At 72.1% G+C, this 115,343-nt stretch carries 94 protein-coding genes, 1 pseudogene and 1 riboswitch (2 of these 96 only partly in view); of the genes and pseudogenes, 29 read left to right on the plus strand and 66 right to left on the minus strand.

Annotated elements, in window-relative coordinates; translation table 11 throughout:
* The 7 genes from D1369_RS15455 to D1369_RS15485 all read right to left on the minus strand — a co-directional run.
* Positions 1-518, minus strand: partial view of an ABC transporter permease subunit gene (locus tag D1369_RS15455; protein WP_007384203.1) — the beginning only. It extends 1,420 nt beyond the left edge of the window; 518 of the gene's 1,938 nt are visible here — the first part of the coding sequence; the start codon lies at positions 516-518; its stop codon lies beyond the left edge, outside the window.
* Positions 518-1,624, minus strand: a complete 1,107-nt coding sequence (locus D1369_RS15460; RefSeq protein ID WP_037901208.1) for a glycine betaine/L-proline ABC transporter ATP-binding protein — start codon at positions 1,622-1,624, stop codon at positions 518-520. Before D1369_RS15460 ends, D1369_RS15455 begins: the two co-directional genes overlap by 1 nt.
* Positions 1,624-3,153, minus strand: a complete 1,530-nt coding sequence (locus D1369_RS15465) for a GMC oxidoreductase (RefSeq protein ID WP_007384201.1) — start codon at positions 3,151-3,153, stop codon at positions 1,624-1,626. Before D1369_RS15465 ends, D1369_RS15460 begins: the two co-directional genes overlap by 1 nt.
* Before the next feature lie 49 nt (positions 3,154-3,202).
* Entirely contained in the window at positions 3,203-4,729 is a 1,527-nt protein-coding gene (locus D1369_RS15470) for an aldehyde dehydrogenase family protein (protein WP_007384200.1), read from the minus strand.
* A gap of 185 nt (positions 4,730-4,914) precedes the next feature.
* Positions 4,915-6,126: a hypothetical protein gene (locus tag D1369_RS15475; RefSeq protein ID WP_237557662.1), complete on the minus strand. Its 1,212-nt coding sequence runs from the start codon at positions 6,124-6,126 to the stop codon at positions 4,915-4,917.
* Between the two features lie 92 nt (positions 6,127-6,218).
* On the minus strand, positions 6,219-6,575 hold the full coding sequence (locus tag D1369_RS15480) for a hypothetical protein (RefSeq protein ID WP_037901205.1): 357 nt from the start codon (positions 6,573-6,575) through the stop codon (positions 6,219-6,221).
* The gene (locus D1369_RS15485) at positions 6,562-8,343 is read right to left on the minus strand and encodes a hypothetical protein (protein WP_007384197.1); all 1,782 of its coding nucleotides are present in this window, start codon (positions 8,341-8,343) and stop codon (positions 6,562-6,564) included. The genes D1369_RS15480 and D1369_RS15485 overlap by 14 nt, the downstream gene beginning before the upstream one ends.
* A 140-nt stretch (positions 8,344-8,483) precedes the next feature.
* On the opposite strand from D1369_RS15485, the gene D1369_RS15490 reads away from it, so the two are divergent.
* Positions 8,484-9,380: a bifunctional helix-turn-helix transcriptional regulator/GNAT family N-acetyltransferase gene (locus tag D1369_RS15490; RefSeq protein WP_037901203.1), complete on the plus strand. Its 897-nt coding sequence runs from the start codon at positions 8,484-8,486 to the stop codon at positions 9,378-9,380.
* Here D1369_RS15490 and D1369_RS15495 read toward each other — a convergent pair.
* Positions 9,332-10,288 carry a LysR family transcriptional regulator gene (locus D1369_RS15495; protein WP_007384195.1) on the minus strand — a complete coding sequence of 319 codons (957 nt, stop codon included), beginning with the start codon at positions 10,286-10,288 and terminating at the stop codon, positions 9,332-9,334. The two genes, D1369_RS15490 and D1369_RS15495, sit on opposite strands and share 49 nt — an antisense overlap.
* A 92-nt stretch (positions 10,289-10,380) precedes the next feature.
* Between D1369_RS15495 and D1369_RS15500 the strand changes: the two genes are divergently transcribed.
* Entirely contained in the window at positions 10,381-11,787 is a 1,407-nt protein-coding gene (locus tag D1369_RS15500; RefSeq protein WP_118082488.1) for an MFS transporter, read from the plus strand.
* A 366-nt stretch (positions 11,788-12,153) separates the two neighbouring features.
* On the opposite strand, the gene D1369_RS15505 is transcribed toward D1369_RS15500, so the two are convergent.
* The 6 genes and pseudogenes from D1369_RS15505 to D1369_RS15530 form a co-directional block, all read right to left on the minus strand.
* On the minus strand, positions 12,154-13,017 hold the full coding sequence (locus tag D1369_RS15505) for a hypothetical protein (RefSeq protein WP_118082489.1): 864 nt from the start codon (positions 13,015-13,017) through the stop codon (positions 12,154-12,156).
* 127 nt (positions 13,018-13,144) lie between these two features.
* Positions 13,145-14,134, minus strand: a complete 990-nt coding sequence (locus tag D1369_RS15510; RefSeq protein ID WP_007384191.1) for a malate dehydrogenase — start codon at positions 14,132-14,134, stop codon at positions 13,145-13,147.
* Between the two features lie 320 nt (positions 14,135-14,454).
* Entirely contained in the window at positions 14,455-15,654 is a 1,200-nt protein-coding gene (locus tag D1369_RS15515) for an XRE family transcriptional regulator (RefSeq protein ID WP_118082490.1), read from the minus strand.
* Between the two features lie 235 nt (positions 15,655-15,889).
* Positions 15,890-16,287, minus strand: a pseudogene (locus D1369_RS15520) (helix-turn-helix transcriptional regulator).
* A gap of 239 nt (positions 16,288-16,526) precedes the next feature.
* Complete coding sequence (locus tag D1369_RS15525; RefSeq protein WP_007384189.1) at positions 16,527-17,096, minus strand: DUF3017 domain-containing protein; 570 nt, start codon at positions 17,094-17,096, stop codon at positions 16,527-16,529.
* Between the two features lie 241 nt (positions 17,097-17,337).
* Positions 17,338-18,192, minus strand: a complete 855-nt coding sequence (locus D1369_RS15530; protein WP_007384188.1) for a bifunctional methylenetetrahydrofolate dehydrogenase/methenyltetrahydrofolate cyclohydrolase — start codon at positions 18,190-18,192, stop codon at positions 17,338-17,340.
* Positions 18,193-18,432: 240 nt separating this feature from the next.
* Here D1369_RS15530 and D1369_RS15535 point away from each other — a divergent pair, with 240 nt between their 5' ends.
* Together D1369_RS15535 and D1369_RS15540 are read left to right on the plus strand one after the other, a co-directional pair.
* On the plus strand, positions 18,433-19,107 hold the full coding sequence (locus D1369_RS15535; protein ID WP_007384187.1) for an RDD family protein: 675 nt from the start codon (positions 18,433-18,435) through the stop codon (positions 19,105-19,107).
* 346 nt (positions 19,108-19,453) lie between these two features.
* The gene (locus D1369_RS15540; RefSeq protein WP_007384186.1) at positions 19,454-21,133 is read left to right on the plus strand and encodes a serine/threonine-protein kinase; all 1,680 of its coding nucleotides are present in this window, start codon (positions 19,454-19,456) and stop codon (positions 21,131-21,133) included.
* A gap of 28 nt (positions 21,134-21,161) precedes the next feature.
* Here the strand turns inward: D1369_RS15540 and purH are convergent, their stop codons facing one another.
* Together purH and purN are read right to left on the minus strand one after the other, a co-directional pair.
* The gene (purH, locus tag D1369_RS15545) at positions 21,162-22,736 is read right to left on the minus strand and encodes a bifunctional phosphoribosylaminoimidazolecarboxamide formyltransferase/IMP cyclohydrolase (protein ID WP_007384185.1); all 1,575 of its coding nucleotides are present in this window, start codon (positions 22,734-22,736) and stop codon (positions 21,162-21,164) included.
* Entirely contained in the window at positions 22,733-23,380 is a 648-nt protein-coding gene (gene purN, locus D1369_RS15550) for a phosphoribosylglycinamide formyltransferase (protein ID WP_007384184.1), read from the minus strand. Before purN ends, purH begins: the two co-directional genes overlap by 4 nt.
* Before the next feature lie 289 nt (positions 23,381-23,669).
* Here purN and D1369_RS15555 point away from each other — a divergent pair, with 289 nt between their 5' ends.
* On the plus strand, positions 23,670-24,500 hold the full coding sequence (locus D1369_RS15555) for a hypothetical protein (protein ID WP_007384183.1): 831 nt from the start codon (positions 23,670-23,672) through the stop codon (positions 24,498-24,500).
* A 21-nt stretch (positions 24,501-24,521) separates the two neighbouring features.
* Here the strand turns inward: D1369_RS15555 and D1369_RS15560 are convergent, their stop codons facing one another.
* Complete coding sequence (locus D1369_RS15560; protein WP_037901197.1) at positions 24,522-26,165, minus strand: DUF6350 family protein; 1,644 nt, start codon at positions 26,163-26,165, stop codon at positions 24,522-24,524.
* A 96-nt stretch (positions 26,166-26,261) separates the two neighbouring features.
* On the opposite strand from D1369_RS15560, the gene D1369_RS15565 reads away from it, so the two are divergent.
* Entirely contained in the window at positions 26,262-27,146 is an 885-nt protein-coding gene (locus D1369_RS15565; protein ID WP_037901195.1) for a sigma factor-like helix-turn-helix DNA-binding protein, read from the plus strand.
* 196 nt (positions 27,147-27,342) lie between these two features.
* On the opposite strand, the gene sucD is transcribed toward D1369_RS15565, so the two are convergent.
* From sucD to D1369_RS15600, 7 genes are all read right to left on the minus strand, one after another.
* Complete coding sequence (gene sucD / locus D1369_RS15570; RefSeq protein WP_007384180.1) at positions 27,343-28,227, minus strand: succinate--CoA ligase subunit alpha; 885 nt, start codon at positions 28,225-28,227, stop codon at positions 27,343-27,345.
* Between the two features lie 21 nt (positions 28,228-28,248).
* Positions 28,249-29,427, minus strand: coding sequence for an ADP-forming succinate--CoA ligase subunit beta (gene sucC / locus D1369_RS15575; RefSeq protein ID WP_007384179.1), 1,179 nt, complete (start codon positions 29,425-29,427; stop codon positions 28,249-28,251).
* Between the two features lie 467 nt (positions 29,428-29,894).
* Positions 29,895-31,673, minus strand: a complete 1,779-nt coding sequence (locus tag D1369_RS15580; protein WP_118082491.1) for a hypothetical protein — start codon at positions 31,671-31,673, stop codon at positions 29,895-29,897.
* A 176-nt stretch (positions 31,674-31,849) separates the two neighbouring features.
* Positions 31,850-32,878 carry a hypothetical protein gene (locus D1369_RS43845; RefSeq protein ID WP_007384177.1) on the minus strand — a complete coding sequence of 343 codons (1,029 nt, stop codon included), beginning with the start codon at positions 32,876-32,878 and terminating at the stop codon, positions 31,850-31,852.
* 279 nt (positions 32,879-33,157) lie between these two features.
* Positions 33,158-34,549: a VWA domain-containing protein gene (locus D1369_RS15590; RefSeq protein WP_240436075.1), complete on the minus strand. Its 1,392-nt coding sequence runs from the start codon at positions 34,547-34,549 to the stop codon at positions 33,158-33,160.
* Positions 34,550-34,721: 172 nt separating this feature from the next.
* Positions 34,722-37,325, minus strand: a complete 2,604-nt coding sequence (locus D1369_RS15595; RefSeq protein WP_050789906.1) for a DUF5682 family protein — start codon at positions 37,323-37,325, stop codon at positions 34,722-34,724.
* Positions 37,326-37,637: 312 nt separating this feature from the next.
* Positions 37,638-38,768: an AAA family ATPase gene (locus tag D1369_RS15600; protein ID WP_007384174.1), complete on the minus strand. Its 1,131-nt coding sequence runs from the start codon at positions 38,766-38,768 to the stop codon at positions 37,638-37,640.
* Between the two features lie 156 nt (positions 38,769-38,924).
* Between D1369_RS15600 and D1369_RS15605 the strand changes: the two genes are divergently transcribed.
* Both D1369_RS15605 and D1369_RS15610 read left to right on the plus strand, forming a co-directional pair.
* Positions 38,925-40,280, plus strand: coding sequence for an SWIM zinc finger family protein (locus D1369_RS15605; RefSeq protein ID WP_118082492.1), 1,356 nt, complete (start codon positions 38,925-38,927; stop codon positions 40,278-40,280).
* A gap of 41 nt (positions 40,281-40,321) precedes the next feature.
* A complete protein-coding gene (locus D1369_RS15610; protein ID WP_118082493.1) occupies positions 40,322-41,962 on the plus strand; it encodes a DUF5691 domain-containing protein in 1,641 nt (546 codons plus the stop codon).
* 169 nt (positions 41,963-42,131) lie between these two features.
* Here the strand turns inward: D1369_RS15610 and D1369_RS15615 are convergent, their stop codons facing one another.
* Positions 42,132-42,548 carry a cobalamin B12-binding domain-containing protein gene (locus tag D1369_RS15615; RefSeq protein ID WP_007384170.1) on the minus strand — a complete coding sequence of 139 codons (417 nt, stop codon included), beginning with the start codon at positions 42,546-42,548 and terminating at the stop codon, positions 42,132-42,134.
* A 562-nt stretch (positions 42,549-43,110) separates the two neighbouring features.
* On the opposite strand from D1369_RS15615, the gene D1369_RS15620 reads away from it, so the two are divergent.
* Complete coding sequence (locus D1369_RS15620) at positions 43,111-43,980, plus strand: alpha/beta fold hydrolase (protein WP_007384169.1); 870 nt, start codon at positions 43,111-43,113, stop codon at positions 43,978-43,980.
* 276 nt (positions 43,981-44,256) lie between these two features.
* Complete coding sequence (locus tag D1369_RS15625) at positions 44,257-45,813, plus strand: M23 family metallopeptidase (RefSeq protein WP_037901189.1); 1,557 nt, start codon at positions 44,257-44,259, stop codon at positions 45,811-45,813.
* Positions 45,814-45,847: 34 nt separating this feature from the next.
* On the opposite strand, the gene pcrA is transcribed toward D1369_RS15625, so the two are convergent.
* Positions 45,848-48,328: a DNA helicase PcrA gene (gene pcrA, locus D1369_RS15630; RefSeq protein ID WP_007384167.1), complete on the minus strand. Its 2,481-nt coding sequence runs from the start codon at positions 48,326-48,328 to the stop codon at positions 45,848-45,850.
* A gap of 540 nt (positions 48,329-48,868) precedes the next feature.
* A riboswitch (cyclic di-AMP (ydaO/yuaA leader) is annotated at positions 48,869-49,038 on the plus strand.
* An 8-nt stretch (positions 49,039-49,046) separates the two neighbouring features.
* On the opposite strand from pcrA, the gene D1369_RS15635 reads away from it, so the two are divergent.
* Together D1369_RS15635 and D1369_RS15640 are read left to right on the plus strand one after the other, a co-directional pair.
* Positions 49,047-50,192: a C40 family peptidase gene (locus D1369_RS15635; RefSeq protein ID WP_007384166.1), complete on the plus strand. Its 1,146-nt coding sequence runs from the start codon at positions 49,047-49,049 to the stop codon at positions 50,190-50,192.
* 95 nt (positions 50,193-50,287) lie between these two features.
* Positions 50,288-51,271: a tellurite resistance/C4-dicarboxylate transporter family protein gene (locus tag D1369_RS15640; protein ID WP_007384165.1), complete on the plus strand. Its 984-nt coding sequence runs from the start codon at positions 50,288-50,290 to the stop codon at positions 51,269-51,271.
* On the opposite strand, the gene D1369_RS15645 is transcribed toward D1369_RS15640, so the two are convergent.
* Positions 51,249-51,602, minus strand: a complete 354-nt coding sequence (locus tag D1369_RS15645; RefSeq protein ID WP_007384164.1) for a hypothetical protein — start codon at positions 51,600-51,602, stop codon at positions 51,249-51,251. The two genes, D1369_RS15640 and D1369_RS15645, sit on opposite strands and share 23 nt — an antisense overlap.
* A 455-nt stretch (positions 51,603-52,057) precedes the next feature.
* On the opposite strand from D1369_RS15645, the gene D1369_RS15650 reads away from it, so the two are divergent.
* Positions 52,058-53,119 (plus strand): C40 family peptidase, encoded by a 1,062-nt coding sequence (locus tag D1369_RS15650; RefSeq protein WP_007384163.1) that lies wholly within the window; start codon positions 52,058-52,060, stop codon positions 53,117-53,119.
* 18 nt (positions 53,120-53,137) lie between these two features.
* Here D1369_RS15650 and D1369_RS15655 read toward each other — a convergent pair whose 3' ends face one another.
* Together D1369_RS15655 and D1369_RS15660 are read right to left on the minus strand one after the other, a co-directional pair.
* Complete coding sequence (locus tag D1369_RS15655) at positions 53,138-53,863, minus strand: response regulator transcription factor (RefSeq protein ID WP_007384162.1); 726 nt, start codon at positions 53,861-53,863, stop codon at positions 53,138-53,140.
* Entirely contained in the window at positions 53,860-55,152 is a 1,293-nt protein-coding gene (locus tag D1369_RS15660) for an ATP-binding protein (protein WP_118083137.1), read from the minus strand. Before D1369_RS15660 ends, D1369_RS15655 begins: the two co-directional genes overlap by 4 nt.
* A 178-nt stretch (positions 55,153-55,330) precedes the next feature.
* Here D1369_RS15660 and D1369_RS15665 point away from each other — a divergent pair, with 178 nt between their 5' ends.
* Together D1369_RS15665 and D1369_RS15670 are read left to right on the plus strand one after the other, a co-directional pair.
* Positions 55,331-56,854: a PspC domain-containing protein gene (locus D1369_RS15665; RefSeq protein ID WP_118082494.1), complete on the plus strand. Its 1,524-nt coding sequence runs from the start codon at positions 55,331-55,333 to the stop codon at positions 56,852-56,854.
* Positions 56,841-57,098 (plus strand): hypothetical protein, encoded by a 258-nt coding sequence (locus tag D1369_RS15670; RefSeq protein WP_118082495.1) that lies wholly within the window; start codon positions 56,841-56,843, stop codon positions 57,096-57,098. The genes D1369_RS15665 and D1369_RS15670 overlap by 14 nt, the downstream gene beginning before the upstream one ends.
* 75 nt (positions 57,099-57,173) lie before the next feature.
* Here D1369_RS15670 and D1369_RS15675 read toward each other — a convergent pair whose 3' ends face one another.
* The gene (locus D1369_RS15675) at positions 57,174-57,704 is read right to left on the minus strand and encodes a DoxX family protein (RefSeq protein WP_007384160.1); all 531 of its coding nucleotides are present in this window, start codon (positions 57,702-57,704) and stop codon (positions 57,174-57,176) included.
* Between the two features lie 118 nt (positions 57,705-57,822).
* Positions 57,823-59,112, minus strand: a complete 1,290-nt coding sequence (locus D1369_RS15680; RefSeq protein ID WP_007384159.1) for a hypothetical protein — start codon at positions 59,110-59,112, stop codon at positions 57,823-57,825.
* 233 nt (positions 59,113-59,345) lie between these two features.
* On the opposite strand from D1369_RS15680, the gene D1369_RS15685 reads away from it, so the two are divergent.
* Entirely contained in the window at positions 59,346-60,245 is a 900-nt protein-coding gene (locus D1369_RS15685; RefSeq protein ID WP_118082496.1) for a DUF4429 domain-containing protein, read from the plus strand.
* An 18-nt stretch (positions 60,246-60,263) separates the two neighbouring features.
* Here D1369_RS15685 and D1369_RS15690 read toward each other — a convergent pair whose 3' ends face one another.
* Positions 60,264-61,037 carry a class II aldolase/adducin family protein gene (locus D1369_RS15690; protein ID WP_037901188.1) on the minus strand — a complete coding sequence of 258 codons (774 nt, stop codon included), beginning with the start codon at positions 61,035-61,037 and terminating at the stop codon, positions 60,264-60,266.
* 151 nt (positions 61,038-61,188) lie between these two features.
* Here D1369_RS15690 and D1369_RS15695 point away from each other — a divergent pair, with 151 nt between their 5' ends.
* On the plus strand, positions 61,189-61,656 hold the full coding sequence (locus tag D1369_RS15695) for a pyridoxamine 5'-phosphate oxidase family protein (RefSeq protein ID WP_007384157.1): 468 nt from the start codon (positions 61,189-61,191) through the stop codon (positions 61,654-61,656).
* A gap of 14 nt (positions 61,657-61,670) precedes the next feature.
* Here D1369_RS15695 and guaA read toward each other — a convergent pair whose 3' ends face one another.
* The gene (gene guaA, locus D1369_RS15700) at positions 61,671-63,248 is read right to left on the minus strand and encodes a glutamine-hydrolyzing GMP synthase (protein WP_007384156.1); all 1,578 of its coding nucleotides are present in this window, start codon (positions 63,246-63,248) and stop codon (positions 61,671-61,673) included.
* A 314-nt stretch (positions 63,249-63,562) separates the two neighbouring features.
* Between guaA and D1369_RS15705 the strand changes: the two genes are divergently transcribed.
* Positions 63,563-63,817 carry a chorismate mutase gene (locus tag D1369_RS15705; RefSeq protein ID WP_037901186.1) on the plus strand — a complete coding sequence of 85 codons (255 nt, stop codon included), beginning with the start codon at positions 63,563-63,565 and terminating at the stop codon, positions 63,815-63,817.
* A gap of 538 nt (positions 63,818-64,355) precedes the next feature.
* On the opposite strand, the gene D1369_RS15710 is transcribed toward D1369_RS15705, so the two are convergent.
* Positions 64,356-65,462, minus strand: coding sequence for a hypothetical protein (locus D1369_RS15710; protein WP_240436076.1), 1,107 nt, complete (start codon positions 65,460-65,462; stop codon positions 64,356-64,358).
* Positions 65,463-65,676: 214 nt separating this feature from the next.
* On the opposite strand from D1369_RS15710, the gene D1369_RS15715 reads away from it, so the two are divergent.
* Entirely contained in the window at positions 65,677-66,702 is a 1,026-nt protein-coding gene (locus tag D1369_RS15715; protein ID WP_118082497.1) for an LPXTG cell wall anchor domain-containing protein, read from the plus strand.
* 103 nt (positions 66,703-66,805) lie between these two features.
* Here D1369_RS15715 and D1369_RS15720 read toward each other — a convergent pair whose 3' ends face one another.
* From D1369_RS15720 to D1369_RS15760, 9 genes are all read right to left on the minus strand, one after another.
* Entirely contained in the window at positions 66,806-68,584 is a 1,779-nt protein-coding gene (locus D1369_RS15720; protein ID WP_007384152.1) for a GMC family oxidoreductase, read from the minus strand.
* Positions 68,585-68,627: 43 nt separating this feature from the next.
* Positions 68,628-70,241 (minus strand): succinic semialdehyde dehydrogenase, encoded by a 1,614-nt coding sequence (locus D1369_RS15725; protein ID WP_118082498.1) that lies wholly within the window; start codon positions 70,239-70,241, stop codon positions 68,628-68,630.
* A 137-nt stretch (positions 70,242-70,378) separates the two neighbouring features.
* Complete coding sequence (locus tag D1369_RS15730) at positions 70,379-71,344, minus strand: serine/threonine-protein kinase (protein ID WP_118082499.1); 966 nt, start codon at positions 71,342-71,344, stop codon at positions 70,379-70,381.
* Between the two features lie 46 nt (positions 71,345-71,390).
* Positions 71,391-72,320 (minus strand): DUF3710 domain-containing protein, encoded by a 930-nt coding sequence (locus D1369_RS15735; protein WP_050789742.1) that lies wholly within the window; start codon positions 72,318-72,320, stop codon positions 71,391-71,393.
* A gap of 177 nt (positions 72,321-72,497) precedes the next feature.
* Positions 72,498-74,069 (minus strand): serine/threonine-protein kinase, encoded by a 1,572-nt coding sequence (locus tag D1369_RS15740; RefSeq protein ID WP_007384148.1) that lies wholly within the window; start codon positions 74,067-74,069, stop codon positions 72,498-72,500.
* A gap of 75 nt (positions 74,070-74,144) precedes the next feature.
* Positions 74,145-75,776: a serine/threonine-protein kinase gene (locus tag D1369_RS15745; RefSeq protein ID WP_037901185.1), complete on the minus strand. Its 1,632-nt coding sequence runs from the start codon at positions 75,774-75,776 to the stop codon at positions 74,145-74,147.
* Positions 75,777-75,834: 58 nt separating this feature from the next.
* Positions 75,835-77,586: a protein kinase gene (locus D1369_RS15750; protein WP_037901183.1), complete on the minus strand. Its 1,752-nt coding sequence runs from the start codon at positions 77,584-77,586 to the stop codon at positions 75,835-75,837.
* 152 nt (positions 77,587-77,738) lie between these two features.
* Positions 77,739-80,420 carry a protein kinase gene (locus tag D1369_RS15755; RefSeq protein WP_240436077.1) on the minus strand — a complete coding sequence of 894 codons (2,682 nt, stop codon included), beginning with the start codon at positions 80,418-80,420 and terminating at the stop codon, positions 77,739-77,741.
* 174 nt (positions 80,421-80,594) lie between these two features.
* Complete coding sequence (locus D1369_RS15760) at positions 80,595-82,781, minus strand: serine/threonine-protein kinase (protein WP_037901177.1); 2,187 nt, start codon at positions 82,779-82,781, stop codon at positions 80,595-80,597.
* A gap of 351 nt (positions 82,782-83,132) precedes the next feature.
* On the opposite strand from D1369_RS15760, the gene D1369_RS15765 reads away from it, so the two are divergent.
* The gene (locus D1369_RS15765; RefSeq protein ID WP_118083138.1) at positions 83,133-84,176 is read left to right on the plus strand and encodes a serine hydrolase domain-containing protein; all 1,044 of its coding nucleotides are present in this window, start codon (positions 83,133-83,135) and stop codon (positions 84,174-84,176) included.
* A 104-nt stretch (positions 84,177-84,280) separates the two neighbouring features.
* Here the strand turns inward: D1369_RS15765 and D1369_RS15770 are convergent, their stop codons facing one another.
* Positions 84,281-85,987 carry a glycerol-3-phosphate dehydrogenase/oxidase gene (locus D1369_RS15770; RefSeq protein ID WP_007384142.1) on the minus strand — a complete coding sequence of 569 codons (1,707 nt, stop codon included), beginning with the start codon at positions 85,985-85,987 and terminating at the stop codon, positions 84,281-84,283.
* Between the two features lie 311 nt (positions 85,988-86,298).
* Here D1369_RS15770 and D1369_RS15775 point away from each other — a divergent pair, with 311 nt between their 5' ends.
* Both D1369_RS15775 and D1369_RS15780 read left to right on the plus strand, forming a co-directional pair.
* Positions 86,299-87,504 (plus strand): nucleotide sugar dehydrogenase, encoded by a 1,206-nt coding sequence (locus D1369_RS15775; protein ID WP_037901174.1) that lies wholly within the window; start codon positions 86,299-86,301, stop codon positions 87,502-87,504.
* 123 nt (positions 87,505-87,627) lie between these two features.
* Positions 87,628-88,227 (plus strand): hypothetical protein, encoded by a 600-nt coding sequence (locus D1369_RS15780; protein WP_037901172.1) that lies wholly within the window; start codon positions 87,628-87,630, stop codon positions 88,225-88,227.
* A gap of 591 nt (positions 88,228-88,818) precedes the next feature.
* Here D1369_RS15780 and D1369_RS15785 read toward each other — a convergent pair.
* From D1369_RS15785 to D1369_RS15800, 4 genes are all read right to left on the minus strand, one after another.
* A complete protein-coding gene (locus D1369_RS15785) occupies positions 88,819-89,943 on the minus strand; it encodes a GuaB3 family IMP dehydrogenase-related protein (RefSeq protein WP_007384139.1) in 1,125 nt (374 codons plus the stop codon).
* A 118-nt stretch (positions 89,944-90,061) separates the two neighbouring features.
* Positions 90,062-91,564: an IMP dehydrogenase gene (gene guaB, locus D1369_RS15790; protein WP_007384138.1), complete on the minus strand. Its 1,503-nt coding sequence runs from the start codon at positions 91,562-91,564 to the stop codon at positions 90,062-90,064.
* 177 nt (positions 91,565-91,741) lie between these two features.
* Positions 91,742-92,329: a sigma-70 family RNA polymerase sigma factor gene (locus D1369_RS15795; RefSeq protein WP_007384137.1), complete on the minus strand. Its 588-nt coding sequence runs from the start codon at positions 92,327-92,329 to the stop codon at positions 91,742-91,744.
* A 286-nt stretch (positions 92,330-92,615) separates the two neighbouring features.
* Positions 92,616-93,227 (minus strand): response regulator transcription factor, encoded by a 612-nt coding sequence (locus D1369_RS15800; protein ID WP_003948568.1) that lies wholly within the window; start codon positions 93,225-93,227, stop codon positions 92,616-92,618.
* Between the two features lie 381 nt (positions 93,228-93,608).
* Here D1369_RS15800 and D1369_RS15805 point away from each other — a divergent pair, with 381 nt between their 5' ends.
* Positions 93,609-93,935, plus strand: a complete 327-nt coding sequence (locus tag D1369_RS15805; RefSeq protein WP_007384136.1) for a WhiB family transcriptional regulator — start codon at positions 93,609-93,611, stop codon at positions 93,933-93,935.
* 55 nt (positions 93,936-93,990) lie between these two features.
* Here the strand turns inward: D1369_RS15805 and D1369_RS15810 are convergent, their stop codons facing one another.
* Positions 93,991-94,887, minus strand: a complete 897-nt coding sequence (locus tag D1369_RS15810; protein ID WP_007384135.1) for a LysR family transcriptional regulator — start codon at positions 94,885-94,887, stop codon at positions 93,991-93,993.
* Positions 94,888-94,967: 80 nt separating this feature from the next.
* On the opposite strand from D1369_RS15810, the gene D1369_RS15815 reads away from it, so the two are divergent.
* The 3 genes from D1369_RS15815 to D1369_RS15825 all read left to right on the plus strand — a co-directional run bounded on the left by D1369_RS15815 (position 94,968) and on the right by D1369_RS15825 (position 97,214).
* A complete protein-coding gene (locus D1369_RS15815) occupies positions 94,968-95,636 on the plus strand; it encodes an MOSC domain-containing protein (RefSeq protein ID WP_007384134.1) in 669 nt (222 codons plus the stop codon).
* Positions 95,637-95,686: 50 nt separating this feature from the next.
* Positions 95,687-96,460 carry an SDR family oxidoreductase gene (locus D1369_RS15820; RefSeq protein WP_007384133.1) on the plus strand — a complete coding sequence of 258 codons (774 nt, stop codon included), beginning with the start codon at positions 95,687-95,689 and terminating at the stop codon, positions 96,458-96,460.
* 64 nt (positions 96,461-96,524) lie between these two features.
* Positions 96,525-97,214 carry an ester cyclase gene (locus D1369_RS15825; protein WP_007384132.1) on the plus strand — a complete coding sequence of 230 codons (690 nt, stop codon included), beginning with the start codon at positions 96,525-96,527 and terminating at the stop codon, positions 97,212-97,214.
* 81 nt (positions 97,215-97,295) lie between these two features.
* On the opposite strand, the gene groL is transcribed toward D1369_RS15825, so the two are convergent.
* From groL to D1369_RS15845, 4 genes are all read right to left on the minus strand, one after another.
* Positions 97,296-98,921 carry a chaperonin GroEL gene (gene groL / locus D1369_RS15830; protein WP_007384131.1) on the minus strand — a complete coding sequence of 542 codons (1,626 nt, stop codon included), beginning with the start codon at positions 98,919-98,921 and terminating at the stop codon, positions 97,296-97,298.
* Between the two features lie 111 nt (positions 98,922-99,032).
* On the minus strand, positions 99,033-99,341 hold the full coding sequence (groES, locus tag D1369_RS15835; RefSeq protein WP_007384130.1) for a co-chaperone GroES: 309 nt from the start codon (positions 99,339-99,341) through the stop codon (positions 99,033-99,035).
* Positions 99,342-99,599: 258 nt separating this feature from the next.
* Entirely contained in the window at positions 99,600-100,385 is a 786-nt protein-coding gene (locus D1369_RS15840; RefSeq protein ID WP_007384129.1) for a polysaccharide deacetylase family protein, read from the minus strand.
* Positions 100,382-101,317: a polysaccharide deacetylase family protein gene (locus D1369_RS15845; protein ID WP_202477067.1), complete on the minus strand. Its 936-nt coding sequence runs from the start codon at positions 101,315-101,317 to the stop codon at positions 100,382-100,384. The genes D1369_RS15840 and D1369_RS15845 overlap by 4 nt, the downstream gene beginning before the upstream one ends.
* A 91-nt stretch (positions 101,318-101,408) precedes the next feature.
* Between D1369_RS15845 and D1369_RS15850 the strand changes: the two genes are divergently transcribed.
* Positions 101,409-102,605, plus strand: a complete 1,197-nt coding sequence (locus tag D1369_RS15850; RefSeq protein ID WP_118082501.1) for a methyltransferase domain-containing protein — start codon at positions 101,409-101,411, stop codon at positions 102,603-102,605.
* Here the strand turns inward: D1369_RS15850 and D1369_RS15855 are convergent.
* The 6 genes from D1369_RS15855 to D1369_RS15880 all read right to left on the minus strand — a co-directional run bounded on the left by D1369_RS15855 (position 102,583) and on the right by D1369_RS15880 (position 108,360).
* Positions 102,583-102,774, minus strand: coding sequence for a hypothetical protein (locus D1369_RS15855; RefSeq protein WP_037901164.1), 192 nt, complete (start codon positions 102,772-102,774; stop codon positions 102,583-102,585). The two genes, D1369_RS15850 and D1369_RS15855, sit on opposite strands and share 23 nt — an antisense overlap.
* Positions 102,771-104,039, minus strand: coding sequence for a sigma-70 family RNA polymerase sigma factor (locus tag D1369_RS15860; protein WP_007384125.1), 1,269 nt, complete (start codon positions 104,037-104,039; stop codon positions 102,771-102,773). Before D1369_RS15860 ends, D1369_RS15855 begins: the two co-directional genes overlap by 4 nt.
* Positions 104,040-104,086: 47 nt before the next feature.
* Positions 104,087-104,443, minus strand: coding sequence for a YciI family protein (locus tag D1369_RS15865; protein WP_007384124.1), 357 nt, complete (start codon positions 104,441-104,443; stop codon positions 104,087-104,089).
* A gap of 139 nt (positions 104,444-104,582) precedes the next feature.
* Entirely contained in the window at positions 104,583-105,998 is a 1,416-nt protein-coding gene (locus D1369_RS15870) for an FG-GAP-like repeat-containing protein (RefSeq protein WP_007384123.1), read from the minus strand.
* Between the two features lie 106 nt (positions 105,999-106,104).
* The gene (locus tag D1369_RS15875) at positions 106,105-107,139 is read right to left on the minus strand and encodes an LCP family protein (RefSeq protein WP_007384122.1); all 1,035 of its coding nucleotides are present in this window, start codon (positions 107,137-107,139) and stop codon (positions 106,105-106,107) included.
* A gap of 144 nt (positions 107,140-107,283) precedes the next feature.
* Positions 107,284-108,360, minus strand: coding sequence for a LacI family DNA-binding transcriptional regulator (locus D1369_RS15880; protein ID WP_007384121.1), 1,077 nt, complete (start codon positions 108,358-108,360; stop codon positions 107,284-107,286).
* 131 nt (positions 108,361-108,491) lie between these two features.
* Here D1369_RS15880 and D1369_RS15885 point away from each other — a divergent pair, with 131 nt between their 5' ends.
* Positions 108,492-110,792, plus strand: coding sequence for a glycoside hydrolase family 3 N-terminal domain-containing protein (locus D1369_RS15885; RefSeq protein ID WP_118082502.1), 2,301 nt, complete (start codon positions 108,492-108,494; stop codon positions 110,790-110,792).
* Between the two features lie 11 nt (positions 110,793-110,803).
* On the opposite strand, the gene D1369_RS15890 is transcribed toward D1369_RS15885, so the two are convergent.
* Genes D1369_RS15890 through tsaB form a run of 4 tightly spaced genes read right to left on the minus strand, consistent with a single transcriptional unit; the run spans position 110,804 to position 113,289 of the window.
* On the minus strand, positions 110,804-111,055 hold the full coding sequence (locus D1369_RS15890; protein ID WP_118082503.1) for a hypothetical protein: 252 nt from the start codon (positions 111,053-111,055) through the stop codon (positions 110,804-110,806).
* Positions 111,052-112,137 (minus strand): tRNA (adenosine(37)-N6)-threonylcarbamoyltransferase complex transferase subunit TsaD, encoded by a 1,086-nt coding sequence (gene tsaD / locus D1369_RS15895; protein ID WP_007384119.1) that lies wholly within the window; start codon positions 112,135-112,137, stop codon positions 111,052-111,054. The genes D1369_RS15890 and tsaD overlap by 4 nt, the downstream gene beginning before the upstream one ends.
* Complete coding sequence (gene rimI / locus D1369_RS15900) at positions 112,130-112,636, minus strand: ribosomal protein S18-alanine N-acetyltransferase (protein ID WP_007384118.1); 507 nt, start codon at positions 112,634-112,636, stop codon at positions 112,130-112,132. Before rimI ends, tsaD begins: the two co-directional genes overlap by 8 nt.
* Complete coding sequence (gene tsaB, locus D1369_RS15905; protein ID WP_007384117.1) at positions 112,633-113,289, minus strand: tRNA (adenosine(37)-N6)-threonylcarbamoyltransferase complex dimerization subunit type 1 TsaB; 657 nt, start codon at positions 113,287-113,289, stop codon at positions 112,633-112,635. The genes rimI and tsaB overlap by 4 nt, the downstream gene beginning before the upstream one ends.
* A 110-nt stretch (positions 113,290-113,399) precedes the next feature.
* Here tsaB and D1369_RS15910 point away from each other — a divergent pair, with 110 nt between their 5' ends.
* Positions 113,400-113,945 (plus strand): hypothetical protein, encoded by a 546-nt coding sequence (locus tag D1369_RS15910; RefSeq protein ID WP_007384116.1) that lies wholly within the window; start codon positions 113,400-113,402, stop codon positions 113,943-113,945.
* Between the two features lie 273 nt (positions 113,946-114,218).
* Here the strand turns inward: D1369_RS15910 and D1369_RS42955 are convergent, their stop codons facing one another.
* The 3 genes from D1369_RS42955 to D1369_RS15920 all read right to left on the minus strand — a co-directional run.
* Positions 114,219-114,392 carry a hypothetical protein gene (locus D1369_RS42955; protein ID WP_007384115.1) on the minus strand — a complete coding sequence of 58 codons (174 nt, stop codon included), beginning with the start codon at positions 114,390-114,392 and terminating at the stop codon, positions 114,219-114,221.
* Between the two features lie 137 nt (positions 114,393-114,529).
* A complete protein-coding gene (gene tsaE, locus D1369_RS15915; RefSeq protein ID WP_007384114.1) occupies positions 114,530-115,036 on the minus strand; it encodes a tRNA (adenosine(37)-N6)-threonylcarbamoyltransferase complex ATPase subunit type 1 TsaE in 507 nt (168 codons plus the stop codon).
* A protein-coding gene (locus tag D1369_RS15920; RefSeq protein ID WP_037901161.1) for an alpha/beta hydrolase crosses the window boundary here: on the minus strand, positions 115,008-115,343 show its final stretch. The gene runs 918 nt beyond the window's last position; 336 of the gene's 1,254 nt are visible here — the last part of the coding sequence; the start codon falls outside the window, past its right edge — the gene reads right to left on this strand; it ends in the stop codon at positions 115,008-115,010. The genes tsaE and D1369_RS15920 overlap by 29 nt, the downstream gene beginning before the upstream one ends.

The following is a 115,343-nucleotide window of genomic DNA, read 5'->3' on the forward strand; positions in this document are numbered from 1 at the left end:
CGGCGGGACAGTCCGGCGGCGAGGCCCAGCAGGACGCCGACGACGACCGAGGCGAGGACCGCGACGACCATCAGGGCGAGGGTCTGCATGGTGGGGACCCACATGCCGAGCACACCGCAGGCGAGGAAGGCCACCGCCGTGCCCAGGGCCAGCCTGACGCCGGCGACCCGCCAGGCCACGAGGGCGCCGAAGACGGTGACACCGGCCCAGCCGGCGCCGAGCAGGACGACGTACACGGCGTGTACGGAGATCACGACCGCGTTGCTGACGTAGCCGAAGAAGTAGAGGAACAGCGGGTGGCTGTCACGGTTGTCGATGATCCAGTCGCTCGCGCTGGAGAGCGGCTTGGTCAGGTCGACGGTGAGGGCGGCCGGCCAACTGCCGCTGGCCCACTGGGCGTTGGCGAGGGGGACGAGGACGGCTGCGGCGAGGGCGATGAGCAGGAGCTTGTGGACCGCCCGGTGCTTGAGCAGACCGGTGGGCAGGGCGCGGGGCGTGGACGCGGTGACGGTAGCCATCAGACCGCCTCCTTGCGGGGCTCCGTTCCGGCCGCCCCTCCGCGGAGTTCCGTTCCGGCGACGACGCCGAGCAGGCGCTCGTGGTCGACGACGCCGAGGCACCGTCCGTTCTCCACCACGCAGGCCGGCCTGCCACTGCCGGCGACAACCTTGATCGCGTCGGCGACCACGGCGTTCGGGGCCAGCGCGCCCGGGTGGGTCGGGCCCGCGCAGTCGCCCGGCTTCATGGCCCGGCGGACCGTCATGACGTGTTCGCGCGGTACGTCCCGGACGAACTCGCGGACATAGCCGTCGGCCGGGGAGCCGACGATCTCCTCGGGCGTGCCGAGCTGGACGACCTTGCCGTCGCGCATCAGGGCGATGCGGTCGCCGAGCTTCAGCGCCTCGCTCAGGTCGTGCGTGATGAAGACCATCGTGCGGCCCTCCTCGCGGTGCAGGCGGACGACCTCCTCCTGCATGTCCCGCCGGATCAGCGGGTCGAGGGCGCTGAACGGCTCGTCGAAGAGGAGGACCTGCGGGTCCACCGCGAGCGCCCGCGCGAGGCCGACACGCTGCTGCTGACCGCCGGAGAGCTGGGAGGGCTTGCGGTGCTCCATGCCCTCCAGGCCGACCTTGCCGACGACCTCGGCGGCCCGCGCCCGGCGCTCCGCCTTGCCGACGCCCTGGATCTCCAGTCCGTAGGCCACGTTGTCGAGGACCGTGCGGTGCGGGAGGAGGCCGAAGTGCTGGAAGACCATCGCGGCCCGGTGGCGGCGCAGTTCACGCAGCCGGGACTTGTCCATCGCGCGGACGTCCTCGCCGTCGATGCAGATCGTGCCCGCCGTCGGCTCGATGAGCCGGGTCAGACAGCGCACCAGCGTGGACTTGCCGGAGCCGGACAGGCCCATCACGACGAAGACCTCGCCCTTGCGGACGTCGAAGCTCACGTCCCGGACGGCCGCCGTACAGCCCGTCCTCGCACGCAGGTCGGCGGGGTCGAGGGCGGACAGCTCGGCGTCCTCGGGGACGCGCTCCGCCTTGGGGCCGAACACCTTCCACAGTCCGTCGACGGAGAACACGGCCTGGTCCGTCGTCGGCGGCCTCTCCACGGTCGCGGTCGTACTCATCACGCACCACCTCCCAGCAGGTCCACGGCTTTCTCACCGACCATGAGCACCCCGATCATGGGATTCACGGCGGTCATGGTCGGAAACACGGACGCGTCCGCGATACGGATGCCGTCCAGGCCGCGGATCCTCAACTCGGGGTCCACCACGGCCAGTTCGTCGTCGGCGGCACCCATACGACAGGTGCCCGCCGGGTGGTACACGGTGTGCGCGACCTTGCGGGCGTACTCGCTCAGCTCCTCGTCACCGGTGACGTCGGGGCCGGGGCACACCTCCCGCTTCAGCCAGTCGGCCAGCGGTTCGGTCGCCGCGATCTCCCGGGCGATCCTGATCCCGTCGACGAGGGTGCGGCCGTCGTAGTCGTCCTCGTCGGTGAAGTACCGGAAGTCGAGGGCGGGCTTCACCTCCGGGTCCGCGCTCGTGAGGTAGAGGCGGCCGCGGCTCTTGGGCTTGGGGATGTTCGGGGTCATCGAGACGCCGTACGCCGGGCGTTCGTAGCCGAGACGTTCGGGGTTGTCGGTGAAGGGGACCTGGTAGAAGTGGAACATCAGGTCCGGGCCCGCGTGCTCGGGGTCGCGGCGCACGAACAGGCCCGCGTCGGAGTCCATCGCGGAGTTCTCGGGGATCGGGCCGTTCGTCTCCCAGACGATGACCGACTCGGGGTGGTCGAGGAGGTTCTCGCCGACGCCGGGCAGGTCGTGGACGACCGGGATGCCGAGGGCTTCGAGGTCCTTGCGGGGGCCGATGCCGGAGTGGAGCAGCAGACGGGGCGAGTCGACGGCGCCCGCGCACAGGAGGACTTCACGGCGGGCCCTGATCAGGGTCTCCTGGCCGTCCTTCGCCCGCACGTGCACGCCTTCCGCCCGCGTGCCGTCCAGCTCCAGCTTGTACGCCCAGGTCTCCAGCAGGATCGTGAGGTTGGGCCGCTCGTCCATCACCGGGTGCAGATACGCCACCGACGCCGAGGAGCGCTTGTTGTTCTCCGGGTGGTAGGCCAGGTCGAAGAAGCCGACGCCGTCGTCGAACGGCTTCTTGTTGAATCCCTCGACCCGGGGGACGTCGAGGGCCTTCTGGGCCGCGTCGACGAAGTCGCGGGCGATGGCGTTCCGGTCCTTCTCGTCGACCGGGACGATGTTGTTCTTCAGCCGGGCGTAGTACGCCTCCATCGGGACCGCCCCCCAGCCCTTGGCGCCGGCCTCCTCCCACTCGTCCCAGTCGGACGGCAGCGGCTTGAAGGCGATCAGGGTGTTGTGGGAGGAGCAGCCGCCGAGGACCCGGGCGCGGCTGTGCCGGATGTGGGAGTTGCCGCGCGGCTGCTCGGTGGTCGGGTAGTCGTAGTCGAGTTCGCCGCCGAGCAGGCCCATCCAGCGGCGCAGAGTGAGGACGTCGTCTCTGCCGACGTCGCTGGGGCCGCCCTCGATGACGGCGACGGTGACGTCGGGGTTCTCGGTGAGGCGGGAGGCTATGACGGAGCCTGCTGTTCCACCTCCGATGACGACGTAGTCGTACTCCTGTTTGGACTCGGACATGGGGGTACTCCAGGGAAGTCTTGAGGCGAGGAGAGGGGGGCGAGTGGGCTCAGCCCGCGAACCAGCGGACCGGCTTCGGCGCGAGGTTCTGGTAGACGTGCTTGCTCTCGCGGTACTCGGCGAGGCCGGCGGGGCCGAGCTCGCGGCCCACTCCGCTCTTGCCGAAGCCGCCCCACTCCGCCTGCGGGAGGTAGGGGTGGAAGTCGTTGATCCAGACGGTGCCGTGGCGCAGCCGGCCGGCGACCCGGCGGGCACGGCCGGCATCGGCGGTCCAGACGGCGCCTGCGAGGCCGTACTCGGTGTCGTTGGCGAGGGCGATCGCCTCGGCCTCGGTGCGGAAGGTCTCGACGGTGAGGACCGGTCCGAAGACCTCCTCCCGCACGACCCGCATCTCGCGGTTGCAGCGGTCGAGGACGGTGGGCTCGTAGAAGTAGCCGTCGGCGGGACGCTCGGGCGACGGCTCGGGGCGCTGTCCGCCGGAGCGCAGCACCGCGCCCTCGGCGAGCGCGGAGGCGACGTAGGACTCGACCTTGGCGCGCTGCTGCTCGGAGACCAGCGGCCCGCACTCGACACCGTCCTCGGTGCCGCGGCCGAGGCGGATCTTCGAGGCCCGGCGGGCGAGTTCGGCGACGAAGCGGTCCCGGACGGACTCCTCGACGATGAGGCGGCCGCCCGCGGAACAGACCTGGCCGCTGTGGATGAAGGCGGCGTTGAGGGCCTGGTCGACGGCGGTGTCGAAGCCCTCGGTGGTGGCGCAGGCGTCGGCGAAGACCACGTTGGGGTTCTTGCCGCCGAGTTCGAGAGCGACCTTCTTCACCGAGACGGCGGCCGCCTGCGCGACCTTGGTGCCGCTGACCAGGCCGCCGGTGAAGGAGACCAGGTCGACGTCGGGGTGCTCGGCGAGCCGGGCGCCGACGGTGTGGCCGGGTCCGGTCACGATGTTGGCCACGCCTTCCGGCAGGCCGGCCTCGACGAGCAGTTCGATGAGCGCGATGGTCGTCATCGGGGTGATCTCGCTCGGCTTGACCACGAAGGTGTTGCCGGCCGCGAGCGCCGGGGCGATCTTCCAACTGGCCTGGAGGAGCGGGTAGTTCCAGGGGGTGATCAGCGCGCACACGCCGACGGGTTCGTGGACGACGACGCTGTGGATGTCGGTCGAGCCGGCGTCGACGACCCGGCCGGGGGCCTCACCGGCGACCAGGTCGGCGAAGTAGCGGAAGGCGTCGGCGACACAGTCGATGTCGACCCGGCCCTCCTCCACCGTCTTGCCCGCGTCCCGGCTCTCCAGGAGGCCGAGTTCTTCGCGGTCGCGTACGAGAAGATCGGCGACGCGGCGCAGCAGTGCGGCGCGTTCGGCGACGGGAGTGAGCGGCCAGGGGCCCTGTCCTGAGTCGAACGCCCGGCGGGCGGCGTCGACCGCCAGGTCGGTGTCCTTCTCGTCTCCCTCGGCGACCACGGCGAACGGCCGTGCGTCGGCGGGGTCGAGGATTTCGCGGGTGGCTCCGGAGACGGCTGCGCGCCACTCGCCGCCCGCGTGGATGGTGTGCGGCTCCTGCCGCGCGTGCTGTCCGGCCATGATCGGTGTTGCCTTCCGTTCCTGTTCGGTTCCCCTGTGTCACATGGGTGTCACTCACGGGGACCGTCGTCGCATGCCCCCGCGACGCAATTGCATGCGCAATCGGTGGCCGAAAGTGTGCTGGCTCACTTAAAATGCGGGCAGAACAGGATGAAAGGGACGGAGATGCGCGGCCTGGCGTCGGTTCAGTCGATCGACGCCGCGTCGCAGGCGTAGGGCGCACAGAAACCGGAGAGAGCGGTGGTCAGGAGTTCCAGTTCGTCCTGGCCGCCGTCGCTGTCCGGGCCGTATGCGGCAATTGCGTAGATTTGGCCGTCCTGAGCGACGAACCGCTCGTCGTAGACGTGCCAGGGGCCGATGTCCGGTTCACCGCCGAGGGAGTCGGCCCGGTACTCCAGCCGTTCGCCGGTGAACCCGTCCGCCTCGACGGGCCGGAGGTCCAGCTTCTCGAAGCCGTCCGGCTTGCGGGTGTCGGCGGAGAGGTACAGCGCGAAGGATGCCTCCGGGGACTCCTCCGCGACCTGGTACACCTGCAGCCGGCGTTCGCCGTCCGGGCTGCGGTAGTTGACCACGTCGATGCCGTACTGGGACGCCACGGTGGTGCGTGCCCAGCCCGTGGGCCGGGCGATACGGAAGTGCTCCTCGTCCTCGTACAGCTCGTATCCGTCGGGGAGTTGGGGCGTCGAGGCGAGCGGGGACGCCGTGTCCTCGGTCGGCGAGGGGGTCGAGGGAGGCGGTGACCCGTCGGGGCCGCTCTGCTGCGAGACGGCTCCCGTGGGCGTCGGGCTCGCGCCGCCGGCCTTGTCGTCCTCGTCCCCGCCGCCGACGACCAGCGTCAGCACCAGGGTCACGGTGACACCGACGGCGGCAATTCCGGCGAGCGCGGACCACAGGAGCCGGCGGTCTCTCCCGGCGGGAGGCTCGGTGACGGCCGGCTGACCGGCGGTCGACCAGGCGGCCCCCGACCACTCGGCCGACGGGGCGGATCCGCCGCCGAGCTGCTCGACGGAGGACCAGCCGCCACCGGGGGCACCGGGATCGCCGGGCCCGTGCCAGGTGCTGCCGCCTCCGGCACCCGGCCAGCCGGCGGAAGGGGCGGGCGGGGGCGGCGAGGCGGGCGCGGAAGGCGCCTGCGGTTCCGCGGAGCCGGACGCCGGCGGTTCCGCGGAGCCGGACCCCGCGGAACCGCCGGCGTCAGGAACCGTCTCCGTCCCGGCCGCCGGCGGCCACACGGGCGCGGCGGACCCCGCGGAGGAAGCGGCGGTCCCGTCGGCGGACGGCATCGCGTCCGGCCGGGACGGTGGCGGCGGAGTGAGGGGGCCGGTCACCGTCCGGGTCCCGTCCCCGTCCTCCCACCGCTGCGTCTCCTCGTTCCAGTACCGCACTCCCCCGCTCATGGCGTCCCCTTCCCACTCACCGCGACCCCCGTTCGCCCCCGTGCCGGGCGGGACGGCTCACCGCGTCCTTCGCAGACCGGCACCGTACGCCCTCACAACCCCAGCAGTCCGGCCACCGCCCCCGCCGACGCGACCAGGCCGACCAGCGCCTGCGAGTCGTCCAGCAGGGCCCGCAGGCGCTCCCGGCGGGTCGGCCCCGCCTGCCCCGTGGTGACGATCTCCTCCTCCGTCTCGGCCAGCGCGGTGTCCAGCGCGGCCGTCTCGTCGGTGGCGCGCAGCCGCGTGAGGTCCTCGCGGAGTTCCCGTACGGCGGTCAGGAGCGCCTCGGCGGTCTCGTCCCGCCGGGGCGCCGTACCGTGGTGACTCTCGGCGTGCGCGTGGCTGCCGATCGCGAAGGTGCTGCCGTGGACACCGCCGCTGATGCTGACGCCTGGTTCATCCGTTGCCATGGGCGCTGGTTCCCTTCTGTGACGTGGTCCCCGCGCCACCGGTGGCGGAGAACGCGGAGGCGTGCGCGCCGGCCGCGAACGTGCTGCCGTGGACACCGCCCTCGACATGCACGCCGTTGTTGATGTTGACGATCTTCTGGACGAACTCGCCGGTCTGGTAGCCGGATTCGGCAAGCGCCGTCAGCACGCCCTGCGCGACCCGGTCCTGCACGCTCCTGAGATAGCGGTAGGCGTCCATGTCCTGGAAGAGGGACCCCTCGTCCGCCGAACCGAGCTCCCGCACCGACAGCGCCGGACCGTCGGGCAGCGCGCCCGCGTAGCCGCCGGTCAGCAGCTTCCACGCGTAGGCCACGCCCCTGCCGAGGGTGACGAGGGAGCGGGCCGCGGAGCCGGGCACCCGGGCCACCGCCCAGGCCGCCTTGCCGAGCGCGTTGTTGTGCCGGTAGGTGTGGGCCGTGCGGTCGGCGTCCTTGAAGTCCTCGCGCACCGGCAGCAGCACATGCGGGGCGATCTCCAGCATGAGCATCCGGCCCTGGGTGTGGACGCGCACGAAGACCGTGACGACCAGCTCCTCCTCCCAGCCGCCGACCCGGATCCGCAGGAAGTGCCGCCGCTTCTCGGCGCCCTCCTCGACCGCGCGCGCCCGGTGGTCCTCGAAGGCCTGCGGGTGGTACGGCGCCTCTTCACGCCGGCGCAGCCCCTCGGCGGGCAGGAACACGCACTCGTCGATCTCCATCCAGCGCAGCCGGTCGCGGACCGTGTGCCCGGCGAACTCGGAGGGCAGCCGCAGCTGTTCGAGCAGCGGGCGGATCTTCTCCAGGATCGCGCGGTTGTTCAGCGGCAGCTGTTCCTTCTTCGTCTCGTCGGGCCGCAGCTCGACGGCGAGCACCCAGGTCTCGTAGGCGAGTCCGGCGCCGCAGAAGGGGCGCTTCTCGTGGTACATGACCAGCGGGGCGTGCTGCTCGATCCGGATGCGCTGCTTCAGCCGCTGGAACCGCTGGCCCTCGGCGCGCTCGGCGGGGTCGCCGGCCGCGTCCGGGAAGCGCTGCGGGGAAAGTTCGGCGCCGACCGCCCGGGCGAACTGGCCGCGCTGCGCGGCCACGCACACCGCGATCAACGCGAAGATGACGATCACCAGCCAGGCCTGGAGCGGCCCGATCAGCCCGCTGACCCCGTCGAAGTCGGGGAACAGCAGATCGGACGGGCTGGACGAGTCGCCGTAGGAGCCGTACGAATCGCCGTAGCCGTACGAGTCGCCGAAGGACCCCGAGCCGCCGTAGGACGACGAGTCGTCGTCGCCTCCGCCGAACGCGACGACGAGGGCCAGGACGAGGAACGTCCCGAAGATCAGACGTCCCCACCAGCGCATGACGAAGGCCGGCAGCCGCCGGTACAGCGGCGGGTTCGCGCCCTTGCCCCGGACCCAGGAGGCGGCCGCGAGCAGCAGGCTGGGGCCGAGGAACGCGAACAGCAGTCCGCCGGTCAGGGGCAGCCCGATCACCCACAGGCCCAGGATCAGCCCGGCCCACAGCAGCTCCTGGCGCCGGGCCCGCAACGCGTGCGCGAGCACCCGGGCCGCGTCGAGGCCGAGCGAGGGCGCCACGATCCGCTGTTCGTTCAGGTGGAGCTGCTCGATGACCCGGTCCCGGTAACCGGAATCCAGATAGGTGCCCGCGCAGAGCAGCCGGGTGGCCTCACTGGCGTGCGGCGGCGTGGCCGGGCCCGGTGGTGCGGACTGCGGCTGCCGAGGCACAGATGTAGTAGTCACACGACTCCCCCGATGCGTGCAAAGGCCTTGCTCACGTCACTTGTTGACAAACCATCAGCATAGAGGTGCGGGTGGGGACAGGAAACCGGAATGCCCGATGTATGGACGCCGGCGCGATCCTTTGACTAAAGTCAAAGATTATGGATCCGGTGTCGGCACAGCACGTGGCGGAGTTCCGCCGCTTCAACCGCTACTTCACCCGCCGTATCGGGGCCCTGGACGACCACTACCTCGGCCAGGACCGCCCGCTCGGCGAGGCGCGGCTGCTGTTCGAGATCGGCGAGGGGGTCTCGCTGCGCGAGCTCAGGACCCGGCTCGGACTGGACGCCGGATATCTGAGCAGGATGGCGAAGACCCTCCAGGCCCAGGGCCTGGTCCGGATCAGCGTCCACCCGGACGACAGCCGGCTGCGCATGGTCGAGCTGACCCGCGCCGGACGGACCGAGCTCAAGGAGCAGAACCGCCGCGCCGACGCCCTCGCCGCCGGACTGCTCGACGGACTCACCACGGCCCAGCGCGACCGGCTCACCGAGGCGATGAGCACCGCCCAGCGCCTGCTGCGCCTGGCCGCCATCACCGTGGCCCCGGTCGACGGCGCCGCCCCCGACGCCCGCGCCTGCCTCGACGCCTACGCCGCCGACATCGACGCCCGCTTCCCGGAGGGCTTCGACAGGTCCGACCTGGTGCGCCCCGAGGAGGTCTCCGGGGAGGCGGGCGCGTTTTTCGTGGCGTACGAGGAGGGCCGTCCCGTGGGCTGCGGCGCGCTGCGCCGGCTGGAGCCGCGGGTCGGCGAGCTCCGCCATGTGTGGGTGCACCCGGACGCCCGCCGCCTGGGCCTGGCTCGACGTCTCCTCACCGCCCTGGAGCGGGAGGCCGCCGCCCGCGGCTTCACGGTCCTGCGGCTCGACACCCACGCGTCCCTCACCGAGGCGCAGGCGATGTACCGGTCGGGCGGTTACACGGAGATCCCGCCCTACGCCGATCACGTCTACGGCGACCACTGGTTCGAGAAGCGGCTGTCCGGCCCGGCGAGCTGACCGCCCGACCACTGGGTGAGCAGTTCCCGCACCGTCCGCCGCAGCCACGCGTGCGCCGGGTCGGCGTCGTGCCGCGGATGCCAGGCCAGCCCCAGCCGCAGCGGCGGCAGTCGCAGCGGCACGTCGAAGGTGACCAGATCCAGCGCGGCGGCCAGCGGCAGCGCCCAGGAACTGATCAGACCGACCAGGTCGGTGTCCCGGATCACGAACAGGGAGGAGGGGAAGGTCCCGACCGCCCCCACCACTTGGCGCTCCAGGCCCAGTTCGGCGAGCGCCTCGTCAACCGGCCCGCGCAGCCTGCCCCGCCGGGACACGCTCAGGTGACCGGCCGCCGTCGCGAACCGCTCGGCCGTCAACTCGCCTTCCAGCAAGGGGTGCCCGGCCCGTACGACCCCCACCATGCGGTCCTCTAGGAGGGTCTCCACGTGCACCTCGGGGGCCGCGACGCCGACGGCGCCGATCTCCAGGTCGGCGGTGCCCTCGCGCAGGAACGGGGCGTCCACATGACTCTCGGCCAGGAACCGCAGGCGCACCCCCGGCGCCTCCGCGGCGGTCCGCACGAAGAGCGCCGCACCGCAGGCCGCCGCGATGGTGTCGGACCCGAGGACCGTGAACGTGCGCTCCACCGTGCGCAGATCGACGTCCCGCCCCTGGGTGAACAGCGCCCGCGCCCGCTCCACCACCGCGCTCACCTCGGCCCGTACGGCCAGCGCGTGCGGGGTCGGCACCATCTGCCGCCCGGCGCGCACCAGCACGGGATCACCGAGCGCCTTGCGGATCCGGCCCAGGGTGCGGGACATCGCGGGCTCGGAGAGATGGAGCCGCCGGGCCGCGCCGCCCACGCTCTGCTCCTCGAGCAGCACGTCCAGGGCGACCAGCAGATTCAGATCCAGTTGCGTCACACGCATCGACCCCTTGCATAACTTGCACTGGAGTGCAGGACCCCCCGAGCCTACGGTGACAGGGCATCCACACCGACGCCCCGCTCCCCGGAGGAGCCATGCCCCCGCACGCCCTGAAACGCTCCACCCTCCTCGCCCTGTGCGCCTGCGTCCTCGTCGCCCAGAGCATGGTCGCCGCCATCAACCTGCTGATCCCGCAGCTGAGTTCGTCCTCGCTGCACCCCTCGTCCACCGAGATCCTGTGGACCGTCGACACGTACGTCATCGTCTTCGCCTCCCTCCTCGTCCCGGCCGGCGCCCTCGGCGACCGCCACGGCCAGAAGGGCGCCCTGCTCGCGGGCCTCGGCCTCTTCGCCGCGGGTGCCGCCACCAGCGCCCTCGCGCAGGGCCCGGCGCTTCTGATCGCGGGCCGGGGCGTCTCCGGGGCCGGGGCCGCGCTGATCACCCCGGCCACCATGTCGATTCTGCTGCGCCTCGCGGGTCCCGGGGGACGGGCCCGGGCGATGGCCTCCTGGACCCTGGCGATCGGTCTCGGCGGCATGCTGGGCAACCTGGGCGGCGGCCTCGTGGGCCAGTTCCTCACCTGGCGGGCCCTGTTCGCGCTCATGGTCCCGCTCGCCGCGCTCCTCGCCGTCACCGTCGCCCTCACCACCCCGCGCACGGAACGCGCCCCGCAGCACCGCCTCGACCCGCTCGGCACCCTGCTGCTCACGGCGGGCCTGGTGGCCGTCCTCTTCGGCATCATCGAGGGCCCGGTGCACGGCTGGACCTCACCGCGCATCCTGACCGCCTTCGCGGCCGGCGCGGCCCTCGTGACCGCCTTCACCGCCCACTCCCTGCGCTCCCGCACCCCGCTGTTCGACCCGCGCGTCTTCGCCTCGCCCCGGCTGCGCTCGACCACTCTCGGCCTGGCGACCGGCTTCTTCGGCCTGTTCTCCCTCTTCTATGTCAACTCCCAGTACCTGCAAGGCGTGAAGGGCTACGGCCCCGCCGTCACCGGGATGGCGATCCTGCCGCTCATCGTGGGCATGGCGGCACTGCCGAGGCTGGCCGCACGCTGGGCCGGGCGCCCCCTGCCCGTCATCGCGACCGGTCTCGCCCTCATCGGCCTCGGCCTGCTGGGCGTGTCCACCGTGGACGCCGGGACGCCCTACCCGCTGTACGCCTGCTGGCTGCTGGTCGTCTCGGCCGGTACCGGACTGTCCATGCCCGCGCTCACTCTGGGTGTCGCCACCGCGCTCCCGCCGCACCGGGCGGGCCTCGCCTCGGGTCTCGGCACCTCGGCCCGCGAAATCGGAGCGGCCCTCGGGGTCGCCGTCACCGGCACGGTGCTGGCCTCCCACCCCGACCTCTCGCACGGCATGGGCCCGGCGCTGCGCACGGTTGCCGTGCTGGTGCTGGTGTGCACGGCGGTCGTGGTCCTCGGGCACCGCGACCGATCCGGAAAATCGCGTACTATCGCGTTCAATCGGGAACGAGTACTATCGCGTTCGGCCCGTCACTGAAGGGGCGGTCCAACCACCCCAGTCTGCTTCCCAGTTGACCCGAGGAGCCGCCGTGCCCTCTTTTCTGAACCCGGTCTTCGGCCTGCTGATGCTCCGCGCGGGCGTCGAGGGCGACACCGCCACCGGTCCCGAGGTCCGACGACCCGGGGAGCAGAGCGCCGCCCCTCGGCCGTACGTGCGCAGGCGGGCCAGGAGGCACCCGGTGCGGTCGGGCTGTGTCTCCTGGGCGACGCGGGACCGGGATCGGGAGCGGCGTCGGCGCGCGGCGTCGCGGTGGGTCGGCAGGTGCGGGTCGGCGGACCCGAGGGGGCGTTCACGCGCTGCCCGGCACCGCCCGCCGTGCCCTCTCCGGTGAAGGCCACCGGCTCAGCGGCACTCCGTGTCCGCCGGACAGAAGGAGGCCAGCGCCCTGGTGAGCGGCTCGCGCACCAGGGCGGGTGTGAGGGAGGCGGGTCCGGTCGCGCGGATCGCGTAGAGCGTGCCGTCGGCGGCCTGGAAGCGGTGGTCGACGACCTGGCGGGCGCCGAGGCCCGAGTCGTCGTAGCGGTAGGCGAGTTCGGCCCAGGTGGTGCCCATGGCGCGGTCGAGGACCTGGTAACCGGGCTGGCGGGCGAAGCCGTAGCCGGGGTCCTTCTCGGCCAGGTCGAGGGACTGGGCCGGGGTGTCCTCCGCGATCCGGAAGACCTGGAGCCGGCGGCCGTCGGCGGGAGCGTCGTAGACGACGACAGGAGCGAACCGGCCCTGCTTCTCGGTGCGGGTCCAGCCCCGGGGGACGTCGACGGAGTAGCCGACGGGGTCCTGGACCCTGCGGTATCGCGAGGCGGGGGAAGCGGAGGGCGACGGGGACGAGGGCGCCGTGACGCCCGGCACCGGACCGGCGCCCGTGCGGGTACCGGATCCGAGGGAGGTGTCCCGGAGCAGCCACCAGACACCGACGCCGACCGAGACCCCGACCAGGACGGCCACCGCGAGGGCGGCCAGCACCCGCAGGACCCGATGGGGCGCGTGCGCGGGACCCGGGGCAGCCGGCGTCACCGGGGTCCAGGGCGGGACGGGCGAAGCCTGAGTGCGGGCCGTCGCCCAGGGCGGCGCGAACGAGGTCTGCGTCTCCGCGGCGGCCCAGGGCGGAGCGGCCCCGGTCTCCCCCGAGCTCCAGGCCGACCGGCCGCTCTCCTCGCTCGGCCCGTGTCCCGCTCCGGAACCGGAGCTGTGGCCGTTCCAGCCGTTCATCGCGAACCCCCCGAATCACCCCACCGGGCAAGGCTTCGACCGTAGGGCGAAAAACGGCCACGGGCCCCGTTCCGGAGGGAACCGGAACAGGGCCCGTGCAGGCTCGTGACAGAGCTGTGGAGAAAACTCAGATGAGGCCGAGCGCGCGGACCGCCTCGCGCTCCTCCTCCAGCTCCTTCACGGAGGCGTCGATACGGGCGCGGGAGAACTCGTTGATCTCCAGGCCCTGGACGATCTCGTACACGCCGTCCTTGGTGGTGACGGGGAAGGAGGAGATCAGGCCCTCCGGGACGCCGTAGGAGCCGTCCGACGGGATGCCCATGGAGGCCCAGTCACCGTCCGCGGTGCCGTTGACCCACGTGTACACGTGGTCGATGGCGGCGTTGGCGGCCGAGGCGGCGGAGGACGCGCCACGGGCCTCGATGATCGCGGCGCCGCGCTTGGCGACGGTCGGGATGAAGTCCTCGGCCAGCCACTTCTCGTCGTTCACGGTCTCGGCGGCGTTCTTGCCGGCGACCGTGGCGTGGAAGATGTCCGGGTACTGGGTGGCGGAGTGGTTGCCCCAGATGGTCAGCCGCTTGATGTCGGCGACCGAGGTGCCCGTCTTCTTCGCCAGCTGGGTCAGCGCGCGGTTGTGGTCGAGGCGGGTCATCGCGGTGAAGCGCTCGGCCGGTACGTCCGGGGCGGCGGCCTGGGCGATCAGCGCGTTGGTGTTCGCCGGGTTGCCGACGACCAGGATCTTGACGTCGTCCGCGGCGTGGTCGTTGATGGCCTTGCCCTGCGGCTTGAAGATGCCGCCGTTGGCCTCCAGGAGGTCACCGCGCTCCATGCCCTTGGTGCGGGGACGGGCGCCGACGAGCAGACCGACGTTGGTGCCGTCGAAGGCGACGTTCGGGTCGTCGGTGATGTCGATGCCCTGGAGCAGCGGGAAGGCGCAGTCGTCGAGCTCCATGGCGGTGCCCTCGGCGGCCTTGAGCGCCGGGGTGATCTCCAGGAGGCGAAGCTTGACCGGCACGTCCGCGCCGAGCAGCTGGCCGGAGGCGATGCGGAAGAGCAGGGCGTAACCGATCTGGCCGGCCGCGCCGGTGACGGTGACGTTCACGGGAGTGCGGGTCATGGCGTTCTCCGTATGACAGCTGGCGGTGGGGCGTCCCTGCCCCGGACGTTTGATCGATCTCTCGGCATCAAGAGATCTCCAGCGGTCAGGCTATCGCGCATCCGGGATCCCGGACGTCCGGCCCCGTGTGGCCCAGCCCACACACCGCTGACCCGACAGAAAAGGCGGCCGCCCGTCCGGGAGAGGGGGGACGGTGGCGGCCGCCGTATGGGGGTACCGTTTCCGGACTCCCGTGGGGGTACGGGTTCGCGTGCCCCGGTTTCACGGGCTCATGCACATCCCGCGGGGATTCACCCTCCCGGGGCGCGGGCGGCCCTCGTTCAGCCCGTGCACCCCCGCTGCCCGGAAGCCAGCGTCACGCACGCCTTCGCCTCGCCCGCGTCCTTCACGGCGACCATCGGCGTGTAGGCGATCGTGTCCCCGGCCTCCGTGATGCTCCCGCTCCGCTCGACCGCCTTGCCGGCGCTCACCTCGACCTTGTCCCCCTGCCCCGCCTGGGTGACCCGCCCCCAGGCCGCCCCGCAGGTCTCGCTGTAGCGCACCTCCACCACGGTCGCCCCCACCGTCGCGGTCCTGGCGGTCGTCACCAGGTTCCCGCTGCACCCCATGGCCTCGGCGTCCTTCCCGGTGCACCCCTGGCCGCTGCACTTCACCCCGGCGGGCAGCGAGACGGTCGTACTCGCGGACGGCGACGGCGACTTCTCGGCCTGGTTCTTCTTGTCCCCGCCCGGGTCGGTCAGGAAGAACACGGCGGCGACCACGACCAGCACCCCGACGACTCCCGCGAGGAACATCGTCAGCCGCCGCTTCCCCGTGCCGGAACCGCCGGAACCGCCGGAACCGCCGGAGCTGCCGGGGCCTCCGGAGCCGCCGGAGGCCCCGTCCCCGGGACGGGCGTCCTGCGGCTCGTCGTACGGCCCGGGCGCCCCCGGTGTCCATCCCGGACCGCCGGTGGAGACGGGCGCCGCCGCGGCCGTACGTCCCGCGGCGGGCTGCGCCGGCCCCTGGTAGCCGGCCACACCCCAGGAGTTCCCGCCCGAGGAGCCTCCGCGCGCCTCCAGGCTGTCGGCTTCCGGAGCAGTCGGCTGGGGCGGCACCGTAGGTGCGACTCCGGCCGGTCCCGCCACACCCGGCGTCGCCGTCGCGCTGCCGCCCCTGCGGGCCGCCTTGCCGCCCTTCGCCTTCGCGGGCGGGGCGCCGAACTCGCCGAGCGCGGCTCGCGCCTGGGAGATCCGGATGGCCTCCATGGTCATGTCGTGGCGCATCTCCGAACGGCTCCAGGCGCGTTCGGCGAGCTCCCACATCGTGGTCAGGTGGACGGGATTGGTGCCGGTGACCTCGGCCAGGGCGACGATCGCACCCTTCGGCGCGAGCAGCCGGCCGTTGAGATAACGGTCCCAGGACGTCTTGCTGTAACCCGTGCGGTCGGCGACGGCCGCGATACTCAGGCCGCTGCGGTCCACGAGCCGCCGCAGCTGGCTCGCGAACTCCCTGACCTGCGGATCCAGTTCATCCGGCAAGGCCCTCCAACGAGGCATTGCTCCCCCTCTTTCCCCCCGGTCGGTGCTGGCTGTTCCCCGCTCTTCCCCGCGCCCCAAGGATCTCAGCTCCCCGGGCGGGGGCGCACGGGAGCATCCGCAAGTTCGACACGTTAGCCGTGCGGTCGAACAGCTCCATATCAAATACGCAAACTTGTCGATACATCGTCACAGGTGGAACACACCGGAAATAACGGCCGCCACGGAAGTCACCGGATCACCCAGAGGCCACGGCACCGGCCAACCCGAGCAGCAGGACGAGGACGAGCAGCAGCGCGGCGGCCAGCAGGAGCCGGTTCATGCCGCTCGCGCGCTCCTTGGCAGGCTCGTCCCACCACGGCAGCGTCGGATCGTCCTCGTACCGTTCGCTCTCCTCGCCCTTCTCGCCCTCGGCGGCTCGTGCGGATTCCGCCGCCGGCCGGGGCCAGGCCTCGACCGCCAGTTCCGGGGCTGGGTGGCGTTGAGATAGCGGTGCCAGGAGGACTTGCTGTACGCGGTGCGGGCGCCGAGCGCGACGAGGCTGAGCCCCGTACGGTCCTTGAGCTGCCGTAGCTGCTCCACGAAGTGCCGCACCTCCGGCGGCAGATCGTCGGGCAGCGCCTGCCAGCCACTCATCGTCCACCTCCGCGGCGTCCTACCTGCTTCCCGGCAATTGACGACGTCACAGGCCTGATCGGTTCCTGGTCCGGGGCCGGCTGTGGCAGGTCGGGCACACCGTGCCGGAACCGTCACCGCTGTGCCACAGCGAACGGACAGCGGTTGAACAGGCGGTTCGCAGCGCGGGAGGCTGGAGCGTGACGACGGCCCGTCCCTCATCGGGGGTGGGGGCGGACCGCCGTCCGTGCCACATCGGGTCAGCTGCTGCTGACCGTGAAGTGCAGGGTGTCCTTGAGGAAGGGGATCTCCAGCCACGGGTGCGGCTGCACCATCATCGCCAGCAGGACGATCGCGGTGCCGAGCACGCCGTAGGTGGCGATGTCGGTGAAACGGGAGCGGACGGCGAGCATGCCGACGCCTGGCAGCAGCCAGCGCAGCACCGCACCGGCGAGCAGGGCGATACCGATGAGCAGGGTGCCGTAGCGGAACTGGTCGAGGGCGGTCAGCAGCAGGCCGAGTCCCACCACGGCCAGCACGGTGAGCACCGGCCACTGCCGGGCGGGCGCCGGAGCGTCCCGCGGCGCGGCGCGGCCACCGCCCTCGGGCCGCGCGGTGTCCCTGGTGAACAGCGGAAACCGCCGTGTCGCCCGCCGCGGCCGCCCGTCGATGTCGGGCGCACTGATCGGATCCCGCACGACGAGCTCGTCCTGCGCGCTGGCGTCCGGCGCGACGTCGACCCCACCAGCCTCGCCCGAGGAAGCGCGCGCCCTACGGGACTCACCCGACGCAGCCGACCCCACACCCACCTCCTGAGAACCCCGCGCCACAGCCGCCGGCCCCTGGGACCCGGCGTCCTCCGCACCGAGCTTCCGATGCCCGCGCGCCTCAGCCGACTCATCAGCCGGCTTCCGCGCCCCGGCCGACTCCGTAGAACCCTGCGCCTCTGCCGGCTCCGCATCCGGCTTCCGTGCCCCCGCCGACGAGGTGTCCGCCTCCTGGGAGTCCCGCCCGGCGGGGGCCCCCGCGGTGGCCCCCGTCGTCGCTCCCCGCTTCTCGGGGCCCCGTGCCTCAGCCGACACTGCGCTCCGCCGCCTCGACCACGTTGACGAGCAGCTGGGCGCGGGTCATCGGGCCGACGCCGCCCGGGTTCGGGGAGATGAAGCCGGCGACCTCGGCGACGCCGGGGTGGACGTCGCCGACGATCCGGCCCTCGGCGTTGCGGGAGACGCCGACGTCGAGGACGGCGGCGCCCGGCTTCACGTCCTCGGGGCGGATCAGGTGGGCCGAACCGGCGGCGGCGACGATGATGTCTGCGCGCTTGAGGTGCGAGGACAGGTCACGGGTGCCGGTGTGGCACTGGGTCACCGTCGCGTTCTCACTGCGCCGGGTGAGCAGCAGCGGCATGGGGCGCCCGATCGTCACGCCACGGCCGACGACCACCACCTCGGCGCCCTTGATCTCGACGCCGTAGCGACGGAGCAGGGTCAGGACGCCGTTGGGGGTGCAGGGCAGCGGCGCCGGCTCGTTGAGGACGAGGCGGCCGAGGTTCATCGGGTGCAGCCCGTCCGCGTCCTTGTCCGGGTCCATGAGCTCCAGGATGCGGTTCTCGTCGATGCCCTTCGGCAGCGGCAGCTGGACGATGTAACCGGTGCACGCCGGGTCGTCGTTCAGTTCGCGGACGACCGCCTCGATCTCCTCCTGGGTGGCCGTCTCGGGCAGTTCACGCTGGATGGAGGCGATGCCGACCTCCGCGCAGTCCCGGTGCTTGCCGGCGACGTACTTCTGGCTGCCGGGGTCGCTCCCGACGAGGATCGTGCCGAGGCCGGGCGTGACGCCCTTCTCCTTCAGCGCCGCCACGCGGGCGGTCAGATCGGACTTGATCGCGGCTGCGGTGGCCTTGCCATCGAGAATCTGGGCGGTCATGACCCCATCCTCCCGGATGACCCGGCCCCGGTTCCAATCCGGGTTCCACCAGGGCCCCGTCCAAGATCGGCGAGGTTGCACTTGCACAACACCTACCGAATGGGTCTGGACAACAACACACCTGCCTAGAACGATGTCTGGCGCAGTATCGCGGTTGATGTTCGGGGGGCAGACCGCTCATACCATGACGTTCCTCCGCGCAGTCCGCATTGTCCCCAGCTCGGCCGACGGAGGATCGCCATGAGTTTCGGCTCGCCCAACAACCCTTACGAAAAGCCGCAGAACCCGCAGAACCCCCAGCAGCCGCCGCAGCAGCCCGGCTACGGCTATCCCCAGCAGCCTCCGCAGTCGCAGCAGCCCGGTTACGGCTACCCGCAGCAGGCCCCGCCTGGTGTGCCGCCGCAGCAGGGCTACCCCCAGCAGCAGGGATACCCGCAGCAGCCCGGCTACGGCTACCCGCAGGCCCCGCAGGTCCCGGCCTCCGCCTACGGCTACCCGCAGCAGCCGGGCTACGGCGCCCAGCCGCCGTACGCGAACTGGGGCCAGCGCTTCCTGGGCACCCTGGTCGACATGCTCGTGTTCGCGGTTCCGTACATCCTGGTCATCGTCGGCGCCAACGCCAAGACGGCGATCCTGTCGGTGATCGGCGGCCTCGCGCTCCTCGGTCTCGCGATCTACCAGCTGATCATCGAGGGCAAGAACGGCCAGACGCTCGGCAAGAAGGCGCTCGGCATCCGTCTGGTGCGGGAGAGCGACGGGCAGCCCCTCGGTGTCGGCATGGCCTTCGTGCGCCGTCTCGCGCACTTCCTGGACAGCCTCGCGTGCTACCTCGGCTGGCTGTGGCCGGCCTGGGACGCCAAGCGCCAGACGTTCGCCGACAAGGTCTGCTCGTCCATCGTCATCCGTACGAACTGAGCACCGCTTCACCTCGGTCGGGGGCGGATCCTCACGTCTCCTTCTCGCCTACATTCCCCGGGGCCGTGTCACGGCGTGACACGGCCCCTTGTTTCGCGGTCCCGGCCGCCCTGTACGAGCCCCGGCCGCACGGATCGCGCCCCGCCTGGACACGGGCCTGCCGGGCGACCGCCTGGCGCTGATCGCCGCCGCCTCGGGGCCGCCCCAGGCACCCGGGTGGCCGTGCGCGCCCGCCCACGATCCCCCGTATCCCGGCACTCCCCGGCAGCGGGGCGCTAGCCTCTCCTCAGTCAACTGGTGTGACGCCAGTGCATGTTGAGGAACGAAAAGGCAGGTCGGGGGGACCGTGACAGACATACCGGCGGCCGGTGACACCGCGCTGCGGCAGGCGGGCGCCGTCCCGCTGCTGCCCGCCGACCCCACACGCATCGGGCCCTACGTCCCGCTCGGGCTGCTCGGCAGCGGCGGCATGGGCCGGGTCTATCTGGCCCGGCGCGCCGACGACGCTCCCGGGCTCGCCGCCGTGAAGGTGATCCGGCCCGAGTACGCCGAAGGCCCCGACTTCCGGCGGCGGTTCGAGCGGGAGGCCGCCGTGCACGGGCGGGTCCGCACCCCGCGGGCGCCGCATCTCCTCGGCACCGGGTTCGACGACGCGCTGCTGTGGATGGCCACCGAGTACCTGCCCGGCCTCAGCCTCGCCGAGGCGGTCCGCGAGTGCGGGCTGCTCGAGCCGGCCGGGGTGTGGCGGCTGGTGGCGGAACTCGGGGAGGCCCTGTCGGCGCTCGCCGCCGCCGGGGTCGTGCACCGGGATCTCAAGCCGTCCAACGTGATCCTGTCCCCTCGCGGCACGCACGTCATCGACTTCGGCATCTCCCGCGCGGCCGACAGCAGCGCGATCACCACGACCGGCAACCGGGTCGGCACGGCCGCGTACATGGCGCCCGAGTATCTGCGCGAGGGCCGCTGCGACGCCGCCTCCGACGTGTTCTCCCTCGGCTGCACCATCGTCTACGCCGCCACGGGCCACGCCCCCTTCGGCGACGGGACCGGCGTGGACGTGATGCACCGGGTCGCCTTCGAGGCGCCCGACGCCGAGGTCATGGCCGACATCGCGGCGTCGGACCCGGCGCTGGCCGCGCTGCTGTCCGCCTGCCTGGCCAAGGACCCCGCCGGGCGCCCCGGCCCGCGGCAGCTGATCGACGCGGCCACGGCCGCCGGGCACGGCCGGGCGTCCGACTGGCACGAACCGCTGGCCGTCCGGCTCCGTGACCGGCAGCGGGGGTGCGCGGCGCTGGAGGGCGTGCCCGTCCGGCAGTCCGCCCACTTCCGCACCCCTGTGGAGCCGGTGCTCGCGCCGGTCACCGGACCGGCCACCGGGACCGGCGGACGGCGAAGGCCCCTGCTGGCCGCCGTCGCGGGGATCGCCGTCGGGGCCGTGGCTGTCGGTGCGTTTCTGCTCACCCGTCCGGGCCTCGACTCCCCCGCTGCCGCCGCCCCGACGAGCGCCGGCAGCGTCACCGCCGCCACACCGACCTCTTCGGGGCCCAGCGCCTCCGCCTCGGCCTCCGGCAAGGACGACGGCGAGAAGGAGAAGGGGAAGGAGAAAAAGAAGGAGAAGAAGGACACGAGCGAGGTGCAGACGGCTGCCCCCGAGGAGAGCAACAGCACCCCGTCCGCGGCGGCCGCTCACGGCGGCGGCAGCGCGGGCGGTGGCAGCAGCACCACCCCCACTCCCACCGCCACCGTCACGAAGACGGCCGCGCCCCCGGCCACCCCGTCCTGGATCTCCGGCTGCACCTACTACTCGGGCACCGAACTCACCGACTACGGCGACAAGGGCCAGCGGGTCGTCCAGGTGCAGTGCATGCTCACCAAGCGCGGCTACAGCGTGGGCGGTTCGGGCGTGGACGGCGAGTTCGGCAGGGACACCCAGTCGGCGGTCAAGCAGTTCCAGAGCGCCAAGGGGCTGGAGGTGGACGGCCAGGTGGGGCCCAACACGTGGGCGGCGCTGCGCAGTTCCACGTAACGCCGCCCAGGTCGGTGTTCCGGTTCCGTCAGTGGAAGAAGTGCCGCGTCCCCGTGAAGTACATCGTGACACCGGCCTTCTTGGCGGCCTCGACGACGAGTTCGTCACGGACCGAGCCGCCCGGCTGGACGACCGCCTTCACACCGGCGTCCAGGAGGACCTCCAGTCCGTCCGGGAACGGGAAGAAGGCGTCCGAGGCGGCGTACGAGCCCTGCGCGCGCTCGGCACCGGCCCGCTCGACGGCGAGCTTCGCGGAGTCGACGCGGTTGACCTGTCCCATGCCGACGCCGACCGAGGCGCCGCCCTTGGCGAGGAGGATGGCGTTGGACTTGACGGCCCGGCAGGCCCGCCAGGCGAAGGCCAGCTCGGCGAGTTCGTCGGCGCCGAGTGCCTCGCCGGTCGCCAGGGTCCAGTTCGCCGGGTCGTCGCCCTCGGCCTGGAGGCGGTCGGTGACCTGGAGGAGCGCGCCGCCGTCGATGGGCTTGACCTCGGCGGGGTGCGCGGGCGCGGCCGGGGCCTTGAGGACCCGGATGTTCTTCTTCTTGGCGAGGGCTTCGAGGGCGCCGTCCTCGTAGTCGGGCGCGACGATGACCTCGGTGAAGATCTCGGCGACCTGCTCGGCCATCTCCTTGGAGACCGGGCGGTTCACCGCGATCACACCGCCGAACGCCGACAGCGGGTCACACGCGTGTGCCTTGCGGTGCGCCTCGGCCACGTCCGCGCCGACCGCGATGCCGCAGGGGTTGGCGTGCTTGATGATCGCGACGGCCGGCTCGACGTGGTCGTACGCGGCACGGCGGGCGGCGTCCGTGTCCGTGTAGTTGTTGTACGACATCTCCTTGCCGTGCAGCTGCTCGGCCTCGGCGAGGCCGACGCCCGTGCCGTCGACGTAGAGCGCGGCGGGCTGGTGCGGGTTCTCGCCGTAGCGCAGGGTGCTCTTGCGCTCCAGGGCCGCGGCGATGAACTCGGGGAACGGGGAGTCGTCCGCGGGGGCGTAGGCGTTCGCGAACCAGCTCGACACCGCGATGTCGTACTCGGCGGTGTGCCGGAAGGCCTCGGCGGCGAGCCGCTTGCGGGAGGTGAGGTCGAACCCGCCGTCCTTCACCGCGGTCAGGACGTCGGCGTACCGCTCGGGGCTGGTGACGACGGCGACCGAGGGGTGGTTCTTGGCGGCCGCGCGCACCATGGACGGCCCGCCGATGTCGATCTGCTCGACGCACTCGTCGGGAGTGGCACCGGAGGCGACCGTCTCGCGGAACGGGTAGAGGTTGACGACGACGAGGTCGAAAGGCTCGACACCGAGCTCCGCGAGCTGCTCGCGGTGGCTGTCCAGGCGCAGGTCGGCGAGGATGCCGGCGTGCACGCGCGGGTGCAGGGTCTTGACGCGGCCGTCCAGGCACTCGGGGAAGCCGGTGAGCTCCTCGACCTTGGTGACGGGGACGCCGGCGGCGGCGATACGGCCCGCGGTGGACCCGGTGGAGACGAGTTCGACGCCGGCCTCGTGCAGCCCGCGGGCAAGCTCCTCGAGCCCGGTCTTGTCGTAGACGCTGACGAGCGCGCGACGGATGGCCCGCTTGCCGCTCTCGATGCTCTCGGCGGTCACTGGATAACTACCTTTCGTCCCTCAATGCGATAGCCGTTGCGGGCGAGCCGCCCCACGACCTCGACGAGCAGCCTTCGCTCGACTTCCTTGATGCGCTCGTGCAGAGCGCTCTCGTCGTCCTCGTCCCGGATCTCCACCACGCCCTGGGCGATGATCGGTCCGGTGTCGACGCCGTCGTCGACGAAGTGGACGGTGCAGCCGGTGACCCTGGCTCCGTACGCGAGCGCGTCGCGCACTCCGTGGGCCCCCGGAAAACTGGGCAGCAGCGCGGGGTGGGTGTTCACGAACCGCCCGCCGAAGCGCGCGAGGAACTCCTTGCCCACGATCTTCATGAACCCGGCGGACACCACGAGGTCGGGTTCGTGTGCGGCGACGGCCTCGGCGAGGGCGGCGTCCCACTCCTCGCGGGTGTCGAAGTCCTTGACCTTGCGGACGAAGGTCGGCAGCCCGGCCCGCTCGGCCCGCGCGAGCCCCTCGATGTTCTCCCGGTCGGCTCCGACGGCCACGATCTCGGCGCCGTAGGCCTCGGTGCCGGTCGCCGCGATGGCGTCCAGCAGCGCTTGGAGGTTCGTACCGGATCCGGAGACCAGCACGACCAGGCGCTTGACCTGCCTGGCCTGCTCGGCCACGGGCTTGGCGGCCACGGCGGGGGCCCTTTCTCGGGGGAGCGTTTGTACGGTCGTACGAATGCTTCGAGCCCCGGGATACGGGGAAGTCTACGAAGCGGCCGAACGTCAGCAACGATACCGGCACACCGGGAGGCCCCCACGGGACGGGGGCGTGGCCGGAAGGTAGCGTCTGCGAGGACCGGTCCGGGAACGCGGGTGGTGCGTGGTGCGTTCACGGGATGAGGCTCGCGCCGAGGGCCCACCGAACCGTTCGCTCCACGTAAGCCATGGCAAGCCACATCCTCAAGGGGAAGACGCTCACTTGATGTCGGACCGCAGCCTGCGACTCCTCCCGCTCCCCCAGCAGTCGGTGCAGGAAGGGGAGCACAGCGGCATGCTGCTGCGGGAACAGCCCGCCTCGCCGCCGGACGCCCCTTCCTCCGAGAAGAAGTCCGGTGAGAAGAAGTCCGGCCGGCGGAGCGACCAGGGGCAGGGCGGTACGGCCGAGGACGACAACCCCTTCGCACCGCCGCCGGAGGGCACTCCGGACCGCCCGTGGCAGCCGCGCCGCCCAGAGGGCTCGGACGGCGATCAGGGCGAGGGCTCGGACCGGGGCGAGGGCGGTGGCCTGACCCCGTGGGGCAGCCAGTGGAGCGACCGCCAGCCGGGCCGCTCCGACGGCCGCTTCGGCGAGCGCCCGGGCGCGGCACCCGGTGGCGGGCCGGAGGGGCAGGGCAGCGCGGGACCGGGTCAGCGCTGGGATCCGACGGACCCCTCCCAGCGCCGCGCGCGCTACGCCCTGCTGTGCGGCATGTGGGCCTTCTTCTTCGTCCTGTTCGGCTGGCCGTACGTGAGCCTGCTGCTGGGCGCACTGGCCCTGTACTGGGGCATCAGCGCTCTGCGCGCCAAGCCCCGCACCGCGGACCCCGACACCCCCGCCCCGCCCCAGTCGGGCCGCCCCCAGTCCACCGCGGCCATCAGCGGCCTGGTCACGGCGTCCCTGGCCATCCTCCTGGTCGCCGCGAGCTTCACCGCGAGGCTCGTCTACAGCGACTACTACACCTGCACCAACGACGCCCTCACCAACGCGGCCGAGAAGTCCTGCACCGATCTCCTCCCGAAGGAGCTCCGGAGCTTTCTGAGCACGAACGGCTGACGCCGGGGCGCTGACGGGGGGTCAGTCGGTGGCCGGGGGTTGCTCGGCGGGCTCCTCCGGCGGCGTGGACGCCTCCTGCAGTGCCGCCCAGCGGGTCTCGCGGAGTGCGTCCTCGTACCAGGGCGTCGACGAGGGCACCGGCTCTGCCGAGGGCGCGGGGGGCAGGCAGCCGTACGGCTCGAAGGCGTCGTCCCGGTCGAAGGCGTCGTCCCGGTCGTAGGCGTCGGCCTGGTCGTAGGCGGCGACGTGCTGCCGGGCGGGCGTTTCGGCGATGTGCCGCGGGGCGGGCGTTTCCACCGGTCCGGCCACGGGCTTCTCCGTCCGCTCCGCCTTCTTCGGCCGGTGGAACAAGGCCCCCGCCGAGGACAGCCGCACCCGCAGCCCGCCCCTGGTCCGGCCCCGCCAAGCCCGTACCGCCAGCGCCACGGGCACACCCACCGCCGTGATCCACCCGACCACCGCCGCGCCGACCTGCCACCACACCGGCCCGAACCGGGCCAGCACCCCCACCCCGAGCGGTCCGCCGGCCAGCGCCGCCAGCGCGGCGACCGCGCCCGCGCACAGCACCGCCGCCCGCACCACCGCGCCCGCCGTCCGCCCCCGCGACCATCCCGCGTCCGCGGCCCGCCCCACGAACCAGCCCACCGCCACCCCGGCCACCACCGGCACCGCCCCCGCCGCCCAGTGCGCCGGCCCGCCGGTCCCGGCCTCGGGTACCGCCGCCAGCAGCGGAAACGGCGGCAGCAGCGGCGCAGGATTTGACGACACCGGCCCCACGACATGGCCCGCGCCCAGGACGAACCCGGGTCCGGCGGCGTACCCCGCCGCCCACACCGCCGCGTTCGGCACCAGCGTCAGACACAGCAGCAGGACGGCGAACCGTCCCGACCATCCCTCCGTCAGCTGGAAGAACGACCCCCGCATCGCACCGCCGTGCGCCACCAGCGACACCGCGAGCAGCACCGCCCCGCCCCCGAGGAGCACGCAGACCCCGGCCCCCGCGGCTCGTGCCGCCGCGGACAGCCGGGCCCGTGCCTCCGCCCCGAGGACGAGGCGCCGCACTCCGGCGGGCAGCAGCACCAGCACGTCGTCCAGGGCCCCGGCGGGACGGCCGTACGCCGTCCACACCCCCGCGCCGGCCGCGCCCATGACGACGACCGGCAGGCCCGCACAGGTCCATGTCCACGAGGGCCGCAGCGCCCCGCCGGACGCGTACAGGGCGACGACGGCGCCGACGGCGAGGTACCCGAGCACGACCCCTGACCACGCCGTCCGTCCGGACGCCTGCGGCGGCTCCTCGTCGCCGGAGGCCACGTCCCGCGCCGCCCGGTGCACCAGCCACAACGGCAGCGCGAGCAGCAGCAGCGGGGTGACGCCGACGGGGGCCGGAACACCGGAGAGCGTGTCCGTCCGGACCAGTTCGGCCCCGTGCGCGAGCAGCCACAGCGCCGCGGCCACGTGCAGCGCGCCGCCCGGACCGTTGTCGGGGTACGGCGAACTGATCCACAGCACGATCACGAGCACGGCGAACGAACCGAGCCCCAGCCCGGCGGCCACCGCACCGCCCAGCAGGCTGGCGGCGAGGCCGGGCGTCCGGTCGCGCAACCGGGTGAGCAGGGGCGACAACGAGCGGCGGCGAGCGGTCATCTGGATCACGACCGCCATGCTCCCAACGACACGCGCTTTCTCGTCGTAACAGGCGAACCCCCGATGTGTCGCTCAATATACGACTATGTACTTTTTCGCACGAAGGGGCGCCCTGTGACGCGGGATCAGGTCGCCCAAGGGGCCGGCGCAACCGGCGAGCTGACGGCCGCTCAGCAGGAGCACGAGGAGCTCCCGGCCACCCCCCTGACACCGGCTCAGGCCTTCGACGCGCTGTACACGTTCTGCGCGCCCGCCCTCGTCCGGCAGACCTACCTGCTCACCGGCCGCCGCGAACTCGCCCGCGAGTCGGTCGAACGGGCCTTTCAACTCGCCTGGCAGCGCTGGCCCGAGGTGGCCGTGGACCGGGATCCTGCGAGCTGGGTCCGGATCATGGCGTACGAGTACGCCCTGTCTCCCTGGCACCGCCTGCGCCCCCGCCACCGCAACCCCGACCCACCCGTCGCCGACCCGCCCGACCGCGCGCTGATGGCCGTACTCCTGAAACTCCCGCCACCACAGCGGCGCACCCTCCTGCTGTACGACGGTGTGGGGCTCGACCTTCCGGAGACTGCGGCGGAGACGGAGGCGAGCACCCCGGCGACGGCGTACCGGTTGATGAACGCGCGCGCGGCGATCACGGCTCGGCTGCCCGACCTGGCCGACCCGTCCGAGCTGCACGAGCGCCTGGCCCTGCTGGCCTCCACGCAGCGGTTGCGGGCCGCGCAGCCGCCCGCGGTGCGCACCGGGAGCGAGCGCCGGGCACGCTTTTGGACCCGGGCGGCGATCGCGTTCACGGTGGCGCTGATCGGCACGACGGCGCTGACGCTGCGGACGGCTCCGACGCACTACGAGCCACCGGTGCCTCCGGGGGCGGAGGTTCAGGGGGTGCCGCCGCGGGTAGGACAGGGGCCCTTGTCGGAGGCGGAGGAGTCGCTTCGCGACAAGCTGCGGGAGTCCATGCTGAGCGGTCCGGAGAGGCTGGCACCGGTCGGTCGTTGAGCGCAGGCCGACCGGAGCTCTTTCAGGGGCGCGGGGCTGTGTCCATGTGCGGCCCCGTCGCGTGGGCGCGACCAGCCACGACGCACCCGCAGCCGCAGCCGCAGCCGCCGGACGACCCTCCCCGGCACCCCGTAACGCGCCGACGGGCCCGCCCCGAGTGACGGAGCGAGCCCACAGACGTTCAGCTGGGTACCGTTCAGCCGGCGAGGATCTCCCGCGCCAGCTTCGCCGTCTCGGTCGGCGTCTTGCCGACCTTGACGCCGGCGGCCTCGAGGGCCTCCTTCTTCGCGGCGGCCGTGCCGGAGGAGCCGGAGACGATGGCGCCGGCGTGGCCCATGGTCTTGCCCTCGGGCGCGGTGAAGCCCGCGACGTAGCCGACGACCGGCTTGGTCACGTTCTCCTTGATGAAGGCCGCGGCCCGCTCCTCGGCGTCGCCACCGATCTCACCGATCATCACGATCAGGTCGGTGTCGGGGTCGGCCTCGAACGCGGCGAGCGCGTCGATGTGCGTCGTACCGATGACCGGGTCGCCACCGATGCCGACGGCGGAGGAGAAGCCGATGTCACGCAGCTCGTACATCATCTGGTACGTCAGCGTGCCGGACTTCGAGACCAGGCCGATGCGGCCCGGCTTGGTGATGTCGCCCGGGATGATGCCGGCGTTCGACTGGCCCGGGGTGATGAGACCGGGGCAGTTCGGGCCGATGATCCGGGTCTTGTTGCCCTGGGACACGGCGTACGCGTAGAACGCGGCCGAGTCGTGGACCGCGATGCCCTCGGTGATGACGACCGCGAGCGGGATCTCGGCGTCGATGGCCTCGACCACGGCCGCCTTGGCGAAGGCCGGCGGTACGAAGAGGACGGACACGTTCGCGCCCGTCTTCTCGATCGCCTCGGCGACGGTGCCGAAGACCGGGATCTCGGTGCCGTCGATGTCGACGGAGGTGCCCGCCTTGCGGGGGTTCACGCCACCGACGATGTTGGTGCCGTCCGCCAGCATGAGCTTGGTGTGCTTCATGCCCGTGGCACCGGTCATGCCCTGGACGATGACCTTGGAGTCCTTGTCGAGGAAGATAGCCATGGCTTGTCTGTCCCTCTTCCCTTACTTCGCAGCCGCGAGCTCGGCGGCCTTGTCGGCCGCGCCGTCCATGGTGTCCACGCGCTGCACCAGCGGGTGGTTGGCGTCGGAGAGGATCTTGCGACCCAGCTCGGCGTTGTTGCCGTCGAGACGGACGACGAGGGGCTTGGTGACGTCCTCGCCCTTGTCCGCGAGCAGCTGCAGCGCCTGGACGATGCCGTTGGCGACCTCGTCGCACGCGGTGATGCCGCCGAAGACGTTGACGAAGACCGACTTGACGTCCGGGTCGCCCAGGATGATCTCCAGGCCGTTCGCCATCACGGCCGCGGACGCGCCGCCGCCGATGTCGAGGAAGTTGGCGGGCTTGACGCCACCGTGCGCCTCACCGGCGTACGCGACGACGTCCAGGGTGCTCATGACGAGACCCGCGCCGTTGCCGATGATGCCGACCTCGCCGTCAAGCTTGACGTAGTTGAGGTTCTTCTCCTTGGCGGCGGCCTCGAGCGGGTTGGCCGCGTCCTTGTCCTGGAGGGCCTCGTGTCCCGGCTGACGGAACTCGGCGTTCTCGTCGAGGGAGACCTTGCCGTCCAGGGCGATGACGTCACCGGAGGCGACCTTGGCCAGCGGGTTGACCTCGACGAGGAGGGCGTCCTCCTCGATGAAGGTCTTCCACAGGGTGACCAGGACGTTCTCGACCTTGTCGGCGACCTCGGCCGGGAAGTTCGCGGCCTCGACGATCTGGCGGGCGACCTCGGGGGTCACACCGACGTTGGCGTCGATCGGCGTCTTGGCGACGGCCTCGGGGCGGGTCTCCGCCACCTCCTCGATCTCCATGCCGCCCTCGACGGACGCGATGGAGAGGAAGGTGCGGTTGGCACGGTCCAGGAGGAAGGAGACGTAGTACTCCTCCACGATCTCCGGGGCCGTCTCGGCGATCATCACCTTGTGGACCGTGTGGCCCTTGATGTCCATGCCGAGGATGTTGGTCGCGTGCTCGACCGCCTCGTCGGCGGTCGCGGCCAGCTTCACGCCGCCGGCCTTGCCGCGGCCGCCGACCTTCACCTGGGCCTTGACGACGGACTTGCCACCGAGGCGCTCGGTGGCTGCGCGGGCCGCCTCAGGCGTGTCGATGACTTCACCGGCCAGCACCGGTACATCGTGCTTGGCGAAGAGGTCCCTCGCCTGGTACTCGAACAGGTCCACGCGCTTCCGTCCCTATCAGTGATCTCGCGGTTCGTTGTCTGCGTGGGCGTGCCGCGAGGGCAACGTGACGTCCGACCGCTGTCTGTCACAAGGGAGGCGCACACGGTGTCCGAGCGCGCGGCATGTCCGTCTCGCAGGTTATCGCTGCTTGCCGGGGGCCCCTAAATCGAGGGTCACACCTGAGCGGTGATACCTGTCACATGATGCCTCGCTCACTGGCACGGCGTGCCGTGTGTGAGGTCGCGGGGAGGCTTCCACGGGGGCATGGGGAGGGCCTCACCAGGATGGGGTTGTCCCGGTGAGGCCCTTGTACAGCCCCTCTTCCACGTTCCTCAAGGGGCCTGGGCGGTAGATCCCCACCCCAATGGGGACCTCTTCGCCCTGTCCGTGAGGTTCCGGCAGGACAGACCGACGGCTTTCGGCCGTCCGGGGCCCGTCACCTCACGAAGTCGATGGGTGGGAGGTGGTCAGACGCCGTACGGGAGCTCCTGCGCGTAGCCGGGCGTGACGGACTCCGCCACGCCCAGGGCACCGGTGACGGCGTGCCCGGCGAGCGGTCCCGCGGTGTCCTGGACGGTCCCGGTCAGGCCGCCGGCGAAGGGGCCGACCTGACCCGCGACCGGGGCGGCCTCGCCGGCGACGCCGTACGCGAAGGGCGTGACGTCGCCCGCCACGCCGTACGCGAGCGTCGTGGCGCTGCCGGCGACCGGCTCGACCGTCCGGGTGACGGTGTCCACGACGGGCCGGACGGCCCCGGTGACACCGTCCGCGAAGGCCGGGACCTCGCCCGTGACGCCGTACGCCAGCTGGGTCGTGCGGCCCGCCACGCCGTACGCGAGCGGCGGGACGTCCCCGACGACTCCGGCCGCGAAGGGCCGGACGTCCCGCGTGACGCCGTACGCCAGCGTGCTCGCGTCCGCGACGGCCTGCCCGGCCACCGGCACCACGCCGTGCACGGCGGTGTTCACGACGGGGGGCAGCACGGCGTCGGTGGTGTCCTGGGCGACCTGTCCGACCAGGCCGGTGGCGTAGGGCGGTACGTCGGCGACGACACCGTCGGCGACCGGGAGCACACCGGCGACCGTGCCGGTGGCGTACGCGGCCACGCCGTGCTGGATCGCCCCGACTCCGGCGACCGCTCCGCCGACCACGGGTTGCACGCCCTGGACGGCGCCGCCCGCGAGCGGGGACACGTCTTCAACGAGGCCGTACGCCAGCGCGGTCGCCGCACTCACGGCGTGCCCGGCGGTCTGCGCGACCGCACTCACGGTGCCGTCGGCGACCGGGAGCACACCGGCCACCGCGCCGGTGGCGACCGGGGTCACCCCGCCGACGGTCCGCCCGACGGCGGGCGCGACCCCTTCGGCGACCGGCACGACCCCGTCCACCGCCTGCGCGGCGACCGGCACCACGCCGTCCACGGTCGCCGTCACGACGGGCGGCACGACGGCGGCCACGGTCTCGTCCACGACGGGCGTCACGGCGCCGGGGACGTCGGCGATCCGGCCCTGCGTCGCGGTGAGCGTGGCCCGCGCCGCGTCGGCCGCGCCCGTCGTGATTCGGCCCGCGCCCGCGAGGGTGTGCTGCTTCTTCGTCCGTACGACGCCGTCGACGCCCTGCGCCTGGGCACGCGCCGCCGTCTGGACGCCCTGGAGCTTCGTCTGGGCGCCGGCCAGGGCCTGCTCCACCTCGGGGGCGAAGGCGGAGAGGGGGCCGAAGAGGTAGTCGACGCCGTGCTGGGGGGCGGGGGCGGTGGGTGTGCCGGGCGTGGTGGGTACGGCGACCTCGGATGCCTTGGCGGCGGCTGCCTGAGCGGCGTTGGCCTTCGCCTCGGCCTGCGCGGCCCGGGCCGCCCTCGCGCCCTGGATGGCCGCGGCGCCCTTCACCTTGGACACCTGCGAGGTGACGGTGGTCCTGGCGTCCGCGTGACGGTGGGGCGTGGGATCGGTGGTGTCGGCTGCCGCGTTCGTCGCGGTGTCGGTGGTGTGGGTGACGGTGGTGGTGACGCCGGAGGCGACGCCGTCGAGGTTCCTCGCGGTGTCGGTGGTGTCGGTGACGGTGGTGGTGACGCCGGAGACGACGCCGTCGAGGGTGTCGGTGACCGTGGCGGTCGTGTCGGACGCCGTGTCCGTCGCGGCGAGGGAGACGGCCGGGAGCTCGTCCGCGCTGGCGGCGGCGGAGCCGAGCGCCCACGCACCGGTGACACCGGCGGCTATGACGAGGGAACGGCGGATGTTCTTGTTCATGAGTGCGTCAGATCCCTGGATCTTTGGGGGAGCCTGGAGAGGCATGGGGACATCCGGAGCCACAGGGCTCCAGGGGGATCCGTCCGGAGATCAGAGAAGTTCTGGGGGTGTCCGAACGGCCGGGACAGACCTGTTCCGCCCCCGCGCGGCAAGTCGGCGGGGAGGGGAGGTCTGCCCTAGCCGGGGAAGACGGGGATGTCCCGGTGCCTGTCCCGGGTCCCGGCCGCGTCGACGCTCGCGGCGGCACCGGGCACGAGCCGCAGCGGCGCCCGGTGGTGGGGGGTGACGGCATGCGCGTCGCCGTGTCGCGACGAGCCGTTGTCCACTGCCGACTTGCCGCTCAGGGCTCCGCCCGGGCTGTCGGAGGGCGCCTGGTGCGCGGGCATGTGGGCGGTGGAGGTGGCGCGGTGGGCGGGGTGATGCGTGACGAGCTCGGTCACGGTGCCGTGGCCGGCGAACCGCGGCCCGAACCCGACAGCGCCGCCTGCGGAGCCCTCGTCACCGGCCGGCTTCCGCGCCGCCTGATCACCCGGCTGGGGCTGTGGTGCCGAGGTGACCGGCGCGGGCGCGGGCAAGGTCTGACCCGGGGTGCCGGGCAGGCCCGGCACCGTGGGCACACCCGGCACCGTCGGCAGGGTCGGCCACGACGGGACCTCCGGGAACGAAGGCAACGTCGGCCAGTCCGGTTGCGTGGGCTGCGCCGGTATCCCGACCGTCTCGGTCAACCCCGTGGTCACCGTCTCGACCAGATCTCCGACGGGCTGCACGACACCGGTGACCACGGCCCCGACGACGCCCTCGGTCACCGGTCGGAGCACCTTGTCGCCGACCGGGTGGGTGAGAGTGTCAGTGCCGGGCTCGGAGGCGGTCGACTCGGGGACAACCGGCCGGGGAGCGCTGCCCTTTGCCGCGTCCGTGCCTGTGTCCGCGTCCGTGTCCCGGGCCCTGTCCGCCCCCGTGGCTGCGGCTGTGGCTGTGGCTGCGCCCGTGGGGGTTGCCGTCGGCTCGGCCGGGGGGTTCACCGGCTGAGCGACCGTGCTGCCCGGCAACGCCCCGATGCCGTCCGCCGCGTGCGCCTGCTCCCCGCAGAGGAAGCCGAGCACGAACAACCCGCCCACCAGCAGCCCCACTTGCAGCGCTCGCCGCCCGACCACCGCGCGCAGCACGCGCACAGTGGCACCGGGAAAGGCTGCTGACCAGGTCAAGAGGGGGCGGGTCCTTCCGTGCGACGGAACGAAGCGAAACGGAACCGACGTGAATCCGAATGCGGGTGAAAACGAACGGAGTTGAGACGGAACAGGGGTGAAACGGAACAGAAGCGAAAGGGAAACGGAGGGGAAGGGTGAAGACTATGGAGAAGCCGATCCTTGCACGGGGTGCCCGAGGTCGCGCAAGTCCCCTGTTACCGATGCGTAGGCATGTCCGTTTTGCTGGGCGGAGCCGCAGGTCACCGGGTCGACAAATCTCCAGGGGGTGGCTCGGGTTCACACCGGGTCCGGTATCGGAAGCGGACGCTTCTCGATGGCCGCCGCCATCACCTCGGGGAACAGGTCGGGAGTGCAGGCGAAGGCCGGTGCGCCCAGCGCGGCGAGCGCGGCCGCGTGCTCCCGGTCGTAGGCGGGCGCACCCTCGTCCGACAGCGCGAGCAACGTCACGAACTGCACCCCGGACGCCTTCATCGCCGCGACCCGCTTGAGCATCTCGTGGCGTATGCCGCCCTCGTAGAGGTCGCTGATCAGCACCATCACCGTCTCCGCCGGCCGGGTGATCTGCGACTGGCAGTACGCCAGCGCCCGGTTGATGTCCGTGCCACCGCCGAGCTGCGTGCCGAAGAGCACGTCCACCGGATCGTCGAGCTGGTCGGTGAGGTCGACGACCGCCGTGTCGAAGACGACGAGCCGTGTGTCGATCGACCGCATGGACGCCAGCACCGCCCCGAACACGGACGCGTAGACGACGGACGCCGCCATCGACCCCGACTGGTCGATGCAGAGGACGACCTCCTTCTTCACCGACCGGGAGGCCCGGCCGTAGCCGACGAGCCGCTCCGGCACGATCGTGCGGTACTCCGGCAGATAGTGCTTGAGGTTGGCCGAGATCGTGCGGTTCCAGTCGATGTCGTGGTGGCGCGGCCTGTTGATCCGGGCACTGCGGTCGAGGGCACCGGTGAGCGTGGCACGGGTGCGGGTGGCGAGCCGCTTCTCCAGGTCCTCGACGACCTTGCGCACGACGGCACGTGCCGTCTCCTTCGTCGTCTCCGGCATCGCCTTGTTGAGAGAGAGCAGCGTGCCGACCAGGTGTACGTCGGCCTCGACCGCCTCCAGCATCTCCGGTTCGAGCAGCAGGGCGGACAGCCCGAGCCGGTCGATGGCGTCCCGCTGCATGACCTGGACGACGGAGGAGGGGAAGTACGTCCGGATGTCCCCCAGCCACCGCGCCACGGACGGCGCCGAGGCCCCGAGCCCCGCCGAACGCTCCTTCCCCGCCTGCCCCTTCCCGTCTCCCCTCCCGTACAGCGCGGTCAACGCCCCGTCCATCGCGGCATCCCGGCCACTGAGCGCGCACCCGGTGCCGTCGGCCGCCTCCCCGCCCAGCACCAGACGCCACCGCCGCAGCCGCTCGTCGGCGGGGGAGACCGGAGTGGTCGAAGTTCCGGCCTGGCCCGGTGTCGTGGCCGCTTCTGCCGCAGCGTCAGCCGACTGCCCTTCGGCCGGGACGGCACCGGAGGCGACCGCCTGGACCCGCACCGGGAGCGGAGCCGGGGCCTGCCTCAAGACCTGCGCGGGGATCTTGGCCGCCTCACCCCCGGTGTCCGACCCCTGCCCGTCGGTCCTCGGCGCCCCCGGTGCCGTCACGTCGTTCGACTCGGTCGTCATGCCCCTACCCCCGTCCGGAACCGGTCCCAGAGCGGGACCACGGCCACGCTCGTCACCGAGCGGCGCTTCGTCCGGGACCCGGTCCTCGTCCCGGGTGCGCCTCCGCGCCCGTCCCGGACAGCGGCGGCTGTCCCGTCGGCCCCGCCCCTCGGTGTCCGCGATACCTCGGTCGTCATCCCGCCACCCCCGCAAGGTCGTTGTCGTCGGCGTGCGCCCGGTCGTCGTCGTGGTCGTCGTCCAGACCGAGCAGCAACCGCACCACCGGCAGCACCGCGTCGGCCCGGTCACTGTCGAGGCCGGCCCCGAAGCCCGGTATCCCGGAACCAGCTCCCGCCCCGCTTCCCCGCTGTCCCGGACCCCGCCGGACCAGTTCACCCAGGGTCCGGCGCACTCCCGGCTCGTACGCGGAGAACGTGCGCCGCAGCAGCGGCAGCACATCGGTGAACGCCTCCGCCGACACCCCAGTCAGCCAGACATCGACCAGCCCGAGCAGCCGCTCGTCGTGCACGAAGAGCATCCCGCCGCCGGATCCGCCCCCTACGAAACCCTCGATCCACGCGGCCGCGTCCCCCGGCTCCGTCCCCGGCGACAGGACGAGCCCCATGAGCCGTGCCGCCTCGTCCTGCGCCAACTCCCCGTCATCCAGCAGCAGTCGCACAGCCCGCCCCCGAATGACACCGGGCACGCTGTCCCGCAGGGACAACACCTTGAGCACGGCCTGCCAACGGCCACGAAGGCCACGGTGAGCCGGAGCAGGCGCATCACCCTCGCGGCCCTGCCCCGAGCCAGAGCCAGAGCCCGAGCCCGAGCCCGAGCCCGAGGAAGCGTCCCCCGGCGCCGCCACCTCGACCAGCAGCCCCACCGCCCCGTGCACCGCGTCCACATGGCGCCGCATCTCCTCCGCCGCCTCCGCGTCGAGCGCGGCGCAGGCCGGAGGCAGGCCGACGAAGACCCGCTCGGCGAGGCCCGCGGCGACCTCCGTCAGGGCGCCGGTGTCGGTGCCGCGCACATCGCCGTAGCGCAGGGACCGGACGAGGGCCGGCAGGGCCTGGGCGAGATGGCCGACGTCCGCGTCCAGCGCGGCGCGGTCGGCGAGGATCTGCATCACCGTGGGCAGGGCGTCCGGGAGTTCGGCCAGCAGACAGCGCTCGGCGAGGGCGGTGACGTCCGCGAGCCCGGACGCGGAGACGGCATCCGACTCCGCCTTGGCCGTGGCGGCGGCGAGCACGGTCGTGCCCCACACCCCCGCCTCGGCGACCCGCACCGACAGCTCCGGCTCCCACCGCAGTCGCCACGTCTCCCGGAACGTGCCCGTGCTCCCCCGCGAGGCCGCCGGCTCACCCCACGCCACACCCAGGAGCCGCAGCCGGTGCAGCAGCCTGCTGCGCCCCGCGTCGTTCTCCTTGCGCAGGTCCAGCTCCAACTCCCGCTCCAGGGCCTCCGGTGTGAGCCGCAGCCGCCGCTGGCTGCGGTCGAGGTCCCGCTGCAACGGCACCGCGGGCGCCGCCTGCGGCACCTCCCCCAGGACGTCCCCGACCACCAGCCGGTCGTGCACCAGCGCCAACGGCACGTCCGAGCCCTCGCACATGACCGCCCGCACCGCGTCGGTCGTCTCGCTCAGGCCGGGCAGGGGGCGGCCACGCATCGCCGCGAGCGTCTCGGCCAGCCGTACGGCCTCGATGACATGCGCCGAGGACACGATCCGGTCCTCGTCGCGCAGCAGCCCCGCCACCTTGGTCAGCCACCGCTCGACGGGCCGGTCCGGCGCGCCGAACAGGTGCCCGTACCAGCCGGGCGAGTCGATGCCGGCGCCGTAGCCGCTGCGCCGGGAGAGCCTGCGGTGCGTCCACGGCACCCATGTCATGTCCGCCTTGACCTTGGGGAGTCCCTTCAGCAGCGCCTTGTCGGCGGCGACCGTGCTCTTCCGCCGCAGCGCGGGCACGTGCCACGCTCCGCACACCACGGCCACGTCGTCCCCGAACTCCCGCTGGGCCGCCCGCACCTGGAGCCGCATGTACGCCTCCCGCACGAGGTCCCGGTCGTGCCCGCCGGTTCCGTACGTCTCCCGCAGCACCCCCATCGCCTCTTCCAGCACGGTGAACGGCTCGAACACCTCCCCCTGCCCCGCGCTGCGGTGTTCGACGACGTCCTCCCACCACCGCTCGGGATCGTCGTATCCGGCGGCCTCGGCGAGCACCCCGAGCGGATCGACACGGACGGCGTCGTGAACCGCGAGCCCGTCGCCCGGAGCGGCGTCCCCGTCGGCGGGCTCCCCCGTCCCGTCCGCGCCCCGACCGTCCGTGCCCCGACCGCCCGGTGCCTCGGGCCCGCTCGTCTCCGGCGCCTCGGCGGCGGGTTCGTCCGATCGGTCCGCCGGCCCTTCGCCTGCCTCGTCTCTGCCCCACGCCAAGGTGTGCGTGGCCGGCAGGTCGATGAAACGGGCCGGGACCTCGTGGTCCAGCGCCCAGCGGATCGCCACCCACTCCGGGGAGAACTCGGCCAACGGCCAGAACGCCGAACGGCCGGGCTCGTCCACGGCATGGGCGAGGAGCGCCACCGGTGGCCGCATGTCCTCCTCGGCGGCCAGCGGAATCAACGCGTCGGCCTCGGGCGGTCCCTCGATCAGCACGACCCGGGGCCGGGCCGCGTCCAACGCCGCTCGCACGGCCCGCGCCGACCCGGGCCCGTGATGGCGCACGCCGAGCAGCAACGGCCCCGCACCGGCTGCCCGCCCCCCGTGAACGCCGTGGCCGGACGCCTCCCCGCTCCCGGACATCCCGCCTCCCTCCGTCCACTCGCCCGCCGACCCGTGAGCGTGCCTCTCCTTCTCGCGCCCGGCTCCATCGCCCCGCACGGCACCCTCGTCGGCCGTCGCCCCGGCGCCGGCCGCCCCCTCGGGCCCGCCGCTCCCGACCTCACCGACCTCCGTCACAGCGTGCTCCTCCCCTGCGAGGCCACTTGGAGTCGTCCTCGCCGGCCATCCCGGCCCGGTCCCCGTCGCCGTACCGCTCAAGGCGTGTCACAGTCGTCCCCCTTCGCCTCTGCTCTCCCAGCAGCCCGCCCCGAAGTCGACTCCCCCGGTCGTCGTTCACGCGCTGACCTCCCGGCAGGCCCGGTAGAAGTCCTTCCAGCCGTCTCGCTCGCGGACGACCGCCTCCAGGTACTCCTGCCAGATGACCCGGTCGGCCGCCGGATCGCGGACGACTGCGCCGAGGATGCCCGCGGCGACGTCTCCGGCCCGCAGGACGCCGTCGCCGAAGTGGGCGGCGAGGGCGAGACCGCCGGTGACGACGGAGATGGCCTCGGCCGTCGACAGCGTGCCGCTGGGTGACTTGAGCTTCGTACGGCCGTCGGACGTCACCCCGTCACGCAGCTCGCGGAAGACCGTCACGACACGGCGGATCTCGGCGATGCCGTCGGGCGCGGCCGGCAGGTCGAGGGAGCGGCCGATCTGGTCGACGCGGCGCGAGACGATGTCGACCTCGGCCTCGACACTCTCCGGCAGCGGCAGCACGACCGTGTTGAAACGGCGGCGCAGGGCGCTGGAGAGGTCGTTGACCCCGCGGTCGCGGTCGTTGGCCGTGGCGATGAGGTTGAAGCCGCGGACCGCCTGCACCTCCGAGCCCAGCTCCGGTATCGGCAGCGTCTTCTCGGACAGGATCGTGATCAGCGTGTCCTGCACGTCGGCCGGGATCCGGGTCAGCTCCTCCACCCGCGCCGTCATCCCCTCCGCCATGGCCCGCATCACCGGGCTGGGCACGAGGGCGTCGCGGCTCGGGCCGTGGGCGAGCAGTTGCGCGTAGTTCCAGCCGTACCGGATCGCCTCCTCCGGTGTGCCCGCCGTGCCCTGCACGAGCAGCGTCGAGTCTCCGCTGACCGCAGCGGCCAGATGCTCGGACACCCAGGTCTTCGCGGTACCGGGCACGCCCAGCAGAAGCAGGGCGCGGTCGGTGGCGAGGGTGGTGACGGCGACCTCGACGAGGCGCCGCGGGCCCACGTACTTCGGGGTGATCACCGTGCCGTCCGGCAGGGTGCCGCCGAGGAGGTACGTCGCCACCGCCCACGGCGACAGCTTCCAGCGGGCCGGGCGCGGTCGGTCGTCCTGCGCGGCCAGCGCGGCGAGCTCACCGGCGAAGGCTTCCTCGGCATGCGGCCGCAACGCCTCGGCCGGCTCTCCCCGCTTCGGCTCCACGGTCGTCGGTTCAACGGACACAGACATGGCTGAGGCCCCCTCCAGCTCGGCCGGTTCGGATCTGTCACCAACCGTGCACCACGCCACTGACAATGCGATCCGACCTGCGCAAACGCGCTCACGGGGCCGGAGCGGCGGTCGGTCCGGGGCCGATTGTCAGTGGGGGGATCTACCTTCGATGACATGACTCAGCAGGGGGTGCGCTGGACGGCGGATCAGGTGCTGGCACTGGCTCCTGACGCCGCTTCACGCAAAGCGGGCAGCAAACTCGGCGCGGCCGGGCCGTGGTCCGAGGCGGGGAGTTCCGACGAGGGGACGGTGTGGGGGCTGTGCAAGGGCAGTGGCAGCAAGCCGTATCAGACGGTCATCGACATCGCGGACGCCGCAGGTCCGGCGTACAAGTGCAGTTGCCCGAGCCGCAAGTTCCCGTGCAAGCACGCGCTCGGGCTGTTGCTGCTCTGGGCCGGCGGGGAGGGTGCGGTGCCGCGGGGACCGGCGCCGGACTGGGCTGAGCAGTGGATAGCGGGGAGACGGCAGCGGGCGCAGGAGAAGTCGGCGGCGGGCGCGGCGGGTTCCGCCGCCGGGTCCGGTGATCCGGAGGCGGCGCGGCGCAGGGCGGAGCGCCGGGCCGTGCGGATCACGGCGGGCGCGACGGAGCTGGAGCAGCGGCTGGCGGATCTGCTGCGCGGTGGTCTGGCGGGGGCGGAGCAGGCGGGGTACGGCATGTGGGAGGAGACGGCCGCGCGCATGGTCGACGCCCAGGCGCCGGGACTGGCCGCGCGGGTGCGGGAGTTGGGTTCGATCCCGTCGTCCGGTCCGGGCTGGCCGGTGCGGCTGCTGGAGGAGTGCGCTCTCATCCACCTCCTCGACCAGGGCTGGCTGCGCCGCGAGCGGCTGCCGGACGGCCTCGCGTCCACGGTCCGTTCCCGGATCGGCCTGCCCGCCCCGGCGGACGGCCCCGCGATACGGGACCGCTGGCTGGTCCTCGCCCAGTACGACACGGCGGACGCCCGTCTGACGACCCGCCGGATCTGGCTGCACGGCACGGACTCGGGGCGCACGGCACTGCTCCTTTCCTACGGCGCGGCCGGCCGCGCCCCCGAACTGGCGCTGCCGGTGGGTCTTGAGCTGGAGGCGGAGGTGTCCCCCTATCCCGGTACCGGTCAGCTGCGGGCGGCGCTCGGCGAGCAGTTCGCACCGCCCGCGCCCTCGGCGGCCCGCCCGCCGGGGGTGACGACGGAGCAGGCGGCCGCTCGCTACGGCGAGGCACTGCGCGACGACCCGTGGCTGGACTCCGTCCCCGTGACCTTGGACCGGGTCATCCCGGCCCAGGACGGGGACTCCTGGCAACTGGCCGACGCGGAGGGCGACTCGGCCCTGCCGCTCACCGCCTCCGCCCGCTCCCGTCCGGGCCTGTGGCGCCTGGTCGCGCTCTCGGGCGGAGCCCCGGTGAAGGTCTTCGGCGAGTGCGGCCACCGCGGCTTCACTCCGCTGACGGCGTGGCCGGAGGGCGCGGGCGAGGCGGTGCGCCTGTGCTGAACGGAACCGACCGAGCACCCGGCCGCACGGAAAGGAACCCCATGGACAGGACCTCCGCGAGGGACAAGACCTCCGCGAGGGACAGGACCTCCGCGCCGGACGCCTGGGAGGAGCTCGTCACCTCGGCCCTGCTCGGCACCGCGCGCCGCACGCCACCCGGCATCGAGCCCGGTCCCGAGGCGCCAGTGGCGTTGCTGGACGCGGCGGCCGTGGAGACGGTACGGCGGCGGGCCGGGCTCAGGCCCGCGCGTGCGGTGCAGCGGCCGCAGCCGGCGCCCGAGGAACCGCGCCCTTCCCTGCCCGCGGCGGCGGCCCGCCGGCTCGCGATGCTGCTCACCGACCGGCCGGGCACGGGGGGTGGCGGCCGCAGGGGCACCGCACCGGATCTGATGGAGCTGCTCCCGCAGTGGCTCGCGGCGGCGAACACCCACGGTTACGCGGCGCCCCCGCAGCTGCTGCCCGCGCTGCTGGACGCGGCCCGAGGGCGTACGGATCTGCGGCCGGCGGCACTCGCGTTCGCGGGCTCGCGGGCCACCTGGCTCGCCCGGCTGAACCCGGACTGGCGGTTCGCCCTGCGGGCGACACCCGGTGGCGGCGCCGCGCTGCCGCCGGCGCAGGACACCGCGGGGATCCGACTGCTGTGGGAGGAGGGCCTGTTCGCTGAGCGGGTGGCGCTCCTGGCGGCGATACGGGCCCGGGAGCCCGCCGCCGCGCGTGAGCTGCTCGCGACGACCTGGGCGACCGAGCGGGCCGAGGACCGGCTGATGTTCCTCGACTCGCTGCGGACGGGGCTGGGGCCGGACGACGAGCCGTTCCTGGAGCAGGCGCTGGCCGACCGGAGCCGCAACGTACGGGCCACGGCCGCGGAGTTGCTGTCCGCACTGCCGGATTCGGCGCTGGCGGCACGGATGGCGGTCAGGGCCGCGGCGTGCGTGGCCGTCGACCGCACGCAGGACACGCCGACGATCGTCGTCGAGGCGCCGCACGAGTGCGACGCGGGCATGGAGCGCGACGGCGTCGTACCGAAGGCACCCTCGGGGCGGGGGGAACGGTCGTGGTGGTTCGGTCAGTTGGTGGAGGCCGCGCCGCTGGGCGGGTGGCCGGGGCGGCTCGGCGGACGGACGCCCGCGGAGATCGTGGCGCTGCCGGTGGCCGACGACTGGCGGAACGAACTGCACGCGGCCTGGTGCCGGGCCGCCGTACGGCAGCGGGACGCCGGATGGGCGCGGGCGCTGCTCGGGACGCCCGCGGCACCGGAGGCCGGGGGGCCGGGGGCGGTGTCGCTGGCGGAGCGGGCCAAGCTGCTGGGCACGCTGGGCTCCGCCGAACGGGCCGAGTGGGTCGCCGGGTTCATCGCGACGCACGGGTTGTCCGAGGCGTTCCAGCTGCTGGGGGTGTGCGGGGTGCCGTGGGCCGCGCCACTCGGGCGGGCGGTGGTCGACGCGCTCAACATCGCCCGGGACGCGGGGAGTTATCCGTGGAGTTTCAGTGGGGTGATGGGGCTGGCGGAGCGGTGTCTCGATCCGGCCGAGGCGGGGCGGCTGGAGGGGCTGATGGCGGTGCCGGACGAGGGGGAGGACGCGAGTCCCGGGGCGGGGGGTTACTGGGCCGAGGCGTTCCAGCGGCTGGTGACGACCTTGCGGTTGCGGGCGGCGATGGCGGAGGAGCTGGAGGGCACGTAGGGCTTGCCGCGCGGTGAGAGGGCGGGCGGTCCCGCCGGCTCGGCTGAAAGCCCCCCAGGGATGTGCGGGAACCGCGCGACCGGCCCCCGAGTCACCACCGGCCCGCCCCTGGTCACCACCGGCCCCTCAGGTCACCACCGGCCCGCCCCGGGACCCGCCAGGCGGGCCGCTACGCCCCGGCCGGTTGCCGTACGTTCTCCCGGACCCAGTCCACGATCGACTGAGTCGTCGCCCCCGGCGTGAAGATCTCGGCGACCCCCTTCTCCTTCAGCGGAGGGATGTCCGCCTCCGGGATGATCCCGCCGCCGAACACCAGGATGTCCTCGGCCTCCCGGTCCTTGAGCAGGTCGATCACCGCGCCGAACAAGGTGTTGTGGGCGCCGGAGAGGATGGAGAGACCGATCGCGTCGGCGTCCTCCTGGATCGCCGTGTCGACAATCTGCTCGGGAGTCTGGTGGAGGCCGGTGTAGATGACCTCCATCCCCGCGTCGCGCAGGGCCCTCGCGATCACCTTGGCTCCGCGATCGTGACCGTCGAGCCCCGGCTTGGCCACCACTACGCGGATCGGACCGGCTGGAACACCCATCACTGCCTCCATGAAGCGACTGCGTCCATTCCTACCGACTAGTACCGCACAGACCGGGAATGTGAACGAACGTTATCGCCACCATCTCGCACGACGCAGTTTCCAGTGGTGACCGAGGGGGAAATCATATGGTGGGACACGTTCGGGAGCCGCAACGAGGTCGCCGCACCGCCGCGCCGCAGACCGCGCGTCGCGGTGGCGCGGCGCGCCGGCGACGGCACGAAGGGCACGCAGGACAGGTAAGGCACGACAGCGGGGAGCCTCGTCGCCACACCGACAGGGCGACTCCTCACGTCACCGGCGCAACACCAGCACCGCAAGCACCATCGGCACCACCGATACGGCCGGCACAGCCACCGGTACCGTCGGCATCGCCCGCACCACCGGTTCCGTCAGCTCCGCCGACCGCGTGGGCAGCCCCGGAACCGGGCGCCGACCGCCGCACCCGCCCTCCATGCCCCTCTCGCGCCACGCCGGTGTCGAAGACGACCTTCGCCGCGACTGCCCATGAGCGCACACGGGGGACGGAGCAGTCCTCCCGTGTGCCGACAGGAGGTCGGCCATGAAGGTCACCAGGGCGGCGCTGCCCTTTCTTCCGCTCTGCCAGCGTCTGCTTCCGGGCAGGCTGGCGGGAGTCTCCCTGGCCCTCCTGAAGGCGACCGCGCTCGAGGTCGCGATCCTCGCGGGACATCTCCTGCTCTACCCCTCCGGCATCACCCAGGAGCGCCGCTCCCCCCTGCCCGCGCTCCCCGCACCGGAGAACGGCGCCGCGCAACTGCCGACGGAGGCCAAGCCCCCGGTCGTCCTGCTGCACGGCTTCATCGACAACCGTTCGGTCTTCGTGCTCCTGCGCCGCAGCCTCGCCCAGCACGGCAGGCAGCAGATCGAGTCCCTGAACTACTCCCCGCTGACCTGCGACATCCGCACCGCGGCGGAGCTGCTCGGCCGGCACATAGAGGGGATCTGCGAGCGCACGGGCAGCGAGCGGGTCGACGTGGTCGGTCACAGCCTCGGTGGTCTGATCGCGCGGTACTACGTGCAGCGCCTGGGCGGTGACTCCCGGGTCCGCACCCTGGTGACGCTCGGAACCCCGCACTCCGGCACCCGCGTGGCGCCCCTGGCGAACGCGCACCCGATCGTGCGCCAGATGCGCCCCGGCTCGGAGGTGCTCGAGGAGCTCACTCAGCCGGCGCCGGGCTGCCGTACGCACTTCGTCAGCTTCTGGAGCGACCTCGACCATGTGATGGACCCGCTGGAGGCCGCCTGCATCGACCATGAGGACCTGATGGCACAGAACGTCCGGGTGAGCGGGATCGGACATCTCGCCCTGCCCGTGCACCCTGCGGTCGCGACCGGCATACGGCAGGTGCTCGACACCGCGCGGGCCGGGGAGGAGACGGCCGACCGCGCAAGCGGACTGACCGTGGCGTAACGGTCGTATCGACCGCCGGACGCGGGCCGCCCTCAGCTCGCCCCATGCCCGCCCCACAGGCCGGCGACAGCTCGCCGACAGGCACCGGCCCGCGGTCCGGCATCGAACAGCCTTCGAACATAGAGCCAAAGCCGCGCCCGCAGTCCCCCGAAACACAGCCGAATGCCCGTTTCCTGCGCGCCTAAAACCAGTTGAAGATTGTCGCGCCCGCATACCGCCGGGTACAGTCGCCGCACTGCTCTGGCAGCCCCTGTTGTCGAGGCGAAAGAGAAGTTGGTGAACGACCGTCATCCGTCGGGGACCCTGACCACCCCGGCTCCGGCTTCCGACGCCGACTCGTCGCACTACGCGTCGTACGGCACCCAGGAGGCCCAGTACGGCGACTTCACCACGTACGGCGGCTATGACGCCACAGGTTTCGACGCCACGGGCGCGACCTGCGCGCAGGCCACCGGCACCTTCGCGGCCGACCCGCTCTTCGGCGACATGCCGGGGGACGCCACCGGTTCGTACGACGCCTCGACGTGGACCACGGGCGGTCACCAGACCCTGAACTACGACATGTACGCGGCGCAGCACCACGCCGCCTACGACACCGGCGCGTACGACGCCACGCAGTGGGGCGCCGACCAGCAGCAGCTCGCCACGATCCCGCCGCAGGCCGGCAGCCCCGATCACAGCGGCCAGTGGGACGCGAGTTCCTGGCACCAGGCGGACCAGGCCGCGGACCAGGCCGACCGGACCCAGCACTGGGAATGGGGCACGCAGGCCTTCGACACCGGGGCGTACGACGCCACGCAGTGGAACTCCGACGGTACGGCGGCCGACCCGCAGCCGACGGCCGCCTTCGAGCAGGCCGGGTACGACGAGCCCCACAGCTACGACGAGACCCACGCGTACGGCGAGGCGAATCCTTACGGCGCCGCCTACGCCGAACACACCTCGCCCGACGACGGGCCGAACGCCACCACGGATGCCACCGCCACCGGCGAGATGCCCGTGGCGCACGACGCTGACGCCCCGCTCCTGGACGACCAGGAAGAGGCCGCTCCGACCGTGGCCCCCGCCCCGGGCTCCCGTGTCGCCGCGCGCAACGCCAACCGCTCCCGCCGCCGTATGCCCGTCAAGCGCTCCGCGCTGCTGACGATCGCCGTCCCGTCGGCGTGTGTCATGGGTGTCGCCGGGATCGCCGCCGCCTCGGTCGGCACGCTGACCGGCGACGACCAGGACACCGCGACGACCCTCGCGGACACCTCCGTCCAGCCGGCTGTCGCGAACAGCAAGCTGGACACCCAGCTCGAGAGCCTCGCGGCCGGTGCCGACGACTTCGCCGACCGGGCCAGCCGTACGCAGGAACGCATCGACCTCAAGGCCCAGCAGGTGGCCGAGAAGAGGAAGGCGGCGGAGGAGGCGGCCCGCAAGGAGCGGCTGCGGCCGAAGTTCGCGCTTCCGGTCGCCCAGCGGGGACTCAGCGCCTACTTCGGCCAGTCCGGCGTCAACTGGATGTCAGTCCACACCGGCATCGACTTCCCGGTGTCGTACGGCACGACGGTGATGGCCGTGACCGACGGCACCGTCCGGACGCAGTGGAACAGCGCGTACGGCAACATGATGGTCGTGACGGCGAAGGACGGCACGGAGACGTGGTACTGCCACCTCTCCAGCTACCGCGTCGCCTCGGGTACCACGGTCAAGGCCGGCGACCCGATCGCCTACTCCGGCAACTCCGGCAACTCGACCGGCCCCCACCTGCACCTCGAGGTGCACCCGGCGGGCGGTTCGGCCATAGACCCGCTGCCGTGGCTGCGCAGCCACGGGCTGGACCCGACGTAACCTCTCGGGCCCAGCCCCCCGTCCGGAGCTGGAGCTACAGCTTCTCCACCGGCGCGTACCGCAGCAGCAGTCGCTTCGGCTTCGCTTCCCCGAAGTCGATCGTCGCCTCGGCGTTCGCGCCCGTGCCCTTCACCCCGACCACCGTGCCCAGACCGAACTGGTCGTGGGTGACCCGGTCGCCGACGGCCAGGGACACCACCGGCTTCTCCGCGCTCCTGCGCGTCGCGAAGCCGGACGCGCCCGACGCCGAGGAGCGGGACCGGGACGACGACAGTGACGCGGCGACCCCCGAGACCGGCCCCGCCGGAGCGGCGACCGCCCCCGTGCGCTTCCAGTCGACGTGCTGCGCCGGGATCTCCTCCAGGAAGCGGGAGGGCGGGTTGTACGACGGCTGCCCCCACGCGCTGCGCAGGGAGGACCGGGTCAGATACAGCCGCTCACGCGCGCGCGTGATGCCGACGTACGCCAGGCGCCGCTCCTCCTCCAGCTCCTTGGTCTGGCCGAGGGCGCGCATGTGCGGGAAGACGCCGTCCTCCATGCCGGTGAGGAAGACGACCGGGAACTCCAGGCCCTTGGCGGTGTGCAGGGTCATCAGGGTGATGACTCCGGAGCCGTCCTCGTCCTCGTCGGGGATCTGGTCGGAGTCGGCCACAAGCGCGACCCGCTCCAGGAAGTCGGAGAGCGAGCCGGTCTCCTCACCCTCGCCGGACTCCTGCTCGAACTCCAGGGCCACGGCGGCGAGTTCCTGGAGGTTCTCGATGCGGGTCTCGTCCTGCGGGTCGGTGGAGGCCTGCAACTCGGCGAGATAGCCGGTGCGTTCGAGGACGGCTTCCAGGACGGTCGCCGGGCCCGCGCCGGACTCCACGATCGTACGGAGCTCCTCCATCAGGACGTTGAACCGCTTCACGGCGTTGGTGGAGCGCGCGGCCATGCCGTACGCCTCGTCGACGCGCTTGAGCGCCTGCGGGAAGCTGATCTTCTCGCGCTGGGACAGGGCGTCGATCATCGCCTCGGCACGGTCGCCGATACCGCGCTTGGGGACGTTGAGGATCCGGCGCAGCGGCACGGAGTCCTCCGGGTTGGCGAGGACGCGCAGGTAGGCCAGGACGTCCCGGACCTCCTTGCGCTCGTAGAAGCGGACGCCGCCGACGACCTTGTAGGGCAGGCCGACGCGGATGAAGACCTCTTCGAAGACACGGGACTGGGCGTTGGTGCGGTAGAAGACGGCGACATCGCCGGCCTTCGCATCGCCCGCGTCCGTGAGGCGGTCAATTTCGTCGGCGACGAACTGCGCCTCGTCGTGCTCGGTGTCGGCGACATAGCCGGTGATGCGCGCGCCCGCGCCCGCGTTGGTCCACAGGTTCTTGGGGCGGCGGGACTCGTTGCGCTCGATGACGGCGTTGGCGGCGGTGAGGATCGTCTGGGTGGAGCGGTAGTTCTGCTCCAGGAGGATCGTCGTCGCGTTGGGGTAGTCCTCCTCGAACTGGAGGATGTTGCGGATGGTCGCGCCGCGGAAGGCGTAGATCGACTGGTCGGCGTCACCCACGACACAGAGCTCGGCGGGCGGCAGGTCGTGCTCGCTCGGCGGTACGTCCACAGGGTGCTCGGAGGTCCCGACCAGCTCCCTGACCAGGGCGTACTGCGCGTGGTTGGTGTCCTGGTACTCGTCGACCAGGACATGCCTGAAGCGGCGGCGGTAGTGCTCGGAGACATCGGGGAACGCCCGGAGCAGGTTGACCGTCGTCATGATCAGGTCGTCGAAGTCGAGGGCGTTCGCCTCGCGCAGGCGCGACTGGTACATGGCGTAGGCCTGGGCGAGGGTCTTCTCGAAGCCGTCCGTGGCCTGGGCGGCGAAGTCCTCCTCGTCGATCAGCTCGTTCTTCAGGTTGCTGATCTTGGCGCTGAAGGACTTCGGCGGGTACCGCTTGGGGTCGAGGTCCAGGTCGCGGCAGACCAGGGCCATGAGGCGCTTGGAGTCGGCGGCGTCGTAGATCGAGAAGGAGGAGGTGAACCCGAGCTTCTTCGACTCCCGCCTGAGGATCCGCACACACGCGCTGTGGAAGGTCATCACCCACATCGCGTTCGCGCGCGGGCCGACGAGCTGCTCGACGCGCTCCTTCATCTCGCCCGCGGCCTTGTTGGTGAAGGTGATCGCGAGGATCTGGCCCGGGTGGACATTGCGCTCGCCGAGGAGGTGGGCGATGCGGTGGGTGAGCACCCGGGTCTTGCCGGAGCCGGCACCGGCCACGATGAGCAGCGGGGTGCCGGAGTGCACGACGGCCGCGCGCTGGTTCTCGTTCAGCCCCTCCAGGAGGGCGGCCGGGTCCACCACCGGGCGCGGGGCACCGTCGCGGTAGTAGGAGTCCCGCTCCGGGGGCACGTCGAACTTGCCGCCGAACAGGTCGTCCGGAACCTGCTCCGGTACGTGCTCGTCCTCGGGCGGCGGCGGTTCTTCCCCGTGGGCCCGAGGGGCCTGGAGGTCCGCCAGGAAGCTGTCGTCAAAGAGGCTGCTCATCGCTCTCCGAGTCTAGGGTGCCCCACTGACAGACCGCCGCCGCCCTGAGAACATCCACCGGTATCAGCAGCCGATGATCTTCCGGACCTGCCCTCCGGCGCCCCCGACCGCTGTCCGCGACCGACCGGACCGAGACGCGGGTACGGCCGCCGCACGGCCGCCGCACGGCCACCGCACGGCCACCGCAGGGACACCGACGGCGACGCCCGCCGGGAACGGCACCCGCAGGTGCCTGCGCTCGTCGCGCGAGACCTTGGTCACCCCGGCTCGCGTCGGGCCCGAACACCGCGGCGGCGGATCAGGCGGGCGCCGGCCTGCCTCCAACGGCACGGCCGTCCCGCTCCGCCTCACCCTCGCCCCCGGAGGAAACAGGCCCGAATCAGCGCAGATCGCCCCGGGTTGGTCACGCGGGGCGACGCCCGGGACGAAGGTCACGAAAATGTATCGGGCATATCGCACATCAACCTTCACACGGGCCACACCAGTTGGCTACCGTTCCGGACAGGCCGTACGACCCCCACCGGCGAACCCCGCCGGGCCGCACGGCCTCCGCCGAGTCCGCAGCGCCGCCGCGCGCCCGGAGCCGGGGACCCACCGAACCCGGGGTGAATCGGCCGACTCCCGCGCACGGGAGCGCCGTAGGGCAAACCTTCCGAAGCACCTCGCCCGAACCCGACAGCTAACCCGGTAGGCGGAGTACGGGAAGGAGTCGCCTCCCTTGGCGTCGCACCGCAAGTCGCGTCCCGTCGGTACGCGCGCAGCAGGCATACGGACCCCGGCCCTCGCGACGGCCGCCCTCACCTCCGTGGCCCTGCTGTCCCAGTCGGCGAACGCCGCGCCGGCCGATGACAAGCCGAGTCTCGAAGAGGTCGAGAAGAAGGTCGACGACCTCTACCGCCAGGCCGAGTCGGCGACCGACACCTACAACGCCGCCAAGGAGAGGACCACCAAGCAGCGCAAGCAGGTGGACACGCTCCTCGAGGACGTCGCCAGGCGCACCCAGACGCTCAACGAGGCACGGGAGGAACTCGGTTCCTTCGCCGCGGCCCAGTACCGCACCGGCGCCGCCGCGCCCGGCACGGCGACCTTCCTGCTCGCCGACACCCCGCAGGACTACTTCGACCAGACCCAGCTGATGGGCCGCTTGACGAGCCGCCAGAAGGGCGCCGTCGACGACTACGTCTCCGAGCAGTCCGCGACGATGAAGAAGCGCGAGGAGGCCTCCCAGAGCCTTCAGGCGCTCACCGAGACGCAGAGCGACCTGAAGACCGCCAAGGCGACCGTCCAGAAGAAGCTCGCCGACGCGCGCGAGCTGCTGTCGGAGCTGACCGCCCAGGAGAAGGCACGGCTCGCGGCGATCGAGCGGCGCAAGCAGCAGGAGGCGGACCGCAAGGCGGCGCAGCTGGCGCAGCAGCAGGCGGCAGCGGAGAAGGCCGCACAAGGAGCCGCGCAGGAGGCCACCGCCCCGCAGGAGAGCACGCCGACGGCGCCCGACTCCTCGTACGCCACCAAAGCAGCCAAGGCCCTCGCGTTCGCCCGCGCGCAGGTCGGCAAGCCGTACGTCTGGGGCGCCACCGGCCCCGGCTCCTACGACTGCTCAGGGCTCACCCAGGCCGCCTGGAAGGCCGCCGGGGTCGACCTCCCCCGTGTCACCTACGACCAGGTCAACGCCGGCACCACGGTCGCCCTGGCCGACGCACAGCCCGGTGACCTGGTCTTCTTCTACGACGACATCAGCCACGTGGGCCTCTACATCGGCAACGGCATGATGATCCACGCCCCCAAGCCGGGCGCGTACGTCCGCGAGGAGTCGATCTACTACGACGGCGAGTCGGGGATCCACAGCGTGGTCCGCCCGGCCTGAGGCGCCGTCCCGCGGAGCCCGCACTCGCGTGCATTTCCCCGCACGCGCGTGCGCGCCCCGCTCGCACGGCGCGGGGAGCTTCCTAGCATCGACCCATGCCCGGTACCTCCCCCCACTCCCCCCTGCGCGCCTGGTGGACGCGGCGCCCGCCCGAAGCCGGGGCCGCGGTGATGGCGACCGGCATCGTGTCGGTGGGGCTCCATCTGACCGGCCACGAGACGCTGTCGCGCATCGCCCTGGTGCTCGGTTGCGTGGCCTGGCTGGGGCTGGCCGCCGAGTTCGCCGCAGGACTGCTGAGGGAGCGCGCGCGCTGGGCCGCGGAGGCCAGGTCACCGGGCGGCCTGACGGCCGTGGCGGCGACCACCGTGCTCGGCACCCGTTTCTCCATGCTTGGCCGGCAGACCCTCGCCGAGACGCTGCTGGCGCTGTCCGCGCTGCTGTGGCCGGTGCTGACGGTGCTCGTCGTGAGGCACTGGAAGCGGAGGCTGCCCGGCGGGGTGTTCCTGTGCTGTGTGGCCGCCCAGGGTCTCGCGGTCCTGTGCGCCACGCTCGCCGCGGCGGAGTCGGCGGCCTGGCTCGCGCACACGGCGCTCGTGTTGTTCTGGCTCGGCCTGGTCCTCTACGGCGTCGCGCTCCACCTCTTCGATCTGCGCCAGGTGCTGGTCGGACCGGGCGACCAGTGGATCGCGGGCGGCGCGCTCGCCATCTCGGCGCTCGCCGGCTCGGGACTCCTCGCCGCCGACAGCGCGCGCCTGTACCTGTGGAACGACGACGACCACGGCGTCCTGCGCGCGGTGACCGTCGCCCTGCTGGTGCTCGCCCTGGCCTGGTACGCCGTCCTGCTCGTCGCCGAGTGCGTACGGCCGCGACCGCGCTACGACGTGCGCCGCTGGGCCACCGTGTTCCCCATGGGGATGACGGCGGTCGCGACCCTGTCGGTCTCCGCCGCCGCGGACGTGCCGTGGCTCCGGACCCCGGGCGAGGTACTGCTGTGGATCTCGGTGGCGGCCTGGTCGGCCGTCGCCGCGGGGGCGGTCGGCTCCGCCCTCGCCGCCGTCAGGTCCACAGCACCGCGATGAAGACGTTGGCCGTGGTCAGCGCGCCGACCAGGCCGAACAGGCGCTTGTCCACCGTTTCGTCGTCCCGCTTCACATAGACGAGGTCGAGGATCACGATCAGCAGGGCCAGCTTCACGCCGATCTTGATGTTGTTGACGTGCTGGTCGTCGGCCTGGTTGAGGCCGACCAGGATCACCCCGGTGACCAGCATGGTGGCGGCTCCGTGCAGCATCGCGGGGACGAACCGGGCGGTGCCCCGGCCCATCGCCTTCATCTGGGTGAGGAAGCCGCCGAGCAGCGAGGCGATGCCGACGATGTGCAGGCCGACGAAGAGATGGATGAGTACGTCCATGAGGCCGGAGCCTATGCCGGGCCCTGAGGGCCACGCGCACCGGCCCCTGGGGCAGATCTTGCATATATGCGGCCCATAGCACTCCCCACCCTCCACGGGTCCCGGAATCGCGACTTCGGTCAGCGCCCCGCGCGAAGTCGACGGCGGCACCCCGGCAGCACGGTCACCTTCGGTCACCCGGCGGTCCCCTGACGGCAGTTCCGCACAACCCGTCACCTCCCGGACACGGTCAGGTTTAGCGTCCTCCACCAGGTGACCGGCTCCCCACCGCCGCCCGGGCCAGGGGCGGCAGTCGGCCACCACCGCCGAGAAGGTCCGGCGGCGGCCCGCTCCCCCTGTGCAGGCCGTCGCCGGACGCGCACACCGCCCCGGGCGGTCGTACGGCCGCTCCCCTCTGGCGTTCGTACGTCCCGAGCCCCGGAGCGGGCGAACGTACGAAAGGACGTGCAGTCCACGTGGCAGCGCACCGCAAGCCCCGCAGGCGCTCGGCCGGCGGCCATACGGTCCGTACGGCAGCGACGATCGCCCTCGCGGGGGCCGCGACCGCGACGGGCTTCGACGGGATCGGACACGCCGAGCCGCAGCTCACCCCGGCCCAGGTCGAGGCGAAGGTGGACCAGCTGTACCAGGAGGCCGAGGCGGCCACCGAGAAGTACAACGGCGCGAAGGAGAAGGCCGAGGCGGCCGAACACCGGCTGGACAGCCTGCGGGACGAGGCGGCCCGCCGGACGGAACAGCTCAACGAGGCGCGGGACGCGCTGGGTTCGATCGCCGCGGCACAGTACCGCGGCGGCGGCCTCGACCCCGCGATGCAGCTCGCCCTGACCGACGACCCCGACCGGTACCTGGACAGCGCCGAGTTCGTCGAACGGGCCGGTACCCGCCAGGCCGCCTCCGTGGCGAACGTACGCCGGCAGCTGCGGGAGATCGAGCAGCTGCGCGGGGCCGCGCACATCGAGCTGACCTCGCTGAAGTCGCGCCAGGCGGAACTGAAGCGGCACAAGAAGACGATCACCGGCAAACTGGGAGCGGCCCGCCGGCTGATGTCCCAGCTGCCGGCCGGGGAACGGGCGGTGCTCGCCGACGACGGGGCTCGCGCCTCACGGGCCACGACGAGCGTCCGCGAGGAGCTGGCGACCCCGGGCGCGGCCACTACGGAGGCCCCCGACTCCCGTGCCGCGGCGGCCGTCTCCTACGCCTACGCCAAGCTCGGCAGCCCCTACGTCTGGGGCGCCACCGGCCCGGACGCCTTCGACTGCTCGGGCCTCATCCAGGCCGCCTACCGCTCCGCGGGCATCTCCCTGCCCCGCACCACCTACGCCCAGATCGACGCCGGCCGGCGGGTCTCCCGCTCCGAACTCCTCCCCGGAGACCTGGTGTTCTTCTACTCGGGCATCAGCCACGTCGGGCTCTACATCGGCAACGGGCAGATGATCCACGCCCCGAACCCGTCGGCTCCGGTGCGGGTGGCGCCGATCGACCAGATGCCGTTCGCCGGCGCCACGCGCGTGGTGTGAGCCCGAGCGGTACCCGCGTCAGACCAGCCGACGAGCCGTCGCCCACCGGGTCAGCTCATGACGGTTCGACAGCTGCAACTTCCGCAGCACCGCCGAGACATGGGACTCGACCGTCTTCACCGAGATGAACAGCTGCTTGGCGATCTCCTTGTAGGCGTAACCGCGCGCGATGAGCCTCAGCACCTCGCGCTCGCGCTGGGTGAGACGGTCGAGGTCCTCGTCGACGGGCGGGGCGTCGGTGGAGGCGAAGGCGTCCAGGACGAAGCCGGCCAGGCGCGGCGAGAACACGGCGTCGCCCTCCTGGACGCGGAAGACGGAGTCGACGAGGTCCGTGCCGGTGATCGTCTTCGTCACATAGCCGCGCGCACCGCCCCGGATCACTCCGATGACGTCCTCGGCCGCGTCCGAGACGGACAGGGCGAGGAAGCGGACGGGCTGCTCGGCGTCGGCCATCAGCGGGGCGCACCGGCGCAGCACCTCGACCCCGCCGCCGCCCGGGAGATGGACGTCGAGGAGGACGACCTCGGGACGGGTCGCGGTGATGACGGTGACGGCCTGGTCGACGTCCGCGGCCTCCCCGACGACCTCGACACCGGTCTCCTCGGTCCGGCCGATCTCGGCCTGGACGCCCGTACGGAACATGCGGTGGTCGTCGACGAGGACCACGCGCACGTGCCGCTCTCCCGCGCCGCCGGCCGGTGTCGGCTCCACGGGTTCGGTGTTCGCCTCGGTGGGGTCGCTCATGACGTCTTCTCCGCCCTCTCCATCTCCAGCTCGACCTCCGTGCCGCCGCCCGGCACCGCACGCAGCCGGGCCGTGCCGCCATGGCGCTCCATGCGGCCGATGATCGATTCTCTGACACCCATCCGGTCGGCGGGTATCGAGTCGAGGTCGAAGCCGGGGCCGCGGTCCCGCACGGACACGAAGACCTTCCTGCCCTCGACTTCGGCGTAGACCTGTACGGCCCCGCCCTCGCCACCGTACTTGGCGGCGTTGACCATCGCCTCACGCGCGGCCTGCATCTGCGCGCCGGTTCTCTCGTCGAGCGGGCAGTCGCCGACGACCACGACCTCGATGGGGACGCCGTGCTTGTCCTCGACCTCGGCCGCGTTGCGCCGCACGGCGTCGGCGAGGTCGGTGGGTTCGTCGGCCTCGTCCTTGCCGGTGCCCTCGGGTTTGTACAGCCAGGTGCGCAGGTCGCGCTCCTGGGCGCGGGCGAGGCGGCGCACCTCCCCCGCGTTCTCAGCGTTGCGCTGGATCAGGGTCAGGGTGTGCAGCACCGAGTCGTGCACGTGGGCCGCGACCTCCGCGCGCTCCTGGGCACGGATGCGCATCAGGCGCTCCTCGGAGAGGTCCTGGGTCATGCGGACGAGATACGGCCCCGCGAGGAGCGTTATCCCGACGAGGACCGCGAGGGCCGCCTGGAGGACGGAACCGAGGTGGGCGGCGGAGCCCTGGAGGACGAAGACCCCGGAGACACCGGCGGTGACGAGGAGGACACCGCCCGCGGCCCGCAGCAGGGTCAGGGTGCGCCGACGACGGCCGACCTCCATCCAGCGGGCCCGGCGGGCGTTGTCCGCCTGGCGCCAGACCAGGGCGACGCCCGCGCCGACCAGGACGGCGGGCCAGAGGTAGGCCTTGGCCCCGTTGCCCACATTGACATTGCCGACGAAGACCATGGCCACGACGACCATGAGCAGCAGGGCCACGATCTGGCCCTTGTCGGGGCGGCGGGCGACCAGTCTGCGGCGGCCGTCCGGCGAGGTCTCGGTGGTGACAAGGGCCGGGGGCCGCTGCCCGCCGACACCGCCGACGCCGAGCGGCACGAAGAACCAGAACGCGGCATACAGCAACGCACCGAGCCCGTCCGCCATGAACAGGCCGACGAAGACGAGCCGCACCCAGATCACGGGCAGCCCGAGGTGCCCGGCGAGCCCCCGCGCCACACCACCCAGCCAGCGTCCGTCACTGCTGCGGTAGAGCTTGCGCGGCGGCCGCGGTTCGACGAGGGGCGCTGCTGCGGCTTCCGGCATGGCATCGATGGTCACACGGCCGGGGTGCGCGGGCATCAGGGTTGGCCCCCGAGACTCCCCTGATCTTCGAACGGCGCGCCCTCCGAACGCTTCCCCCTCCCCTCTCAGGGCCGATATCAGGGTCCGGCCAGGGTCGTTCCGACTCCCGTCACGCCTCCCCGCCCGTCACCATGGACCCATGACAGATCACCAGCACGCCGCGGGCGCCGGATCCGGCGCAGGCCCGGACCCGGGCACCGGCCCCGGTGCGGGCACACCCGCCGGCACCGGCGACGCCTCGCGCGCGCACGGGCGGGCGGGCACGCGGCAGGAAGGAGGCACACCGGCGGACCCGCACCCCGAGTCCCTCGGGCACCGGACGGCGACCGACGCCCCCGCCCCGCCCACCGCCACCCCGCAGGACACGGCCGCCGCCGGGGACACGCCCGCGGCCCCCCTGCGCTTCCGGCGGGACCGACGGCACAAGCTGCTCGCCGGGGTGTGCGCCGGACTCGGGCGGCAGTGCGACATGGACCCGGTGATCTTCCGGATCACGCTGGCCGTGCTGTCGGCGACCGGCGGCATCGGACTCATCTTCTACGGCTTCGCCTGGCTCTTCGTCCCGTACGAGGACGAGGACGAGAACGAGGTGCGCAAGCTGCTCACCGGCCGGGTGGACGGCCAGGCCCTGACCGGTGTGCTCTTCGCCCTGGTCGGCTGCGGGGTGTTCCTCACCATGCTGGGCAACACCAGCGTGCTGACCTTCGCCGTGGTCCTCTCCCTGCTCCTCGCGGGCGCGGGGTACTGGTCACGCAACCGCGGCACCCCCGACCCCGACCCGCTCGCCGCCCAGGCCGTCGCCGACGCCCCGCCGGAGGCCCAGGCCCCTCCGGTGCCCGCCGGCTACCCGTCCTGGTGGCGCGACCCCATCGTCAAGGACGGCACCCATGTCGGCGGCACGGGCTATCTGTGGGGACCGAGCGACTCCCGCGACCGTGACATCGCGGCGGCCGTCAACATCGGCCGGGGCGTCTCCTGGAGCCGGGGCGAGGACATCCGCGCGGCCCGGATCCCGGCACCCAAGCCCCGCGGTCCCCGGTGGATCGGCGGCTGGGTCTTCCTGCTCGCCCTGCTGGCGGGCGGCCTCGGCACGGGAGCGACCTGGGAGGACCACGCCCTGGGCACCAGCCTGCAGACCGGTCTGTCCTGCGCGCTGATCGTCCTGGGCCTGGGCATAGCGGTCAGTTCCTTCCTGGGCCGCACCGGAGCGGGCTCGATCCTCCTGGCGATCATCACAGCGGGCCTGCTCGCCACGTCGGCCGCGCTCCCGAAGGACATCACCACCCGCTGGGTCCGCACGACCTGGACACCGGCAGCGACGCAGAGCATCCACCCGCACTACGAACTCGGCACCGGCGTGGGCACCTTGGACCTGTCCCGCGTCGATTTCACCAAGGGTCGGACGGTGACCACCCAGGCCGACGTCGGGGTGGGCCGCCTGGTGGTGATCGTGCCGCCGGACGTGACCGTGAAGGCTGTCATCGACGTGGGAGTGGGCGACATCCAACTGCCGGGCGACGACCAGCAGGACGTGGACGTGGCACCGGGGAAGCGCAAGGAGATCACCCTGAAACCGGCTCCGGGCACCAAGAACACCGCCACCCTCGACCTCGACCTGCGAGTGGGCATCGGACAGGCGGAGGTGAGCCGTGCTGCGTCATGAGTTCCGGCCGGGAAAACTGGTCGCCGGCCTCTTCCTCACCGTCGCGGGCATCACCTACGCGGGTGACGCGGGCGACGCCTGGGACACCCCGTGGTTCGCGGTGATCCCCATGGTCGTGGGCGGCCTCTGCCTGGCGGGCGTCGTGGGCCTGCTGGCCCGGGCCGTGCGCAACCACCGCGACAGCCGCCGTACACGCACACCGTCGGAGGCAGACCGGACGCCCCAGCCGCCCGTGCCGCGCTGAGCCGTGACCACTGAGCACTGAGCAGGGGCAGGACGGCTGAGGAAGGCGTCCCACCGGTAGCTCCGCCGACCGGAGCTACCGGTAGCCTCCCGCCCGCTGCCGTCGTCGGGCGCGCAGGGCGGCGTCCACGGAGAACGCGGAGGCGCCCGCGAGGACGAGGGGCAGCCAGGCCATCAGGTAGGCGAGGTCGTTGCCGTAGTAGTAGGGATCGGACGCCCAGCTCACGGTCAGCCACAGGCTGAGCGAGATCAGCGCACCGCCGAGCGCCGCCAGGCGGGCGAGGATGCCGAGCAGGGTGCCGATACCGACGGCGAGTTCACCGAAGGCGATGGCGTAGCCGAAGCCGACGGGGTTCTTCAGGGACAGGTCGACCAGTGCGGGGATGGCCGAGGAGTCCCGGACGCTGCGCATCATGTCGCCGACGGAGCCCGAGCCGGAGCTCTTCATGAAGGCACTGTCGGTCAGCTTGTCCAGGCCGGCGTAGATGAAGGTGACGCCGAGGAAGATGCGCAACGGCAGCAGGGCGTACTGGCCGAGGCTGTCACGCCAGGTTCGTTCTTCGTTGTAGTAGGGGGCGTGCGTGTCCGTACGAAAACTGTGAGTCATCGCTTCGAGCCGCCTCTCACCAGCGTGCCGAGACCCTCACCAGAAGATACGTACGAGGGGGCGGCGAGGCTCAATGCGACGGCGAGTTTTCGGGCCCGTAGGAGGCGGGCCGCTGCCCTCAGTCCGTCACGTCGATGGCGTACCGGTTCGTCTCCGCCCCGGCGGCCGTCACCACCTGCACCTCCACCCGCCCCGGCTCCACATCCGCCGGCACCGGCACGGTCAGCACCTCGTCCGTGGGGTTGCTGAATCCCCCGGCCACCGGCACCAGCGGCACATGGACGTTCACCGGCCCGATCCGCACCACCATCCGGGACAGCCGGTCCGCGCGCTGCGCCCCCGGCGGCACGAACCCGGCGCCCCGGATCTCGATGTCGTCCCCGGTGCGGATGGGCCCGTCCAGGTCACCGGCCTCGCGCGACCGCACCACGGAGAGGATCACCGGCCGCCCGCCCTCGGCGTACTTGCCCGCCACATAGGTCGCCGCGGACACCAGCACCACCACCGCCAGTCCCCACGGCAGATCGGGCAGCTGGTCCGGCCGCCGGGCCAGGCGCACCCCCGCGAACAGCAGGGCGACCGCGCCGATCACGACGTACTGGATGTCGGCGAAGGTCCCGCGCCCGGAGTCGTCCGTGAGCAGGTCGGCGGCGCGGGGCCGGTCCGCCCGCACCTTCTGCAGCCGCTGCCCGAGCACACGCAGCCCGACCACCCGCCGCACCAGCACAGCGATCGCGCACACCACGGCCAGTACGGTCACGACCCCCGCGCCCCGGGCCAGTTCGAGCCCGGAGATCAGCGCGTCCCGCTCACGGCTGTCGGAGGCCGCGGCCAGCCGGCCCACCAGCACCAGCACCGCGTAGGCGACGAACAGCACCCATGCCGCCGCGACGGCCCGTGAGGTGGACAGCCGGTTGTCCTCGCCGATGACCGGCGCGAGCACCCCGCCCCGGGTCCGGTGGAACCAGGACGCCGTGGTCAGCGAGGCCGCGACCACGATCGCCGCCAACAGCCCGGCCGTACGCGCCGCGGTCCAGCCGGCCCCGATGGCTGTCAGCGCCTGGACGAGGAGCAGCACCACGACAGCGGCCCACACCACGTACGCGGTACGCCGCCACAGCCGCGCGAGCCATGCGGCGCCCTCCGCCCGGCCCCGCTCGGCAACGGCCTCGGCGGACTGGGTCAGTTCCTCCGAGACCCACTGCCGGGAGGCCGACGCGGAGTGCGCGACGGCCGCGGGCAGGCCCTGTCCGGCGGCGAACTCGTCGCGCTTGAGAAGGAATGCGGCCACCGCCCGCCGATGCCCGGCCCGCGCTCCGTGCGGACAGTCCCCGCAGCTGCAGCCGCCTTCGTGCGCACCGTTGGGCACACCTCCGGCCGCGCTCTGTCTCGCTTCCTGCACCGCCACGCCCGACGCCCGCCTTCCCACGATTCCTGACTCCCTGGCCCCACATGACCGCACGGCCTTACCGGCCGCACCACCCGCAAACCCCTCGCGCCCCACGCCTCACGAGAGCCCTGGACAACTCCCCCGTGATGTCAGCGAATTGTGCCCTACAGCACACCACCCACGTCCGGCAGGTGTGGTCAGCGCGGGTGAAGCCGGGACCGCCGTGTTGACCCGGCTGCGAGAATTTCCGTATGGCCGAGATCATCCAGCGTGACGGGACCTGGGCCTTCGACGGCACAACGGTCAGGATCACGCCGGGACTCCACCGCTCCGTTCCGCTGTTCCGGCAGACGTACGGCGAGGTCGCCGTGCCCCTGGAGGCCGTCGCGGGCGTGGCGTTCGAGCCGGAGCGCAAGCGCGGCCGACTGCGGATGCGGCTGCGCGAGGGCGCGGACCCGCTGCTGCAGGCGACCGGCGGTCGCCTGCCGGACCCGGCCGATCCGTACCGCCTGATCGTGGACGTCGACCGCGCCGGGGTCGCCGAGTACGTGGCCGAGGAGATCCGCCACGCCCTGCTCCTCGACCAGATCCCGAAGGAGCCGACGAAGACGTATCTGCTGCCCGGCCCTCCGGTCCCGGTCTCGGTGCGTTCCTCCGACGGCACGGTCTCCTTCGACGGCACCCAGGTCCGCATCGACTGGGCCGACACCTCCGACCGCGTCAAGCGGGCGACCGGCCCGCGGATCATCGACGTGGGCGACCTCGTCCAGGTCGAGTGGCTGCCCAACTCCGGTTACGAGGACGGTTTCATGCGGTTCGTGACCCGCGAGACGTCCTTCTCGAAACTGCCGCCGGAGAAGGACCCGTACGCCCTCGACCTGTGGGGCAGCACCCGCCGCGACCTGCTCACGGCCCTCGTCGCGACGGCGGTCACGGCCCGGCTGCCGCACCCGTCCACCCGCGGGGAGCTCGCGCTCGGCGACGAACGCGCCCACCGCCCCCGGCTCGCCGCGGCCGCGTTTCCTCCGTCGGCCGATCATCACGACGTACTGCTGCGCAGGCTGCGGGAGTTGGGGGAGCTGCACCGCGAGGGGGTGCTCACGGACGAGGAGTTCGCGATGACCAAGGCGGCCGTGCTCCGGGGGTTCTGAGATCCCGCGGTCCCCGCGTCACGACAGCAGGTCCGGTTCACTGCGGCTGATGTCCTGCCACATCGGCTGGTAGTTGATCCACGCCACCAGGTCCCCGCCCAGCTGTTCCCGGGTCGCCACCGCGGCCCGGTGGTCGATGAGCACGGGCCGTCCCGCTGCCCGGGCCAGCAGCTGCACCTGGCTGGAGCGTTCCAACGACAGGAACCACCAGGCCGCCGCGTCCACCGAGTCCCCGACGGTCAGCAGCCCGTGGTTGCGCAGCACCAGCGCCTTGCGGGAGCCGAGCGCGGCGGCGATCCGGCGGCCCTCGTCGGCGTCGACGGCGACCCCGGTGTAGGCCTCGTACAGGGCGTGGTCCTCGTAGAAGGCGCAGCTCTCCTGAGTGATCGGGTCGAGGAGCTCGCCGAGCGCGGACAGCGCCCGCCCGTGCACCGAGTGGCAGTGGGCGACGGCGACGACGTCGGGGCGGGCGGCGTGCACCTGGGAGTGCACGGTGAAGGCCGCCTGGTTGACGTGGTAGCGGCCGTCGAGGACCTGCCCGTCGGAGTTGGCGAGCACGAGGTCGCTCACGGTGACGTGCTTGAACGGCATGCCGAAGGGGTTGACCCAGAAGCAGTCGGTGAACTCCGGGTCGCGTGCGGTGATGTGCCCGGACACCCCGTCCTCGAAGCCGAGCCGGCCGAAGATCCGCAGCGCGCCCGCGAGGCGCTCCTTGCGGTGCCGGCGTTCCTCCTCGACGGAGTCGTGCATCGGCGGCATCGCGAACTGGAGCTTCTCGGTGGGAAGCGGCATCGGCGGAGTGGGCCCGAGGGGCGTCCCGTGTTGCGTCACGGGGCGGAAGTTACCGTCGGGCGGCGCAAGAGAACAGAGGTGGTTTGTAAAGATGACGCACACAGCGGATACCTGACAGAGGATGTCGGGTATCGGCGCCAGACTGCCCGATATGAACTGGACAGATTTCTCCGCCACGGAACCCGACCTCGCCAGGACGGTCGAAGACCGCTTCGGCGCCTTCACACACCACACCCTTGCGACCCTCCGCAAGGACGGCTCCCCCCGCACCACCGGCCTGGAGGTCCGCTTCCTCGACGGTGAGCTGTGGTTCGGCATGATGCCGGACTCCCTCAAGGCCCTCGACCTGCGCCGGGACCCGCGATTCGCGCTCCAGGCGAACCCCGGCGAGGGGCAGTCCATGGGCGGCGGCGATGTACGGATCGCCGGGCGGGCGATCGAGGTCACCGACCCCGAGACCAAGGCCGCATACGCCGAAGAGGTGAAACCGCCGGAGCCGTTCCACCTCTTCCGCACCGAGCTGACGGAGGTCGTGCGGACCTACGTCGAGGACGAGAAGTACCTGGTCCTCCAGGTCTGGAAGCCCGGTCAGCCCCTGCGCACGATCAAGCGCGCCTGAGCCTCACAGCGGGCTCACTCCCACTCGATCGTCCCCGGCGGCTTCGACGTCACGTCGAGCACCACGCGGTTGACGTCGGCCACCTCGTTGGTGATCCGCGTCGAGATCTTCGCGAGGACGTCGTACGGCAGCCTCGACCAGTCGGCGGTCATGGCGTCCTCGCTGGACACCGGCCGGAGGACGATCGGGTGGCCGTAGGTGCGGCCGTCGCCCTGGACGCCGACGCTGCGGACGTCCGCGAGCAGGACCACCGGGCACTGCCAGATGTCGCGGTCGAGGCCGGCCGCGGTGAGCTCCTCGCGGGCGATGGCGTCGGCGTCGCGCAGCAGGTCCAGGCGCTCCTTGGTGACCTCGCCGACGATGCGGATGCCGAGACCGGGTCCGGGGAACGGCTGGCGCTGGACGATCTCGTCGGGGAGCCCGAGCTCCTGGCCGACCATCCGCACCTCGTCCTTGAACAGCTTGCGCAGCGGCTCGATCAGCTGGAACTCGAGGTCCTCGGGAAGGCCGCCGACATTGTGGTGCGACTTGATGTTGGCGGTGCCGGTACCGCCGCCGGACTCGACGACGTCCGGGTAGAGCGTGCCCTGGACGAGGAACTCCACCGCCGGACCCTCGTCCGCGATGATCTCCGCCTGGGCCTGCTCGAAGACCCGGATGAACTCCCGGCCGATGATCTTCCGCTTCTCCTCGGGGTCGGAGACACCCTTGAGCGCGGTCAGGAAACGCTCCTCCGCATCGACGACGACCAGCTTCACGCCGGTCGCGGCCACGAAGTCCTTCTCGACCTGCTCGGTCTCGCCCTTGCGCATCAGGCCGTGGTCGACGTACACGCAGGTCAGCTGGTCGCCGATGGCGCGTGCGACCAGGGCCGCGGCCACCGCCGAGTCCACACCGCCGGAGAGGCCGCAGATCGCGCGCTTGTCGCCGACGCGCGAGCGGATCTCAGCGACCTGCTCCTCGATGACGTTGCCGGTGGTCCAGTCCGGCTTCAGACCGGCGCCCCGGTACAGGAAGTGCTCCAGGACCTGCTGGCCGTGCGTGGAGTGCATGACCTCGGGGTGGTACTGGACGCCGTAGAGCTTCTTCTCGTCGTTCTCGAAGGCGGCGACCGGGACGACGTCCGTGGACGCGGTCACGGTGAAGCCCTCGGGGGCGGCGGAGCAGGCGTCGCCGTGGGACATCCACACCGACTGCTCGTCCGGGGTGCCCTCGAAGAGGGTGGAGCCCGACTTCGACACGTGCAGGGGCGTCCGGCCGTACTCGCGGGCGCCGGTGTTGTCGACGGTGCCGCCGAGGGTGGTGGCCATCAGCTGGAAGCCGTAGCACATGCCGAAGACCGGGACGCCGGACTCGAACAGCTCGCGGTCCAGGCGCGGGGCGCCCTCCGCGTACACCGACGAGGGGCCGCCGGAGAGGATGATCGCCGCCGGGTTCTTGGCGAGCATCTCCGCGACCGGCATGGTGCTCGGCACGATCTCGCTGTAGACCCGGGCCTCGCGGACACGACGGGCGATGAGCTGGGCGTACTGCGCACCGAAGTCGACGACCAGGACGGTGTCGGGGGCGGCGGCGGGGTTCGCTGATGACACGGGTTGCCTTCCGGCGGTGAGCGAGGTGTGTGTGGTACCGAGTCTACCGGGAGCCGCGGGGCCGGTCCGGGGCCGAGCTCGTCTCAGGATGCGAACCGGCTTGGACGCTCCCCGGAGGCCCGGCATACTGCTGCCATGCTCCCGCAGACGACCTTCCTGTTTACCTATGGCACCCGGCCCGCCGGCTGCCATGGTCGTGCTGCTTGAGCAACTGACAAGCGACTTCCCAGGCGCCCCGGGCCGACAAGGTCCGGGGCGCCCGTGTTTTCCGGACCTTGCCGTTCCGTGGCCTCCACCCCACCCAGGAGCCCTACGTGACCACCACACCGGAAGCGACCATCGCGGACGCCCGTGAGCGCATCGACGCGCTCGACGACCGGATCATCGGTCTGATCCAGGAACGGATGGCCGTCTCGTCCGTGGTCCAGCGGACCCGTATCGCCTCCGGCGGCCGACGGGTCCACCTCGCCCGCGAGATGGAGATCCTCGGCCGCTACCGCGACGCCCTCGGCAGGCCCGGCACCTCCCTCGCCATGACGCTGCTCGAACTGTGCCGCGGTCGCATCTGAGTTCGGGCCCCACCTCACCCGTACGGCGCGTGACCGCGGCCCGCACCGCTTCGTTGGTGGTGGTGTCCGTGCCAGCCAGGGGCGGGCCCGACAGAACCACGCGTGGCTCGCTGGAGCGATGAGGCGCACGGATCACGCCGTGCGCCGTGGGACCTCGCTCCAGGAGGTGACCGGACGGCAGGGGACAGCAGCCCGGTCACCCAAGAGAACGGCCGGCTCCGGGGACGCCCGGGGCCGGCCGGCGGGGCAAGTACCGGCACAACGCTGGGTCAAACGGTTGCGGAGGCCGCGCCCATCCAGCACGATGCCTGGAAAGCCCCCAAGTCCCTCCGCAGACAACCGCATTCGTCTTGTCTCGCCGTACTGCCAGAGGTCCAGACCATCAACAGGGGCGGCGAGCACGACGGCACGCAGAGCAAGCGGCGCAATCCCCCGGCGCCGCTCCCAGGCACCGGCGCTGCCCTGACGTCGGTGCTGACGAAGGAAGGGCCCCGCGACTCCGTCCCGCGGGGCCCTTCCCATGCCCGCATCTCAGGGGTCAGACGCGGGAGACCGTTCCACAGCTCTTGTCACGGTCGGTGTCGAGGGGCTTGCTGCGGTCGTACGGGTCCGAGGTCGGTCCGGTGGGGTCCGGTCCCGTGGGGTCGGACGAGCTGAACGACGGATGCAGATAGCCGTCGTACACCTCGCAGGCCGAGTTGTTGATGTCCTGGTCCCAGTTCACGACGGTGAGCTTGCCCGGGGTGACCTGGTACTTGGCCGGGTCGGAGATCTCCACGTCGAGGATCCGGCGGATGATGGTGCGGGTGACCTCGGTGGAGCCGTTGGTCTGCACGACCGGGTAGACGAAGGTGTAGTCGGCGTGCACGGCCACGGAGGCGTGGTCGCCGGCCTTGAAGGTCATCCGGCCCCGGGTCTTCACGACGTCGCCGACCGGCCGGACCTCCTCGGGGTCGAAGCGGCTGAACATCCACAGCGGGTCGTGCTTCTCGTCCGGCTTGCGCAGGCCGGTCTCCAGGATGCCGCGGACGTCCTTCTGCAACGGGTCCAGCACGTCGAGCGCCGCTCGGGGCCGTTCACCGCGCAGCGTCGCCGGGTCGAGGTTGGACTCCACGAGGAGCTTCTTGGTCAGCTCCAGCGCCTGTTCGACCTTCGCCGCGGACCGGCCGCCGACGGGCTTCGCCTTCGGTACGGCGATCCCGGCGGCCCCGTCGGCCCAGCGCTTGGCGGGCGAACCGGCGAACGGGTCGTCCAGGGTGGGGATCTGGGAGGGCTCGGCGGAGGGCGCTGCGGTCGGCGCCGTCGTCTCCTGCGGCAGCGGGGAGGACGCGGCCTCGGAAGAGGTCCTGGCGCCGAAGGGGTCGCCCGGCACCAGCGAAGGCTTCACCGCCACGACGGCCACCCCGGCCGCGACGACGACAGCGAGGACGCTCCACAGACCCCGCCGGCTCTTCTTCTGCTGCCAGGCCGGCCCGGTGCGCCAGCCTTCCGGCAGTTCGCCGCGCGCTTCCTGTCGCCGCAGTCGCTCCGTCACCTCACGAGCCCGTGCGGAGGGTTCCTTGGGGGCGGAGTCTCGGATGTCCCGCTCGGAGTCACGAACGAACTGTTCCCAGACGTCGTCGGGGATCTTGGGGTCTTCTGACACGTGGGTCAGTTGTAGGGCCTTGGCAAGCCCGTTCACAAGGAGAACCCGTGTGTGACTCAGCCCACATAAGTTTTCTGTGAATGCCTGCACAACCTTTCACAGGTTTCGCGGATCAAACCTCACGAATCACGGGCCCCACCCGCGCCCCACACGCGGAGGCCTCTCCCTGACGCGTGCCGCGAACCGTGCGGCGCACCTGACTTCCGAGGTCTTCATGAAGCTTCGTCGTGCACTGGCCGCCGCGGCCGCGACCGCCGCGATAGCGCCGCTGGCCCTGTTCGCCGCGCCGAGCGCGTTCGCGGACGAGACCCCCACGCCGACCGCGGCCGAGAGCACGCCCGCCGGCGAGACCACCCCGGCGGCCCCCGAGACCACGCCGGCGGCCCCGGAGACCACCCCGGCCGCCCCGGAGACCACGCCCGCCACGGGCGAGAGCTCCCCCGCCGCCGGCGAGTCCAGCCCGGCCGCCTCCACCAGCCCCTCCGGGAGCCCGTCCGGCTCCACGAGCGCCAGCCCCTCCCCGAGCGAGAGCGGCGAGCCCGTCGACCAGTGCGAGGTCGACGACGAGGACGCCCCGGACCCCGGCGACAGCGACGTGCTGCACAGCTCGCTGACCGGTCTGCCCGAGAGCATCGTGGCGGGCAGCGGCTGGACGAACTTCAAGTTCAACGTGAGCAACTCCGGCGACGAGACGATCAAGGACATTCAGCCCATCGTCGGCGTCGGGGCGGTCGACTGGGACTTCGAGAAGGACTACAGCGACCTGGTCACCGTGCAGGTGAAGCAGGGCGGCAGCTGGGTCGACGTGGCCACGCAGTTCGGCGAGGGCGGCTCGTTCAACGCCTTCGACCTCGACGGCGGCGACTCCCTCAGCTACCAGCTGCGGGTGAAGGTCGACCGTGAGGTCCCGAGCGCGATCGGCATCGCCATCGGTCTCGCCGAGTACTCGGACGACAAGGGCTGCTGGATCTCCGCCGACGAGAACATGGGCATCTACTACTTCGAGGTCCTGCCGGCCGGTTCCGACGCCGGCAAGCCGAACGACGCCAAGCCGCAGACCGGCGGCAAGAAGCCCATCTCCGACGTCAACGGCGTCGACGTGGACGGCCAGCTCGCCGAGACCGGTTCGAGCTCGGCCCTGCCGGTCCTCGGCCTCGTCGGCGGCTTCGCCGTCGTCGCCGGTACCGGTGTGGTCTTCGCGGTGAAGCGGCGCAAGGGTGCGGCCGGCGCCCACGCCTGAGTCGTAGCCCGCTGGGCACGGCTTGACGCAGGACAAGGGAAGGACCCGCACTCGGAGGGGGGTGCGGGTCCTTCCCTTTGTCTTCTCGTCGTTCTTTCGGGCCCTACGACTTCTTCGGCACCGCCGGTATCCCGAGGAACGGCAGCTTCAGCGCGCCGAAGGCCTCCGCCGGGACCGCCGGTGACTTGGGCTCGACGGGGCCGAGCCGGACGTACGCCTCGCCCTGCGCCGGACGCGGGTCCTCCTCGCCCTTGTTGGGCCAGTAGGACATCGCCCGCTCGGCCTGCGCGGTGATCGTCAGCGAGGGGTTCACACCGAGGTTGGCGGAGACCGCGGCGCCGTCGACGACCGAGATCCCGGGGTGGCCGTAGAGCCGGTGGTAGGGGTCGATGACACCGGTGTCGCGGGAGGAGCCGATGGGGCAGCCGCCGAGGAAGTGGGCGGTGAGCGGGGCGCCCATCAGCTCGCCGACGTTGGAGCCGGGAAAGCCGTTGATGTCGGCGGCGATCGCGGACGCGGCCTCCGAAGCGGCCCTGATCTGCTTCGGGTTGGGGGCGCCGTGGCCCTGGCGCGCGGTGAGCAGGCCCTTGCCGACGCCGTCGGGTTTCAGGTACGTCGTCAGGGAGTTGTCCAGCGACTGCATGACCAGGCCGATGATGGTCTTCTCCGACCAGCGGCGGTTGGAGAGGGAGCGCAGCACGAGCAGCGGGTGCTTCGCGGCGTTCGCCAGCCAGGCCATGGCCCTCGACGAGCCCTCGGCGTACGGGACCTGGAGGATCGACAGGCCGCCCATCGAGTTGGAGCCCTTGCCGTAGCGGACCGGCTCGATGTGGGTGTTGTCGTCCGGGTGGATGGACGAGGTGATGGCGACGCCCCGGGTGAAGTCGACCTTCGGCGCACCGGTCGCCCTGCGGTAGCGGCGGTTGTCGGTCTGGGCGCCGACCAGGGCCTCGGAGTTGGTGCGGGTGAGCTCGCCCAACCGGTCCGAGATGTGCGGCAGTTGACCGCCTGCCTTCATGCGGTGCAGCAGGGTCTGGGTGCCGTAGGTGCCGGCCGCGATGACGACCTTGCGGGCCTTGAAGGTGCGGCCGCTCGCCTTGCGGCGGTCGTCGGTGGGCAGGGTCGCGATCGCGTAGCCGCCCTGGGAGTCGTCCGTGACCGACACGACGGTGGTGAGGGGGTGGACGACCGCGCCCGCCTTCTCGGCGAGGTAGAGGTAGTTCTCGTTGAGGGTGTTCTTGGCGCCGTGCCGGCAGCCGGTCATGCACTCGCCGCACTCGATGCAGGCCTTGCGGGAAGGACCCGCGCCGCCGAAGTAGGGGTCGTCGACCTGCTCGCCGGGGGCGGCCTTCCGCTTGCCCTCCGCGTCCTCGCCGTCGCCGAAGAAGACACCGACCGGGGCCATGTGGAAGGTGTCGCCGACGCCCATCCGCTCCGCGGCCGCCTTCAGGTGGACGTCGGAGGGGGTCATCGTCGGGTTGAGCCGGACGCCGAGCATGCGGCGGGCCTGGTCGTAGTACGGCTTCAGCTCCTCCTGCCAGTTGGTGATGTCACGCCACTGCGGGTCCTCGAAGAAGGGCTTCGGGGGGACGTAGAGGGTGTTGGCGTAGTTGAGGGAGCCGCCGCCGACGCCCGCTCCGGCGAGGACCATGACGTTGCCCAGGAGGTGGATGCGCTGGATGCCGAACATGCCGAGCTTCGGCGCCCAGAGGTAGTTCTTCAGGTCCCAGGAGTTCCTGGGAAGCGTCTCGCGGGTGAAGCGGCGGCCGGCTTCCAGGACACCTACGCGGTAGCCCTTCTCGGTCAGACGAAGGGCGGTGACGCTGCCGCCGAAGCCGGAGCCGACGACGATGACGTCGTAGTCGTAGGTGTCCTGTGGCACGTGCTCTCCTCGTTGAGAACCCTGCTCGGGGCGGGTGGTGTTCCTACTTGAAGCGGAAGGCCTTCATCGCCTTCAGGCTCCGGCTCATGAACTGCGCGTACTTCTCGTCGTCCATTCCCAGCGAGGGCGCCATCGGCAGCAGTCGCTGCTGGGCGATCGTCTGGGCCTCGGTGTACTTGAGGATGCCCTCGGAGCCGTGCCGGCGGCCGAGGCCGGAGTCCTTCATGCCGCCCATCGGGGACTGGACGCTGCCGTAGGCGGAGGCGTATCCCTCGTTGACGTTGACGGTGCCGGCCCGTACCCGGGAGGCGATCTCGCGGCCGCGCTTGCCGTCCTTCGTCCACACCGACGCATTGAGCCCGTACGGCGTGGAGTTGGCGAGCTCGACCGCCTCGTCCTCGGTCTTGAAGCGGTAGAGGGAGACGACCGGGCCGAAGGTCTCCTCGGCGCAGACCGCCATGGGCTCGGTGACGTCGTCGAGGATGGTCGGCTCGAAGAAGTACGGGCCGATGTCCGGGCGGGCGACCCCACCGGCGACGACCTTCGCGCCCTTGGCCACGGCCTCCTCGACATGCCGGGTGACGGTCTCCAACTGCCGCTCCCCGACCAGGGAGCCCATGTCGGCACCGTAGGCGAGGGACGTGCCGAGCCGCATGGCCTTCGTACGGGCGGCGAAACGCTCCAGGAAGGCGTCCGCGATCGACTCGTGGACGTACAACCGCTCGATGGAGATGCAGAGTTGGCCGGCGGAGGAGAAGCAGGCGCGGACGGCGCCGGCGGCGGCCTTCTCGATGTCGGCGTCCTGGAGGACCAGCATGGCGTTCTTGCCGCCGAGTTCGAGCGAGACACCGACCAGACGGGCGGCGGCGCCCTGGGCGACCTCGCGGCCGGTGCGGGTGGAGCCGGTGAAGGAGACGTAGTCGGCGTGCCGGACGACCTCGGGGCCGACGACGGGGCCGTCGCCGAGGACGACCTGGAACACCTCAGCGGGAAGGCCCGCCTCGACCAGCAGATCCCGCGCCCACAGGGCGGTCAGGCAGGTCTCGGTGTCCGGCTTCATGACGACGGCGTTGCCCGCGACGAAGGCGGGGAGCGCGTCGCCGACGGACAGTTCGAGCGGGTAGTTCCAGGGGGCGATCTGGCCGACGACTCCGCGCGGGTGGCGCAGCTCGGTGACCTTGGTGAGGGTGGGCACGGCCCCGGTGTGCCGCTTCGGCCGCAGATACGCGGGCGCCTTGCGGCCGTAGTGCCGGGCGGCCACGGCGACCGCCTGCACCTCCTCGTGGGCGTGCAGGCGGGCCTTGCCGGTCTCCAGCTGGATGAGGTCGAGGACCTCCGCCTGGCGCTCCAGGATCAGGTCGTGGAAGCGGAGCAGGACGGCCGCGCGCTGCCGTACGGGGGTCTGCTCCCACACCGCCTGCGCCCGGCGGGCCGACTCGAACGCCTTCTCCACGTCCTCGGGGGTGGACTCGGGCAGATCGGCCAGCTTCTCACCGGTGAACGGCGTGTGGTTGGCGGTGCGGCCGGACCCGGTCACCCCCTTGGTGAGCTGGGCGACCAGCTCCGGGGTGACCACGTCGGCCGCGGTACGGGCGCCCTCCGGGGCGGGGGCGAGGGGGTTCGTGCCGGTCTTGGCCGGGGCCTGCGCGTCCGTCATGAGCCGCAGGGTATTCGGGAGCGGGGGCTTTGGGTACCCGTCGGTAACGGGCGCTCACGACATACACACACCCTGCCAGTGATGACTGGCGGTGAATGTGCTGATCAGGGGGTGGGGCGGGGATGAGGTGGGGGTGATCAGCCGCGTTCGGGTTTTTTCTGAAGCAGGAGGCCGAGGGCGGAGAGGGCGGTGAGACGCCGGGGTTCGTGGGGGGCGGTGTCCGGGTGCCGGGCGTCGGTCGAGGACAGGGCGGGGGCGGGTGCCGGGGCTTGAGCGGGTGCCGGGGCCGGAGACACAGTGGACGTCTCCGCGGCCGGAGGCGAAGCGGGCGTTTCCACGGCCCACGGCGGCAGGCTCGTCCCGGCGACCTCGGCCAGTACCCGGGCGACTTCCTCCGGCAGGGGCCGCTCCTCCGGCTCGGTGACGAGGAGCCGCTCCAGCAGTGGTCCCAGCGGACCTGACCGAGCGTCCGCCACGGCCGCACGGAGCAGCGCCCCCAACGACCACAGATCGGAAGCGGGCCCCGCGCCGGGCCCCGACGCGCACTCCGGGGCGGCGAACGCGGTGGCGGCCTCCCGGCCACCGGAGTGTCCGGCGCCGCCGATCCCGAAGTCGGTGACGACGACGCGTCCGCTGTCCGCTTCGAGCAGGACGTTGGACGGCTTCAGGTCGCGGTGGACGATGCCGACGCGGTGGGCTGCGTGCAGCGCGCCGAGGACGGCGAGCCCGATCCGGGCGGCCTCGGCGTCCGACAGCGGCCCCCGCCCGGCCAGAGCCGCGTCCAGCGACTCCCCTTCCACCAACTCCATGACGATCCAGGGCAGTTCACCGTCGAGGAGTACGCCGTGAATGGCGACGGCCGCCGGATGGTCGACCTGTGCGGCGGCCCGGGCCTCGTGCGGCAGCCGGTGCGCGGCCCGCTGCCGCTCCTCGTCCTCCGGATCCCCGGTCAGCCGGGGTTCCTTGACGGCGACGTACCGCTCGTCCTGCTCATCACGTGCCCGCCACACCGTGCCGTTCGGCCCGGAGCCGACCCGCTCGACGAGCCGGTAACGCCCACCGATCAGACGTCCGTCGGGCGGGAGTTCGCCGTCTTCACTCATGGCACATGAGTACCGTGCGGGTCATGTACTTGTCTAAGCGGCGGGCTCAGAGACCGGACTCCGGTTGGCGCAGCCGGATCAGCGGGTCGATGGCCGAGGGAGCGGAGGGCGGGCGGACCACCGTGCCCTGGAACATGGTGTAGGGCCACTTCTCAGTGCTGTCGGGTTCCGCGCCGACTCCCGTCACGAAGCCGCGCAGGATCCACCCCGGACCGTCGTGGCCGAGCACCCGCGTGGTCTGACGGTCCTTGCCGGGAGGTCCCTGGATCCGCACGACGGCCTGGAGTTCGGCCCCCGCGGGGCCGACGCGCTCCTCCGCGGAGCCGCCCCGGCCGCGGATCGTACGCGCCAGATCCTCACGGACGGTCGCCCAGGAGGTGTCTCCGAGCGCACGGAACGCCTGGAGCTGAATCGCGGTCCGGCCGCGGATGACGGTGACGCCGGCGACGGAGCCGTCCCGGCGCGACGACATGAGCTCGATCTTCAGACCAGGCTCCGTCGGCACCAACAGGCCCCCGAGATCGACCAGTTCGCCGCTCTGCGGCCGACGGTCGTCACTCACGTCCCACGGCCCGACAGCAAGGCAGCTCTCCTCCGCGGCCTCCAGCAGGTCGTCCACCTCTGCCTCGGACAGCGACTCCTCGGCGATCACGGAGACCAGCAGCCCCAGCAGCCGGTCGAGAGTGATCAGTTCGCGCCGTGAGGTCTCCGGAGCCGCCGTCGCGTCCCCCAGCAGGGTCCTCACCATCAGCCCGGCTTCCTCCTCGTCCAGTCCCCGCACCGGACGGCCGAAGTCGCTCCGGCCGTCCTCCGCACGCAGTCCGAGGAGTGTCTGAAGGGCGACGAGCAGCACCCGACCCGGGGTCATCCGGTTCCAGACCTCGAACTCGGCACGTTCCGCGCTCTCCGGCGCGACGAACCCGTCGCGCCGGAACTGCGCGACTACGGAGCGTGCCACGTCACTTGCCTCGCCCATCCCGCAATCTCCTGAGCATCGGGCCGCCCGCGGAGGGGCACGGCCCCGTCGCGGTGGTCAGGAATCGGTGCCGTCTGCCGCCAGAAACGCACCCAGGATCGGACGCCGTTGGCCCCAGAGGAGGATGACCTTAACTGCCGCCACTGACAACTCAGTTGTCGCGCGGTGGCACCGTCCTCAGAGCTTGTCCACCTCCAGATTCGCGATCGCCGTCCGTGCCACCTCGCGCCCCCTCCCCGTGAAGTCCCCCTTGCCCGGATAGCTGACGGTGAGCTTGTACATGTCGCCGGTGGTGGTCCGGTAGTAGAAGATCTGGAGTTCGCGCGGGCGGGAGTTCTGGCTGTCGGTGGACTTGTACGTGACGGTGTTCTTGGCGGCCTTCCGGCCCTGGTACGTCTGGTCCTCGGGCCGGGTCTTCGCGGTCTCCGGCATGCTGAGGTCGTAGTCGCCGCTCTCCTTGAACCGGCTGTCGTCGTCGTACATCTCGGCCGCCGCGGAGCCCGCGATGTTGTTCGCGGTGTCCTCGGCCTTTCGCTCCAGCCGCAGGCCGATCCAGATGCTGCCGCTGTAGTCGGTGTACGTGATCCAGTGGGTCTTGTCCGTCTTCCGGTCGGGCGTGGTGGGCTGGTAGTCCGCCGGCACCGCCAGCGTCGCGGCCACGTCCTTGGTGTGCTTCGTCGTCCAGCCGTCCGGCAGCGGTCCCGCGAAGGGGTCCGCGATCACCAGGTACGCCGCCAGCGCGGCCGCGACAACCGCCGCGCCGAGCCCGAACCACGCCTTGCGGCCCAGCCGGAGACCACCGCCCACCGGCACCTCCACGGTCCGCACGATCTGCGTGGGCTCCGGGACGGGCGGGTGGGCGGTGGCCTCAAGGAGCGCCCTGACCTGCGCGGCGTTCGGGCGGCGCGCCGGGTCCTTCTGGAGGAGGCCGTTGATGGCGTCGGCGAGCGGGCCGTGCGCGGCGGCGGGCGGCGCGGGCGTGGCGTTGAGGACAGACTGGAGGGTCGCGGGGGTGTTGCTGCGGCGGAACGGCGAGACGCCCTCCGTCGCCGCGTACAGGACCACGCCGAGCGACCAGAGGTCGGACGCGGGACCGGGACGCTGGCCCAGCACCCGCTCGGGGGCGATGAACTCGGGCGAGCCGACGAAGCCGCCCGTGTCGGTCAGGCTGGTCTCGCCCTCGATCTGCGCTATGCCGAAGTCGGTGAGGACGACCCGGTCGTGGCGGCCGAGGAGGACGTTGTCCGGTTTCACATCCCTGTGCAGGATGCCCGCCGCGTGCGCGGCCTCCAGCGCGCCGAGCACGTCGAGGCCGATTCTCGCCGCTTCCCGCGCCCCGAGGGTGCCCTCCTGCAACGCGTCACCCAGCGAACGGCCCTGCACCAGCTCCATCACGATCCACGGCCGGCCGTCCACAACCGCCACGTCGTGCACGTTCACGACCGAGGGGTGATCGAGCCGGGCCGCGGCGCGGGCCTCCCGCCGCATCCGCTCGAAGGCGTTGCCTCGTTCGCGTTCCGGAAGATGATCCGGGACACGGGGTTCCTTGACGGCCACCTCACGGTCCACCGTCTCGTCCTTGGCCCGCCACACCGTGCCCATCCCACCGTGCCCGAGCTTGGCGAGCAGCCGGTACCGGCCCGCGACGAGCCGGCCGACGCCCGACTCCTGCTGCGGGGGCCTGGGAGGTTGCAGAACATAACTCGTCGTCTCGTCGGACTCGTGGCCGACTCCCCCGCTGGTGCTCATGGGTTCATCCATATCGCGCCAGAGGCGCAGCCAGCCAGAGGTGACGCGTTCCGGTCACACACCCGTGACGTATCCCTACCGCACGGTGAACGTGTCGACGGCCACGTCGAAGTGCTCCTTGGCCTCCCGCACCTTGCCGACCGGCGCCGACACCCACACGTCGTACAGCCGCCCCTTCTCCTCCCAGCACAGGTCGTAGGTGTGCCGGGCGCCCTCGGCCGCGCTGAAGCCGTCCCAGGTGAACTCCCAGAACGCGGCGGGGTGTCCGCGGTGCGTGACCGAGGTGACCCGGCCGTCGCGGTAACCGGGGTTGGCCTCCGGGCCCTTGGCGGCCGCGCGCCGCATCACGCCCAGCGGGCCGCCGGGCTGGGGATCGGTGACCTTGACACCGAGGCGGAAGGTCTCCCCGGAGGACAGGTAGAAGACCCGCTCACCCTGCGGCTCACGCGTGAACCCGTCGGGCACGGCGAGCGCGAACCCGGCGGGGTCCTGGGCGACGTGGTAGCCGGAGGGGGCGGAGGGGAGGGTCGCGGCGGGTGCGGGCTCCGCCGTTCCGGTGGAGCTGCCTGCGGACGGACCCGGCGCCGACCCACCCGCCGTCCCGGACGCAGAACGACCTGGCGTCCCGGCCGCCGAACTGCCGGACGTCGTACCCCCGTCCCGGCCGTCCCGGTCCCTCAGCAGCACCGCCGCCGACACTCCCGCTCCCGCCAGCACGGCGACCAGCAGCGCCGCCACGAGCACGCCCCGCCTCGACCGGACGGACGCCGGGAGCCGGCCGCTCCTCGACCGCTCCGGCGCCGGGGACCGCCGTACCGGAAGATCCCGCTGAGTCGGTGTGTACGCGCGCTCGGGTGCCCGGCGGGGAGGCGTGCGGCCCGTCTCAAGGAAGGCCCGCAGCATCCGCTCCGCCTCCACCGCGTCCAGCCGCCGTTCGGGATCCCGCTCCAGCAGACCCCGTACGACCGGGAGGAGGGGCCCGGCCTGCGCGGGCGGCCGGATCTCGTCGATGACGACGGCGTGCAGGATGCCGCCCAACGAGTCGCGCCGGAACGGGGATTCGCCGCTGAGCGCCGTGCACAGCAGTGCGCCCAGGGACCACAGGTCGGCCTCCGGGCCGGTCCTGGCCCCGGACATCCGCTCGGGCGCGGTGTACTCGGGCGAGCCGACGAAGGAGCCGGTCTCGGTGAGGGTGGTGGCGCCCGCGACCTGGGCGATGCCGAAGTCGGTGAGGACGACCCGGCCGGTGCCGGACTCGACGAGGACGTTGGCGGGCTTGATGTCCCGGTGCAGCACCCCGGCCGCGTGCGCCGCGCGCAGCGCGCTCAGCAGGTCGGCGCCGATCCGGGCGGCCTCGGCCGCGTCGACCGGGCCGTCGGCGGAGATCCGGTCGGCGAGGGAGCCGCCGTCGATCAGCTCCATGACGATGTACGGCCGTTCGTCCTGCTCGACGACGTCGTGGACCACCATGATGTGCGGGTGACTCAGCCGGGCGACCGCGCCGGCCTCGCGCAGGGTGCGCTCCCGCTGAAGCCGAGCGTCCTCGGCGGAGAGCGTCTCGTCGAGCGGGATCTCCTTGACGGCGACCTGCCGGCCGAGCAGCTGGTCGGTCGCGCGCCACACCACGCCCATGCCGCCGCGGCCGATCCTCGCCTCCAGGCGGTAGCGGCCCGCGATCACGCGGAAAGTCTCCCCCTCGGTCCCCATGCGCCCCATCATGCCGCAGCGGACGCACGCCCTCCGGGGCGGTGACCGGCCAACTCCGTCAGTCGTGCGTCTCGCTCCAGCCCTGGAGCACCGCCGTGAACTGCTTGCTGGTGGTCGGCCAGCTCGCCGCGGGCGCCGACATGTAGATCGCGTACTCGGCGCCGTCCCGGGACATGTACGTCTCCTCGACGGCCCGGCGCGGCCCGGGGAAGGCCATGTCCTTGGCCAGCGCGGTCCATGTGTACTCCCACCGGGCGCCCGGCCGGTCCCGGTAGGTGTTCCTGGCCATGCCGACCTGGTGGTAGTCCTTGAGGTCGTTGATCTGCTCCTCCAGGCTGTGCTGGTGAGCGAGGGGATCGAAGTAGTCCGGCGAGGTGTCGACGGCGATCCGGAGGAAGTGCTTGCCCTCGTCCGGCGAGTAGTCGATCTGGGTCAGCCCGTTGGCGGGGGTGCCGAAGACCGAGCGGTGCCAGCCCTCGGGCAGGTAGACGCTGAAGCCCACGGGGTCCTTGTACGGCACCCACCCGGCCGGAACCCCACCCGTGGCCGGACTCGGCGTGGGGCTGGGCGAGGTGCTCGGGGCGGCCTGGGTGGCGCCCTTGTCCCGCCCCTCGTCCCACTTCTGCAACGCGACCGCGGTCCCCGCGCTGACCACCGCGGCGAGCGCGACCACGAGCACGACGGACCGCAGCCTGCGTCGCCGAGGCGGCGCGGCGGCCTGCGGCACGGGGCCGATGGTCGTGGGGGCGACGGCCTGGGGATACGGGGCGCCCGAGTGGTACGTCGGGCCCGAGCCCGAGGAGTACGACGGTCCCGTGGCCGAGGGATACGACCGTGCCGCGGCCGAGGGGTACGACGTACCGCTGACCGGTGTGCCCGTGACCGGTGTGCCCGTGGTCGGTGTGCCGGGCCCACTGTGGGAGCCGCTGTGCGCCCCCGGCCTCTGGCGCGAACCCCCATGTTGCGTCGGCACATACGCCTGTGCCGCGCTGGGCCGCCGTCCCTCCGCCGCCTCGGCGAGCATCTGCTCGGCCTCGGCCGCGTCGGGGCGCACGGCGGGGTCCTTGTGCAGCAGGGCGGCGATGACGGGCCCGAGCGGACCGGCGTTCCGCGGCTCGGCGGGTTCCTCGTCGACGACGGCCTGCATCGTGGTCAGCGGGGTCGTACGGCGGAACGGCGACCGTCCCTCGACCGCCGTGTACAGCGTGGCGCCGAGCGCCCACAGGTCGGCGGACGGACCGGGGTCGGCGCCGCGGACCCGCTCGGGTGCGAGGTAGTCGACCGAACCGACCACCTCTCCGGTGCGGGTGATGGTGGTGTCGCCCTCGATCTGGGCGATCCCGAAGTCGGTGAGCAGGACGCGGCCGTCCCGCGCGAGCAGGACGTTGCCGGGTTTCACATCCCTGTGCAGGACTCCGGCGGAGTGCGCGGCGCGCAGGGCCCGCAGCACCCACATCCCGATCCGGGCCGCCTCGCGCGCCTCGATACGGCCGTCCTCCTTGACGGCGTCGGCCAGCGAGCGGCCCTCGACCAGCTCCATCACGATCCAGGGCCGGCCGTCATGGTCGAGCACGTCGTGCACGGTGACGACGGCCGAGTGGTTGATCCGGGCGGCCGCGCGGGCCTCGGCGCGGGTACGGGCGAGCAGAACGGCCTGGTCGCTCTCGGAAACATAGAGCGCGGCGGTCAACTCCTTGATCGCCACGGCCCGGTGCAGCACCTCGTCGTGGGCACGCCAGACCCGGCCCATGCCGCCCTTGCCTATCGGGTCGGCGAGCCGGTAGCGCCCCGCGAGGAGCAGGCCCTGCATCTGATTCACGTTTCCCCGCAATGCTCTTGACGCAGTCAGACTAAGGACCGGTCCGCGCCGAGGGGAACCAGGGGGGCGCCAAGGAGACCTCACTGTGACGGTTGTCGCTTCCGCGAAGTACGAGTGAACCCGCGCCGCCCTTACGGCGTCCGTCAGCCGGTCACCTGGTACGTGGCCGACGCCTGCTCGTACAGCCGGGTCACCTCGTCCCGCTCCGCCTCGGGCCCGCGCACCTGCACCACGTGGTACTTCCCGCCGATCAGGATCGCGAGATTGCGTACGTACAGCTCGCGCCCGTCGTCGGCGGTCCAGGTGAACTGCCCCTCGGCCATGCTCCTGGTGCCCACCTGGATCGACTTCAGCCCGGTGGCGGTGGCCCAGCTGGAGTCGCGGTACGGCTGGAGCTCGGGCTCCTTGTCCCGCTGGTAGGCCATCGGATCCTCGCCGTTCGCGGCCGCGGTGTCCCGCCCGGGGACGACGATCAGCTCGAAGTCGCCCTGGGAGTAGACCACCTGTCCCCGCCCGTTCCTCGGCGTGCGGCCCCAGCCTCCTGCCACGGCGACCTTGAAGCCCTCGGGGTCCGCGCGCAGGGTGAAGCCGTCGGCGACCTCGGGCCCGGCGGTCTGGGTCTCGGCGGCACCGCTGGACTGCGACGGCTCGGGGGTGGTCGGCTCGGGCCGGGGCTCACCGCCGGCCTCGGGGGACTGCGCCGTGCCGGCCTGGCTGGTGGAACCCGTCTCCTTGGCGGCGCCCCTGTCGTCGGGGCCCGACTTCGGCATGAAGTACATGGCGTACGCGATCGCCGCGGCCATCACCAGCAGGATGAGCAGCAGCAGATTGCGGCCGAGCCGACGCGGTGAAGGGGCCTCCTCCCGGGCCCGCTTGTGCCGCCCGTGCGTCGCGGGCAGCCCGGCGCGCCGCCTGCGCACCAACTCGCCCCGGCGCCGCACGATCGGCAGCCGGCTCGTGTCCACGGGCGGCGCGGCGACGACATGGGCGCCGGCCTCCGGCTCGGGCGCGGACCGCACCAGCGACCGCAGCCAGCCGCGCAGTTCCTCGAAGTCCAGCCGCTCGGTCGGGTCCTGCCGCAGCAGCGACTCCACGACCGGCCTGAGCGGCCCGCACTCCTCCGCGAAGGCGGGCGGCTCGGCGCACACCAGCTGCACCAGCTCGGCCGTCGACTCCTCGGGATAGGGCGCGTGCCCCTGGACGGCCCGGAACAACAACGCCCCGAGAGCCCACAGATCCGTCGCGGGCCCGATGGGCGCGGCGAGCTGCCAGTTCTCGTGCACCGGCCCGGCCTGCTCCGGCGCCCAGCGCTCGGTGACGGGTCCCACCACGGCCATCCGGGCCTGCCGTGCCCGCTCGGCGGCGAGCGCGGTGGCGGGGCCGCGGCGGGCGGGGGCATCGGTGGGCGGGAGGTCCTCCCAGCGGGTGGGCGCCTGCGCCTGCTCCACGGCAGGCACAGCGTCAGCGACGGGTCCTTGGTTCACGGGCACCGCACCCGCACCGCGCGGCACGGCACCGTGCCAGGGGGTGGGGCGTACGCCGTAGGGGTCGACTGTGGGCCCCGGGGCCCCGGCGCCGGGCACCTGCTCGACGCCGTCCAGGGCCGGATACGACGGCTGCGCAAGGCCGTTGGCCGAGGGATACGGCGACTGCGACCTGCCGTTCGGCGGTACGGCGGGGTCGGCGCCCCGTGTCCGTGCGGCGGGGTCGGCCTCCGGTGCGGGGCGGGCCCCGGGCAGGGCTGCCCTGCCGTTCTGCGCCTCCTGGACCCGGGCGGCGGCCCGTGCGCCCGCGCGGTAGGCGGCGATCGCCCCGGCCCGCGCCGCGCGGATGTCCGTACCGCCGTCGGGCTCCCTGCGGACGAGTTCGGCCGACGCCCCGGTCCCGTTCGCCGTCTCCACGCCGGCGCTGGGCAGCCCGCGGGCCTCCCGGGCCTCGATCGCGGCCCGCCGGGCGGCCTCGGGATCGCCTCCGCCGAAGGTGACGGCACCACCCGGGCCCGGCCCGGCGCTCCGGGCGTCCAGTCCGAAGGCCGCGTCTGCGACGCCGTCCTCGAGAGCCGACCGAGCACCGCCCGGCCCGCCGTTCGGGCCCGTCGACTGTCCGGGAACCGGGAGTCCACCGGGTCCTCCACGCCCGTCGGTCCCACCGATCGTGCCGTGGTCCGCCCCTGGCTCCCCGCCTCCGGAGCCCCATTCACCCGCTTCGGCCGGCACCGGGTCGTAGCCGCACAACGCCTCCTCGGCGGCGCCGACCGCGAGGCCGGTCAGCATGACCCGGCCGTCGTCGCAGACGAGCACCGTGCGGGCGGTGATGTTGCGGTGCACCCAGCCGTGCGCGTGCAGCACCCGCAGCGCCATCAGCACGTCGGAGGCGACCTCGGCCGCCCGGTACGGCGTCAGCGGCTTCTCGGTGAGGAGCGCCGACAGCGGCCGCGCGGCCACCAACTCGCTGACGACCCACAGCGAACCGCCCTCGGCGAACACGTCGAAGACCTGGTCGAGACGCGGATGGTCGGGAATCCGGGCGGCGGCCTGCGCGGCCTCGACGGCCCGCCGCACAGCGGGCTCGGTGGGCCGGCGTGCGCCGCGCCGCCCCGGGGTCCGCCGCGCACCCTGAGGGTCACGGGCGGTGAACCCGTCGGGCAGCCCCTCCGCGTCGAGCACCTCGGCCTCGACGACCTCGGGCAACGGGACCTGCCTGACCAGGACTTCCTGACCGCTGTAGGTGTCGAAGGCGCGTGTGTCGGTGAGTTCGTACTCGTCGGACGGGGGCAGCGGCAGGCGGTAGCGGTCGGCGAGTACCCGACCCGCATAGTCGTCCACGTTGCCTCCCCCGGCCGCCCGGTTGGTCAATTCCGTTCGCCTAGCAGGCCGTTCCGTACCCGAACCTGGATGCGGACGGTCCACGAACATTCACGATACGTGCCGGAGGCAACCCGCAAAGAGGGGATTCCATATCTCAGGGTCCAAACACATGACCGTTTACCGTACGGCGCTTCACGACTTCGGTTCGAAGGTGCGGGCGAGCGTCTGCCATGTGTCCTTGCGCAGCTCAGTGCCCCAGTTCGCGGCTTTCGCGGTGTACATCAACCCATATCCGAGATGGTCGTCGACGACGAATCCACGGTCGATCGTCCGGTACTTCGTCCCGCCGTCCACATAGGTGAACTCCCAGTCGGCCGTGTTCCAGCTCCGGTAGTCCACCTTCTCTATTCGGATCTTGGTGTACTGCGAACGGCGCATGCCCCGCTCCTGGTTCTCCCAGTCCGCCACCGGGTCACCCTTGGGCGCACTGGTCCAGCCGACGAGCAGCTTCTGCCCGTCGGGCCCGGTGAACCGGTCGCCCGCGGAGCTGCTGGTCTGGAACTTCCACCCCTTCGGCAGCCCGATCGAGTACCCCTGGCCGCCCCGGTACGTGGAGGCCACCGCACCCTCGTCCGCGGAGCCCCCCGAACCGGAGGACCCTCCCGAACTCCGGCCGCTCTCCTCCGCACCCGGCGTGTTCGAGGACCCGGTGCCCGCCTCCGACGAAGGGGACCCGGCGGTGGACCCGTCGGTCCGGGTGCCCCCGCTCTTGTCCTCCTTGGTGCCGGCACTCGCGCTCGTGCTCGCCGTCACCTTGGCGCCGCCGCCCTCGGCCCCGTCGCTGCCGTCGCCCCCGCCGAGCGTGAGAGCCAGCACGGTGCCGATGACCGCGAGCGCCACGACCACCGCGATGATCACCAGCGTCCGCCGCGGCACCACGTCGGTCAGCGGCGCCCTGGGCACCGGCCTCGGCGCCATGTCCGGCGGCGGCGTCATCACGGGCCATCCCGAACTCCGCCCGTCCGACACCGCATCGGTCTGCCGCGTCTTCCCGTCCCGGACCCCGGCCGCACCGGTCGAAGCCGAGGCCGTGGCTGACGTCGAAGCCGATGTCGAGGCCGCCTCCGACGCGGCCGACACACCCGCCGCGCCCTTCCGCCCGGACGTGGAAGGCGCAGAGGAAGCCGGAGCAGCCGGAGTGGCCGATGCAGCCGGAGAAGCCGAAGGCGCCGAAGAAGCCTCGGAAGCCTGGGCGGGCACCTTCGCGCCCCCCGAACCCGCCGTGCCCGAACCCGCCGTGCCCGAACCCCCAGAGCCCGAACCAGCCGTACCCGAACCCGTACCGCTCCCGGACTTGGCACGGGCCGCCGCCGCGGACGTCGAGGCCGCCCCGGCGGCCTTGCGCACGGAACGCAGCGCCCCGCGCAGCCGCTCTCCGCCCGCACGCTCCTGCGGCTGCGCCGGCAACGGCACCACCCGGGTCGCGTCCGCCGCCGGCTCCGGCTCCGGCTCGGCCTGCTTCGGCTCGGGCGCGTGGATCACCGCGGTGAGCATGGCCCGCGCGCGGCTGTCGTCGAGGCGCTGGGCGGGGTCCTTGGTGAGCAGTCCGTAGATGACGTCCTTGAGCGGACCCGCGTTCTTCGGCTCCTCCAACGGCTCGGTCATCACCGCCGTGAGGGTCGCGATCGCGGACCCCTTGTCGTACGGCGGGGCGCCCTCGACCGCCGCGTACAGCAGCCCGCCGAGCGACCACATGTCGGCCGCGGGGCCCGGCTTGTGCCCACGCGCCCGCTCCGGGGAGATGTAGGAGGGCGCGCCGACGAGCATGCCGGTGGAGGTGATCGACGGGTCGCCCTCGACCTGGGCGATGCCGAAGTCGGTGAGCACGACCCGGCCGTCCTCGGAGATCAGCACGTTGGACGGCTTCACGTCCCGGTGCAGGATGCCCTCGCGGTGCGCGGACCTGAGCACGTCGAGGATCGCGAGGCCCACCTCCGCCGCGCGCTTGGGCTTCAGCAGCCCGTCCTCCCGGATGACCTCGGCGAGCGACTTGCCCTCGACGAGCTCCATCACGATCCACGGCCGGTCGTCCTCGTCGACCACGTCGTACACGGTCACCGCGCTGGTGTTGCGGATCCGCGCGATCGCCTTGGCCTCACGCAGTGTGCGCGTGATCAGCCGGCGCTTCTCGTCCTCGTCGATGCTGGACGGGAACCGGAGCTCCTTGACGGCCACCGTCCTGCCCAGGGTCTCGTCCTCGGCGCGCCACACCGTGCCCATGCCTCCGCGGCCGAGCACTCCTCCCAGCCGGTACCGCCCGGCGAGGAGACGCTCGTTCTCGTTCTGCCGGGATGCTCCCGCCCGCTCCGCGTCCGACATGCGTCCCCTCATGAACCCGCCCTGACAGAGCCTCCATTGTCCCTCACCCGACAAGTGCCCGACGCCCCGGGTGCCCCTGACTCCGCCTCACCCGCGGCAGGGCCCGGGGATGTCGGCACACAGATCCCGTCGGCCCACGGCCCCCCTCCACGCACAGTTCCCAACCGCTTACAGCTCCCTCACCCCCCGCGGGCACCGGCCGCCCTCCGCCTCCTCCCGCGCACAGCCCCCGCGAGCCCCTCGCACCCACCGGCGCCCGGCCTCCGGCACCACCCCGCGCACCTCTCACGGACCGAGTGCCCATTCCGCTCGCGACCCTGCATGATGGCCTCCGACAAGGGAGGATCCGCGATGCCCTCACTTCGGGCACTACTGGCCGTGCCGGCCTCCCTGGTGCTGCTCGCCCTGGCCCCGGCTGCCTCCCCGGCCCCCGTGGCCCGAACCCCGGACGCGCTGCTTCCGCTGCTGGTGGCCCACGGTGGCGCTCCCGCCGCGGCACTCCTGGCCGAGGAGCAGAGCGGGACCCGTTACGCCGCGGCGGGCCCGGGAATCGCCCGCGCCGACCACTTCCGTGCCGGCAGCATCACCAAGACCTTCATCGCGACGGTCGTCCTCCAACTGGCCGCGGAACACCGGTTGAAGCTGTCCGACACGGTGGAGCAGCACCTGCCCGGCCTGGTGCGCGGAGCGGGCAACGACGGCCGCGCGCTGACCCTGCGCGCCCTGCTCACCCACACCAGCGGCCTGAACGACTTCACCGCGGACACCCTGGGCCTGGTTCCCCTCACTCCCGTGCAAGCCGTCCGTGTCGCCCTCACCCACCCTCCGGCCGACCGCGGCCGCTACTCCTACTCCAACACCAACTACGTCCTGCTCGGCCTGGTGATCCAGCAGGTCACCGGCGACTCCTACGCCACCGAGGCCGAGCGGCGGATCATCGCCCCACTGGGTCTGACGGGCACCTCCTTTCCCGGTTCGCGCACCTCTCTCCCCTCCCCGCACGGCCGTGCCTACACCGCCGACGGGTCCGACGTCACCGCGCTCGACCCGCGGGTGGCCGGAGCCGCGGGCGAGCTGGTGAGCACCCTCGCCGACCTGGACCGCTTCTACGCGGCACTCCTCGGCGGCCGGCTGGTGTCCCCGTACTGGCTGCACGAGATGACGGACACCCGCACCGCACACGGCCTGTACGGCATGGGGCTGTTCCCGGTGAAGCTGCCGTGCGGCACGACGGTGTGGGGGCACAACGGCCGCATCACCGGCAGCTACGTGCGCACCGCAGCCACGGTCGGCGGCCGTCGCGTCCTCACCTTCCGCGTGAACACGACGTCGATCGCAGACCCCGACCTCGAACCGGCCCTGCTCGCCGCCGAGTTCTGCCCCCGCACCTCGTAGAACGACCGGGTTCCGAACGAAGATCCCGGCCCACGACACCCGTTCGAGTGATGTCGGGCGACCCCTGCTTCCGGCGCACTACAGCACCAGCACCAGCACCAGGCTTACAACGGCGCGATGTCCGGCGCCCCCAACCGCGCCGCGTCCGCGGTCAGGTCGTCCGGCTGCCGCTGCGACTCCCGCTCCGCCTCCACCCGCTTCTCGTAGTGCTCGACCTCGCGCTCGATCTGGTCCTTGTCCCAGCCCAGCACCGGCGCCATCAGCTCGGCGGCCTCGCGGGCGGAGCGCACCCCGCGGTCGAAGGTCTCGATGGAGATACGGGTGCGCCGGGTCAGCACGTCGTCCAGATGCCGCGCGCCCTCGTGCGAGGCGGCGTAGACGACCTCGGCGCGCAAGTAGTCGTCGGCGGCCTGCATCGGCTCGCCCAGCGTGGCGTCCGAGGCGATGAGGTCGAGGACCTCCTCCGCGAGGCTGCCGTACCGATTCAGCAGATGTTCGACCCGGGCGACATGAAGCCCGGTGCGCGCCGCGATGCGCGCCCGCGCGTTCCACAGCGCCCGGTAGCCCTCGGCGCCCAGCAGCGGCACGTCCTCCGTGACGCATTCGGCGACCCGGGTGTCGAGGCCGTGCACCGCCTCGTCGACGGCGTCCTTGGCCATCACCCGGTAGGTCGTGTACTTGCCGCCCGCCACCACGACGAGCCCGGGCACCGGATGCGCCACGGTGTGCTCGCGCGAGAGCTTGCTGGTGGCGTCCGACTCACCGGCGAGCAGGGGCCGAAGCCCCGCGTACACGCCCTGGACGTCGTCCCGGGTCAGCGGCACCGCGAGCACCGAGTTCACGTGCTCCAGCAGGTAGTCGATGTCCGCGCTGGAGGCGGCCGGGTGGGCCTTGTCGAGGTCCCAGTCGGTGTCGGTGGTGCCGATGATCCAGTGCCGGCCCCAGGGGATGACGAACAGCACGGACTTCTCGGTGCGCAGGATCAGCCCGGTCGAGGAGTGGATGCGGTCCTTGGGCACGACGAGGTGAATGCCCTTGGAGGCGCGGACGTGGAACTGTCCCCGCTCGCCGACCATCGCCTGGGTGTCGTCGGTCCACACCCCGGTCGCGTTGACCACCTGCTTGGCGCGGATCTCGTACTCCCCGCCCGCCTCGACGTCCTGCACCCGGGCCCCGACCACCCGCTCGCCCTCCCGCAGGAACCCGGTCACCCGCGCGCGGTTGGCGGTCTTAGCGCCGTAGGCGGTCGCCGTGCGCACGAGGGTGGCCACGAAGCGGGCGTCGTCCATCTGGGCGTCGTAGTACTGCAGCGCGCCGACCAGGGCGTCCTTCCTCAAGGCGGGCGCGACGCGCAGGGCGTGACGGTGGCTCAGGTGCCGGTGCCTGGGCAGTCCCCGGCCGTGGCCCCTGGCCATCGACATGGTGTCGTAGAGCGCGACGCCCGAACCGGCGTACCACCGCTCCCAGCCCTTGTGCTGCAAGGGGTACAGGAAGGCCACGGGCTTCACGAGATGCGGGGCGAGCCGCTCCAGGAGCAGTCCGCGCTCCTTCAACGCCTCGCGCACGAGGGCGAAGTCGAGCATCTCCAGATAGCGCAGGCCGCCGTGGATCAGCTTGCTGGAGCGGCTGGAGGTGCCCGACGCCCAGTCACGCGCCTCGACCAGGCCCACGGACAGGCCCCGGGTCACCGCGTCGAGCGCGGTACCCGCACCGACCACGCCGGCTCCCACCACCAGAATGTCCAGTTCCCGCTCGGCCATCGCTGCGAGTGACTCGGCGCGCTGCGCCGGCCCCAGTGTCGCTGTCCTCACCACTGCTGCCTCCAGCTGTCGGTCGCACCGGTCACCGTCGCGGGCCGGAGCCTGCATGACTAATGGCCCGGTCCGTATCCCCCATGCCCAATCCTGACCGGGTTGCCCGACTTCGGCCACCAGTCACCCTCAGCCTGTGGATAACTTTCACCGCTGCGTAGACCAAAGCTCACAACCCCACAGGAAGACACACGGAATCAATCCCGTATATCGGTCATATTTACTCCTAGTCTGACATTGCGCTCGCTCGTCCAGTCCACAGGGCTTGCGCACCTGTCCCGCTTCGGTTACTGGGAAGGACGGCCCACGCCATGCCCGCAGATCTCGCCGTGATCGGACTCGGTCCCTACGGACTGCCCCTGGCCCAGGCCGCTGTCGCCGCCGGCATCTCCACGCTCGGCTACCGCACCGGCCCCGAGGCCGGCTCCCTCAGCCCCGCCGAACTGCGCCGGATGCTCTCGGGGGGCTTCCGGACGGCCGCGGGCCCGGCCGAACTCGGCCGGGTGCGCACGGCGGTCATCTGCGCGCCGACCCCGGCGGGTCCCGACGGCGGCCTGGACCTGAGCCAGGTGGAGGCGGCCGCGCGCACCCTGAGCGCACACCTGCGCCCGCACACCACCGTCATCCTGGAGTCCCCCGTCCCGCCGGGCACCACCGAGGAGTTCCTGCGCCCGCTCCTCGAAGAGGGCTCGGGCCTGCGCGCGGGCCGCGACTTCCACCTCGCCTACTCGCCCACCCGTGTCGACCCCGGCAACCGCGACTTCACGCCCGCCACCACCCCCAAGGTGATCGGCGGCTTCACGCCCGCGTGCACGGAGTCGGCCGCCGCCTTCTACTCGCGCCTCACCGACAAGGTGGTACGCGCGCGTGGCCCACGCGAGGCGGAGACGGTCCAGCTCCTGGAGACCAACTACCGCCACGTCAACATCGCCCTCGTCAACGAGATGGCCGTCCTCTGCCACGACCTCGGCGTCGACCTCTGGGACGTCATCCGCTGCGCGGAGACCAAGCCCTTCGGCTTCCAGGCCTTCCGCCCCGGCCCCGGCGTCGGCGGCCACACGATCCCCCGCGACCTCACCAGCGGCGGCCGCTCCCTGCGCATGGTCGAACTCGCCCGGCAGGTCAACGACCAGATGCCGCGTTACGTCGTCCAGCGCGCCGCGGCCCTCCTCAACGAGCACGGCAAGTCCGCGCGGGGCGCCCGCATCCTCCTGCTCGGCGTCACCTACAAGCCCGACCTCGCCGACCAGCAGGGCACCCCCGCCCACGAGGTCGCCGTACGCCTGATGGAACTCGGTGCCTCCGTCAGCTACCACGACCCCCACCTCCCGTCCTGGAGCGTCCTGGACCGCCCGGTTCCCCGCGCGGACTCCCTCTACGAGGCGGCGGCCGACGCGGACCTGACGATCCTGCTCCAGCAGCACCGGACGTACGACCTCCAGGGCCTGTCGGTGAAGGCTCAGCTGTTGCTGGACACGCGGGGGGCCACACCGACGGGAGCGGCGCACCGCCTCTGACGTCAAAACACCGGTGGCTCTGTCGGACCCACCTGTTAATCTCCCCTCACTCGTCGCACAGTCGTGCGCACGCTTCTCTGCTTCACCATTCCGTTTGTTCCATCCCGTGGGGGGATTTCTGTCATGAGCCAGTCAGCACCACCGCCTGCCCAGCCGCCTGTCGAGCCTGCCGAGCCGCAGGCCCAGCCCCAGCCGGTCGACGGCAACCCGTACGCGCAGCAGTCGGCCGACGGCGCTCCGTCCGCCCCGCAGCCGGGCACCGTACCCCCGCCTCCGGCACCGGGAGTCCCGTACGGGGCCGTCCCCGCCCCCGCTCCGGTGCGCGACAACGTCGGCCTCGGTCTGGTGGCCGCCTTCGTCGCCGCCGTGGTCGCCGGCGGTGTCTACGGCGCGATCATCGGCCTGACCAAGCACGAGATCGGCTGGGCGGCGGTCGGCGTCGGCTTCCTGGTAGGCCTCGCCGCAGGGCGTCTCGGTGGCCGCAACCCCGTGCTGCCGGTCGCGAGCGCGGTCCTGTCGCTGGGCTCCGTCTACATCGGCCAGCTGGTGGGCGAGGGCATCATCGGCGCCAAGGAGACCCCGCTGAGCTTCAGCGAACTCTTCTTCCAGCACTTCGACGTCCTCCAGGAGGCCTGGAAGGCGGACGCCGACCCGCTGACGTTCCTGTTCTTCGCGATCGCCGCGTACGTCGCCTTCACGGGCGCCAAGAAGGCGGCGCACTGACGCTGCCGGTGCCCGGCGAAGGGGCGGCGCACCGGTTGTGAAGGGGGGCGCGTGGGCGCGACGGGCCCCGGAGCCGGTGGCATGCGGGGTGCGCCGCAGGTACCTTACGGTTACAGGTGGAGCCCACCGCAGCGGCCACTGCGGCAGGCACCTGGATGGTTCACGGAGTGTCCGCCCCTACGTCTTATGGGGGCGGCCGCTCACCATCCGAAAATCCGCAAGATCCACCTCCTCCGGCACTTCACCGTCCACAGACGGATCCGGTCCCAGCGGGTGGGCTTACGGTGGCGACCCATCGGCGCCCCCTTCCACAGCACCGCCCAGTGGCCTGGTAGACGGTCCGTCGGACATCGGGCCAGGCCCCGAGGAGCGGGGTCTGGAACCAAATCCTTTTGGAAGGGGGCGCTCCAAAGGACTGGGGCGCCGACACGGACGCTATCGCCCCCACCCCGGCTGACCAGCCCGTTTCCGCCCCGAACGCAACCGCGCGCCCCCGCACCACCTCACGCGCCGCCCGCCTCGCACAGCCCCAGGGCACGCGAAAGGCCGGCCACCCCACCCGGGTGACCGGCCTTGCAGTCGCCGTAAGACCTACCGCTTGTGCTGCGAGTCCGCCACCGTCACCTCGACGCGCTGGAACTCCTTCAGCTCGCTGTACCCCGTCGTGGCCATCGCCCGCCGCAGCGCGCCGAAGAAGTTCATCGAGCCGTCCGGGATGTGCGACGGGCCCGCCAGGACCTCCTCGATCGTGCCGACCGTGCCGAGGTCGACCTTCTTGCCTCGCGGCAGCTCCTCGTTGACGGCCTCCATGCCCCAGTGGTGGCCGCGACCGGGCGCGTCCGTGGCACGGGCCAGCGGGGAGCCCATCATCACGGCGTCCGCGCCGCAGGCGATCGCCTTGGGGAGGTCGCCGGACCAGCCGACACCGCCGTCCGCGATCACGTGGACGTACCGGCCGCCGGACTCGTCCATGTAGTCCCGGCGGGCGGCGGCCACGTCGGCCACCGCGGTGGCCATCGGGACCTGGATGCCCAGCACATTGCGCGTGGTGTGCGCCGCGCCGCCGCCGAAGCCGACCAGGACGCCCGCCGCGCCGGTGCGCATCAGGTGCAGGGCGGCGGTGTAGGTGGCGCAGCCGCCGACGATCACCGGGACGTCGAGCTCGTAGATGAACTGCTTCAGGTTCAGCGGCTCGTGCGAACCCGACACGTGCTCCGCCGAGACCGTCGTACCGCGGATGACGAAGATGTCCACGCCCGCGTCCACGACGGCCTTGGAGAACTGCGCCGTGCGCTGCGGGGAGAGCGCGGCGGCCGTGACCACGCCCGAGTCGCGCACCTCCTTGATGCGCTGCCCGATCAGCTCCTCCTTGATGGGAGCCGCGTAGATCTCCTGGAGGCGGCGGGTCGCGTTGTCCACGTCCAGCTGGGCGATCTCGTCGAGCAGCGGCTGCGGGTCCTCGTACCGCGTCCACAGGCCCTCGAGGTTCAGCACGCCCAGACCGCCGAGCTCGCCGATGCGGATCGCGGTGGCCGGGGAGACGACCGAGTCCATGGGGGCGGCCAGGAACGGCAGCTCGAAGCGGTAGGCGTCGATCTGCCAGGCGATCGAGACCTCCTTCGGGTCGCGCGTACGACGGCTGGGGACGACGGCGATGTCGTCGAAGGCGTACGCCCGGCGGCCGCGCTTGCCGCGCCCGATCTCGATCTCAGTCACGATGTGTGGCCTTTCCCTGATGCGTTGCAGCGCCTCCCAGTATCCCCGACGGGTACGACAAGGGCGGCCCCGGATGCTCCGGGACCGCCCTCACGCGCGCGTGGCTCTCAGCAAAGGCTCACTTGCGGCTGTAGTTCGGCGCCTCGACCGTCATCTGGATGTCGTGCGGGTGCGACTCCTTCAGACCCGCCGAGGTGATCCGCACGAAGCGGCCCTTGGACTCCATCTCGTCGATGGTGGCCGCGCCCACGTAGCCCATGGTCTGGCGCAGCCCGCCGACGAGCTGGTGCAGGACGCTGGACAGCGGGCCCCGGTAGGGCACCTGGCCCTCGATGCCCTCGGGCACGAGCTTGTCGTCCGCGGAGACCTCGGCCTGGAAGTAGCGGTCCTTGGAGTACGACCTGCCCTGGCCGCGGGACTGCATGGCACCGAGCGAGCCCATGCCGCGGTACGACTTGAACTGCTTGCCGTTGATGAACTGCAGCTCGCCGGGCGACTCCTCGCAGCCCGCGAGCAGCGAGCCCAGCATCACGGTGTCGGCACCGGCGGCGAGCGCCTTGCCGATGTCGCCGGAGTACTGCAGGCCGCCGTCGCCGATCAGCGGGATGCCCGCGGGACGGGCGGCGAGGGAGGCCTCGTAGATGGCGGTGACCTGCGGGACGCCGATGCCGGCGACCACGCGGGTGGTGCAGATGGAGCCCGGTCCGACTCCGACCTTGATGCCGTCGACACCGGCGTCGATGAGCGCCTGGGCGCCGTCGCGGGTGGCGACGTTGCCGCCGATCACGTCGACGTCGACGCTCGACTTGATCTTCGCCATCCAGCTGAGGGCGTTGCTGTTGTGGCCGTGCGAGGTGTCGACGACCAGGAAGTCCACACCGGCCGCGGCGAGGGCCTGGGCGCGCTCCAGCGCCTCGGGGCTGGCGCCGACGGCCGCACCGACGAGCAGCCGACCCTCGGCGTCCTTGGCGGCGTTGGGGTACTTCTCCGCCTTGACGAAGTCCTTGACCGTGATGAGGCCCTTGAGGACACCCGCGTCGTCGACCAGCGGAAGCTTCTCGATCTTGTGCTTGCGCAGCAGGTCCATGGCTTCGACACCGGAGATGCCGACCTTGCCGGTGACCAGCGGCATCGGCGTCATGACCTCGCGCACCTGACGGCTGCGGTCCGACTCGAAGGCCATGTCACGGTTGGTGACGATGCCGAGGAGCTTGCCGGCCGGGTCGGTGACCGGGACGCCGCTGATGCGGAACTTGGCGCACAGCGCGTCGGCCTCGGCGAGGGTCGCCTCCGGGTGCACGGTGATCGGGTCGGTGACCATGCCGGACTCGGACCGCTTCACCAGGTCGACCTGGTTGACCTGGTCCTCGACGGAGAGGTTGCGGTGCAGCACGCCGACGCCGCCGAGGCGGGCCATGGCGATGGCCATGCGGGACTCGGTCACCTTGTCCATGGCGGCCGAGAGGAGCGGGATGTTGACCCGGACGTTGCGGGAGATGCGGGACGAGGTGTCGACCGCGTTGGGGAGCACCTCGGACGCTCCCGGCAGCAGCAGCACGTCGTCGTAGGTGAGCCCGAGCGTCGCGAATTTGTCGGGCACTCCGTCGACGTTTGCAGTCATGACACCTTCCCCAAATGGCCTTGATCGGTGCGGATGTCCATGCTAACGGGAAGCAAGGGTGGCAAATTCCACGGAATCCGCGGATCACACGGTTCCGGCCCGCTCCGGGCTTCGTATGTTCGTACGGAAGCGGCGCGCCGCCCGTTCAGGGGCGTGCGCTGCTGCCAGGAGCGCGCCCTACTGCTCGGCCAGCGCTCGCAGCCTGCTCAGAGCCCGGTGCTGGGCCACACGGACCGCACCGGGTGACATTCCCAACATCTGACCCGTCTCCTCCGCCGTCAACCCCACGGCGATGCGCAACAGGAGCAGCTCGCGCTGGTTCTCGGGGAGGTTGGCCAGGAGCTTCTTGGCCCATTCGGCGTCGCTGCTGAGCAGCGCCCGCTCCTCGGGGCCGAGGGAGTCGTCCGGCCGCTCGGGCATCTCGTCCGAGGGGACGGCCGTGGAACCGGGGTGGCGCATCGCGGCGCGCTGCAGGTCGGCGACCTTGTGCGCGGCGATGGCGAAGACGAACGCCTCGAAGGGGCGCCCGGTGTCGCGGTAGCGCGGCAGGGCGAGGAGGACGGCTACGCAGACCTCCTGCGCGAGGTCCTCCACGAAGTGCCGGGCGTCGCCCGGGAGACGGGACAGCCGGGTGCGGCAGTAGCGCAGGGCCAGCGGGTGGACATGGGCGAGCAGGTCGTGCGTGGCCTGCTCGTCCCCTTCCACGGCACTGTGGACGAGCGCACCGATCGCCCCATGGGGATGAGCCGCCTCGTCGTCACGCATCGGTCCATGGTGCCCTGGCGTCGTTGGATCCGTGACATCGCGCTGGTTGTTGTGCACCGAAGCGTTATGAGCAGGTGCGCCGGAACTCATACCCTGCGCCCTCCCCTTCCGCTCGACCGACTCGTCCCCGAGAGACTCCACATCTCCAAGGATGCGGCATCCGCCACGAAACAGGCAGCGGGGCATCGAAGGGGCCGCTCGACCGCGCCCCGTCAGGGGCGCGGAGAACTGCGCGACCAGCCACGAACAACCCGCAGCCCTACTACGACCGCACGTGACGGAATGCTCAGCGCACCAGGCCCCAGCGGAAGCCGAGCGCCACCGCATGCGCCCGGTCCGAGGCGCCCAGCTTCTTGAACAACCGCCGCGCGTGCGTCTTGACGGTGTCCTCGGAGAGGAAGAGCTCCCGCCCGATCTCCGCGTTGGACCGTCCGTGACTCATCCCTTCGAGCACCTGGATCTCACGCGCGGTGAGCGTCGGCGCCGCGCCCATCTCCGCCGACCGCAGCCGGCGCGGGGCGAGCCGCCAGGTCGGGTCGGCGAGCGCCTGCGTCACCGTGGCGCGCAACTCCGCGCGCGAGGCGTCCTTGTGGAGGTAGCCGCGCGCACCGGCGGCGACCGCGAGAGCGACCCCGTCGAGGTCCTCCGCGACCGTGAGCATGATGATGCGCGCACCGGGGTCCGCGGACAGCAGCCGCCGTACGGTCTCGACGCCGCCCAGACCGGGCATGCGTACGTCCATCAGAATCAGGTCCGAACGGTCCGCGCCCCAGCGGCGGAGGACTTCCTCGCCGTTGGCCGCGGTCGTCACGCGCTCGACGCCGGGCACGGTCGCGACCGCGCGGCGGAGCGCCTCTCGGGCAAGCGGGGAGTCGTCGCAGACGAGGACGGATGTCATGGCCGCCCTCCGCAGCTGATGCACGTCACCTTGAGCCTCCAGGCTGGTACGAAATCGTCACCTGTGCGGTCGACCGTCTCGGACGCCTGCCCGAGCACTTCTTGCTTCAACCGCCTCCGCACTCTCAACGACGGTCACCCGAAAGAGTTACGGGGCTGCGCACTGTCTTCGGCACTCTACGTGAGGGCGCGGACACGGTGCAGACATGCGCGACGGACCCACAACGTTTCATCACAACCCATGCCCCATTCAGACCCTTTTCTTCCCATTTCCTGGTGTCTGAGGCTAGATTCGCAATGAGTCATATTTTCATCTCCTTAGATCGTAGATGTACGGTCGTGGACACGGTATCCACCCAGAACCGCTACAAGGGGTCACGCAATGGCAGATTTCTCCCGCCTTCCCGGACCGAACGCGGACCTGTGGGACTGGCAGCTCCTGGCCGCCTGTCGCGGGGTGGACAGCTCGCTCTTCTTCCATCCGGAGGGCGAGCGCGGTGCGGCCCGGAGCGCTCGCGAGAACTCGGCCAAGGAGGTCTGCATGAGATGCCCGGTGCGCGCGCAGTGTGCGGCGCACGCGCTCGCGGTGAGAGAGCCGTACGGCGTGTGGGGCGGGCTGACCGAGGACGAGCGCGAGGAGCTCATGGGGCGGGCCCGGCACCGGCTGGTGTCGGCGTCATCCGTCGGGAGCGGCGCATCGAACAACTGAAGGAACGTTTCTTCTGGAAGGGCACGCGCACGTGCCCTTCTTTCTGTCCGGCGGCCTAGCGGTCGGCCGCGCGCGCCAGCTGCTCCAGCGTCGCCGCCACCGCGGGCACCTGCGCCAGGTCGGGCAGCGTGAGCGCCACGATCTCCCGCCGGACCGCCGGCTCCAGCGTCACCGTGCGTGCACCCCGCGGCCGTACGGACTCGACGGCGAGCTGGGGCAGGACGGCGACGCCGAGGCCCGCGCCCACCAGGCCGACCACCGCCGGGTAGTCGTCGGTCGCGAAGTCGATGCGGGGCGTGAAGCCGGCGCTCTCGCACACCTCCACCAACTGGCCGCGGCAGCGCGGGCATCCGGCGATCCACGACTCCCCCGCGAGCTCCCCGATGGCCACGGACCCCGCGCGCGCGAGCCGGTGCCGCTCCGGTACGAGGGCGACGAGCCGGTCGGTCAGCAGCGGCCGTACGACGAGGTCGTCCCACTCGTCGCCGCCGGCGGCCCCCTCGTAGCGGAAGGCGAGCGCGATGTCGCAGTCGCCCTCCCTCAGCAGGCCGACGGACTGCGGGGGTTCGGCCTCCTCCAGGAAGACCCGGGTGCCGGGGTGGGCGGCGCGCAGCGCGGCGAGGGCGGTGGGCACGAGGGTGGAGCTGCCGCTGGGGAAGGAGACGAGCCGGACCCGCCCGGCCCGCAGCCCGGCGATGGCGGCGACCTCCTCCTCCGCCGCCGTGAGGCCCGCCAGGATGCCGGCGGCGTGCCGCACCAGGGCCTGGCCCGCCTCGGTCAGCCGCATCTCGCGTCCGGTGCGGATGAGCAGCGGCGTGCCCACCGACGTCTCCAGAGCCTTCATCTGCTGGCTGACGGCGGGCTGGGTGCAGCCCAGTTCGCGGCCCGCGGCGGAGAAGGAGCCGGTGGCGGCGACGGCGCGCAGGACACGGAGATGTCGGGCCTCGATCACCTTTCGAGGATAAGCCGTACTTTGACATTGCGGCGAATAATGCATGGCACCTTTGGGTTCCTGTCCCCTACCGTGCCGCTATGAAGCTGCTGTCGGTGAATGTGGGCCGCGAGAAGGCCGTTCCGTACACGGACAATCCGGAGGGCGTCACCGGCATCGACAAGCGGCCGGTCGACGGGCCGGTGCGGGTGGCCGCTCCCGGCCCCAAGGGCATCGGCGGCAGCGCGCTCGCCGGGGACGCGGTGTGCAAGAGGCAGCACCACGGCGGTGACGACCAGGCCGTGTACGCGATGGCGCGCGAGGACCTGGACGCGTGGGAGGGCGAGCTGGGCCGCTCACTGGCCAACGGCGCGTTCGGCGAGAACCTCACGACCGAGGGCATCGACGTCTCCGGCGCGCGCATCGGCGAGCGCTGGCGGATCGGGTCCGAGGTGGTGCTGGAGATCACCAGCGCGCGGATCCCGTGCGGCACCTTCCAGGGCCACATGGGCGAGCCGCGCTGGGTGAAGCGGTTCACGCAGAAGGGCGCGCCGGGCGCCTATCTGCGGGTGATCCAGCCGGGCGAGATCCGTACCGGGGACCCGGTCCAGATCGTGCACCGGCCGGACCACGACGTGACGGTCGCTCTGGCGTTCCGGGCGATGACCACCGAACGGCCGCTCCAGCCAAGGCTGTTGGCGGCGGGCGAGGCGCTCCATCCGGAGCTGCGGAAGTGGGCGCTGGAGTACGTGGAGAAGCACGGCGCCTGACGGGCCCTCGGCAGGCGGACGCTGTCGGTCCCGGTCATTAACCTTGCGCCATGACAACGGCATTGATTACGGGATCGACCGCGGGCATCGGTGCCGCGTTCGCACGACGGCTGGCGGCTGACGGGCACAACCTGGTGCTGGTGGCCCGCGACACCAAGCGGCTCCAGGACCAGGCGACCGAACTCCACGACCGCCATGGCATCGAGGCCGAGGTCCTCACCGCCGACCTCGCCACGGACCCCGGCATCGAGGCGGTCGCCGCCCGCCTGTCCGACCGCAGGTCCCCCGTCGACCTCCTCGTCAACAACGCCGGCTTCGGCAACAAGGGCCGCTATCTCGACGTCTCCATGGCCGACGAGCTGAAGATGCTCAAGGTGCACTGCGAGGCGGTGCTGCGCCTGACGTCGGCGGCGTCGGAGGCGATGCGGGAGCGGGGGCGCGGGGGTGTCGTGAACGTCGCCTCGGTGGCCGCGTTCGTGCCGCGTGGGACGTACGGCGCCTCGAAGGCGTGGGTCGTGCAGTTCACGCAGGGCGCGGCGAAGGATCTGGCGGGCAGCGGGGTCCGGCTGATGGCCCTGTGCCCGGGGTTCGTGCGGACCGAGTTCCACCAGCGGGCCGGGATGGGCACGGACAACATCCCCGGCTGGATGTGGCTCGACGCGGACAAGCTGGTCGCCGCGGCCCTCAGCGACCTGGCCCACGGCAGGACGCTGTCGATCCCGGACCCGCGTTACAAGGCCCTCATGGCGTTGGTGAAGGTGGCGCCCCGGGGGTTGCTGGGCGGGGTCACGTCGAGGACGGGGCGGAAGTACGGGCCGCAGTAGGGCCCGAAAAGGCGGACAATGGTGCTGTTCGAACCGGACCCAGGGGGGCCGGAGGTGGTCGCGTATGACGTTCGTACAGCTCATCGACTGCAGGACCAGCCGTTTCGACGAGATGAACCGGCTGATGGACACGTGGGTCGAGCAGACCAAGGGGAAGCGGACCGCGACGCACGCGGTGGTCGGCAAGGACCGGTCCGACACGTCGCACTTCGTCGAGATCGTGGAGTTCCCGTCGTACGAGGAGGCGATGCGGAATTCGGGGCTGCCGGAGACCGAACGGATCTTCCAGGGGATGGTCGCGCTGTGCGACGAGATGCCGACCTTCACGGATCTGGACGTGGTGCGGGACGAGCAGCTCAACCCGGCCACGTCACGGGAGTTCTTCGAGCGGGCCGGGCGGGCCGGGACGGCTGAGCTGTTCGCGCGGTTCGCCGACGACTACCTCGACCACGATCCGGCCAATCCCGGGGATCTGGGGCTCGCGGCGGCGCGTGAGGAGTACGAGGGGTGGCGGCAGGCCTTCGACTTCACCTTCCGGGTGGACGACCAGATCGCCCAGGGCGACCGGGTGTGCACCCGCTGGACCTGGGCCGGCAAGCACACCGGCGAGTTCGTGGGCATCCCGGCGAGCGGGCAGAACGTCACCATGACCGGCACCACCTGGCACCGGTTCCGGGACGGGCTGATCTGCGAGGGCTGGTGGCAGTACGACCGTGCGGGGCTGATGGAACAACTGGGGGTACTCGGGAAGTAGAGCCCCTCGGACCCGCGAAGGGGAAAGCCCCCGTTCCCTCAAAGGGAACGGGGGCCTCCTTGCGACCTGTGAGCGCTGGGCTCAGTGGGAGTGGCCGTGGCTGTGACCACCGGCGGCCGGCTCCTCCTCTTCCTTCTTCTCGACGACCAGGGTCTCGGTCGTGAGCAGGAGGGAGGCGATGGAGGCGGCGTTCTCCAGGGCGGAGCGGGTGACCTTGACCGGGTCGATGACGCCGGCCTTGACCAGGTCGCCGTACTCGCCGGTCGCGGCGTTGAAGCCCTGGCCCTTGTCGAGCTCGGCGACCTTGGAGGTGATGACGTAGCCCTCCAGGCCGGCGTTCTCGGCGATCCAGCGCAGCGGCTCGACGACGGCCTTGCGGACGACGGCGACACCGGTGGCCTCGTCGCCGGTCTTGCCGAGGCCGCCCTCGAGCACCTTGGCGGCGTGGACCAGGGCGGAGCCACCACCGGAGACGATGCCCTCCTCGACCGCGGCGCGGGTCGCGGAGATGGCGTCCTCCAGACGGTGCTTCTTCTCCTTCAGCTCCACCTCGGTGGCGGCGCCGACCTTGATCACGCACACGCCGCCGGCCAGCTTCGCGAGGCGCTCCTGGAGCTTCTCGCGGTCCCAGTCGGAGTCGGTGTTCTCGATCTCGGCCTTGATCTGGGCGACGCGGCCCGCGACGGCGGCGGAGTCGCCGGCGCCGTCGACGACCGTGGTGTCGTCCTTGGTGACCGTGACGCGGCGGGCGGTGCCCAGCACCTCCAGGCCGACCTGGTCGAGCTTGAGGCCGACCTCCTCGGAGATGACCTCGGCGCCGGTGAGGGTCGCCAGGTCCTGGAGCATCGCCTTGCGGCGGTCACCGAAGCCGGGGGCCTTGACCGCGACCGCGTTGAAGGTGCCGCGGATCTTGTTCACGACCAGGGTCGACAGGGCCTCGCCCTCGACGTCCTCGGCGATGATCAGCAGCGGCTTGGAGGCACCCGACTGGATGACCTTCTCGAGCAGCGGCAGCAGGTCCTGGATGGAGGAGATCTTGCCCTGGTTGATCAGGATGTACGGGTCGTCGAGGACGGCCTCCATACGCTCCTGGTCGGAGACCATGTACGGCGACAGGTAGCCCTTGTCGAAGGCCATGCCCTCGGTGAAGTCCAGCTCCAGACCGAAGGTGTTGGACTCCTCGACGGTGATGACACCGTCCTTGCCGACCTTGTCCATCGCCTCGGCGATGAGCTCGCCTACCTGGCTGTCCTGGGCGGACAGACCGGCGACGGCGGCGATGTCGGACTTCTCGTCGATCGGGCGGGCGGTCGCGAGGAGTTCCTCGGAGACCGCGGCCACGGCCGCGTCGATGCCCTTCTTCAGCAGCGCCGGGGAGGCACCAGCGGCGACGTTCTTCAGGCCCTCGCGCACGAGCGCCTGGGCGAGCACGGTGGCGGTGGTGGTGCCGTCACCCGCGATGTCGTTGGTCTTGGTCGCCACCTCCTTCACCAGCTGGGCACCGAGGTTCTCGTACGGGTCCTCGATCTCGACCTCGCGGGCGATCGTGACGCCGTCGTTGGTGATGGTGGGAGCGCCGAACTTCTTGTCGATGACGACGTTGCGGCCCTTGGGGCCGATCGTCACCTTGACCGTGTCGGCAAGCTTGTTGACGCCGCGCTCGAGGGCGCGACGGGCGTCCTCGTCGAACTTCAGGATCTTCGCCATGGGAGCGTGAGCCCTCTCGGAAATCTAGGTGAAAAGAGACTGCGCCCCGGGCGCCCGGCTTGTCAGTGGTCGGGGGGCCAGGGGCGCAGCTCAGAGAAATGCTGGGGTGAATTACTTCTCGATGATCGCGAGCACGTCGCGGGCCGAGAGGACGAGGTACTCCTCGCCGTTGTACTTCACCTCGGTGCCGCCGTACTTGCTGTACAGCACGATGTCGCCGACGGAGACGTCGAGCGGAAGACGGTTACCGTCCTCGAAGCGGCCCGGGCCCACGGCAAGGACGACGCCCTCCTGGGGCTTCTCCTTGGCAGTGTCCGGGATGACCAGGCCAGAGGCGGTGGTCTGCTCGGCGTCGAGCGGCTGGACCACAATGCGGTCCTCGAGCGGCTTGATGGCAACCTTGGAGCTGGTGGTCGTCACGATCCGACCTCCCCCTTCGGAGATCACGGGGTTGACTGTCTGAGGTGGCGACCAGGTGGATCCGTCGTCGCGGGTGCCGGACCTGCCCGTCGCTGTGTTGGCACTCTCCAGGGGGGAGTGCCAGAGCCGAGACTATGACCGTGATTAGCACTCGGTCAAGCGGACTGCTAATTCGCCGCGCGGGCCGGGCGGATTTCGGGTGCGGGTGGGCGGGGGTGACCGTCCTGGGGGCTGCCGCCCCCGGACAGGCTGGGTCGCCTACAGGTAGTCCTCCAGGCGCCCCACCGTCAGCCCCCGCCGCTCCACCTCCCGCAGTACCGCCGTCGTCCTCTCCGTCAGGGTCGGTCCCGTCGCCTCCCCCGAGGTCACCGACACGATGTCGCCCGCCCTCAGCCCCCGCACCTCCCCCTCCGGGGGCACGCTCCACAGCACCACCGCCGAGAGCCCGCAGTCGGCCGCCGCACGCAGGGTCGTGCGGTCGTACGTGCCGTAGGGCGGCCGGAACAGCCGTGGCCGGATGCCGAAGCGGGACCGCACCTTCTCCTGCTGGCCGCAGATCTCGGCGCGCTGGCCGGTGTACGGCAGGCCGCGCAGGGCGGGGTGGTCGAGGGTGTGGTTCTGGATGCTCGCGCCGACCGACCGGAGGCGCGCGAAGTGACCGTACCCGGGGCCGACGACCCTGTCCGTGAGGAACATGCTGACCGGCAGCCGCAGTTCACGGACCAGCTCGACGAACCGCGGGTCCTTCTCGGCGCCGTCGTCGTAGGTGAGGAAGACGACCTTGTCGGAGGTGTCGACGCGCCGCACGACCGGCGGCAGGCCGCCCCGGCGCGCCGCCGTGCGGGCCGGCATCCGCGGCGGCGCCGGCAGCGGGGCCGGCAGGCCCCAGTGGCGGTACGGCCGTCCGTCCGTCCTCGCCGGCCCGTACGAGCCCACCCGCTGGACCGCCTTCTTCCCCAGCCGTTCGATGGGGTCGACGGACTGGGCGCAGCCGGTGAGGAGTACGGCCGCCAGCCCCGCGGCGACGAGGGTCCGCGGTCTCACAGGTAGTCCTCGAGTCGTGCGACGGCGTACCCCTCGGCCGTGACCTTGTCCAGGAAGCGGCGGACCATGTCGGTCATCGTGCCCTTCCAGTCCTTTCGGCCCCGGAAGTGGCTGAGCACGATGTCGCCGGGGTGGATCCGCTGGTCCCACTCGCGGTACTCCCAGTGGTCGACGTAGACCTCTTCGTTCCAGATCGGCGCGTACCTGATGCCGCAGGACCTGGCCGCGCGCAGGGTGTCCTCGTTGTAGTTGCCGTAGGGCGGGCGGAAGAGGGCGGGCCGCTCGCCGTAGTGCTTCTCGATGACGTCCTGCATCCCGCAGATCTCGCGCTTCTGGCGGGCGTACGACAGCGCGGGCAGGTAGGGGTGGTGGAGGGTGTGGTTGTTCAGCACGATCCCCGCGTCCCGCATCTTCGCGAAGTAGCCGTAGTCGTCCTTGACCAGGTAGTCGCTGAGGAAGGCGGTGTAGGGGATCTTCAGCTCGCTCATCATCCGCAGGAACGCGGGATCCTTCTCGGCGCCGTCGTCGATGGTGAGGAAGACGATCTTCTGCTCGGTGGGGATCGTGGTGAAGACCGGTGGCAGGCCCTCCTCCTCGTGGCCTTCGACCTCGAAACCGTGACGGGTGGTGATGCGGGGCTTGGTCACGGGCGCGGGCGGGGCCGTCAGTGGGACCTGCTTCAGCCCCCAGCGCCTGGCGGCGGCGATCCGTCTCTGCTCGGCGCGGAGCCTGGCGGCCCGGATGAGGGTCTTGTCGGCCTGGAGGTCGGCGGCCAGGGCCGGAGGTGCCTTGAGGGGGTGTCGCGGTCGCACGTCGGTCCCGGCCGGGCGGGCGCAGCCGGAGAGCAGGGCGGCCACGGCCAGGAGGACGAGTCCGCCGCGGATCGACACCCTCAACGCACCATTTTCATCGTTTTGTCCTACTGTTCCCATGGCGCCGGATCCTCGCAGGTCACGGCCTCGCACCGGGGCCGACACCGCCGCTCGGAAGCGGACCGTCCACCGACTGGCCCACAATGACCCGGTGAACGACCTCGCCCCCCTCCTCACCCCCGAGGGCCGTGCCCTCCTCGACGACGTGCGCGGCACCGCCCCCGCCGACGAACTCGCCGTCGCCACCCGGCTGCGCCGCGAACACCCCGCCGAACTGGTCTCCGCGGCGCTCGGGCAGGCCCGGCTGCGGCAGCGGGCGGTGGCGAAGTTCGGGGCCGAGGACGCGGAGCGGATGTTCTTCACGCCGAACGGGGTCGAGCAGTCGACGCGGGCGAGCGTGGCGGCGTACCGGGCCCTCAGGCTGAAGGCGAGGGGCGTCACCTCCGTCGCGGACCTGTGCTGCGGGATCGGCGGTGACGCGATCGCGCTGGCCCGGGCCGGGATCCGGGTCCTCGCGGTGGACCGGGACCCGCTGACGGCGGCGGCCGCGCGGGCGAACGCGGACGCGCTGGGACTCGCCGGTCTGATCGAGGTACGGGAGGCGGACGTCACGGAGGTCGACACGGCCTCGTACGACGCCGTGTTCGTGGATCCGGCGAGGCGGGGCGGGCGGGGCCGCGTCTTCGATCCGGAGGCCTACTCGCCGCCCCTGTCGTGGGCCGTGCAGGCGGCGCTCAAGGCCCCGCACGCGGCGCTGAAGGTCGCTCCCGGCATCCCGCACGAAGCGGTTCCCGCGCAGGCCGAGGCGGAGTGGATCTCCGACGGCGGGGACGTGAAGGAGGCGGTGCTGTGGTTCGGCGGCACAGCGCCGGGCGCCGTACGGGCGACGCTGCTGCCGGGCCCGCGGACGCTGCTCGGGCGGGGTCTTCCCGATCCCGGAGTCCGTCCCGTGGGGCGGTACTTGTACGAGCCCGACGGTGCCGTCGTCCGGGCCCATCTGGTCGCCGAGGTGGCGCAGGAGGTCGAGGGCGGACTCGTCGACTCCACCATCGCCTACGTGACCTCGGACGCCCTGCACGCGAGCCCGTACGCCACCGCCTACGAGATCACCGATCAACTCCCCTTCAACGTGAAGAAGTTGAAGGCGCTGCTGCGGGAGCGGGGGGTCGGGATCCTGACCGTGAAGAAGCGGGGGTCGGCCGTCGAGCCGGAGGAGCTGCGGCGCAAGGCGCTGCCGAAACAGCACGGGCCGCACTCGGCGACCGTGTTCCTGACCCGGGTCGCGGGGGCGCCGACCATGCTGATCGGCGCCCCCGTGAGGGCCGTCACCGGCGCTGGACCGTCCTGAGCGGCTCCAGGTGCGGGTCGGCGCGCCGGGCCTGGCTGCTCGTGCGGGTGCTCGCGGGCTCGTCGCCGTTGTAGTACGCCGTGCAGGCGACCTGGCCGCCGTTCGCGGCGGCCAGGGTGCCCACCGCGGCGAGCGCCGCGGCACGGCGGCGCGTGAACACCCCGATCAACCACCGCACTCCCGAGCCCTGTCCAGCAACAGCTCCCGCTCCCGTTCGTTGCGGGTCAGCGCGGCCGCCCGCTCGAACTCGGCCCGCGCCTCCGTCGTACGTCCCAGGCGGGCGAGGAGGTCGCCGCGCACGCTCGGCAGCAGGTGGTAGTCGAGCAGCGCGGGTTCGTCGGTGAGCGCCTCGACGATCTCCAGGGCCGGGCCCGGGCCGTCGGCCATCGAGACGGCGACCGCGCGGTTGAGCTCGACGACCGGGGAGGGTGCGCGGGCGGCGAGCAGGGCGTAGAGGGTGGCGATGGCCGGCCAGTCGGTCTCGTCGTAGGAGTACGCGTGCGCGTGGCAGGCGGCGATGGCGGCCTGGAGCACGTAGGGGCCGGGGGCGCCGCCGGCCGTGGCGTCGGCGCGGGCCAGGGCCTTGATGCCGCGGGCGATGAGCATGCGGTTCCAGCGGCTGCGGTTCTGGTCCCTGAGCAGGACCGGCTCGCCGCGCGGTCCGGTGCGGGCGGCCGTGCGGGAGGCCTGGAACTCCAACAGGGCCGCCAGGCCGTGCACTTCGGGTTCCTTGGGCATGAGGGCGGACAACAGACGGGCCAGGCGCAGGGCGTCCTCGCACAGGGAGGGGCGCAGCCAGTCGTCGCCGGCGGTGGCCGCGTAACCCTCGTTGAAGATCAGGTAGATGACGTCCAGGACCGAGCCGAGCCGGGCCTCGCGGTCGGGGCCGTAGGGCACCTCGAAGGCGATGTTCTTCGTGGCGAGGGTCCGTTTGGCGCGCACGATGCGCTGGGCGACCGTCGCCTCCGGTACGAGGAAGGCGCGGGCGATCTCGGGGGTGGTCAGGCCGCCGAGGAGGCGCAGGGTGAGAGCGGTGCGGGCCTCGGCGGACAGCACCGGGTGACAGGTGGTGAAGACGAGCCTGAGCAGGTCGTCGTCGATGTCCTCGGGGTCGGACGGCTCCTCGGGCGGGGCGGTCTCCGTCAGGTTCCGGCCGATCTCGGCCAGCTTGCGGGCGTAGTTCTCGCGGCGTCGGACCAGGTCCACCGCCTTGCGCCGCGCGATGGCCATGAGCCAGGCGCCCGGGTTGTCGGGGACGCCGTCGCGCGGCCACTGCTCCAGCGCGGCGACCAGGGCGTCCTGGGCCAGCTCCTCGGCGATGCCGACGTCCCTCACGACACGGGTGACACCGGCGATGATGCGCGGCGACTCCAGGCGGAAGACGGTCTCGACGGAGGATCGGGCGTCGGTGCGGGAGGGCTGTGAGGTGGTCACAGCCCCCCATTCGACACCGGTACGGCCGTGGAGCCAAGGAAGCGGGCTCAGCCCTCCATGATCTCCCGCACCTCGCAGGTGACCGTCCAGTGCTCCTCGTGCACCTTCAGGAAGCGCTTGGTCCACTCGATCGCCTCGGCCATGTCCTTGGCCTGGACGATCGCGTACCCCCCGACGACCTCCTTGGCCTCGGTGAAGGGCCCGTCGGTCACCGACAGCTGCCCCTTCTCCCACCGCACCCGGGTCCCCTGGGCGGTCGGCGTGAGCCCGGCGGTGTCGAGCAGCACCCCGGCCTTCGTCATCTCCTCGATCAGCTCGCCCATGCGCTGCATCAGCGCGTCGCTGGGACCCTCGGCGGGGGCGGTCTTCTCGTCGATCTGGACCATCGACAGGTAACGCGGCATGGTGACTCCTCGGAATCGCTGCGGGGCCGGTCCTTCCCGGCCTCTCACCAGTGCGTCGATCGGGAGAGGCCGGGATCGACAGACCCCGCGGATTTCTTCGGAGATTTTTTCCCGGCCCCTCAAGCAGGGGCCTGACCTGCTACGACAGCGCGCCGCCGAACGTCGCCTTCTCCGTCGGCGCCCCGACCGTGCGGGGACCGAAGGTGAACGCCGCGTCCGTCACAATGCCCGTCGGACGCGCCCGCAGCGACCAGACCGCGCCTTCACCGGTGCTCACGCCTTCCGGCCTGTTCTCGCGGGGCGCCGCCGCAGCGAGGTCCGCGTAGCCGTTGTCGTTGATGTCGAGGAGGCTGACCGCGCCGCCGAAGTTGTCGCCGGACTCCGCGGCACCGGGGACGCCGTCGGTGTCCTGGGTGAAGCCCTGGGCGCCCGTGCCGGTCAGGCCGTCGCGGCCGCCGAAGAGGATGTTGACCATGCCGGCCCCCTGCTTGTCGCCGAGCTTCTCGCCGGGCGAGCCCACGGCCACGTCGGCGAGGCCGTCGCCGTTGACGTCACCGGCGGACACCGCGTCGCCGAAACGGTCGTCCTCCTCCTTGCCGCCGGGAACCCCCTCGGTGTCCTGGCTGTACGACTTCCAGGTCGACGCGGGCTTCAGACCGGAGGCCGAGCCGAGGGCCACGGTGACCGAGGAGTCGTTCGGGACGCCCCGGACGACGTCGTCGAAGCCGTCGCCGTTGACGTCACCGAAGGCCACCTGGCCGCTGCCCTCGGGGGAGGCGGCATAGGTGAAGCCACCTCCGGAGGCGTTGGCCAGGTACAGCTGGGAGCCGACGACGCCCTCGCCGAGGTAGACGGTCAGCGCGAGGTCGTCGCGGCCGTCGCCGTTGACGTCACCGGCGGCCGCGTACATCACGTCGTAGGGCTCCACCTTGGGCGAGCCGAAGTCCTGCGTGGCGGTCGGCTTCGCGGTCCGGGAGATCGGGCCCCGCCAGATGGTGGCCTCGGTGCCGAGCGGGTCGTCGCCCGGGGCACGGCCGCCGCGGAACAGGACCAGGTCCTGCTTGCCGTCGCCGTCGAAGTCGCCGGCCTGGGTGGTCGCCGCGGGCACGGACACCCCGCCGGACAGCCCGTTCTGGCCGCCCCAGACGACGACCGCGTCCCGGTTCCACTCCGCCTGGCCGATGATCAGGTCGGTGCGCCCGTCGCCGTCCAGGTCCCCCGTGGACAGCTGGAAGCCGAAGTTCTCGCCCGCGGCGGGATCGCCCGGGATACCGCTGGTGGAGCGGCTGATGATCGTGCGGTGGTCCTTGGTCAGGCCGTGCGGGCCGCCGTACATGACAGTGACGTAGCCCGCCCCCTGCTTGCCGCCGATGGTGGCGATCGGGGCGCCGACGGCGAGGTCCTTGTAGCCGTCACCGTTGAAGTCGTCCTTGACGCTGTGGACGGACTCCGGGGCGGCCGCGGCGCTGCCCGCGAGGGCGGGGATCCCGCCGAGCGCGAGCACTCCGGCGATCAGCGGTACGGACCAAGCTTTGTACGAACGCGAGTTGGACATCGGTGTTCCCCCTGGTTACTGCAATGTGGTCATCGCAACAGACACCCCTGGACGCCCGCTGGTTGCAACAGGCGTCCAGTTTTTCGGTGAACACGTCAGCGAGGGCTCAGCGCAGCGACTCCCACAGCTCGCTCGCCGCGGGCTCCTTCGCCACCACCCGGTTGGGGTTCGAGGGGGCGGTCACGACCGGCATGGTCACCGTCTTCACGTCGGCGGCCGCGAGGCCCTTCAGGCTCTCGCCGAGGCTCGTCAGCTCGCTCAGGGAGTCGAGGCCGGTGTCGGTGGTGAGACTGCCGGTGACGGCGTCGGCGACGGAGTACAGCTTGGCGGGGCTGGTCAGGAGACCGGCCGAGGAGATCTGCTTCAGCAGGGCCTTCACCAGCTTCTGCTGGAGGCCTATGCGGCCCAGGTCGCTGCCGTCGCCTATGCCGTGCCGGGTGCGGGCGAGCGCCAGGGCCTGTTTGCCGTCGAGGTGGTGGGTGCCCGCCTTGAGATGCAGGTGGCTGTCGTCGTCGTCGATGTCCTCGTCCGTGGTCACCGTGACCCCGCCGAGGGCGTTCACCAGCTTCGCGAAGCCCGAGAAGTCGATCTCGATGTAGTGGTCCATGCGGACGTCCGTGATCGACTCGACGGTCTTGACCGCGCACACCGGACCGCCCACCGCATAGGCGCTGTTGAACATCGATCCGTACGACACCGCCGTGGCGCCCCCGCTCTCCAGGGGGCAGGACGGGCGGGTGACTAGGGTGTCGCGGGGGATGCTGACGACGGTGGCCGCGGTGCGGCCCGCGTCGACGTGCACGACCATCGCCGTGTCGGACCGGGCGCCGGTGCTGCTGCCGCCGCCGAGAGCCTCGTTCTCCTCGCCGCTGCGCGAGTCGGAGCCCAGGACCAGGATGTTGACGGCCTCGGTGGGCAGCGGTGCCTCCTGCGAGGCCGTGGGCGTCGGGGTCGGCTTGGCGGGACGGTCGTCGCCGAGCGCGCTGTTGATGTCGACGCTCTTGATGTTGCTGTTGAGGTGCCAGTACGCCCAGCCCGCCGCCGCGCATCCCGCGACCAGCGCACCCACGAGGGTGAGGCCGACGGCCTTCAGTACTCTCGGCCGCCGACCCGCTCGTCTGTCCTCGTCGTCTCCCGTCACAGGGAGGAACGTAAGTCCGAATTATTACGAGGAACGGCTCCCGAAGGGCATTCTTCGGAAAATCTCAGACTTCTCATCCGAGCGTCACGGCCGGTGCCGAAAGTTTCGGTCACGCAACCGATTGGCTTCGGCACCCGCACATCCCTAGGCGTCCGGCTCCAGCCCGGCGCAGCGCGCCGTGCTGCTGCGCACCACCAGGCTCGTCGCCAGCTCCACGCGGGTCGCCGCCGGGCTTCCGCCCTCCCGGCCCAGGTCGAGGACCAGCTTGGCCGCGGCCTCGGCCATCTCGGTCAGCGGCTGCCGTACGGTCGTCAGCGGCGGCCCCACCCAGGGCGCCACCGGAAGGTCGTCGAACCCGACCACGCTCAGGTCCTCCGGGATGCGCAGCCCCAGCTCGCGGGCCGCCTCGTACAGGCCGAGCGCCTGGAGGTCGTTGCCGGCGAAGACCGCGGTGGGCCGGTCAGGGCGGCGCAGCAGTTCCAGGCCCTGGCGGTAGCCGGTCTCGTGGTGGAAGTCGCCGGCCATGATCAGCTCCGGGTCGACGGGCAGCCCCGCGGTCTCCAGAGCCGCCCGGTAGCCGTCGACCCGGGCGCGGCTGCACATCATGCGGGAGGGCCCGCTGATCGCACCGATCCTGCGGTGGCCCAGCTCGACGAGGTGCCGGGTGGCGGCGAGCCCGCCCTGCCAGTTGGTCGCGCCGATGGAGGGCACGTCGGCGCCCGGATCGCCGGCCGGGTCCATCACCACGAACGGGATCGACCTGCTGCCCAGCAGCGCGCGCTGGGACTCGTCGAGCCCGGACAGCACGAGGACCACCCCGTGGGGGCGGCGGGCGGCGACCTGGTCGGCCCAGGTGCGCCCGGGAGTGAGCCGCCCCGCGCTCTCGCTCAGCACGACACTGAGCCCCGCGTCGCGGGCCACGTTCTCCACCCCGCGGATGACCTCCATCGCCCACGCGCTCTCCAGCTCGTGGAAGACCAGGTCGATCAGGGGCGAACGGCTCGCCTCGGCACGCCGGCGCCGGTAGCCGTGCGCGCGCAGCAGGTCCTCGACGCGGGCGCGGGTCGCGGGCGCGACGTCGGCCCGGCCGTTGAGGACCTTCGAAACTGTCGGCGCCGAGACGCCGGCCTCCCGGGCGATCTCGGCGAGGGTCGCGGTCTGCTGCGACCGTCCCACCGCAGGGGAAGTCGTCCGGGTTTCAGCGGGCTCCGGGGGTGTCATGGCGGCGATCGTATCCCTGCGCGACCTCTTGACGAACCCTCCTGACGGCCCTAGGTTCCCAAAACATTCGGATTACATATCGAAACATTCGTGAGGTTGTCGACCTGCCAGTCGAGCCCGACAGGAGTTACATGACCACCGCGCCCTGGCGTGACCCCGCCCTGACCGCCTCCGCCCGCGTCGACGACCTCCTCTCACGGATGACCCTGGAGGAGAAGACCGCCCAGCTCTACGGCGTGTGGGTGGGCGCCAGCACGGACGGGGACGGAGTCGCTCCCCTCCAGCGCGAGATGACCGCCGACTACGACTGGGACGAGCTGATCACCCGGGGTCTTGGCCAGCTCACCCGCCCCTTCGGCACCGCCCCCGTGGACCCGGCGCTGGGCGCGCAGGCACTGGCCCGCGCCCAGCGCCGTATCACCGAGGCCGGCCGCTTCGGCATCCCGGCGCTGGCCCACGAGGAGTGCCTGGCCGGCTTCACCACCTGGCAGGCCACCGCCTACCCCGTCCCGCTCGCCTGGGGTGCGAGCTGGGACGCCGGACTGGTCGAGGAGATGGCCGGTGCCATCGGCCGCGACCTGCGCACGGTCGGCGTCCACCAGGGACTGGCCCCCGTTCTGGACGTCGTCCGCGACCCGCGCTGGGGGCGGGTCGAGGAGACGATCGGCGAGGACCCGTACCTGGTGGGCACGATCGGCGCCGCCTATGTCCGCGGCCTGGAGTCGGCCGGGATCGTCGCCACGCTCAAGCACTTCGCCGGGTACGCCTCCTCGGCCGGCGCCCGCAACCTCGCGCCCGTACGCGCGGGCGTGCGCGAGTTCGCCGACATCACCCTCCCGCCCTTCGAGTTCGCCCTGCGCGAGGGCGGGGCGCGCTCGGTGATGGCCGCGTACACCGACACCGACGGCGTCCCGGCCTCCGCCGACCCGGGCCTGCTGACCGGACTGCTGCGCGAGGAGTGGGGGTTCACCGGCACGGTGGTCGCCGACTACTTCGGCGTCGGCTTCCTGCAGACCCAGCACCGGATCGCCGGCACCGAGGCGGGCGCGGCGCACGCGGCCCTCGCGGCGGGCCTCGACGTCGAACTGCCGACCCTCAAGTGCTACGGCACCCCCCTGATCGAGGCCGTCCGCGCGGGCGAGGTCCCCGAGTCGCTGATCGACCGGGCGGCCCGCCGGGTCCTGCTCCAGAAGTGCGAGCTGGGCCTCCTGGACGAGGACTGGAGCCCGGAGCCCACCGAGCGGATCGACCTCGACTCGTCGGCGAACCGGGTCCTGGCCCGCCGCCTCGCCGAGGAGTCGGTGGTCCTCCTCGACAACCCGGACGGCCTGCTCCCGCTGGCCCCGGACACCCGGATCGCGGTGGTCGGCCCCCGCGCCGCCGACGCCCTCGCCATGCTGGGCTGCTACTCGTTCCCGTCCCATGTCCTCACCCACCACCCCGACATCCCGACGGGCATCGAGATCCCCACGGTCCTTCAGGCGCTGCGCAGCGAACTCCCCGACGCCAAGGTGACGTTCACCGAGGGCTGCGGGGTCGACGACCCGGACACCGCCGGCTTCGAGGAGGCGGTGGCCCGGACGGCCGAGGCGGACGTCTGCGTGGCGGTGCTCGGCGACCGGGCGGGCCTGTTCGGCCGGGGCACGTCGGGCGAGGGCTGCGATGTGACGGATCTTCGACTGCCCGGTGTCCAGGGGGATTTGCTGGACTCGCTGATCGCGACCGGGGTCCCGGTCGTACTGGTGCTGCTGACCGGCCGCCCCTACGCGCTCGGCCGCTGGGACGGCCGGCTCGGGGCGGTCGTGCAGGCCTTCTTCCCCGGGGAGGAGGGCGGCCCGGCCGTCGCGGGCGTGCTGTCGGGCCGGGTGAACCCCTCGGGCCGCCTCCCGGTGAGCGTGCCACGGGTGCCCGGCGGACAGCCCTGGACCTACCTCCAGCCGCCGCTCGGCCTCGCGGGCGAGGTCAGCAACCTGGACCCGACCCCGCTGTACCCCTTCGGACACGGGCGCTCCTACACGGAGTTCGTGTGGGAGGAGTTCACCGGGGGCGCGCCGGCGGAGATCGGCACGGACGGCACGTACGACGTGTCACTGACCGTGCGCAACGCGGGGGGCCGGGCGGGCGCCGAGGTCGTCCAGCTGTATCTGCACGACCCGGTGGCCTCGGTGACCCGTCCGGACGTCCGCCTGATCGGCTACCGGCGGCTGGAGCTGGAGCCCGGCGAGTCCCGCCGCGTGACCTTCCGCTTCCACGCCGAGTTGTCGGCCTTCACCGACCGCGAGGGCCGTCGCGTCGTCGAACCGGGCGACCTGGAGCTCAGGCTGTCGGCGTCCAGCGCCGAGGTCCGGCACACGGCAGCGCTGCGTCTGACGGGCCCGGTGCGGGAGGCGGGCCCGGACCGGCGGCTGCGCTGCGAGACGGAGGTGTCGTAGCGCAGCCGCCGTCACTCCACCGACTCGAACCGCCAGCGGTGCACCGCCCGGGCGACCAACTCGTCGCCCGGCTCCGGCAGTTCGGGCAGGTCGGCGTCGTAGGCCGCGTCCCACCACGTGATGACCAGGACGCGGTCCTGCGGCGCCCGGAACGTCTCGCGCCGCAACGGCCGTACGGGAAGCTCCTGATCGCGGGCCCAGGCGAGCAGCGCCTCGCCCCGGCCCTCGACCGCCCGCGCCTCCCACATCAACGCGACCGTCACGAGTACAGGTTCTCCTTGCTGATCTCGTGGACGTGGTCGTGGCCCGGCACGTGCGGGTCGGTCACCGGCAGGGAGGAGTCGGCGGAGAGGTCCCAGCTGGAGGCGGGGCGGTTGCGGGCCACCATCTCGGCGCCGAGGGCGGCGACCATCGCGCCGTTGTCGGTGCACAGCTTGGGCCGCGGGACCCTCAGGCGGATCCCGGCGGCCTCGCAGCGCTCCTGGGCCAGGGCCCGCAGCCGGGAGTTGGCGGCCACGCCGCCGCCGATCATCAGGTGGTCGACACCCTCGTCCTTGCAGGCCCGCACGGCCTTGCGGGTCAGCACGTCCACGACCGCCTCCTGGAAGGAGGCCGCCACGTCACGCACCGGCACCTCCTCCCCCGCGGCCCGCTTGGCCTCGATCCAGCGGGCGACCGCCGTCTTCAGACCGGAGAAGGAGAAGTCGTACGCCGGGTCGCGCGGCCCGGTCAGTCCGCGCGGGAACGCGATCGCCGACGGGTCGCCCTCGCGCGCGTACCGGTCGATGACCGGGCCGCCGGGGAAGCCGAGGTTCAGCACCCGGGCGATCTTGTCGAAGGCCTCGCCGGCCGCGTCGTCGATGGTCGCGCCCATCGGCCGGACGTCGGAGGTGATGTCGCTCGACAGCAGCAGCGAGGAGTGCCCGCCGGAGACCAGCAGCGCCATCGTCGGCTCGGGCAGCGCCCCGTGCTCCAGCTGGTCGACGCAGATGTGGGAGGCGAGGTGGTTGACGCCGTAGAGGGGCTTGCCGAGGGCGTAGGCGTACGCCTTCGCCGCGGACACCCCGACGAGCAGCGCGCCGGCGAGTCCGGGACCCGCGGTGACGGCGATGCCGTCGAGGTCACGCGCGCTCACCCCGGCGTCCTTCAGGGCCCGCTCGATGGTCGGCACCATCGCTTCGAGGTGCGCCCTGCTGGCCACCTCCGGCACCACGCCACCGAACCGGGCGTGCTCGTCGACGCTGGACGCGATGGCGTCAGCCAGCAGGGTGGTGCCCCGGACGATGCCGACGCCGGTCTCGTCACAGGAGGTCTCGATGCCCAGGACAAGCGGTTCGTCAGCCATTGATCTCGGTTCCTCGTACGGAAGTTGAAGGGTCGGTGAGTCGCATCACGAGGGCGTCCACGTTGCCCGGCTGGTAGTAGCCGCGCCGGAACCCGATGGCCTCGAAGCCGAAGCGCTCGTAGAGCTTCTGGGCGCGGATGTTGTCGATCCGGCACTCCAGCATCACTTCGGCGCACTCGAAGGCGGTCGCGGCCCGCAGCAGCTCGGTCAGCAGGGTCGCCCCGAGTCCGGTGCCCCAGTGGTCGCGGGCGACGGCGATCGTCTGGACGTCGGCGAGCTCCCCGGCGGAGGCGAGGCCCGCGTACCCCACGATCCGCTCGCCCTCCTCGGCCACCACGAACCGCCGGGTGGCCCCGGGCCCCCGGGAGTGCGCGAGTTCGGACCAGAACATGCCTCGGGACCAGGCGTCCTCCGGGAAGAGGTCCTTCTCCAGCTCCAGCACGGGGTCGATGTCCCACCAGCGCATCTCACGCAGCACGGGAATCACGGGTGTGGTCACTTGGGGGTGACCACCTTGTAGTTCTTGGGCACCTGCGCGTCGGGCCGCCGCAGGTACAGCGGCCGCGGGGCGGGCAGTTCCTCCCCGGCCGCGATCCGCTCGGCGGCGAGGGCGGCGAGCGCGGCGGCCGACACGTGCTCGGGCTCGCGGGCGTCGGGGAAGGTGTCGGGGTAGAGCAGCGCCCCGGCACCGACCGCGGGCAGCCCCTCGACCTGCTCGGCGATGTCGGCGGGCCGGTCGACCGCGGGATCGCTCACGCGCGTGCGGGGGTCGGAGTAGGTGGCCCAGTAGACCTCCTTGCGCCGTGCGTCGGTCGCCACGACGAAGGGGCCCTCACCGAGACCGGCCGCGTAGGCGAGTCCGTCCAGGGTGCACATCCCGTGCACGGGGATCCCGAGCGCGAGCCCGAAGGTGTCGGCGGTCATGAGCCCGACGCGCAGGCCGGTGTAGGGCCCGGGTCCGATTCCCACGACGATCCCGGTGACCGCGTCCAGCTTCACCCCCGCGTCCGCGAGCACCTGGTCGACGGCCGGCAACAACAGCTCCCCGTGCCGACGCGCGTCCACCTGACGGAACGAGGCGACGACGTCCCGCCCGTCATGCAGGGCGACGGTCACGGCGGGAGTGGCGGTATCAAGAGCGAGCAAGAGCACGCAAACAGCCTACGGCTCCGGCAGGACCTGAGCGGCCGCAGGCCGTAACCGGGGCTCGACAACCTGCTACGGTCGCCACAAATCAGGACCAAGTACTCGAGAGGTGACCGGTGGCAACCAGCAACGCGGCTTTCGTGTCCGCCCTCACCACAGCGGCCCTCGCGACGGTCGGCTTCCTCGCCTACCAGGCCGCCGCGACGGTCCCCACCAGGACACCCGCCGGCAGCGCCCCCGCGGCCGTCGCCTCGAAGGTCGCCCGCGGCCAGGGGGACCCCGCCGCCCTGCCGCCGGGTTCCGGCGCCGGCGAACGCGTCGTGTACTCCCTGGACGACAACCGCGTCTGGCTGGTCGGCTCCGGCGACAAGGTCATCCGCACCTTCGAGGTCATCCCCGGCACCATCGACCCCGCCCCCGGCGTCTACACGGTCACCTCCCGCTCGAACTCCGTGACCGGCACCGACGGCACCCCCATCGAGCACGTGGTCCGCTTCACCAGCATCGACGGCGTGGCGATCGGCTTCAGTGCGGCCGTGCGGGAAACGCCCCCCGCCGCCACCACCACCGTGCCGACGGGCGGCATCCGGGAGTCCCGCCGGGACGGCGACGCGATGTGGGACTTCGCGACGATCGGGGCGCGGGTCGCGGTGATCCACTGAACCGGCCACTCGGACCGCCTTCGGGCGGTCATCCACCGAGCCCGCTCAGGCCGCCTTCGGACGCGGTGCCCCGCTGAACCCGCCACTCGAAGCGCCCTCGGACGCGGTAACCCACCGAGCCCGCTCAGGCCGCCTTCGGACGCGGTGACCTACCAGGCCCGCCACTCGGGCCACCCTCGGACGCGGTAACCCACCGAACCCGCCACTCGGGCCACCCTCGGACGCGGTGACCCACCGAACCCGCTCAGGCCACCCTCGGGCGCGGGCGGGGTGTCAGGCCGCTTTGGGGCGCTCGGTGGCAACCGCCCGCGCCGTCCCCGGATCGGGCACCCGTGGTGGCGTGGAGACTGCCTCGGCCGCCGCGCAGGACGCCAGCAGATCACGCATGGACACACCGCCGACGAGCGCGTACGGCTGCGGCTGGGACCGGTTCTCGGTGGCCGACATGGACGCCTCCTGAAGCTCGGGGGCGGCGTAGTTAGGTACACCTAACTACGAGCTGGGTACCATGTGACCACGCACGAGACATCCAACGCAACATCTTGCCGACGGATTGTCGGAACGTTCACAGGAACGCGCGCTGCTCAGGCGGTGAGCACCCCGAGATCCGCCGTCGCCCACCGCACCCCGACCGGAGTGAACGTCACGTGCCGCACCTCGTCGGTGGTGTCACCGACCGCGCGGTGGATCTGGACCTGGAGCCGGTCCTCGGTCAGTTCCTCGACCTTGCCCTCGCCCCACTCCACGACGATCACCGACTCCGGCAGCGACACGTCGAGATCGAGGTCCTCCATCTCGTCGAGCCCACCGCCCAGGCGGTACGCGTCCACGTGGACCAGCGGCGGCCCGTCCCCCAGGGACGGATGCACCCGGGCGATCACGAAGGTCGGCGAGGTCACGGCCCCCCGCACCCCGAGCCCCTCACCGAGTCCGCGGGTCAGTGTCGTCTTGCCCGCGCCGAGCTCCCCGCTGAGCATCACGAGGTCCCCGGCGCGCAGCAGCTTGGCGAGCTTCAGGCCCAGCTCGCGCATCTGCTCGGGGGAGGTGACGGTCAGCTCGGTCTCAACCGGGTTGCGCGGTACTGCTTCCATAACCGCCAACGGTAGCCCCTGCGGGCACCGCCCCCGCGCGGGTGAGCAGGTCGGCGAGGCGGTCGGTGACCACTTCCGGGTGTTCCAGCATGACCAGGTGCCCGGCGTCCGGAACCAGCACCAGCTCCGCCTCCGGCAGCAGGGAGGCGATCGCCTCGCTGTGCTCGCTGGGCGTGACCATGTCGCCCACGCCGGCCAGGACGAGCACCGGCTTGTCCGCGAAGTGGGCGAGGGCGGCGGTCTTGTCGTGGTTGTCGAACGCCGGGTAGTACTCGGCGACGACGTCGATCGGGGTGCCCTCGATCAT

It is taken from the genome of Streptomyces sp. CC0208 (genome assembly GCF_003443735.1).
Taxonomy (GTDB): domain Bacteria; phylum Actinomycetota; class Actinomycetes; order Streptomycetales; family Streptomycetaceae; genus Streptomyces; species Streptomyces sviceus.

Excerpts from the sequence above, each read along its gene's own strand:
- D1369_RS15460 (WP_037901208.1), bottom strand. The coding sequence starts at position 1,624 with ATGAGTACGACCGCGACCGTGGAGAGGCCGCCGACGACGGACCAGGCC.
- D1369_RS15465 (WP_007384201.1), bottom strand. The coding sequence starts at position 3,153 with ATGTCCGAGTCCAAACAGGAGTACGACTACGTCGTCATCGGAGGTGGA.
- D1369_RS15470 (WP_007384200.1), bottom strand. The coding sequence starts at position 4,729 with ATGGCCGGACAGCACGCGCGGCAGGAGCCGCACACCATCCACGCGGGC.
- D1369_RS15475 (WP_237557662.1), bottom strand. The coding sequence starts at position 6,126 with ATGAGCGGGGGAGTGCGGTACTGGAACGAGGAGACGCAGCGGTGGGAG.
- D1369_RS15480 (WP_037901205.1), bottom strand. The coding sequence starts at position 6,575 with ATGGCAACGGATGAACCAGGCGTCAGCATCAGCGGCGGTGTCCACGGC.
- D1369_RS15490 (WP_037901203.1), top strand. The coding sequence starts at position 8,484 with ATGGATCCGGTGTCGGCACAGCACGTGGCGGAGTTCCGCCGCTTCAAC.
- D1369_RS15495 (WP_007384195.1), bottom strand. The coding sequence starts at position 10,288 with ATGCGTGTGACGCAACTGGATCTGAATCTGCTGGTCGCCCTGGACGTG.
- D1369_RS15500 (WP_118082488.1), top strand. The coding sequence starts at position 10,381 with ATGCCCCCGCACGCCCTGAAACGCTCCACCCTCCTCGCCCTGTGCGCC.
- D1369_RS15505 (WP_118082489.1), bottom strand. The coding sequence starts at position 13,017 with ATGAACGGCTGGAACGGCCACAGCTCCGGTTCCGGAGCGGGACACGGG.
- D1369_RS15510 (WP_007384191.1), bottom strand. The coding sequence starts at position 14,134 with ATGACCCGCACTCCCGTGAACGTCACCGTCACCGGCGCGGCCGGCCAG.
- D1369_RS15530 (WP_007384188.1), bottom strand. The coding sequence starts at position 18,192 with ATGACCGCCCAGATTCTCGATGGCAAGGCCACCGCAGCCGCGATCAAG.
- D1369_RS15535 (WP_007384187.1), top strand. The coding sequence starts at position 18,433 with ATGAGTTTCGGCTCGCCCAACAACCCTTACGAAAAGCCGCAGAACCCG.
- D1369_RS15555 (WP_007384183.1), top strand. The coding sequence starts at position 23,670 with ATGTCGGACCGCAGCCTGCGACTCCTCCCGCTCCCCCAGCAGTCGGTG.
- D1369_RS15560 (WP_037901197.1), bottom strand. The coding sequence starts at position 26,165 with ATGGCGGTCGTGATCCAGATGACCGCTCGCCGCCGCTCGTTGTCGCCC.
- sucD (WP_007384180.1), bottom strand. The coding sequence starts at position 28,227 with ATGGCTATCTTCCTCGACAAGGACTCCAAGGTCATCGTCCAGGGCATG.
- D1369_RS15580 (WP_118082491.1), bottom strand. The coding sequence starts at position 31,673 with ATGAACAAGAACATCCGCCGTTCCCTCGTCATAGCCGCCGGTGTCACC.
- D1369_RS15590 (WP_240436075.1), bottom strand. The coding sequence starts at position 34,549 with ATGACGACCGAGTCGAACGACGTGACGGCACCGGGGGCGCCGAGGACC.
- D1369_RS15595 (WP_050789906.1), bottom strand. The coding sequence starts at position 37,325 with ATGTCCGGGAGCGGGGAGGCGTCCGGCCACGGCGTTCACGGGGGGCGG.
- D1369_RS15600 (WP_007384174.1), bottom strand. The coding sequence starts at position 38,768 with ATGTCTGTGTCCGTTGAACCGACGACCGTGGAGCCGAAGCGGGGAGAG.
- D1369_RS15605 (WP_118082492.1), top strand. The coding sequence starts at position 38,925 with ATGACTCAGCAGGGGGTGCGCTGGACGGCGGATCAGGTGCTGGCACTG.
- D1369_RS15610 (WP_118082493.1), top strand. The coding sequence starts at position 40,322 with ATGGACAGGACCTCCGCGAGGGACAAGACCTCCGCGAGGGACAGGACC.
- D1369_RS15615 (WP_007384170.1), bottom strand. The coding sequence starts at position 42,548 with ATGGGTGTTCCAGCCGGTCCGATCCGCGTAGTGGTGGCCAAGCCGGGG.
- D1369_RS15620 (WP_007384169.1), top strand. The coding sequence starts at position 43,111 with ATGAAGGTCACCAGGGCGGCGCTGCCCTTTCTTCCGCTCTGCCAGCGT.
- pcrA (WP_007384167.1), bottom strand. The coding sequence starts at position 48,328 with ATGAGCAGCCTCTTTGACGACAGCTTCCTGGCGGACCTCCAGGCCCCT.
- D1369_RS15640 (WP_007384165.1), top strand. The coding sequence starts at position 50,288 with ATGCCCGGTACCTCCCCCCACTCCCCCCTGCGCGCCTGGTGGACGCGG.
- D1369_RS15645 (WP_007384164.1), bottom strand. The coding sequence starts at position 51,602 with ATGGACGTACTCATCCATCTCTTCGTCGGCCTGCACATCGTCGGCATC.
- D1369_RS15655 (WP_007384162.1), bottom strand. The coding sequence starts at position 53,863 with ATGAGCGACCCCACCGAGGCGAACACCGAACCCGTGGAGCCGACACCG.
- D1369_RS15660 (WP_118083137.1), bottom strand. The coding sequence starts at position 55,152 with ATGCCGGAAGCCGCAGCAGCGCCCCTCGTCGAACCGCGGCCGCCGCGC.
- D1369_RS15665 (WP_118082494.1), top strand. The coding sequence starts at position 55,331 with ATGACAGATCACCAGCACGCCGCGGGCGCCGGATCCGGCGCAGGCCCG.
- D1369_RS15675 (WP_007384160.1), bottom strand. The coding sequence starts at position 57,704 with ATGACTCACAGTTTTCGTACGGACACGCACGCCCCCTACTACAACGAA.
- D1369_RS15685 (WP_118082496.1), top strand. The coding sequence starts at position 59,346 with ATGGCCGAGATCATCCAGCGTGACGGGACCTGGGCCTTCGACGGCACA.
- D1369_RS15690 (WP_037901188.1), bottom strand. The coding sequence starts at position 61,037 with ATGCCGCTTCCCACCGAGAAGCTCCAGTTCGCGATGCCGCCGATGCAC.
- D1369_RS15695 (WP_007384157.1), top strand. The coding sequence starts at position 61,189 with ATGAACTGGACAGATTTCTCCGCCACGGAACCCGACCTCGCCAGGACG.
- D1369_RS15715 (WP_118082497.1), top strand. The coding sequence starts at position 65,677 with ATGAAGCTTCGTCGTGCACTGGCCGCCGCGGCCGCGACCGCCGCGATA.
- D1369_RS15725 (WP_118082498.1), bottom strand. The coding sequence starts at position 70,241 with ATGACGGACGCGCAGGCCCCGGCCAAGACCGGCACGAACCCCCTCGCC.
- D1369_RS15730 (WP_118082499.1), bottom strand. The coding sequence starts at position 71,344 with ATGAGTGAAGACGGCGAACTCCCGCCCGACGGACGTCTGATCGGTGGG.
- D1369_RS15735 (WP_050789742.1), bottom strand. The coding sequence starts at position 72,320 with ATGGGCGAGGCAAGTGACGTGGCACGCTCCGTAGTCGCGCAGTTCCGG.
- D1369_RS15740 (WP_007384148.1), bottom strand. The coding sequence starts at position 74,069 with ATGAGCACCAGCGGGGGAGTCGGCCACGAGTCCGACGAGACGACGAGT.
- D1369_RS15745 (WP_037901185.1), bottom strand. The coding sequence starts at position 75,776 with ATGGGGACCGAGGGGGAGACTTTCCGCGTGATCGCGGGCCGCTACCGC.
- D1369_RS15750 (WP_037901183.1), bottom strand. The coding sequence starts at position 77,586 with ATGCAGGGCCTGCTCCTCGCGGGGCGCTACCGGCTCGCCGACCCGATA.
- D1369_RS15760 (WP_037901177.1), bottom strand. The coding sequence starts at position 82,781 with ATGTCGGACGCGGAGCGGGCGGGAGCATCCCGGCAGAACGAGAACGAG.
- D1369_RS15765 (WP_118083138.1), top strand. The coding sequence starts at position 83,133 with ATGCCCTCACTTCGGGCACTACTGGCCGTGCCGGCCTCCCTGGTGCTG.
- D1369_RS15775 (WP_037901174.1), top strand. The coding sequence starts at position 86,299 with ATGCCCGCAGATCTCGCCGTGATCGGACTCGGTCCCTACGGACTGCCC.
- D1369_RS15780 (WP_037901172.1), top strand. The coding sequence starts at position 87,628 with ATGAGCCAGTCAGCACCACCGCCTGCCCAGCCGCCTGTCGAGCCTGCC.
- guaB (WP_007384138.1), bottom strand. The coding sequence starts at position 91,564 with ATGACTGCAAACGTCGACGGAGTGCCCGACAAATTCGCGACGCTCGGG.
- D1369_RS15795 (WP_007384137.1), bottom strand. The coding sequence starts at position 92,329 with ATGCGTGACGACGAGGCGGCTCATCCCCATGGGGCGATCGGTGCGCTC.
- D1369_RS15800 (WP_003948568.1), bottom strand. The coding sequence starts at position 93,227 with ATGACATCCGTCCTCGTCTGCGACGACTCCCCGCTTGCCCGAGAGGCG.
- D1369_RS15805 (WP_007384136.1), top strand. The coding sequence starts at position 93,609 with ATGGCAGATTTCTCCCGCCTTCCCGGACCGAACGCGGACCTGTGGGAC.
- D1369_RS15815 (WP_007384134.1), top strand. The coding sequence starts at position 94,968 with ATGAAGCTGCTGTCGGTGAATGTGGGCCGCGAGAAGGCCGTTCCGTAC.
- D1369_RS15820 (WP_007384133.1), top strand. The coding sequence starts at position 95,687 with ATGACAACGGCATTGATTACGGGATCGACCGCGGGCATCGGTGCCGCG.
- D1369_RS15825 (WP_007384132.1), top strand. The coding sequence starts at position 96,525 with ATGACGTTCGTACAGCTCATCGACTGCAGGACCAGCCGTTTCGACGAG.
- groL (WP_007384131.1), bottom strand. The coding sequence starts at position 98,921 with ATGGCGAAGATCCTGAAGTTCGACGAGGACGCCCGTCGCGCCCTCGAG.
- D1369_RS15845 (WP_202477067.1), bottom strand. The coding sequence starts at position 101,317 with ATGGGAACAGTAGGACAAAACGATGAAAATGGTGCGTTGAGGGTGTCG.
- D1369_RS15865 (WP_007384124.1), bottom strand. The coding sequence starts at position 104,443 with ATGCCGCGTTACCTGTCGATGGTCCAGATCGACGAGAAGACCGCCCCC.
- D1369_RS15870 (WP_007384123.1), bottom strand. The coding sequence starts at position 105,998 with ATGTCCAACTCGCGTTCGTACAAAGCTTGGTCCGTACCGCTGATCGCC.
- D1369_RS15880 (WP_007384121.1), bottom strand. The coding sequence starts at position 108,360 with ATGACACCCCCGGAGCCCGCTGAAACCCGGACGACTTCCCCTGCGGTG.
- D1369_RS15885 (WP_118082502.1), top strand. The coding sequence starts at position 108,492 with ATGACCACCGCGCCCTGGCGTGACCCCGCCCTGACCGCCTCCGCCCGC.
- tsaD (WP_007384119.1), bottom strand. The coding sequence starts at position 112,137 with ATGGCTGACGAACCGCTTGTCCTGGGCATCGAGACCTCCTGTGACGAG.
- D1369_RS42955 (WP_007384115.1), bottom strand. The coding sequence starts at position 114,392 with ATGTCGGCCACCGAGAACCGGTCCCAGCCGCAGCCGTACGCGCTCGTC.
- tsaE (WP_007384114.1), bottom strand. The coding sequence starts at position 115,036 with ATGGAAGCAGTACCGCGCAACCCGGTTGAGACCGAGCTGACCGTCACC.